Source organism: Burkholderia sp. BE12 (assembly GCF_002959955.1).
Classification (GTDB): Bacteria; Pseudomonadota; Gammaproteobacteria; order Burkholderiales; family Burkholderiaceae; genus Burkholderia.
In genome coordinates, this window is the sequence record NZ_PREY01000012.1 from 114,132 (window position 1) to 213,884 (window position 99,753).

The following is a 99,753-nucleotide window of genomic DNA, read 5'->3' on the forward strand; positions in this document are numbered from 1 at the left end:
AGCATCACGAGGCAGTGGAACCACAGGTCGGCCACCTCGCCGACGAGCGCGCCCGGCGCGCCGCCCTGGCGCACGTCCTTCGCGGCCAGCACGACTTCCGTCGCCTCTTCGCCGATCTTCTTCAGCACCGCGTCGTCGCCCTTGTGGAACAGGCGCGACACGTACGATTGATCGGGATCGCCGCCCTTGCGGCTATCGATCACGGCCGCGAGGCGCAGCAGCGTGTCTTCGGTCGATTGCGTCATTTGTAGATATGTTCGGGGTCTTTCAGCACCGGCTCGACCGCGACCCAGTCGCCGCTGTCCACGGTACCTTCGAATTTCTGGAAGAAGCACGAATGCCGGCCGGTGTGGCATGCGATGCCCGACACCTGCTCGACCTTCAGCAGCACGACATCCTCGTCGCAGTCGAGCCGCACCTCGTGCACGTGCTGCACGTGGCCCGACTCCTCGCCCTTGAACCACAGGCGCTTGCGCGAACGCGAATAATAGACCGCGCGCTGCGTCTCGATCGTCTTCGCGAGCGCCTCGCGGTTCATCCACGCGAACATCAGCACGTCGTTCGTCGACGCTTCCTGCGCGATCACCGGCACGAGGCCGTTGTCGTCCCAGCGGACCTTGTCGAGCCACGCGGGCAGGGATTTCGTTTCCGTATTCATCACAGCCTCACCGCGATGCCCTGGTCGGACATGAAGCGCTTCGCCTCGCCGACCGTGTGCTCGCCGTAGTGGAAGATGCTCGCGGCCAGCACCGCGTCGGCGCGGCCGTCCTTGATGCCGTCCGCGAGATCCTGCAGGCAGCCGACGCCGCCCGAGGCGATCACCGGCACCGGCACTGCGTCCGACACGCCGCGCGTGAGTGCGAGGTCGAAGCCCGACTTCGTGCCGTCGCGGTCCATGCTCGTGAGCAGGATCTCGCCCGCGCCGAGCTCGGCCATCTTGCGCGCCCATTCGATCGCATCGAGGCCTGTGTTCTTGCGGCCGCCGTGCGTGAACACTTCCCAGCGCGGCGTCTCGCCGTCGGCCGACACGCGCTTCGCGTCGATCGCGACGACGATGCACTGCGAGCCGTACTTGTCGGCCGCGTCGCGCACGAGCTGCGGATTCGCGACCGCCGACGAATTCATGCTGACCTTGTCCGCGCCCGCGTTCAGCAGGCGCCGTACGTCCTCGACGGCGCGCACGCCGCCGCCGACGGTCAGCGGAATGAACACCTGCGACGCAACGGCCTCGATGATCGGCAGGATCAGGTCGCGCTGGTCGGACGTCGCGGTGATGTCGAGGAAAGTCAGTTCGTCGGCGCCCTGGTCGTCGTAGCGGCGGGCGATTTCGACGGGGTCGCCGGCGTCGCGCAGCTCGACGAAATTGACGCCCTTGACGACACGCCCGGCGGTCACGTCCAGGCAAGGGATGATGCGTTTAGCTAGAGCCATGATGTTGCGCCAAATGCCGCGTTGGGACGGCCGGTTGCGGAAGCCTCGCGCGAGGCTTCCGGTCGGGGCCGCCCGTGAGCAGCCCCGGCGAACGGACAACCGCGGTTACGCGTTGTCGAGCTCGCCGTTCAGTTCGTCCGCGCGCTTTTGCGCGGCCGCGAAATCGAGATCGCCGGAGTAGATCGCACGGCCGCAGATCACGCCTTCGACGCCGTGCTCTTCCACTTCGCACAGGCTCTCGATATCCGTGAGGTTCGACAGGCCGCCGCTGGCGATCACCGGGATGCCGACCGCCTGCGCGAGCTTCACGGTCGCGTCGATGTTGATGCCCTGCAGCATCCCGTCGCGGCCGATGTCCGTATAGACGATCGATTCGACGCCGTAGTCCTCGAACTTCTTCGCGAGATCGATCACCTCGTGGCCGGTCAGCTTGCTCCAGCCGTCGGTCGCGACCTTGCCGTCCTTCGCGTCCAGCCCGACGATGATGCTGCCGGCGAACGCGGTGCACGCGTCCTGCAGAAAGCCCGGGTTCTTCACCGCGGCGGTGCCGATGATCACATAGGACAGGCCGGCGTCGAGATACTTCTCGATCGTCTCGAGGCTGCGGATGCCGCCGCCGAGCTGTACGGGAATTTCGTCGCCGACTTCTTCGAGGATCGCTTCGATCGCCTCGAGATTCTTCGGCTTGCCGGCGAATGCGCCGTTCAGGTCGACGAGATGGAGCCGCCGGGCGCCGAGATCGACCCACTTGCGGGCCATCGCCGCCGGGTCCTCGGAGAAAATCGTGGCCTGGTCCATATCGCCCTGTTTGAGGCGCACACACTGACCGTCTTTGAGGTCGATGGCCGGAATCAGCAACATAGCAATCGGGTGTCGTCGTGGAAAATGAAAAGAATCCGGCGCGTACCGGCCAAACCGGTGCCGCGCCGTCTCGCTAGTTTAGTACAACTCTTTCGGCGCTTAAGCGGGCAAGCCCCGCGCGACAGGCCGTTCGGCCAGTTCGACTGTGGCTCGCGCACCACGTTTTACGGTTTCCAGTGTACGAAGTTGCGATACAGACGCAACCCGACCTCCGCGCTTTTCTCGGGGTGGAATTGGGTCGCGAAGAGATTGTCCCGCGCGACCGCAGACGTAAACGGCGCGCCGTAGGCCGTTTCGCCAACCGTATGCGCCGGGTTGTCCGGCGTGACGTAATAGCTGTGTACGAAGTAGAAATACGCGTCGTCGGGCACGCCGTCCCACAGCGGGTGCGGCTGCGCCTGACGTACGCGGTTCCAGCCCATCTGCGGCACCTTGAAGCGCGAGCCGTCGTCCTGCAGGCGGCCGTCGAGCTCGAAGCGCACGACCTTGCCGGGCAACAGGCCGAGGCCCTTCGTGTCGCCTTCCGCACTCCAGTCGAACAGCATCTGCTCGCCGACGCACACGCCGAGCAGCGGCTTCGTGCGCGACGCCTCGATTACGGCCTCCTGCAGGCCCGATTCGCCGAGGCAGCGCATGCAGTCGGGCATCGCGCCCTGGCCGGGTAGCACGACGCGGTCGGCCGCGCGAATCGCGGCCGGCGTGTCGACGATCGCCACGTCGGCGGCCGGTTCGGCCTTCTTGAGCGCCTGCGCGACCGAGCGCAGGTTGCCCATCCCATAATCCACAATCGCAATCGAAGTTTTCATCTCAGTGCAGGCAGTAGCGCCCTCAGTCCATTGACGATGAATTCCACCGCCAGCGCCGACAGCATCAGACCCATCAGCCGCGTGGCGATGTTGATGCCGGTGCGGCCGATCCAGTTCGCGATCGGCTCGGCGAGCCGCATCGCGACGAAACACAGAAAAGCCAGGACCGCGCCGATCGCGACCAGCCCGGCCCGCTCATACCAGTGATGCGCGTTCGCCGCATAGATGATCACCGTGCTGATCGAGCCGGGGCCCGTGAGCAGCGGAATCGCCAGCGGCACGACCGCGATGTTGTCCTTCAGCTCGGCTTCGTGGCGCTCCTCCGGCGTCGATCGCGTGTTGCCGATCTGCGCGTTCAGCATGTTGATCGCCATCAGCAGCATGATGATCCCGCCGCCCACTTCGAGCGACCCGACCGAAATGCCGAAGAAGTTGATGATCTGCTGCCCGAGCAGCGCGGTCACCGTCATCACGCAGAACACCGACACCGATGCGATCCGGATCGTGCGCCGCCGCTCGCCGTCCGTCTGCTGCGCCGTCAGGCTCAGGAAGAACGGCACCGCGCCGACCGGGTTGATCAGCGCGAGCAGCGAAATGAACGATTTGAGCAGATCCATCGCAAGCCGGCGCCGCGCGCCGAAGCCGTGAGGTTGTCCTTAGCGTGCGTCCGTTCGGACGTTCAGAGGCTTCCTTTCGTCGACGGAATCTGCCCCGCCGCGCGCTCGTCGAGCTCCACCGCCGCGCGCAGCGCGCGGCCGAAGGCCTTGAACACCGTCTCGAGCTGATGGTGCGCGTTGATCCCGCGCAGGTTGTCGATGTGCAACGTGACGCCCGCGTGATTCACGAACCCGCGGAAGAACTCGATCGACAGGTCGACGTCGAACGTGCCGATCCGCGCGCGCGTGAACGGCACATGGAATTCGAGGCCGGGCCGGCCCGAGAAGTCGATCACGACGCGCGACAGCGCCTCGTCGAGCGGCACGTACGAATGGCCGTAGCGGCGGATGCCCTTGCGATCGCCGATCGCCTTCGCGACGGCCTGGCCAAGCGTGATGCCGACGTCCTCGACCGTGTGGTGATCGTCGATATGCGTGTCGCCATGCGCTTCGACCTCGAGATCGACCAGACCGTGTCGCGCGATCTGGTCGAGCATATGGTCGAGAAACGGCACGCCGGTGGCCAGCTTCTGCCGGCCGGTGCCGTCGAGATCGAGCTTCACACGGATCTGCGTTTCGCTGGTATTGCGAACGACTTCCGCCACACGCATGGCAATTCCTTGATTGAGTCTGATGTAAATGGGGATTGATCGTCGCGCGCCGCCGCGCACGGGGCTCAACCGGGCAGCGCGAGTTTCAGGGCGGCCAGCAAGCGGGCGTTTTCGTCGGGAGAACCGACGGTCAGCCGCACGCATTCGGCCAATAATGGATGCATTTTACTCACGTTTTTGACCAGCACCCGCTCGGTGAGCAGCGCATCGAACACGGCAGCCGCGTCCGGCACGCGCACCAGCAGGAAATTGGCGGCGCTCGGGAACACCGTCGCGCCCGGCAGCGCGGCCACCGCCTGCGCGAGGCGCGCGCGCTCCGCGCGCAATTCGGCCGCCTGCGCATCGAGCACGTCGAGGTGGTCGAGCAGGAAATCGGCGCTCGCCTGGGTCAGCACGTTGATGTTGTACGGCGGGCGCACCTTGTCGAATTCGTTCAGCCATGCGGGCGAGCCGACGAGATAGCCGAGGCGGATACCCGCGAGGCCGAGCTTCGACACCGTGCGCATCACGACGACGTTGTCGAACTCGGCGGCGCGCGGCAACCACGAACGCCCGGCGAACGGCTGGTACGCCTCGTCGATCACGATCAGGCTATGCCGCGCGGCCGCGACGATCCGCTCGACGTCGGCATCGTCGTACAGCGTGCCGGTGGGGTTGTTCGGATACGCGAGATAGACGATCGCCGGCCGGTGCTCCGCGATCGCCGCGAGCATCGCGTCGACGTCGAGCGTCAGGTCGGCCTTCAGCGGCACGCCGACGAATTCGAGCTGCGCGAGCTTCGCCGAGAGCTCGTACATCACGAAGCCCGGCACCGGCGCGAGCACCTTCGCGCCCGGCTGCGCGCAGGCGATCGCGATCATGCTGATGATTTCGTCGGAACCGTTGCCGAGCAGGATGTCGCAGCCGGCCGGCACGCGCATCGCGTGGCGCAGCTTGTCGAGCAGCGCGGCCGGGCGCGGCGCCGGGTAGCGGTTCAGCGCGACCTGCGCGAGCCGCTCGCCGAGCGCCGCGGCGAGCGGCGCCGGCAGCGGATACGGGTTCTCCATCGCGTCGAGCTTCACGAACCCGCTCGCGTCGGGAACCGGATAGCTCGTCATCGCGAGCACGTCGCGGCGGATGATGTCTTGTGGCGTCGTCATGGTTTCAAGCCGGCGTGCGTCGCGCCGGCATCAGATGGTCGGCAAGGCGGCGGCTGCCGCCCTGCACTCGTCTCCTGCCTCGATCCGGGCGCCGCCGGCGCCGGCGCCTCGGCGCCCGCCCGGCCGCGCACAATGCGCGGTCAGCCCTTCATCCGGAACTCGGCGCTCCTCGCGTGCGCCTGCAGCCCTTCGCCGTATGCGAGCTCGGACGCGATCTCGCCAAGCGTCTGCGCGCCTTCCGCGCTGACCTCGATCAGGCTCGAGCGCTTGATGAAGTCGTACACGCCGAGCGGCGACGAGAAGCGCGCGGTGCGCGACGTCGGCAGCACGTGGTTCGGGCCCGCGCAGTAGTCGCCGAGGCTCTCGCTCGTATAGCGGCCGAGGAAAATCGCGCCCGCATGACGGATCTGCTGGCCCCATTGCTGCGGCTCCAGCGCCGAGATTTCGAGGTGTTCCGGCGCGATGTCGTTCGCGATCCGGCACGCCTCGGCCATGTCGCGCACCTTGATCAGCGCGCCGCGGCCCTCGAGCGACGCACGGATCACGTCCTGGCGCGGCATCGTCGGCAGCAGCTCGTCGATCGCCTTCTCGACGCGATCGAGGAACGCACCGTCCGGGCACAGCAGGATCGACTGCGCGAGTTCGTCGTGCTCGGCCTGCGAGAACAGGTCCATCGCCACCCAATTCGGATCGGTCGTGCCGTCGCACAGCACGAGGATTTCCGACGGCCCGGCGATCATGTCGATGCCGACCGTGCCGAATACGCGGCGCTTCGCCGACGCGACGTACGCGTTGCCGGGGCCGCAGATCTTGTCGACGGCCGGCACCGTCGCCGTGCCGTACGCGAGCGCGCCGACCGCCTGCGCGCCGCCGATCGTGAACACGCGATCGACGCCGCCGAGCAGCGCCGCGGCGAGCACGAGGTCGTTCTTCACGCCGTCCGGCGTCGGCACGACCATGACGATCTCGCCCACCCCCGCGACGCGCGCGGGAATCGCGTTCATCAGCACCGACGACGGATACGCGGCCTTGCCGCCCGGCACGTACAGGCCGACGCGGTCGAGCGGCGTGACCTTCTGGCCGAGCACCGTGCCGTCGCTTTCCGTGTACTGCCAGCTATGCGTGCCGCACTCGATCTTCTGCTTCTCGTGGTACGCGCGCACCCGCGCCGCGGCCGCTTCCAGCGCCGCGCGCGCCTTCGGCGCGAGGCCGTCGAGCGCCGTCTGCAGCGCGTCCTGCGGCAGTTCGAGCGCGGCGACGCTGTCCGCGCTCAGCCGGTCGAAGCGGTTCGTGTACTCGAGCACCGCGGCGTCGCCGCGCGACTTCACGTCGGCGAGGATCTGCGCGACCGATTGCTCGATCGCTTCGTCTTCGCTCGCCTCGAACGCGAGCACGGCGCGCAGGGCGGCGCCGAAGCCTTCGTTCGTCGAATCGAGCTTGCGGATGGTGATGGACATGGGAGTTCCGTTACGGTGATGCGCTCAACCGCCATTCTGCGACGCGCGTTCGAACGCGTCGAGGATCGGCTTGAGCGCCGCGCGCTTCAGCTTGAGCGCGGCCTGGTTCACGACGAGGCGCGACGAGATCGCCATGATCTCCTCGACCTCGACCAGATTGTTCGCCTTCAGCGTGCCGCCCGAGCTGACGAGGTCGACGATCGCGTCGGCCAGCCCGACCAGCGGCGCCAGCTCCATCGAGCCGTACAGCTTGATCAGGTCGACGTGCACGCCCTTCGCGGCGAAGTGTTCGCGTGCCGTTTCGACGTATTTCGTCGCGACCCGCAGGCGCGCGCCCTGGCGCACCGCGTTCGCGTAGTCGAAACCGGCCGGCACGGCCACCGACATCCGGCAGCGCGCAATGTTCAGATCGATCGGCTGGTACAGGCCCGAACCGCCGTGCTCGACCAGCACGTCCTTGCCGGCCACGCCGAAATCGGCCGCGCCGTATTCGACGTAGGTCGGCACGTCGCTCGCGCGCACGATGATCACGCGCAGGTTCGGATCGGTCGTGGGCAGGATCAGCTTGCGCGACGTTTCCGGATCCTCGGCCACCTGCACGCCGGCGGCGGCCAGCAGCGGCAGGGTTTCCTCGAAAATCCGGCCCTTCGACAGGGCGAGGGTCAGCGGCGCGGTCATGCTTGGCTCCCGGAAAGGCGGCGTACGTTCGCGCCGACGGCGGTCAGTTTGGTTTCCATGCGGTCGTAGCCGCGGTCCAGGTGATAGATGCGGTCGACGAGCGTTTCGCCGTCGGCGCGCAGCCCGGCGATCACGAGGCTCGCCGACGCACGCAGGTCGGTCGCCATCACGTTCGCGCCCGACAGCTTCTCGACACCCGTCACGAGCGCCGTGTTGCCGTCGATCGTGATGTTCGCGCCGAGCCGGTTCAGCTCCTGCACATGCATGAAGCGGTTCTCGAAAATGGTCTCGACGACCTGCGCGGTGCCCGCCGCGACCGTATTGAGGGCCATGAACTGCGCCTGCATGTCGGTCGGAAACGCCGGGTATTCCGACGTGCGGATCGTCACCGCCGACGGGCGGCGGTCCATCGTCACGCGCAGCCAGCTGTCGCCTTCCTCGATCGACACGCCCGCTTCGCGCAGCTTGTCGATCACCGCGTCGAGGATGTGCGGGCGCACGCCCGTCAGCCTCACGTCGCCGCCGGCCGCCGCGACCGCGCACAGGAACGTGCCGGCCTCGATGCGGTCGGGGATCACCGAATGGCGCGCGCCGTGCAGCCGCTCGACGCCCTGGATCACGAGGCGGTCGGTGCCGATGCCGTCGATTTTCGCGCCCATCGCGACCAGCAAGTGTGCGAGATCGCTCACTTCCGGCTCGCGTGCGGCGTTTTCGATCACCGTCTCGCCGTCGGCGAGCGTCGCGGCCATCAGCAGGTTTTCGGTCCCCGTCACCGTGATCATGTCGGTCACGATGCGCGCGCCCTTCAGGCGCTTCGCGCGCGCTTCGATGAAGCCGTGCTCGATGCTGATCTCGGCGCCCATCGCCTGCAGGCCCTTGATGTGCTGGTCGACCGGCCGCGCGCCGATCGCGCAGCCGCCCGGCAGCGACACCTTCGCCTCGCCGAAGCGCGCGAGCAGCGGCCCGAGCACGAGGATCGATGCGCGCATCGTCTTCACGAGCTCGTACGGCGCGACGAGGTTGTCGACGCTCGACGCGTCGAGCTGCACGCGGCAGCCGTCGGTCTCGCTCTTCACGCCCATCTGGTTCAGCACCTTCAGCGTGGTGCGCACGTCCTTCAGGTTCGGCACGTTGTCGAGCTCGACCGGCTCGGCGCTGAGCAGCCCCGCGCAGAGGATCGGCAACGCGGCGTTCTTCGCGCCCGACACGACGATCTCGCCGGACAGGCGGCGGCCGCCTTCGATCACGAGCTTGTCCATCCCCTGTCCCTGCGATTCCCCGTTGGCGGCCGGGTGTGCCGTGGCGACGCTCTGGACGGCGTCGCGCTCGTTGGCGGTGACTTGCACTCAGTGATTTCCGTTTATGCGTTCTGCCATTCGGCGGGCGTCAGCGTCTTCATGCTGAGCGCGTGAATTTCCTGCTTCATGCGATCGCCGAGCGCCGCATAGACGAGCTGGTGCCGCTGGATCGGCCGCTTGCCTTCGAAGGCCGCCGACACGATCGTCGCGAAGAAATGCTGGCCGTCGCCTTCGACTTCCAGATGCGTGCAGGCGAGACCGCCGGCGATGTATTGCTTGACCTGTTCGGGAGTCGGCAACATGGTGTAAGGCTCCTGTCGGCGCGCACCGCCTTGAAGCGGCCGCGGCCTGTCGATATCAATGACGCAGTTTGTAGCCGGCCGCGAGCAGCCGCATCGCGATCAGCGCGAGCAGCACGAAGAAACCGGTGACGATCGCGAGGCTCGCGAACGGGTTGATGTCGGACGCGCCGAAGAACCCGAAACGGAAGCCGTCGATCATGTAGAAAAACGGGTTGAGACGCGACACTTCGCGCCACACGGGCGGCAGCGAGTGCGTCGAATAGAACACGCCGGACAGAAACGTCAGCGGCATGATCAGGAAGTTCTGGAACGCGGCAAGCTGGTCGAACTTCTCGGCCCAGATCCCGGCGATCAGGCCGAGCGTGCCGAGGATCGCCGAGCCGAGCAGCGCGAACGCAATGATGAACAGCGGCGCCGCGAAGTGCATCGGGATAAACCAGATCGTCACGACGAACACGCCGGCGCCGACCGCGAGCCCGCGCACGACGGACGCGAGCACGTACGCGCCGAAGATGTCGCGGTACGACAGCGGCGGCAGCAGCATGAACACGAGGTTGCCGGTGATCTTCGACTGGATCAGCGACGACGAGCTGTTCGCGAACGCGTTCTGCAGCACGCTCATCATCACGAGGCCCGGCACGAGAAAGCTCACGTATTCGACGCCGGGATAGACCTCGACGCGGCCCGACAGCGCATGGCCGAAGATCGTCAGATACAGCAGCGCCGTGACGATCGGCGCGAGCACCGTCTGGAACGACACCTTCCAGAAACGCAGCAGTTCCTTGTAGAACAGCGTTCGAAACCCGCTTCCCGGCACGGGCCGGGCCGTCCCCTCGGACGGCAGCGAACCCAGTTCGCGTGGGGAGTGTTGATTCATGCCAGACCCTCGACGACTTCTGCCCCGTTCATCACCTGGACGAACACGTCCTCGAGGTCGGCCTTGCGGACCTCGATCTCGTCGAACGTGCAGCCCGCCGTGCGGCATTGCGCGAGGATGCGTTCGACCTCGTCGTAGCTCGCGAGGCGCAGCAGGTGCTCGCCCGGCGCGCGCGCGGCCGGGTCGGTTTCCAGCCCACGCAGCTCGGCCGGCAGCGCGCCCGTCGCGAGCCGCAGGTACAGCTGCAGGCCCGCGAAGCGGCGCAGCAGCGCGTCGGTGCGCTCGAGCGCGACGACTTCGCCACGACGCAGCATCGCGATGCGGTCGCACAGCGACTCGGCTTCCTCGAGGTAATGGGTGGTCAGCACGATCGTGTGACCCTCGCGGTTCAGGCGCGAGATGAATTTCCACAGCGTCTGGCGCAACTCGACGTCGACGCCGGCGGTCGGCTCGTCGAGCACGATCACGGGCGGCCGGTGCACGAGCGCCTGCGCGACGAGCACGCGGCGCTTCATCCCGCCCGACAGCGCGCGCATGTTCGCGTCGGCTTTCTCGGTGAGATCGAGATTGGCCATCACTTCGTCGATCCAGTCGTCGTTGCGGCGCAGCCCGAAATAGCCGGACTGGATCCGCAGCGTCTCGCGGACGGTGAAGAACGGGTCGAAAACGAGTTCCTGCGGAACGACGCCGAGTGCGCGGCGCGCACTGCGGAAGTCCTGGACGACGTCGTGACCGCGCACCGAGATACTGCCTTCGTCGGCCCGGGCGAGCCCGGCGAGGATACTGATGAGCGTGGTCTTGCCTGCGCCGTTGGGGCCGAGCAGACCGAAAAACTCGCCTTCCTCGACCGACAGGCTGACGCCCTTGAGCGCCTGAAGCGACTTGTAGCGCTTCTTGACGTGACGGATTTCTATGGCTGACATGACTGTGCGCGACGCAGGGGCCGCGACGCCTATTCTGTGCTTGCTGCGAAAGAAAATGGGGGCCCGACGCCGATTGGCTGCCCCGCAAAACGCTTGATTATAGGGCAAACCGGCTGGGGGAACCGGCGCCGACGGCGCGCGGCCTGAAGCGTGCGCGCGCCGGCTGGCGCGGCAGGCTTCGGTCGGACAGGGTCAATGTCGCCCGGTGCCGTCGATGAGCGCGTCGACGCCGTAGGCGCGCGCGAGGCTGGCGAGCTTCGGAGGGAGATTGAGGATGTCGAGGGCTGCGCCGCGCGCTTGGGCGGCACGTTGCCATGCGAGCAGCACGGCGAGCGCGGACGAGTCGAACTGCGTCAGCGCCGCGCAATCGACGGCGGTCGCGCCGCCGCCGATGCGCGCAAGACCGTCCGCGAGCGCGGACTTCGCGCTCGCGACGGTCAGCGAGGAACCGGCTGCGAAGCCGCTCACGACGCTTGCTTGCCCGCGGCAAGTTCCTGGTTCCGCTGCGACAGGAACTTGATCAGGCCGTCCACGCCGCTTTGCTGGATCTTCTCGTTGAACTGTTGCTGGTACGTCTGGATCAGCCACGCGCCGAGCACGTTCAGGTCATACACCTTCCAGCCGTTCGCCGTCTTGTACAGGCGGTAGTCGATCTGGACCGGCTGGCCGTTGTTCATCGCCACCGTCTTGACCACGACGTCGGTATCGGCCGGATCGGCGCGGAACGGCGGGTACTGGATCTGCTGGTCCGGCTTCAGCTGGGCGAGCGCGCCCGAATACGTGCGGATCAGCAGCAGCTTGAACTGCTCCTGAACCTGCTGCTGCTGCTCGACCGTCGCCGTGCGCCAGTTGCGGCCCATCGCGAGCTGCGTGGTGCGGCGGAAATCGGTGTACGGCAGGATGTCCTTGTTGACGATCGTGATGATGCGGTTGGTGTCGCCCTGCTTGATCGTCTGCTGCTTGACTTCGTCGAGCACCTGCTGCGTCGCCGTCTTGATCAGCGCCTGCGGGTTCGACTGGTCGACTTGCGCGTGAGCTGCGCTGCCGAACGAGAACAGCGCCGCGAAAACGGGGATCAGGAACAGTTTTTTCATCATAGTAGCCTGCATGAATGAGTCGATGCGAAGGTTGGAGCAGGTAGCTTACGCGCAAGTTCGCATACGCTACCGACTGAATCGTTTCCGGCTGTAACGAATGTAAGCCCGTCAGTGCAGCCGGATGCTCGGGAAGCGGAACCCGCCCGGCGACGGCGGCGCCACCTGCATTGCCGGCACGTTCGTTTCGCTGGCCGGGTTGGGCGTGTCGGCCGTGCCCGACGCCGGCGCGGCAACCGCCGCGCCCGATGCGCCCGCCGCGCCCGATGCCCCCGCCGGCGCCGCGCCGCCCACCGCGGCCGCGCCCGCCGTACCGGCCGCGCCGGCGGCCGCCGGTGCCGCACCGTCTTCCGGCAGGTCGTACTTCGGCAGCGCGTCGTTGCTCGACGTCGTGGCGGCCTCGCCGCGCGCGTTGCTGATGAGCATCTGGCGACGCTGCAGGTACGCATTGCGTACGAACGAATACTTGTCGAGCGCCGCGGCATCGAGCACGTCGCCCGCGCCGAGCAGGTTCGACCGCGTGTTGACCAGGTTCACGCCGAACAGGCCCCAGCTCAGGCCGTCCGGCTTCACGTAGGTGAGCGGGTTGCCGACGTAGTCGACGCCCAGGCCGGCCGTGTCGCGCAGCGTGCTCGGGCCGAGCAGCGGCAGCACGAGGTACGGGCCCGACGGCATGCCGTAGCGGCCCATCGTGATGCCGAAGTCGGCCGTGTGCTTCGGCAGCTTCGCGATCGTCGCGACGTCGAACAGGCCGCCGACGCCGAACACCGTGTTGATCACGACGCGCATGATGTCGCCGACGCCGTCCGCGATCCGCAGCTGCACGATGTTGTTCGCCGCGATGTAGACGTCGCCGATGTTCGAGAAGAAGTTCGTCACGCTCTCGCGCACCGGCTGCGGCACCACGTACTGGTAGCCCTTAGCGACCGGCTTCAGCGCGTACGTATCGACCGTGTCGTTGAACTTGTACATCGTCCGGTTGAAGCCTTCGAGCGGATCGCCCTTGGTCGGCGTCTGCACGGTCGCGCAGCCGCTCAACGCGGCGACTGCCGCTATCGCCAGCGCGGCGTGCCTGATGCGGATCGTGTGCATGGTCATTACCCTCTTGTTTTCTCTCGTGTGGTTATTGGCCGGCTGAACCGGACACCGCCGACGACGGTATCGCCACGGGTGCCGGCGCGGCCGGAGCCGCCGGCGCGGCCGATGCACCGGCTGCCGGCTTCGCACCGCCCGCATCGGCGGCCTTGCTGTACAGGAACTGGCCGATCAGGTTCTCGAGCACGATCGCCGACTGCGTCATCGTGATCGTATCGCCCGATTTCAGCATTTCGGTGTCACCGCCCGGATCGAGGCCGATATATTGCTCGCCGAGCAGGCCCGACGTCAGGATCTTCGCCGACGAATCCTTCGGGAACGGGTATTGGCCGTCGACGTCGATCGTGACGAGCGCCTGGTAGGTGTTCGTGTCGAAGCCGATCGACTTCACGCGGCCGACCACGACGCCGGCGCTCTTCACGGCCGCGCGCGGCTTCAGCCCGCCGATATTGTCGAATTTCATCCTCACCGAGTAGGTCGGCTGAAACGACAGCGAGCTCATGTTGCCGACCTTCAGCGCCAGGAACAGCACCGCAAGGAAGCCCACCACCACGAACAGGCCGACCCAGAAGTCGAGAGCAGTCTTTTTCATCGTCATCCCAAAATTTGGCTTGGCTGAGGCCTAGCTGAACATCAGCGCGGTCAGCAGGAAATCGAGGCCGAGTACGGCGAGCGACGCGAACACGACCGTCTTGGTGGTCGCGCGCGACACGCCTTCGGGCGTGGGCTTCGCTTCATACCCCTGGTACAGCGCAATGAAGGTCACGGCGAAACCGAACACGATGCTCTTCAGCACGCCGTTGCCGACGTCGGCCCAGACCTGGACCCCGCCCTGCATCTGCGACCAGAACGCGCCCGGATCGACGCCGATCAGCACGACGCCGACAAAGTAGCCGCCGAGCACGCCGACCGCATTGAAGATCGCGGCCAGCAGCGGCATCGCGATGATGCCCGCCCACATGCGCGGCGCGATCACGTTCTTGATCGGGTCGACCGCCATCATCTCGAGCGCGGTGAGCTGCTCGCCGGCCTTCATCAGGCCGATCTCGGCCGTGAGCGACGTGCCCGCGCGGCCCGCGAACAGCAGCGCGGTGACGACGGGCCCGAGCTCGCGCACGAGCGACAGCGCGACCAGCAGGCCGAGCGCCTGCTCGGAACCATAGCGGTTCAGCGTGTAATAACCCTGCAGGCCGAGCACGAAGCCGACGAACAGCCCCGACACGGCAATGATCACGAACGAATAGTTGCCGAGGAAGTGGATCTGCTTCGTGACCAGCCGCGGCCGGCGCAGCAGCGGGAAGAATTCCAGCACGAGGCGCACGACCAGGCGCGTGCCGTAGCCCGCCCGCTCGAGGCCGCCGATGACGTAACGTCCGATCGCGCTGATCATGCGCGCCCTCCGCCGAGCCCGAAATCCGCCGCCAGCGGCGGGCTCGTGTAGTGAAATTTGAACGGGCCGTCCGGCGCGCCGTCGATGAATTGCCGCACGCTCGGATCGGTCGACGCGCGCAGCTCGTCGGGCGTGCCCTGCGCGAGCACGCCGCCGTTGGCCAGAAAATACACGTAGTCGGCGATCGCGAACGATTCCGGCACGTCGTGCGTGACGAGGATCGACGTCGCGCCGAGCGCCTGGTTCAGCGTGCGGATCAGGTTCGCGGTAATGCCGAGCGAGATCGGATCGAGACCCGCGAACGGCTCGTCGTACATGATGAGCTGCGGATCGAGCGCGATCGCGCGCGCCAGCGCGATACGGCGCGCCATCCCGCCCGACACCTCGGACGGCATCAGGTCGCGCGCGCCGCGCAGCCCGACCGCGTTCAGCTTCATCAGCACCAGGTCGCGGATCAGGTCTTCGGGCAGGTCGGTATGCTCGCGCAGCGCGAACGCGACGTTCTCGAACACCGACATGTCGGTGAACAGCGCGCCGAACTGGAACAGCATGCCCATCTTGCGGCGCAGCGCATACAGGCCGTCGCGCGTTTGCGCGCCGACATCGGCGCCGTCGAACAGCACCTGGCCGCGGCGTGCGCGCACCAGGCCGCCGATCAGGCGCAGCACGGTGGTCTTGCCGCAACCCGAGCCGCCCATGACCGCGACGACCTGCCCACGCCCGAAGCGCAGGTTCAGGTTGGACAGGACGAGGCGGTCGCCGTAGCCGAAGTCGACGTCGCGAAGTTCCAGCAGAGTCTCGGGAGGAGTGGGGCTCACGGAGCGGACAGTCCTTTTACGCAGAACGCCGAATTATAGGGCCTGCATTGGAATGATGTCGTGACGCCGTTCCGGGCCCTGCGGTCAATAATTGTCAGATTGTCCGGCAAAGCACTGCTGCAGTGCAATAAGCGCCGTCCGATAGTCGGCCGCGCCCGTGACCGCGCTGACCACGGCGACGCTGCCGACGCCCGTCGCCAGCACGGCCGGCAGCGCATCGAGCCCCACTCCGCCGATCGCGACGAGCGGCGCCCGCGGGCCCGCCAAGCGCGCGTAGCGGGCAATTCGCGCAAGGCCCTGCGGCGGCGCGGCGACCGCCTTGGTGGCGGTCGCGTACACGGGACCGAGCGCGAGGTAGCTCGGCCGCTCGTGCAATGCCCGCAATATCTCGTAATAACCGTGACTCGAAAGTCCGAGCCGCAAGCCCGCGCGCGCGATCGCGGCCAGATCGGCCGTTTCGAGGTCCTCCTGGCCGAGATGTACGCCGTACGCACCCTCTTCTACGGCGATCTGCCAGTGATCGTTGATGAACACGCGCCCATCGGGATAGCGGCGCCCCGCCGCGACCGCGCGCGCGATTTCCCGGCGCAGCGCGTCCGGCGTCGCGTCTTTCACGCGCAATTGCACGGTTCGCGCGCCGCCGTCGAGCACGCGCTCGACCCATTCGGCGCTCGGCACGACCGGATAGAGGCCGAGCTGCGCGGGGCACGGAGCGAACGCCGGCTCAGGCGCGGGCGGCAGCCCGGCGACGCGCGGGAATCGTGCGGCCTCGACCGGCCACGCGTCGGCGGCGCGCGTCTCGTCGCCGTCGCGCCACGCCAGCGCGAGCACCAGCGCGTCGACCGGCGCGAAGCCGCAATCGAGGAACGCGGCGAGCGCCGCGATCCAGTCGTCGGCGAGCGGATGCGCGGCGTCGAGCGCATAGCGCACGCCGGCCGCATGCAGCACGGCGCCCTGCTCGTCGAATTCGATCGCCACCGCACCCGGCGACGCAGGCCGCGACACGGCCGACGCGCGCGCCTGGGCGGCACGATCGCCGGCCGACACGATCAGCACGTCGCCGTCGGCCGGCACGTCGGGCGCCGCCACGCAGAGCCGCCACGGCGCCGCGCCGTCCGGCCAGTCGCCGAGCCGCGCGCGAATCCGCTCGGCCGCTTCGGCCAGTTCGTCGGCCGGCGGCCAGAACGCATCGGCGAAGCGCGCGCTCATGCGCCGCCCCCGTCCTGGTGCCAGAACGGCATGCCGACGACCGGCGTGCTCGCGTGCGCGGTTTCGCGCGCGTCCATCGGGCCGGCGAGATACGCGGCGCGGCCAGCCTCGACGCCCTGCGCAAACGCGCGCGCCATGATCTCCGGGTGCGTGGCCTGCGACACGGCCGTATTCAGCAGCACACCGTCGAAACCCCACTCCATCACCTGGCACGCGTGCGACGGCACGCCGAGCCCCGCGTCGACGATCAGCGGCACGTCCGGCAGCCGCTCGCGCAGCACGCGCAGGCCGTACGGATTCACGACGCCCTTGCCGGTGCCGATCGGCGCACCCCACGGCATCAGCGCCTCGCAGCCGACGTCGAGCAGGCGCCGGCCGATCACGAGATCCTCCGTGCAGTACGGCAGCACCTTGAAGCCGTCCTTGACCAATTGCGCGGCGGCTTCGATTAGCCCGACCGGGTCGGGTTGCAGCGTGTAGTCGTCGCCGATCAGTTCGAGCTTGATCCAGTCGGTGCCGAATACCTCCCGCGCCATGTGCGCGGTCGTCACGGCTTCGGCGACGGTCTGGCAGCCGGCCGTGTTCGGCAGCAGCGGCACCGCGTGGCGCTTGAGCAGGTCGAAGAAGCCGGCTTCGGCGGTACCGCCCGTCATCTGGCGGCGCAGCGCGACCGTCACCATTCCGGGGTGCGACGCGGCGATCGAATCGGACAGCGACTGCAGCGACGGATAGCGCGACGTGCCGAGCAGCACGCGGCTTGCGAAGGTTACGCCGTACAGCGTCAGCGCATCGGCGGAGGTGTGGGACGTCATGTCGTTTTCCTGGAAGAGCGGAGCGAAACGGCGGCGCTCAGCCGCCCGCGACGGGGTGCACGACGTCGAGCTTGTCGCCCGCCGCGAGCGCGCGCGCCGCATGCTGCGTGCGCGCGACGAAGTTGCCGTTCAGCGCCACCGCGTACGGCGGACGCGCGCCGTACGCGGCAAGCGCGTCGGCCACCGTCGCGCCGTCGGGCAGCGTCAGGGTCTGTTGATTGATCTGGATATCCATGAGGCTGAGTCGGATTCGGTCGGCGGCGCGCATCAGGCCGGCTGGCGCGCGTCGTTGCGATGGTGAAGGAGCGTCGGCCAGCGTGCGGCGGCGCGCCACCCGGCGAACGCGTCGGCATCGCGGAGCGACCCGCCGAGCGCGGCTTGCGCGAACGCGACGGCCGCCTGCGCGACTTCCGGCGCGATCATGAAGCCGTGCCGGTACAGGCCGTTGACGGCGAGCGTCGATGCGCCGTCCCAGATCACCGCCGGGCGATGATCGGGCAGCGTCGGCCGGCACTGCGCATTGAGTTCGAGGATGCGCGCCTCGCCGAACGCCGGATGCACGGAGAACGCCGCGCTCAGCAGTTCGAGCGCGGAGCGCACGCTGACGGGCGACATGTCCTCGCCCTCCACCTCGGTCGCGCCGATCACGTAGAGATCGTCCTGCTTCGGCGCGATGTACAGCGGATAGCGCGGATGCAGCAACCGCACGGGCCGCGTGAGCCCGATGCCGGGCGCATGCACGCGCGCGACTTCTCCGCGGATGCCGCGCAGCGCGGGCAACGCGGATTTCGCGCCGAGCCCGCGGCAATCGATCGTGAAATGCGCGGCAGGCAGGTTCGCGTCGTCGACCGACGCGTGCCAGTGCAGCGCGACGCCGCGTTCGGCGAGGCCCGCCGCGAGCGCGCGCAGCGCCTGGCGGTTGTCGAGCTGGCCCTCGCGCGGCAGCATCAGTCCGCGCGCGAAACGGCCCGCGAGCGCGGGTTCGGCCGCGTCGACCTGCGCGCCGGCGAGCGTCACGAAGCCGCCGTCGAACAGCCCGGCCGGCGCGTTCGCGCGTATGCGCCGCTCGAACAGCGGCGCCTCCGCGCGGTCCGCGTGATGCCAGACGACGAGCGTGCCGTGATGCTGGAAAAAGACGGGTTCGGGCAGTTCCGCGAGCCACTGCGGCCAGCGCGCGAGCGACGCGGCGCCGAGCTCGGTGATCAGCAATTCCGCGCTCGCCGCTTCCGCGAGCGGCGCGAGCATCGCGGCCGCGATCCACGCGGCCGACTGCTCGCCGTCCGGGCCGCCGCGCTCGTAGAGCGCGACGCGATGCCCGTCGCCGGCGAGCCGCCACGCGATCAGGCGGCCGACGAGGCCGCCGCCGAGCACCGCGAAATCGGGCCGTGCATCCCGGACATTCATCGCGCGCCCTCCGCGCGAAGCACGCGGGCCCGTACGACCGACGCGGACGCACACGCGCCGTCCCGTGCAGACGCACACGACGGCAGATCGGGAACAGCGCAAAAGACTGAAGATTGAGCGGTCATCATTCCTTCCGTAACGCGCAATGCGCGTACCCAAAAGGACGAAACCGGCAGCAAAGGCCGGCCGGGCGGGACTCGGGCGCTGACCATGTGGGATGGCGGCCAGCGCGGCCCGGCGGGATCAGAAACTTCCCTCGCCGGTATTACCCGGATCGGGTGCGAAGGGTCTTTCTCAGCCTCGCCGCGCTGCCCGGAACATCTGCCGGCCGCGCCACGAAGCACCCCTGTTTCGTCGTCGGCCATTAGACCATAAAAGCGGAAAGCGCCGCAAACTGTCCCCCTTGCGGCAAATTCGCCGGCCCGCCGCGCTGCTCTGGCACAATGCCCGCAGGCCGGCCGCGCGAGCGGCCGGTTGCCGCGTCACCGCCGGTTTTTAAGTGCCGTTTAAGATGCACGGGCGACCATCCGGACGCCCGCCGTCAGTCGGCGCCGCGCCCCGGCATGCCGTATCGCGGCGCGCGCCCGGTTTCGCCCGGCCCGCGCGCCGGCTCATCATCAGGAAGCACATGACCCAATCGATCGATCCCGTCCGCTCCGTCTCCGACGCGCCGCAGGACGAGCGCCCGGTATCCGCATGGAGCCTCATCAAGCCCTACTGGGTATCGTCCGAATGGAAAATCGCGTGGGGCCTGCTGGTCACGATCATCGCGATCAACCTCTGCGTGGTCTGGATCAACGTCCGGCTGAACAAGTGGAACGCGCAGTTCTACAACGCGCTGCAGTCGAAGGACGTCCACGACTTCCCGAACCTGCTGATGCAGTTCTCCGCGCTCGCCTTCGCGTTCATCATCCTCGCCGTGTACGGCCGCTATCTGCGGCAGATGCTCGGCTTCCGCTGGCGCCAGTGGCTCACCGACCGATTCCTCGGCCAGTGGCTCGGCGATCGCGCGTTCTACCGGATCGAGCGTGACCGCCTCGCGGACAACCCCGACCAGCGGATCACCGACGACCTCCAGTCGTTCGCGACCACGACGCTCGCGCTGTCGCTCGACCTGCTGTCGACGGTCGTCACGCTCGTGTCGTTCATCACGATCCTGTGGTCGCTCGCCGGCGCGCTGACGTTCACGCTCGGCGCGACGCCGATCTCGATTCCCGGCTACATGGTGTGGGCGGCCGCGCTGTACGCGGTGGTCGGCTCGCTGATCATCCAGAAGGTCGGCCATCCGCTCGTGTCGATCAACTACCAGCAGCAGCGCGTCGAGGCCGATTTCCGCTTCGGGCTGATCCGCGTGCGCGAGAACGCCGAGCAGATCGCGTTCTACGACGGCGAGAAGACCGAGACCGGCAACGCGCAGACCCTCTTCATGCGCATCCGCGACAACTGGTGGCGCGTGATGAAGTACACGAAGCGGCTCACGTTCGTGCTGAGCTTCTACGGGCAGATCGCGATCATCTTCCCGCTCGTCGTCGCCGCACCGCGCTACTTCGCGGGCGCGTTCTCGTTCGGCGTGCTGATGCAGATCTCGTCCGCGTTCGGCACCGTCAGCGACTCGTTCTCGTGGTTCATCAACAGCTACTCGACCCTCGTCGAATGGCGCGCCACCGTCAACCGTCTGCGCGAATTCAAGCGCGTGATCGGCACGTCGCACCTGAAGGAAAGCCTGTCGCCCGCGACCGAGCACGGCGGCATCAACCTGCACTACATCGACGCCGCGAAGCTGTCCACGTCGTCGCTCAAGCTCGCGCTGCCGAACGGCAACGCGCTCGCGAACATCGGTGACCTGACGATCGAGCCCGGCTCGCGCTGGCTCGTGATCGGCAAATCCGGTTCCGGCAAGAGCACGTTCATGCGCGCGCTCGCGGGCTTGTGGCCGTTCGGCGACGGCGCGATCGACGCGCCGGTCGGCGCGCGGATGATGTTCGTGCCGCAGACGAGCTATTTGCCGATCGGCACGCTGAAGGCCGCGCTCACCTACCCGGCGACGCCCGACACGTTCAGTGACGAGGCGTGCCGCGACGCGCTGCGCGCGTGCCGCCTCGAGGATTACGTCGAGCGCCTCGACGAAACCGCGCACTGGACCCGCGTGCTGTCGCCGGGCGAGCAACAGCGCCTGGCCGGCGCCCGCGTGCTGCTGCACAAGCCCGACTTCCTGTTCCTCGACGAAGCGACCAGCGCGCTCGACGCCGACAACGAAGCCCGCCTCTATCACCTGTTCGCCGAACGGCTGCCGAAGGCCGCGATCGTCAGCATCGCGCACCGCGAGTCGCTGGCCGCGTTCCACGTCGGCACGATCAACGTCGAGCGCGTGAACAGCGACGACAAGGTCGCCGCATGAACGCACGCGCCGCGCACGTCGCGCGGATCGCGCTGATCACCGGCGCAGGTTCGGGGATCGGCGCGGCGCTCGCGCGGCGGCTCGCGGCGCCCGGCGTCGCGCTGGCGCTGCATGCGCGCGGCGCCGACCCGGCAGCCCGCGCACGCCTCGCCGAAGTCGCCGACCGGTGTACGGCAGCGGGCGCGCAATGCTTGACGCTCACCGGCGATCTCGCCGAAGCGGGCGTCGCGGCCGCGCTCGTCGACGCCACCGCTACCCGCTTCGGCGGGCTCGACCAGCTCGTCGCCAACGCCGGCTTCGCCGCGCGGCAGTCCTTTTCCGACCTCTCCGCGGACACGCTCTCGGCTACCTTCGCGGCGATGCCCGGCGCGTTCTCTGCGCTCGCGGCCCGCGCGCGGCCGCTGCTCGAAGCGTCGATGGCGCCGCGCATCGTCGCGGTCAGCTCGTTCGTCGCGCATCGCTATCGGGCCGATGCGCCGTTCGCGGCGACCGCCGCCGCGAAAGCCGCGCTCGAATCGCTGGTGCGCTCGGCGGCAGCCGAATTCGCCGCGTGCGGCATCACCGTCAATGCGGTCGCGCCGGGCTTCACGCGCAAGGATCACGGGCCGAGCGCGGGCAACGCCGCCGCGTGGGCGCAGGCCGAACAGGCGACGCCGCTCGGCCGGATCGCCGAACCCGACGACGTCGCCGCGCTGATCGCGTTCCTGCTGTCGGACGCGGCGCGGCAGATCACCGGCCAGGTCATCCATGTGGACGGCGGCCTGACGCTCTGACGCGAGCGCGTGCCTGCCGTGCCGGCGCGCAGGTCGCCGCCGGCGACCGCATGGCGCTCACGCGCGATCGGCCGTCGCTCCTTGCCCGGACTCCCGCCCGCCGCGCCGCGCACGCACCCGCACGCACCTTTTTGGCGCCCTTCATCCCGCCCGTAAAATAGCCGCCATACGGCAGCGCGACACGAGCGACGACACAACGGAGGGGGCGGCAAGCATGCAGGCATTCCAGTGGTTCAACGAATTGTCGACGCGCGAGCGCCGGACGCTGTACGCCGGATTCGGCGGCTACGCGGTCGATGCGTTCGACTTCATGATCTATTCGTTCCTGATTCCGACGCTGATCGCCACGTGGGGCATGACGAAGAGCGAAGCCGGGATGATCGCGACGAGCTCGCTGATTTCGTCGGCGATCGGCGGCTGGGCCGCCGGCATCCTCGCCGACCGCTACGGCCGCGTACGCGTGCTGCAGTGGACGATCGCGACGTTCGCGCTGTTCACGTGCCTGTCCGGTTTCACGCATTCGTTCTGGCAGCTCCTTGCGACGCGCACGCTGCAGGGTTTCGGCTTCGGCGGCGAATGGTCGGTCGTGACGATCATGATGGCCGAGACGATCCGCTCGCCCGAGCATCGCGCGAAGGCCGTCGGCACCGTGCAGAGCAGCTGGTCGTTCGGCTGGGGCGCGGCCGCGATCCTTTACTGGGCGTTCTTCGCGCTGCTGCCCGAGCAGGTCGCGTGGCGCGCGTGCTTCTGGATCGGCATCGTGCCCGCGCTGTGGATCCTGTACGTCCGCCGCAACGTCAGCGATCCCGACATCTATACGGCCACGCGCCGCGCACGCGACGAAGGCCGCGTGTCGGGCCACTTCCTCGAGATCTTCTCGCCGCCGCACCTGCGCGCGACGCTGTTCGGCAGCGCGCTGTGCACCGGCATGCTCGGCGGCTACTACGCGATCACGACGTGGCTGCCCACTTACCTGAAAACCGTGCGCCACCTGTCGGTGTTCAACACGAGCGGCTATCTCGTCGTGCTGATCGTCGGTTCGTTCGTCGGCTACGTGGTCGGCGCGATCCTGTCCGACCGGCTCGGCCGCCGCGCGTCGTTCATCCTGTTCGCGATCGGCTCGTTCTCGCTCGGCATGGCGTACACGATGCTGCCGATCACCGATACCGCGATGCTGCTGCTCGGCTTCCCGCTCGGCATCGTCGTGCAGGGCATTTTCGCGGGCGTCGGCGCGTATCTGTCGGAGCTGTATCCGGGCGCGATCCGCGGCTCGGGCCAGGGCTTCTGCTACAACCTCGGCCGCGGGCTCGGCTCGTTCTTCCCGATCCTCGTCGGCTCGCTGTCGCAGTCGATGTCGCTCGTGAAGGCGATCGGCCTCGTCGCCGGCGGCGGCTATCTGCTCGTGATCGTCGCGGCGCTCGTGCTGCCGGAAACGCGCGGCAAGTCGCTCGTCGACGATCCGGCCGTCGCGTCGTGAGCCACCGTTTCGTCCCGGACACCGCATGCACGTGATCGTTCTCGGCGCCGGCGTGATCGGCGTCACCACTGCCTGGCACCTGCGCGAAGCAGGCTGCGACGTCACCGTGATCGAACGCGAGGCCGACGTCGCGCAGGCGACGAGCCTCGGCAACGCGGGCGTGATCGCGCCCGGCTACGTGACGCCGTGGGCCGCGCCCGGGATGCCCGGCAAGATCCTCAAGTACCTGTTCAAGCCTGCGTCGCCGCTGATCTTCCGGCCGACGCTCGATGCCGCGCAGTGGCGCTGGATCGCGCGCTGGCTGCGCGAATGCGAATTCGAGCGGTTTCGCGTGAACAAGCAGCGGATGCAGCGCATCGCGTATTACAGCCGTGCGTGCCTGCATGCGTTTCGCGACCGTCATCCGTTCGACTACGGCGCGAGCCGCGGCTATCTGCAATTGTTGCGCGGTGCGTTCGACGTCGAAATGGTGCAACCGGCGCTGAAGGTGCTGCGCGACGCCGGCATCGCGTTTCGCGAACTCGACGCGGCCGGCTGCACGGCGATCGAGCCGGGCCTGCGCTGGGCGCGACAGGCGCCCGTCGGCGGCATCTACCTGCCCGACGACGAAGCCGGCGACTGCGCGCGCTTCACGCGCGAATTGCGGTCGCTGTGCGAAGCGAACGGCGTGACGTTCCGCTTTCGTACCGAAATCCGCGCACTCGACGTCGCGGGCGGCAAGGTGCGCGGCGTGCGGGTAGGCGCGACCGGAACGGATGGCCGCTCGCCGCGTGATGAAGGCACGGGCACCCCGGACATCGACTTGCGGGGCGCCGGGCAGCCTGGCCGCCCGACGGCGGGCCGCGCTGCGTCGAGCGCGACCAAGCCGCGCGACGTGCTGCTCGAGGCCGACGCGGTCGTGGTCGCGCTCGGCGTCGACAGTGCCGGCCTGCTGCGGCCGCATGGCGTCGACGTGCCGCTGTATCCGGTGAAAGGCTACTCGGCGACGCTCACGGTCGTCGACGACGAAAAGGCGCCGCACGCCGCGCTGATGGACGAATCGCTGAAGACGGCGATCACGCGCTTCGGCCCGACACTACGGGTCGCGGGCACCGCGGAGCTCGGCAACCGGCACGCGGCGCTGCGGCAACAGGCGCTCGATACGCTGATGAAGGTGCTCGACGACTGGTTTCCGCACGCGGCCGAGCGCGCGTCCGCGCGCTTCTGGGTCGGCCGCCGGCCGATGACGCCCGACGGGCCGCCGCTGTTGGGAGCGAGCCGCATCGACGGACTCTGGCTGAACGTCGGTCACGGGTCGACCGGCTGGGCGATGTCGATGGGGTCGGGGAAGGTGCTGGCGGATCTCGTCACGGGGCGGGAACCGGAGATCGATCTGTCCGGGCTGACGCTCGCGCGGTACGAGCGCTAGGCCGCACGTCGCGCAACGTGGCCGGGGCGATGCAGCGGCACGCCGGCATGCGGATCGATCCGAACGCGGCCGGCCTTTTTATATCGGTTCGCCGGAGTTCGCCGGAACCGCTCAACCGGCCGCAGCGTCGTCCGCCCGCGCAATCGGCGCCGATACGATCGGCCGGTGCGACACGCCTTCGCGCGACAACCGGCTTTCGAACAGCGTGAGCGCGTCGAACCGCAACGCAACCGCACGCCCCACCGCGCCGCCATGCGCGGGCTGGCCGACCGCGTCGTGCGGCAGCCGCGCGAGCGTCACGTGCGGACGGAAGGGCCGTCGATCGGCCGGCACGCCGAGCTCGCGCAGTTGCGTCGACAGCGCGGCATTCAACGCCGCACACGCCGGCTCGACAGCCAGTTCCGCGACGATCAGCCTCGCGCGCGGCAGGCTCGGCCACCACGCGATTCGTTCGACGGGTATCGACGGCAGTGCATGCGCGGCCGCAAGCGCCGGCAGGCATGCGGCCAGCGCATCGCAGCGCGCCCGCTCGATCGCGCCGACGAACGCGAGCGTCACGTGCAATTGCGCGGGCAGCGGGCGCCGCGCACCCCGGGTGACCGGCAGCGCGTGCAGCGCGTCGCGCGATGCCGCATCGGGCATCAGCGCAACGAACGCGCGCAGCCGGTCGCCGTTCATGACTCGCGCGCCACCGCGCGCGGCACGCGCGCCGGGTCGGCCGCGGCCGGACGTTGCGGCAACGGGCCGTGCTCGCCCCACACGTCGGTCGGCAGCACGTTCGCGAGTGCCGGGATCGTATTGCGCGTAAATACCGGATCGGCGATGCCTGCCGCACGCTGGCGACGATAGTCGGCCCACGCGGCATGCGCATACTTGCCGAGCGCCAGAATCGCGATCAGGTTGATGATCGCCATCAGCCCCATGCTCGTATCGGCCATCGCCCACACGAGCGGCAGTTGCCCGACGCTGCCGAACATCACCATGCCGAGCACCGCGATGCGGAACAGCGGCAGCACGCCGCGCCGCTTCGTGATGAATTCGACGTTGCCTTCCGCGTACGCGTAGTTGCCGATCACCGACGAGTACGCAAAGAAGAAGATCGCGAACGCCATGTAGATGCCGCCCCAGTCGCCCACGTGGCTCGCGATCGAGCGCTGCGTGAGCGCCGCGCCTTCCATGCCGGCACCCAGCTCGTACTGGCCGGACAGCAGGATCACGAACGCCGTCGCGCTGCAGATCACGATCGTGTCGACGAACACGCCGAGCATCTGGATCAACCCCTGCACGACCGGATGGCGCGTGCTGGCGGTCGCCGCCGCATTCGGCGCGCTGCCCATGCCGGCCTCGTTCGAAAACAGCCCGCGCTTCACGCCCATCGCGACCGCCTGGCTGACGGCATAGCCCGTCAGCCCGCCCGCGGCCTGCTCGAGACCAAACGCGCTTTTCACGATCAGCGCGATCACCCCCGGCACCAGCGCGATGTGCGTCGCGACCGCATAGACCGCGAGCGCGAGATAGCCGATCGCCATCACCGGCACGATCACCTGCGCGACCGCCGCGATCCGGCGGATGCCGCCGAAGATGATCGGCGCGGTCAGTAGCACGAGCCCAAGACCGACGCTCGCGCGGCTCCAGCCGAACGACGTATCAAACGCGTCGGCGATCGCATTGGCCTGCACCGCATTGAACACGAAGCCGAACGCGAGGATCAGCGACAGCGAGAACAGCACGCCGAAGCCGCGCGAGCGCAGGCCGGTCTGGATGTAGTACGCGGGGCCGCCGCGATAGCTGCCGTCCGCGTGCGACACCTTGAAGATCTGCGCGAGCGTCGCCTCAACGAACGCGGACGACATCCCGACGAGCGCCGTCATCCACATCCAGAAGATCGCGCCCGGCCCGCCGACCGTCAGCGCGACCGCGACACCCGCGATGTTGCCGGTGCCCACGCGGCTCGCGAGCCCGGTGGCGAACGCCTGGAACGACGAGATGCTGCCCGGTTCACCCTTGCTGCCGACCAGCTTCATGCTGAGGAACAGCGCCTTCAACTGGATCATCCGGAACCGCAGCGTGAACCACATGCCCACGCCGAGCAGCAGCGCGATCAGCACGTAGTTCCACAACACGCCGTTGACGGCGTCGATCAGCCCTTGCACGAATGCTTGCATCCACAGTCCTTGTAAATAGGGTCGGTCATATGCGTCGACCGCGAATGCGGCCCGAGGGGCGACATGATATGACAGTTTTCAAGGATTATTACAAAACGAAAGGAATTGAGATGACGAACAATCGAGCCCGGATGTCACCAGGTTAGACGACGCTTCACGAAAAATGCGAGATGTCGATGCAAGACCCCTGCCGCTCTGGGCTATCGGCTGGGGCGCGCCTGGCGTGAAAATCCGGACGTCGAAATGTCTTTCGGACACGCAGGCCCGGCAACCGATTGGGGACATACGCGCGAGCAGGCCATCGGGCGACGCCAAGAATTCGACTGCCGCGGTTACCCCTTCGCGTTATCCATCCCGCATTGAGAGCCCCATGATTTCCAGAGTCATACGCGGATTGTTCCGGCTGGTTCTCTGGCTGGTTATCGCAACGATCTGCACCTACGCACTACTATTTTTCGTCGTCGCGACCTCCCGATATGAAAGAACGGAAGGCAGTTGCCTCGACATGGCTCTCGATACGCTACGAAAAACAGTCCAGGCCCGCCTTCTCGAAGAGCATGGAATACCGCCGGACAGCATCCGGTTCGACGGCGCGCCGCAGTATCACGCATGGAAACTGGGTGTGTGGGAATTCCCGCTGCGCGTTGACGAAGCCCGATACACCGCGATGATCGATTGCAACGAGCAGCTTGCAAGCTACGGGCGAACCATCGATCCGCTGGGCGTCCCAACCGGGCAACCCCGCAATCGCCCGCAGCCTCAGAAATAAAAAACCGGGCGCCCTTTCGGACGCCCGGCTTTCGTCGAAACTCGCTCGCGTGGCTTATCGCGGCAGTTCCGAATGCCCCATCAGATACGCATCGACCGACCGCGCGCATTGGCGGCCTTCGCGGATCGCCCACACCACGAGCGACTGCCCGCGGCGCATGTCGCCTGCCGCGAACACCTTGTCGACCGACGTGTAGTACGAACGATCGCCTTCGGTCGCCGCACGCGCGTTGCCGCGCGCATCCTTCGCGACGCCGAACGCGTCGAGCACGGGCGCGGCCGGTTGCGTGAAGCCCATCGCGAGCAGCACGAGATCGGCCTTCATTTCGAACTCGGAACCCGGCACTTCCTGCATCTTGCCGTCCTTCCACTCGACGCGCACCGCGATCAGCTTCTCGACCTTGCCGTTCTTGCCTTCGAGGCGCTTCGTCGCGACCGCCCAGTCGCGCTCGCAGCCTTCCTCGTGCGACGAAGACGTGCGCAGCTTGATCGGCCAGTACGGCCACACGAGCGGCTTGTTTTCCTCTTCCGGCGGCTGCGGCAGCAGCTCGAACTGCGTGACCTGCTTCGCGCCGTGACGGTTCGACGTGCCGACGCAGTCCGAACCCGTATCGCCGCCGCCGATCACGATCACGTGCTTGCCCTTCGCGAGCAGTTGGTCGACAAGCTTGTCGCCCGCGTTCACGCGGTTCTGCTGCGGCAGGAAGTCCATCGCGAAATGGACGCCCGCGAGCTCGCGGCCCGGCACCGGCAAATCGCGCGGCACTTCCGAACCGCCGGCGATCACGACCGCGTCGAATTCTTCCTTCAGCGTGTCCGGCGAAATGGTTTCCTTCGCGAGGCTGCCGATCGACTCGGGCAGCGGATCCTTGCCGATGAACACGCTCGTGCGGAACGTCACGCCTTCCGCTTCCATCTGGCGCATGCGGCGATCGATCAGCCACTTCTCGAGCTTGAAATCGGGGATCCCGTAACGCAGCAGGCCGCCGATGCGGTCGTTCTTCTCGAACACCGTCACGTCGTGGCCCGCGCGCGCGAGCTGCTGCGCGGCGGCGAGGCCCGCGGGACCCGAACCGACGACCGCGACCTTCTTGCCGGTCTTGTGTTCGGCTGGCAGCGGCTTCACCCAGCCTTCCGCCCAGGCCTTGTCGATGATCGCGTGCTCGATCGACTTGATGCCGACCGGGTCGTCGTTGATCCCGAGCGTGCAGGCCGCCTCGCACGGCGCCGGGCAGATGCGGCCCGTGAACTCGGGGAAGTTGTTGGTCGAGTGCAGGACTTCGATCGCCTGCTGCCAGTCCTGGCGGTAAACGAGATCGTTGAAGTCCGGAATGATGTTGTTGACCGGGCAGCCGTTGTTGCAGAACGGGATGCCGCAATCCATGCAGCGCGCGCCCTGGACCTTCGCGTCCGCGTCGGTCAGCGCCGCGACGAATTCCTTGTAGTGCTTCACGCGCGTGAGCGGTGCTTCGTACGCCTCGTGGCGGCGTTCGAACTCCAGAAAACCGGTTGCCTTGCCCATAAGGTGCTCTTCTGTTCGGTGTATCGGGTGGGGGAGCCGCGCGCGGCAGTCAGGCGCGCGCGGCATTCGCTATGTCGTTCGTCGCTCAGGCGGCCAGCACTTCCTTCGCCGCCTTCTTCGCACCGATCTCGCCCAGCGCGCGCTTGTATTCGTGCGGGAACACCTTCACGAACTGGCGGCGCGCCGCGTCCCAGTTTTCCAGCAGCGACTTCGCGCGCGGCGAACCCGTGAACTGGAAATGACGCTCGACGAGCCCCTTGAGCAGCGCTTCGTCCGTCGTGCCTTCGTGCCAGAGCGCGCGGTCGACCGTGCGCTCCTGCTCGGCCTGCTGCAGCACCGGATCGAGCGCGACCATCGACTTGTTGCACTTCGCCGCGAACGTGCCTTCCGGATCGTAGATGTACGCGAGACCGCCCGACATGCCGGCCGCGAAGTTGCGCCCGGTCTCGCCGAGCACGACGACCGTGCCGCCCGTCATGTATTCGCAACCGTGGTCGCCCGTGCCTTCGACGACCGCCGTCGCGCCCGAGTTGCGCACGCAGAAGCGCTCGCCCGCCACGCCGCGGAAGAAGGCTTCGCCTTCGATCGCGCCGTACATCACCGTGTTGCCGCAGATGATGTTTTCCTCGGACTTGCCGCGGAAGTCGTTGGTCGGACGGATGATGATCCGGCCGCCCGACAGGCCCTTGCCGACGTAGTCGTTGCCGTCGCCGACGAGGTCGAGCGTCACGCCCTTCGCGAGGAACGCACCGAAGCTCTGGCCGGCCGTGCCCTTCAGCTGGATGTGCACCGCGTCGTCGGCCAGGCCGTCGTGGCCGTGCTTCTTCGCGATGATGCCCGACAACATCGCGCCGACCGTCCGGTTCACGTTGCGCACCGGCTGGATGAACGACACATGCTCGCCGTTCTCGATCGCGGCCTTCGCCTTTTCGATCAGCACGTGGTCGAGCGCGCGCTCGAGGCCGTGATCCTGCACGTCGACGTGACGCGGCGCGACGTCCTCGCACTCCTCCGGCTGGTAGAACACCCGCGAGAAATCGAGGCCCTTCGCCTTCCAGTGCTCGATGCCCTTGCGCGTATCGAGCAGGTCGGCGCGGCCGATCAGGTCGTCGAACTTCGCGATGCCGAGCTGCGCCATGATCTCGCGCACTTCCTCGGCGACGAAGAAGAAGTAGTTCACGACGTGCTCGGGCTGGCCCTTGAACTTCGCGCGCAGCACCGGATCCTGCGTCGCGACGCCCACCGGGCACGTGTTCAGGTGGCACTTGCGCATCATGATGCAGCCTTCGACGACGAGCGGCGCCGTCGCGAAGCCGAATTCGTCCGCGCCGAGCAGCGCGCCGATCACGACGTCGCGGCCCGTCTTCATCTGGCCGTCGGCCTGCACGCGGATGCGGCCGCGCAGGCGGTTCAGCACCAGCGTCTGCTGCGTTTCGGCGAGGCCGAGTTCCCACGGCGTGCCGGCGTGCTTGACCGACGACAGCGGCGACGCGCCCGTGCCGCCGTCATGGCCGGCGATCACGACGTGGTCGGCCTTCGCCTTCGCGACACCGGCCGCGACCGTGCCCACGCCTACTTCCGATACGAGCTTCACGGAGATGCTCGCGCTCGGGTTCACGTTCTTCAGGTCGTGGATCAGCTGCGCCAGATCCTCGATCGAGTAGATGTCGTGGTGCGGCGGCGGCGAGATCAGGCCGACGCCCGGCACCGAGTAACGCAGCTTGCCGATGTACTCGGACACCTTGTGACCCGGCAGCTGGCCGCCTTCGCCCGGCTTCGCGCCCTGCGCCATCTTGATCTGGATCTGGTCGGCCGACGCGAGGTACTCGGCGGTGACGCCGAAGCGGCCCGATGCGACCTGCTTGATCTTCGAGCGCAGCGAGTCGCCGTCCTTCAGCGGAATATCGCTGACGATCTCGTCGCCGATCACCGACTTCATCGTCTCGCCCGACTTGATCGGAATGCCGCGCAGTTCGTTGCGGTAACGCTTCTGGTCCTCGCCGCCTTCGCCGGTGTTCGACTTGCCGCCGATCCGGTTCATCGCGACCGCGAGCGTCGCGTGCGCTTCGGTGCTGATCGAACCGAGCGACATCGCGCCCGTCGCGAAGCGCTTGACGATCTCCTTCGCCGACTCGACGTCGTCGATCGGGATCGCCTTGGTCGGCTCGACCTTGAACTCGAACAGGCCGCGGAACGTCATGTGACGCTTGGTCTGGTCGTTGATCAGGTGCGCGTATTCCTTGTACGTCTGGTACGAGTTGCTGCGCGTCGCGTGCTGCAGCTTCGCGATCGAATCCGGCGTCCACATGTGGTCTTCGCCGCGCACGCGGTACGCGTACTCGCCGCCCGCGTCGAGCATGTCGCGCAGGACCGGGCTGTCGCCGAACGCGTCGCGGTGCAGGCGGATCGCTTCTTCCGCGACTTCGAACAGGCCGATGCCGCCGACCTTCGACGCCGTGCCCTTGAAGTACTTCTCAACGAGGTCGCTCGACAGGCCGAGCGCTTCGAAGATCTGCGCGCCGGTGTACGACATGTACGTCGAGATGCCCATCTTCGACATCACCTTCTGCAGGCCCTTGCCGACCGCCTTCGTGAAGTTGTAGACGGCCTTCTCCGGCGACAGGTCGCCCGGCAGGCCTTCCGCCATCTTCGCGAGCGTTTCCATCGCGAGGTACGGGTGCACGGCTTCCGCGCCATAGCCCGCGAGCAACGCGAAGTGATGCGTTTCACGTGCGGAGCCCGTCTCGACGACGAGGCCCGTGCTCGTACGCAGCCCTTGCTGGACGAGGTGCGTGTGGATCGCCGACGTGGCGAGCAGCGCGGGAATGGCGACATGCTCGGCGTCGGTCTTGCGGTCCGACACGATCAGCATGTTGTAGCCCGACTTCACCGCGTCGACGGCCTCCGCGCACAGCGACGCGAGGCGTGCCTCGATGCCTTCCTTGCCCCACGCCACGGGATAGCAGATGTTCAGTTCGTACGCGCTGAACTTGCCGCCCGTGTACTGGTCGATCGCGCGGATCTTCGCGATGTCCTTGAAGTCGAGCACCGGCTGCGACACTTCGAGACGCATCGGCGGGTTGATGTTGTTCGTGTCGAGCAGGTTTGGCTTCGGGCCGACGAACGACACGAGCGACATCACCATGTTCTCGCGGATCGGGTCGATCGGCGGGTTCGTGACCTGCGCGAACAGCTGCTTGAAGTAGTGATAGAGCGTCTTGTTCTTGTTCGACATCACCGCAAGCGGCGAGTCGTTGCCCATCGAGCCGACGGCTTCCTCGCCCTGCTGCGCCATCGGCGCCATCAGGAACTTCAGGTCTTCCTGCGTATAGCCGAACGCCTGCTGGCGGTCGAGCAGCGCGGCGCCCTGCGTGCGGCCGGCCGCGACGTCCTCGGCCTTCGGCTCGATCTCGTCGAGCTTGATGCGCACGGCGTCGATCCAGCTCTTGTACGGCTTCGCGTTCGCGAGGTTGTCCTTCAGTTCCTTGTCGTCGATGATGCGGCCGTGCTCCATGTCGATCAGGAACATCTTGCCCGGCTGCAGGCGCCACTTCTTGACGATCTTCGATTCGGGGATCGGCAGCGTGCCGGCTTCCGACGCCATGATGACGAGGTCGTCGTCGGTCACGATGTAGCGCGCCGGGCGCAGGCCGTTACGATCGAGCGTCGCGCCGATCTGGCGGCCGTCGGTGAACGCGATCGCGGCCGGGCCGTCCCACGGCTCCATCATCGCGGCGTGGTATTCGTAGAACGCGCGGCGGTTCTCGTCCATCAGCGTGTGCTGTTCCCACGCTTCCGGGATCATCATCATCACCGCGTGCACGAGCGGGTACCCGGCCATCACCAGCAGTTCGAGACAGTTGTCGAACGATGCGGTATCCGACTGGCCCGGGTAGATCAGCGGCCACAGCTTGGGGAGATCGTCGGCGAGCACGTGCGACGCGATCGCGCCGGTACGCGCGTTCAGCCAGTTCACGTTGCCCTTCACGGTGTTGATCTCGCCGTTGTGCGCGATCATCCGGTACGGGTGAGCCAGCTCCCACGCCGGGAACGTGTTGGTCGAGAAGCGCTGGTGCACGAGCGCGAGCGCCGACACGACGCGCGGGTCCTGCAGGTCGCGATAGTACACGCCGACCTGGCCCGCCAGCAGCAGCCCCTTGTAGACGACCGTGCGCGCCGACATCGACGGCACGAAGTATTCCTTGCCGTGCTTGAGCTTCAGCGCCTGGATGCGGTGGCTCGCCGTCTTGCGGATCACGTACAGCTTCCGCTCGAGCGCGTCCGTCACCATGATGTCCTTGCCGCGACCGATGAAGATCTGGCGGATCAGCGGCTCGCTCGCCTTGACCGTCGGCGAGATCGGCATCGCGTGGTCGACCGGCACGTCGCGCCAGCCCAGCACGACCTGGCCTTCGGCCTTCACCGTACGCTCGAGCTCCTGCTCGCACGCCAGACGCGACGCGTTCTCCTTCGGCAGGAAGATCATCCCGACCCCGTATTCGCCGGCCGGCGGCAGGTTCACGTCCTGCTTCGCCATTTCCTCGCGATAGAACGCGTCCGGAATCTGGATCAGGATGCCCGCGCCGTCGCCCATCAGCGGATCGGCGCCGACCGCGCCCCGGTGATCGAGGTTCTCGAGGATCTTCAGACCCTGCTGAATGATCTCGTGGCTCTTCTTGCCCTTGATGTGAGCGACGAAGCCGACGCCGCAGGCGTCGTGTTCGTTTTGCGGGTCGTACAGACCTTGTGCGGCGGGCACCGCGGCGAGCGGCTGCTGGTGGTCGTTCATGGGGACACCGTCGTAAAGGGGGCCTGGAGGCCGTTGAACCGTTTTCTTGTTGCCATCGATCCCGCTCCCGACGGGAGACGGCGCGGCCGACAGTGGTGGGCAAAGCTTCGCCCGGGCCACCGGAATTCGGAATATACGCGACGAATCAAGGGAATAGCAACAAAAACCGCTTGATAGAACCCCAATTAAACGAATGCCTTGATGTGGTGCCTATTTATTGGGGTCGTATCGTTTTGGTGCAAAAAGAAGCGGCGCCCGCAGCGCCGCTTCTGGCCCGCCTTTCCGGCCTTACTGCTGGATCGGCGGCGTGTTCTCGCGCACCTTTCTGGGGCGTCCGCGCGGCAACGGCGAAACGCGCCGGTTCGCGGTGCGCGCCGCCCACTCGCGGTAATTCTCGCCGCCGAGCACCCAGCCCTTCAGCGTCGCCTGCTGCAGCTGGTCGGCCTGCCGCTCGTCGAGCGGCTGCTCGCACAGCTCCTTGTACGCGCGCTGACGGTCGAACGGCGTGTTGCCGAGCGCCCAGTAGAGCGGATGGTCGGTGATCAGGCTGTCGACGGTGAGCCCGACGTGATGCCGGTAGCTCGACCACCGATAGGCCTCGGGCGTCGCGACGAGCTGCGAGCGCACCGGGCTCATCTCGACCACGCGGCTCGCGAGCAGGAAATAGCGCTCGCCTTCGATCACCGTCGCGCGATAGCGGCCTTCCCACAGGGTGCCGCGCCGCGAATAGCGCCGGTTGAAATGCGCGACGTAGCGACGGCCCACGGCCTGCATCGCCTTCGGCAGGCTGGCCTCGTCGCTCGGCGTCACGAGCAGTTGCACCTGGCGCGGCAGCAGCACGTAGGCATGCACCGACAGGTGATGATCGCGTGCGGCGGCCTTCAGGCAATCGATGAAGAGTTCGTAGTCCTGGTCGTCGACGAACGCGGGTTGCTGATCCAGGCCGCGCAGTATCACGTGCTGCGGCTGGTCGGGAACGTAGAGTCGTGCTAACCGTGCCATGCTGAATGTCCGTTTGAACGCGTTAGGAAATACCCGGAGGTCCGAAATTGCGCACCTGCGTAGAATGCCTGTCCCTGCGGCGCGCGTAAGCGTACGGTCGTGCGAATCCTAGGGAGAAAACTCTAACTTACGAGCTTGTTTGGTTTTAAACGCAGTCGTCATAATGAGCACGCCTTTGATCGGAGGAGACACAATGAAACGAAAACTGGCCATTACGGGGGCCGCAGCGCTCGCATTCACGTTCGCGGGCGGTACGGCACATGCACAATCCGCAGGTGATTTCTACGTCAGCACCGGCTGGCTGCACCTTTCGCCGCAGGACAGCAGCGATCCGCTGTTCGTCTACCGCGTAGGCGGCACGCCCATCAACCAATCAATTCCCAACACCGGCGCCGGCATCAACGATGCCGATACGCTGGGGCTCGCAGCGGGTTACTTCGTCACCGACCATATCTCCACCGAACTCGTGATGGGGATCCCGCCGAAGTTCGACATTACCGGCAAGGGTCAGTTCGAAAAGTTCGGCGTACTCGGCCGTGCGTACCAGTGGAGCCCCGCCGTGTTGCTTCGCTACCACTTCAACGACGCCAACGCGAAGTTCCGTCCGTATGTCGGCGTCGGCGCAACGTATATCTGGTTCACCGGCGCGAAGATCACGAACGGCGCGTTCGAGAACGGCGTGCTCGGCGGCCCGACCAGCGCCACGACCAGCAATCAGTGGGCCCCGGTGCTCAATGCCGGCTTCACGTACAACTTCACGAAGCACTGGTTCGCGGGTCTGTCGCTGTCGTACATCCCCGTCAGCGTGACCGCGACCTTCACGACGGCCCGCCGCACGCCGGTCGGTACGCTGACGGAAACGTCGAAGGCCCACATCTCGCTGAACCCGATCGTCACGTACCTGAACGTCGGCTACCGCTTCTAAGCGTAGTCGAATATTTGGGGAATGGTTAATCCTGCTGCAATTTGTAGCGGATTTTTCCTGGCGTAACGTCTCCACGATGCAAAACGCCCCGGCGGGAATCCCGTCGGGGCGTCGTTTTTTCGCGTCAGGCACGCTCCGGGCGAGAGTTTTACCGGACGCCGCGGGAGCCGCGGCCGTCAGACGACGTCGATGTCGTCCAGCGCATCGGGCGCGATCAGGTCGATGCGGTCCGTGCAGACGGCATCGACGCCCCAGCGCGCGAGTTCGCGCGCCCGTTCGAGGTCGTTCACCGTGTAAACCAGGATGCGCAGCCCGGCGGCCTTGATCGCGCGCACGAGCGGTTCGTCGAGCCGGCTGTGGTCTGCATGCAACGATACGCAGCCGAGCGCGTCGACAACCTGCGCATGCCAGTCGGCCGGCACGACTTCGTAGAGCATCCCGCGCGGCAGCGCCGGCACGCTCGCGCGCGCCTGCTGCAGTGCGTCGAACGAGAACGACGACAGCAGCGGCGCCATGGCGGCATCGCGCCAGTACGCGGCTGCGTCGGCCGCCACGCGCTGCCCGGTTTCACGCTCGCGCCCCGGGCACGGCTTGATCTCGACGTTCGCGGCCAGCCCGTGCGCGATGCAGCGCGCCGCCGCAGCCTCGAGCGTGGGCATCCGTTCGCCCGCGAAGCGCGCATCGCGCCACGCGCCCGCGTCGAGCGCGGCCAGCGCCGCATAACGCATGCCCGCCGCGGCTCCGTGGCCGTTCGACGTCCGGTCGACCGTGTCGTCGTGCAGCAGGAACGTCACGTCGTCGGCCGACAGCTTCGCGTCGAACTCGACCATCCGGTGACCGCGCCGCGCGCCCTCGTCGAGCGCGGCAAGCGTGTTCTCCGGCGCGAGCGTGCCGCCGCCGCGATGGGCGACGACGCGCGGAAAGGGCCAGTCGGTGCGGATCGTCATCGTCGGTCTCCCGGCAGTCGGACGGTTTCAGCCGGCACGCTTGCCGGTTTCGGGATCGAAGAAATGCAGCCGGTGCGCGGGCAGCGCCGCCGCCAGCGCCGTGCCGCGCGCGGGGCGGTCCGCGTGCGGCAGGCGCACCGCAACGTCGTGATTGCCCCAGCGGCCGTGCGCGAGATTGTCCGCGCCGAGCAGCTCGCACGAATCCACCGGTAGCATCGCCTGCGCGACGCCCGGCTGCGGCGTCATGTGTTCGGGGCGTACGCCGAGCACCCAGTCGCGCCCGGCGGCGATTTCGCGGCCGATGCCCGGCGCGCCGGCGACCGGCAGCGCGGGGCCGCCGCCCGCGACCGTGAAGGTCGCGCCGTCTTCCGACAGCCGGCCGTGCATCAGGTTCATCGCCGGCGAGCCGATGAAGCCCGCGACGAACACCGTGGCGGGCTTCTCGTACACGTCGACCGGCGCGCCGATCTGCTCCGCGTAACCGCGGTTCATCACGATCACGCGCTGCGCGAGCGTCATCGCCTCGATCTGGTCGTGCGTCACGTACACGCTCGTCGTCGCGAGCCGCGCGTGCAGCCGCTGGATCTCGAGCCGCATCTGCACGCGCAGCTTCGCGTCGAGGTTCGACAACGGCTCGTCGAACAGGAACACCGCCGGCTCGCGCACGATCGCGCGCCCCATCGCGACGCGCTGCCGCTGGCCGCCCGACAATTCGCGCGGCCGCCGCGCGAGCAGCGGCTCGAGCTCGAGGATCTTCGCGGCCGCGGCCACCCGCGAATCGATCGTCGCGCGCTCGATGCCGCGAATCTTCAGCCCGTAGCCCATGTTCTGCGCGACCGTCATGTGCGGGTACAGCGCATAGTTCTGGAACACCATCGCGATGTCGCGATCCTTCGGCTCCAGCGTGTTGACGACCCGGTCGCCGATCGCGATCTCGCCGTCCGTCACGGACTCGAGCCCCGCGATCATCCGCAGCAACGTCGACTTGCCGCAGCCCGACGGGCCGACCAGCACGATGAATTCGCCGTCGGCGATCTCCACGTCGATGCCATGCAGCACGTGCTGCTTGCCGTCGTAGGATTTCCTGACGCCCTTCAAGCTTAGCGCAGCCATACCTGGTCCTTCTCCCGGTTACCGTCGGTCGTTCATTTCTCGGAATCGACGAGGCCGCGCACGAACCAGCGCTGCATCGCCAGCACGACGAAGAGCGGCGGGATCATCGCCAGCAGCGTCGCCGCCATCACGTATTGCCATTCGGTCGCGGCGTCGCCGCTCGCAATCATTGTCTTGATGCCGACGACCGCCGTCGACAGCGACGCTTCCGTCGTGATCAGGATCGGCCACAGATACTGGTTCCAGCCGTAGATGAACGTGATCACGAACAGCGCAGCGATGCTCGTCTTCGACAGCGGCAGCACGACGTCCCAGAAGAAGCGCAGCGGCCCCGCGCCGTCGATGCGCGCCGCATCCATCAGCTCGTCGGGCAGCGTCATGAAGAACTGACGGAACAGGAACGTCGCGGTCGCCGATGCGATCAGCGGCATCGTGAGCCCGGCATAGGTATTCGTCAGATGCAGCGTCGACACGACCTGCACGGTCGGGAAGATCCGCACTTCCACCGGCAGCATCAGCGTGACGAAGATCAGCCAGAACGCCGTGTTGCGAAAGGGGAAGCGGAAATAGACGATCGCGTACGCGGACAGGATCGACACCGCGATCTTGCCGACCGCGATCCCGAGCGCCATCGCGAAGCTGTTCACCAGCAGGCGGCCGAACGGCGCCGTCGTGCCGCCGCTGCCGTGCCCCCAGATGTACGCGACGTTCTCGAACAGGTGCGTGCTCGGCACGAGCGACAGCGGCACCGTGAACACTTCCTGCGCGTTCATCGTCGCCGCGCAGAACGCGACGTAGACGGGAAACACGATCAGCACGACGCCGGCGATCAGCACCGCGTGGCAGAACAGGTCGAAGCCCTTGCGATTTTCGATCATGCGTATTGCACCCTGCGTTCGACGAAGCGGAACTGGATCACCGTGAGCCCCACGACGATGATCATCAGCACGACCGACTGCGCGCCCGAACTGCCGATGTCGAGCCCCTGGAAGCCTTCCGCGAAGATCTTGTAGATCAGCGTCTTGGTGCTCTGCGCCGGGCCGCCGCCGGTGGCCGCGTCGATCACCGGGAAGGTGTCGAAGAACGCGTAGACGAGGTTCACGACCAGCAGGAAGAAACTCGTCGGCGACAGCAGCGGCAGCACGATGTTGAAGAAGCGCCGCACCGGCCCCGCGCCGTCGATCGCCGCCGCCTCGATCAGCGAGCGCGGGATCGCCTGCAGCCCCGCGTAGAAGAACAGGAAGTTGTAGCTCACCTGCTTCCATACCGACGCCAGCACGACGAGAAACATCGCCTGGCCGCCGTTCAGCGCGTGGTTCCACACGATGCCGCCCTTCGCGAGCGCATACGTGATCAGGCCGATGCTCGGGTTGAACAGGAATGCCCACAGCACGGCCGCGATCGTCGGTGCGACCGCGTACGGCCAGATCAGCAGCGTGCGGTACACGCGCGCGCCGCGGATCACGCGGTCGGCGCAGGCGGCGAGCAGCAGCGACACGACGAGCCCGCTCACCGTGACGAGCGAACTGAACACGAGCGTCGTGCGGAACGAATCGAGATACAGCGGATCGGCGAACAGGTGCATGAAGTTCGCGAAGCCGACGAATTCGCTCGACGTGCCGAACGCGTCCTGCATCTGCGTGGACTGCCACAGCGCGACGCCGGCCGGCCACAGGAAGAACACGGCGGTGATCGCGAGCTGCGGCGCGATCAGCAGGTACGGCACCGGGCTCGTACCGAAACGGGAACGGGATTGCATCGCGGGTGTCCGGTCAGGCGAAACGGAAGGGAAGCCGCGCCGCCGGACGGCACGCGCTGACGCGCGGCGCCGCCGGCGGCACGAACGCGATGCGTGCTCAGCCGCCCGACTTCTCGAAGCGGCGCAGCAGTTCGTCGCCGCGCGAGGCGGCCGAATCGAGCGCGTCCTTCGGCGACTTCTTCTGCGCCCAGACCTGTTCGAACTCCTCGTCGACGACCGTGCGGATCTGCGGCATGTTGCCCAGCCGCAGCCCCTTCGTGTACGGCAGCGGCGGCTTGTTCAGCATCTGCTTGATCGCGGTTTCGGCGCTCGGGTTCTTCGCGTAGAAGCCCTGCTGGCGCGTCAGGTCGTACGCGGCGGTCGTGACCGGCAGGTAGCCGGTGTCCTGATGCCACTTCGCGGCGACGGCAGGCGTTGCCAGGTACGCGAGGAATTTCGCGACGCCCTTGTAGGTCGCCGGATCCTTGCCGGCCAGCACCCACAGGCTCGCGCCACCGATGATCGCGTTCTGCGGCGCGCCCTTCACGTTCGCGTCGTACGGCATCATCCCCGTGCCGTAGCTGAACTTCGCGAATTTCTGCACGTTCGCGAGCGCCCCCGACGACGTCGTCAGGATCCCGCAGTCGCCGCTGTAGAACTTCGCCGACGCTTCATCCTTGCGGCCCGCGTACGTGAACGTGCCGTCCTTCGCCATCTCCTGCAGGAACGCGACATGCGCGATCTGCTGCGGCTTGTTGAACTCCAGCACGGCGTCCGTACCGTCGAAGCCGTTGTTGCGGCTCGCGAACGGCAGCCCATGCCATGCGCTGTAGTTTTCGAGCTGGATCCAGCCCTGCCAACCGGTCGTGAAGCCGCAGGCCATCCCCGACTTGCGCAGCTTCTCGGCATCGGCCTTCACGTCGGCCCACGTCTTCGGCGGCTGGTTCGGATCGAGGCCTGCCTTCTTGAACGCGTCCTTGTTGTAGTACAGCACCGGCGTCGAGCTGTTGAACGGCATCGAGACCAGGTGGCCCGTCTTCGCGTCGCTGTAGTAGCTCGCGATGGTCGGCACGAACGCCTTTTCGTCGAGCGTCACGCCGGCCTGCTTGAACACGTCGTGGACCGGCACGACCGCCTTCTTCGCCTGCATCATCGTCGCCGTGCCGACTTCATACACCTGCAGGATCGCCGGCGCGTTGCCGCTGCGATAGGCCGCGATGCCGGCCGCGAGCGCCTGGTCGTAGGTGCCCTTGAAGACGGGCACGATCTTGTAGTCGCTTTGCGACGCGTTGAACTGATCGGCGATCGCATTGACCCGCTCGCCGAGCGCGGCCTCCATCGCATGCCAGAACTGGATTTCCGTCGCGGCGAGCGCGACGTGCTGCACCCCGAACATCAGCGCGCCACCGAGCGCGATCGACCGGACCAGTGTCCCCGCAGGCTTCTTCTTCATCGACCTCTCCTATGAAAACGTTACCAACAGCGTGTGCAACATCCCCGTCGCCATTGAACCGGCGAAGTCTAGTGATCGTTTGTGACAGTCAGTTGTCGTTGATGACGAACAGGCGCTGGTATTCCTTCAGCGCGAAGCGGTCGGTCATGCCGGCGATGTAGTGCGCGACGAGACGCGGCTGCTGCGCCGTGTCGTCGGACTGGTACGGCGGCGGCAGCAGACGCGGATCCTCGATGAACGCGTCGAACAACCCCGTGACGACGCGTTGCGCCTTGCTCGCCATGCGCATCACCTTGTAGTGGCGATACAGGTTCTTGAAGAGGAAGCGCTTGAGGGCCGCTGCCTGCGCGGCAACCTCGGGGCTGTGCGACACGAGCGGCGGTGCGTCGCGCACGTCGTCGAGCGAGGCGGGCGCGGCGCGCACGAGATTGCGCGTCGTCTCGTCGATCAGGTCGACGATCAGCGTGTTGATGATCCGGCGCACCGTCTCGTGCACGAGACGGCGGCCTTCGAGGTGCGGGAATTCGGCGAGCGCCGCTTCGTAGTGACGCTGCCACAGCTCGACTTCCGCGAGCTGTTCGATCGTGATCAGGCCGGAGCGCAGGCCGTCGTCGACGTCGTGGTTGTTGTAGGCGATTTCGTCCGCGATGTTCGCGAGCTGCGCTTCGAGCGACGGCTGGCGGCCCTGCAGGAAGCGCTCGCCGAGCGCGCCGAGCTTGCGCGCATTCTCGCGCGAGCAGTGCTTCAGAATGCCTTCGCGCGTCTCGAAGCACAGGTTCAATCCGTTGAACGCGCCGTAGTGCTCCTCGAGCTCGTCGACCACGGCGAGGCTCTGCAGGTTGTGCTCGAAGCCGCCGTGCTCGCGCATGCACGCATTCAGCGCGTCCTGCCCGGCATGGCCGAACGGCGTATGGCCGAGATCGTGCGCGAGCGAGATCGCTTCGACGAGATCCTCGTTCAGGCGCAGGTTGCGCGCGACCGAGCGCGCGATCTGCGCGACTTCGAGGCTGTGCGTGAGGCGTGTGCGGAACAGGTCGCCTTCGTGATTGACGAAGACCTGCGTCTTGTATTCGAGCCGGCGAAACGCGGTCGAATGGACGATGCGGTCGCGATCGCGCTGGAATTCGGTGCGCGCCGCCGGCGGGGTTTCCGGATGGCGGCGGCCGCGAGACTGCGACGCGTGCGCGGCATACGGAGCGAGATGGGCTTCCAGCGCCGCCAGCGTCGGCGGCTCGGCCACCGGCGCGGTGGATGCGCGGCCGGCTTCGGGCAGTGTGCTGCTGGATGTCTCGCTCACGTCTCCTCCATGTCAGGGGCGCCGGGGCATCCGGGTCGCCGTTAGCGCGTCGTCTGCGCCAGTGTAGCGAATACCGCTTCGTCCGGCGCCTGCGTGATCAGCGTATCGCCGAATCGCTTCAGCAGGATGAACTTGATCGCGCCGGCCTCGGCCTTCTTGTCGACGCGCATCAGATCCATGTAGCGCGCGTCGCCGAGCGCGGGCCCGCGGGTCGGCAGATGCGCGGCCGCGATCACCGCATCGAGGCGCTGCCGCGACGCTTCGTCGAAGAGACCGAGCCGCACCGACAGGTCGCCGGCCATCACCATCCCGCAGCCGACCGCCTCGCCGTGCAGCCATTCGCCGTAGCCGAGCCCGGCCTCGATCGCATGGCCGAACGTGTGGCCGAAATTCAGGATCGCGCGCAGGCCGCCTTCGCGCTCGTCGGCCGCGACGACGCTCGCCTTGATCTCGCACGAACGCTTCACCGCATGCGCGAGCGCAGCCGGCTCGCGACGGTTCAGCGCATCGACGTTCGCCTCGATCCAGTCGAAGAATTCGGCATCGGCGATCGCGCCCGTCTTGATGACTTCGGCGACGCCCGCCGCCAGTTCGCGATCGGGCAGCGTCGTCAGCGCGCCGATGTCCGCGATCACGGCCTGCGGCTGGTAGAACGCGCCGATCATGTTCTTGCCGAGCGGGTGATTGATGCCCGTCTTGCCGCCGACCGACGAATCGACCTGCGACAGCAATGTGGTCGGTACCTGGATGAACGGCACGCCGCGCATGTAGCACGCGGCGGCAAAGCCCGTCATGTCGCCGACCACGCCGCCGCCGAGCGCGACGAGCGTCGTCTTGCGATCCGCGTGATCCGTGAGCAGACCGTCGAAGATCAGGTTCAGCGTTTCCCAGTTCTTGTACGCCTCGCCGTCCGGCAGCACCACCGTCGACACGCGCTTGCCGAGCGGCGCGAGCGCCGCGCGCAGCGCGTCGCCGTAGAGCGGATCGACCGTCGTGTTCGTGACGATCGTGACGGACGAACCCTTGATGTGGGGAGCGAACAGCTCGGTGCGGCCAATCAGGCCGGCGCCAATATGAATCGGATAGGCGCGGTCGCCCAGGTCGACGTTGACGGTAATCATGCTTGTAGCGGCTTGGCGATGACGCCGGCCAGTTCGAGTTGCATCAGCACCATGTTGACGAGACCGTTGACTGATGGACGGCCGGTCTCGATGACGAAATCCGCGCATTCGCGGTACAGCGGGTCGCGCACTTCGTACAGCGCTTCGAGACGCCCCTTCGGATCTTCCGTCTGCAACAGCGGGCGGTTCTTGTCCTTGCGCGTGCGCAGCCACAGATCGTGCGGATTGGCGCGCAGGTAGACGACGATGCCGTTGGTTTTCAGGCTGTCGCGATTTTCCGGGCGCAACACCGCGCCGCCGCCCGTCGCGAGCACGATGTTCTCGCGCTGCGCGAGATCGGCGATTACCTGCGTTTCGCGATCGCGAAACCCGGCCTCGCCCTCCAGCTCGAAGATCACCGGAATGCGCGCGCCCGTACGGGCCTCGATTTCGTGGTCGGAGTCGAAGAACGTCCTGTCGAGACGACGCGCGACCGCACGGCCCACGGTGGTCTTACCCGCTCCCATAAGGCCGACGAAAAATACGTTTGCATGTGGGTCCCGCGCTTGCAACGGCTTCCTCTGCTTCAATCTTGCTGGTGTGTGGCGCAGCTTACTGGCAAAGCGGCTGCCTTGTCGAGCCTGCGCCGGCGGCTTCCGGCCCCGTTTTCTCGGCGCCTACGTCGCTCGTGTCGGGTGCACTGCAACGCGCATCGACAACGGTCGGCGTGATGAAGACGACCAGTTCGTTGCGCTGGTCGCGCTGCGCGCGGTGCCGGAAAAGCGCGCCCAGAAACGGTATTTTGCCCAAGAGCGGCACGCCCGTCACATCGTTCCGGTTCAGTTGTTCATAGATGCCGCCGATCGCGACCGTCCCGCCATTCTCGACCTCGACGCGCGTCTGCACATGCTTCGTATGGATGGCGGGGCCGGCCGCGGTCGGCTCGCCGACGCTGTCCTTGGTTACGTCCAGATCGAGCACCACGCGCCCGTCCGGCGTGATCTGCGGCTCGACCTCCAGCTTGAGCGTCGCGCGACGGAACTGCACACCGCTCATGCCATTGCCGACCTTCGCCTGGTACGGCAGCTCGGAACCCTGTTCGACGATGGCCTTGACGCGGTCGGCCGTCACCACCCGTGGACGCGAAACGATCTGGCCCCGCCCCTGCGCCTCGAGCGCACTCAGCTCGATATCGAGTACGCGGCTGAGCGGCGCGGCGAACAGCGTGAAGCCGGCGGTCGCCGCGTCGAAACCGCCGAGCGGCCGCCCGGCGAGATCCAGTGCATTGCGCGCGTCCGCCGTGAATGACGCGCCCTCGGCCGACGACGGTCGCCCCTGCGCGCGCAGCGCGACGCGTGCGCCAAGGTTGCGCGAGAAACCCTGCTCGCCCTCGACGATGCGGGCCTCGATGCGGACCTGCCGCGATGGCCGGTCGATCGCGTCGATCAGACCCGCGATCTGGCTGATGCGCGGCGCGAGATCGGTCACGAACAGCAGATTCGTGCGCGGATCGGCCGCCGCGGCGCCGCGCTTCGACAGCAGGCGCTGGCCGGTCGCGCCGGCCAGCAGCCGTTGCACGTCCTGCGCGCGCGGATAGTGCAGCGCGAACGTACGGCTCGCGAGCGGCTCCAGATCGGCGGCCCGCGCATGCATTTCGAAGCGCTCGCGTTCGCGCGCAGCCAATTCGGCTGCCGGTGTAACCCAGATCACGTTGCCGCGGCGGGACATCGCGAGCCCGTGCGTGTCGAGCAGCGTGTCGAACGCTTCGCGCCAGCGGACATTGTTCAGACGTAACGTCACCGTGCCGCGTACCTGCTCGCCGACGACGATATTGAGCCCCGTGAACCGCGCGATCGCATCGAACGCCGCCGCGAGCCCGGCGCCGTGCAGATTCAACGAGATCCGCCGCGCGTCGTCCGCATCGCCGGGTTGCCGCGCCGCGGCATCGCTCATCCGGACCGGCGGCGCCAGCGGGATCGGCGGCCCCTCCAGCGTGAGGGCCGGCGCGGCGGTTTCCGTCTGCAGCGCCGCACGCGCCGGCTGATCGAACGGCGATGGGCCGGCGTCCTCCGCTACGGCGCTGTCCACGCCGTCAGCCACGCGCAGCGGCTGCGGCAAACCCGGCGCCGACACATCCGTCGACCCGGCCGGCCACACCGCCGGCAGCGGCGGCAACGACGCGCTTGCGTCAGCCGCCGTCACGCCGGCCCAGATGATAAACACCCAATAGCCGTGTTTCGTCATGGCCGGCCTCCGTCGTCCAGGACGAGCCGCTGCGAGCCGTCCACCGTCGCGAGCGTCACGGCGGCGCGATCGACGCGCACCACGCGCGCGGCCCCCAGCACCTCGCCAGGTGCAACGGCCGTGAACGCGCCGTCGCCGTCGTCGAACAACGCGAGACCGGTACGCGCATCGCGAATCGTGCCGGCAAGGCGGGCCGCGCGCCCCGCTGCTTCGGTCGGGCCAGCCTCGCCGAACGGATCGGCGTCGGACGCAGCGGCACGAACCGGCGTGTTGGCGGCCGCGGCCGCCGCGGTCGTTGTCACCGGCAGCGCCGGAAACACGTCGACGGACATATCCACCCGCGCCGCCGACATGCCACGCTCGATACGCAGCGCCGACGGTACGGCCAACACCGGGAAGCGCGCCAGCCCGCCGACCATCTGCTCCAGCGCGCGCAAACCGCCATCCGCGACGAGGTGCACGGTGCGCCGGTCGTCCGGTGCCGCGCCATCGGCGCGCTGCGGCTCGATCGACACGCCGTGCAGCCCGCTCGACGCAGCGAGATCGGCCAGTTCCAGCATCAGCGCTGCCCATTCCGGCGCATGCGGCAAGCGCTCGTCGCGCGCCGACGCACGATGTCCGTCGCGCCGTTGTCCGGCGGAGGCAAGCACGCGTTGCGCATCGGCCGCACGCGCCTGCGCCGCGGCGAGCAACGCGCGGCTGTGTGCCAGCCCGCTCCAGTCGGCCGCATTCGCCAGATGAATGCCGCCTGCCAGCACGGCAACGAATGCCAGCACGCAACCCGCGGCATGCATGGCCGCCGGCGACACGCGCGGCATGCGGTCCAGCCCCGCGCCTGCGCGCGGCGCCGGCCAATGCACGAGCGCCGTCATGCACCACCTCCCGACACCGTCCGCGACGACATCGCGTCGTGCCAGCGCAACTGCACCGAGAACCGGAACGGCATCCCGGCCGCGGAAGCCGGCGCATCCGAGACAGGCTTCAACGTCTCGATATCGATCCGCCAGTCGCGCTGCTCGCGCGCCATCGCGGCAAGCCACCGCGCAGCCGCCCGGTAACTCGCGGCGCGCGCATCGAGCGCGGCGCCGGTCGTCGTCATGCGCAACGCGTCGAGCCGGATATGATCGGCGCGCACTTGCTTCAGGGTCGCCAGCAACCCTGCCACGCGCCGGTAAGGCGCGGCCAGCGCCGCCGCCTGCGCGTCGCGCCGCTCGATCGTAGCGGCGGCATTGGCGGCGCGCGTCGCAGCAGCCACCTGTGGCTGCGACTGCCGCAGCCGTGCCTCCACGCCGGCGCGCTCTGCGTCCACCCGCCACCGCGACAACACGGCAGCGCCCGTCCACAGGCCGGCGCCGAGCACGCCGAGCAGAATCGCCACACCGCACTGCGCGACCCGGCGACGCCGCAATGCCTGCGCCAATCGCTCGCGATACGGCAGCAGGTTGAAGTCGCCGAATACCGCCCGTACCGCCTCCTCGGCCGCCTCCGCCGCGCCCCCGTTTGCCGCCACGTGACCGGCGATCATTCCCACACCCCGCGCAACGCCAGCCCGAATGCGACCGCAAACGCCGGGCCGCCCGGCATGCCGGCGCGCGCGCACGGCTGGCCGTCCCAGCCCGTGCAGTCGAACGGGACCACCGCCGTGCCGAGCACATCGCCAATCTCGGCGATGGACGTATCGAAGCGCGCGATACATCGCTCGTCCCCGGCGACGAGTACGCAACGCACGGCGCCGAGTACGCGCCGGCGCAACGCATCGGGCAGTGCCTCCGGCAACGTGCCGGACAGTGTGAGCACCGGGACGATCGACGGGCCGTCGATTCGCCAGCCGCGCATGCCCGCGTCGCAGAACCAGAGCACGGCGTAGGCGCCCTGCGCGTCGAGTTCGAACTGCGCGGCATAGCGCAGCGCGCGCAGCACGGCGGCCGACTCGCCGTCGATCACCGTCAGGTCGATACCGGCCTGGGCGGCCACGTCGATCCGCCGCTCGAGCAGCGCCAGCGGCGCCACCGCCACCGCGATCTCGCCGGACCGCGCGCCGCCGTAGTGCCGCCAGTCGAACGCGAGACTGTCCGGCGCCAGCCCCGAGATGCGTTCGGCCGCCTGCCGCGCGGCGTCCGGAATGTCGCCGCGCCCGGCCAGATCGAGCGTCGCGGTACGCATCTCGTCGTCGTGCAGCGCCATCACGCCGCGCGCGTCGCACCGAACATCCGACGCCGACAGCCGCGACACGGCTGCCGCCAGCGACCGCGCGACCGCCGCCCACCTCGCGTCTTCCGGCCCGCCCGCCAAGCCGACCGGTTCCCGCTCGAGCCCCTCGACGCGCACATCCGCGTCCCTGCCGCGCCGGCTCAGCACGGCCACCCTCACTTCGTGCGCACCGACGTCGATTCCCGTCGACCGGTGCCTGCCCTGTGCAAACCGCGCCACCCATCGTCCTGCCATCCCAGCCTCCCGAGATCGTCGCGGCCCACGCCGCGTTTCCGAGACCTGATTCTGTAAAGCGACGCACGCGGCCGACAGTCGGCCAAACGGCCAGCATCCGCTCGCGGCGGCCCTGCACGGACTATGCTGACGGCACGCCGACCCGCGGCTTTCCGACGGGCGGCTCCTGCGTCAGGACCGGTCTTACCGGGCAGCTATAATCGCGGGACTGTTTTCCGGTATGCCTATGCAATCCACGACTCCTACGTCCCCGCCTCCCGCCCCGGAGCCGAAGAAGCGGCCCTGGTGGCAAAAAGTCCTGCTCGGCTTCGCCGCGATGTGCGTGGCCGTCGTCGTGGCCGGCGGCCTCGTGCTCGGCTACGCGCTCGTCGTGGCGTGGCCGAACATGCCGTCGCTCGACGCGCTGACCGACTATCGGCCGAAGGTGCCGCTGCGCATCTATACGTCCGATCACGTGCTGATCGGCGAATTCGGCGAGGAGCGCCGCGACGTCGTCCATTTCAAGGACGTACCCGACTCGCTGAAGAAGGCGATCCTCGCGATCGAGGACGCGCGCTTCTACGATCACGGCGGCGTCGACCTCACCGGCATCATCCGCGCGGGCTTCGTCGCGCTGACGAACGGCCACGCGTCGCAGGGCGCGAGCACGATCACGATGCAGGTCGCGCGCAACTTCTTCCTGTCGAGCGAGAAGACCTATACGCGCAAGATCTACGAGATGCTGCTCGCGTACCGGATCGAGCGCGCGCTGACGAAGGATCAGATTCTCGAGGTCTACATGAATCAGATCTATCTCGGCCAGCGCGCGTACGGCTTCGCGAGCGCGGCGCGGGTCTATTTCGGCAAGGACCTGAAGGACATCACGCTCGCGGAAGCCGCGATGCTCGCGGGGCTGCCGAAGGCGCCGTCCGCGTACAACCCGGTCGTGAACCCGAAACGCGCGAAGGTGCGCCAGGAATACATCCTGCAGCGGATGCTCGAGCTGAACTTCATCACGCGCGAACAGTACGACGAAGCCGCCGCGCAGCCGCTCGTCGTCAAGGGTCCGGGCCGCGATTTCAGCGTGCACGCCGAGTACGTCGCCGAAATGGTCAGACAGATGATGTACGCGCAGTATCGCGAGGAAACCTACACGCGCGGCTTCAACGTCGTCACGACGATCGATTCCGCGGACCAGCAGGTCGCGTACACCGCGCTGCGCAAGGGCATCATGGATTACGAGCGCCGCCACGGCTATCGTGGGCCGGAAGGCTTCATCGAGCTGCCGGCCGGCGCCGACGATCGCGAACAGGCGATCGACGACGCACTGCTCGAGCATCCCGACAACGGCGAGCTGATCGCCGCGGTCGTGACGGCCGCGAGCCCGCGCCAGATCACGGTTGCGTTCATCGACGGCAGCAATGCGACGATCGAAGGCGACAACCTGCGCTTCGCGTCGGGTGCGCTGTCCGCCAACGCGCAGCCGAACCGCCGCATCCGCCCCGGCGCGATCGTGCGCGTCGTGAAGAACGACGCCGGCAAATGGTCGATCACGCAGTTGCCGCAGGTCGAAGGCGCGTTCCTGTCGATCGTCCCGCAGGATGGAGCGATCCGCTCGCTGGTCGGCGGCTTCGACTACAACAAGAACAAGTTCAACCACGTCACGCAGGCGTGGCGGCAGCCGGGTTCGTCGTTCAAGCCATTCATCTACTCGGCGTCGCTCGACAAGGGCCTCGGGCCGGCTACCGTGATCAACGACGGCCCGCTGTATTTCAGCGCCGCGGAAACCGGCGGCCAGCCGTGGGAGCCGAAGAACTACGGCGGCGGCTTCGAGGGCCCGATGTCGATGCGCACCGCGCTGCAGCGCTCGCGCAACCTCGTGTCGATCCGGATCCTGAACCACATCGGTACGAAATACGCGCAGCAATACATCACGCGCTTCGGCTTCGATGCCGACCGCCATCCGGCCTACCTGCCGATGGCACTCGGCGCCGGCCAGGTCACGCCGCTGCAGATGGCGGGCGCGTATTCGGTCTTCGCGAACGGCGGCTATCGCGTCAACCCGTACCTGATCGCCGAAGTCACCGATCCGAACGGCGCGATCGTCGCGCGCGCGCAGCCGCTCGTCGCCGAGCAGAACGCGCCGCGCGCGATCGACGCGCGCAACGCCTACGTGATGAACAGCCTGCTGCAGAGCGTTGCACAGCGCGGCACGGGCGCGCGAACCAACGTGCTGAAGCGCACCGATCTCGCGGGCAAGACCGGCACGACGAACGATTCGCACGACGCGTGGTTCGCCGGCTACCAGCACACCCTCGCCGCGATCGCGTGGATCGGCTACGACAATCCGCGCAGCCTCGGCGATCGCGAAACCGGCGGCGGCCTGTCGCTGCCGGTCTGGATCGACTACATGGGCGCCGCGCTGAAGGGCGTGCCGGAGTTCAAGCCGACGGCGCCTGACGGCGTCGAATCGCTCGGCGGCGAACTGTACTTCACCGAGTTCACGCCCGGCCACGGCTTCGTGTCGACGGTCGGCGTGCCGCAGGCGCCGGCCGCGCAGAACGTAGACGAGGCCGTGCCGCACGTCGACGAGCAGGAAAAGCAGGACATCATGAACCTGTTCCGCGGTCACTGACCCGCGGCCCGCCCATGAAAAAAGCGCCCCGCGGGGCGCTTTTTTCATGGGCACGGCGTTCGGGGCGCAGCCCCGGCCGTCACGCGCTGAACGTGATCGGCAGACCGGCCTGCTGGGTCGCATACTCGGTGAGCGCCGAGAAGAACTCGGTGCCCGTGCGCGTATCGCGCCATGCGCCGTCGATGAAACGGTAGTGGAATCCGCCGGCCTTCGCGGCGATCCACACTTCCTTCATCGGCGGCTGCAGGTTGACGATGATCTTCGAGCCGTTCTCGAACGTCAGCGTCAGCACGCTGCCGTTGCGCTCCAGATCGATGTCGTGATCGCCGTCGTTCGCAGCGTCCACGGTACGCTCGACGGCCGCCAGCACTGCCTCTGCACGGGCCAGGTATTCAGTATCGGACATGCTAAACTCTATCGGTTAAATTGTTCAGGAACGATCATGCGAGTCGTTTTCCGGATGAGCGCGATTGTAGCGGCTTTGGCGATTCTTGCCGGCTGCGGTCAAAGCGGCGCGCTCTATCTGCCCACCGTGCCTCCGATGCCCAAGCCGATCCAGCAGCAGGACACGCCGCCGTCGGACGTGAAACCGACCGACGAAAACGCGTCGTCCGACGAGTCGCCCGACACGTCCGGCTCGCCGCTCACGCTGTCGCCCGAGCTGTCGAGCAGTGCATCGACCATGCCCGCCCCGGCGTCGGGCCCGGCCGCCACGAAGTAACGACGCGATGCCGCCCGCGCGGCGCTCGAAACAAGGCGATGACTTCCCGGTCATCGCCTTTTGTTTTTCGGGGCCGCCCCGTCACGCGCGCACGCGCCGCCATCCCCACGCAACCAGCCGCCAACCGAGCAGCGCGGCGACGATCGCCGCGTAGAGCTTCGGCTGCGCGAGATCGTGCTTGCCGGCCCGCATCCACCAGAAGTGCAGCACGCCGAACAGCGCGATCGCGTAGATCGCGCTGTGCAGCGTCGCCCAGTGGCGACCGAGCCTGCGCACCATCGCGCGCGGCGACGTCGCGGCAAGCGGAATCAGCAGCACGAACGCCGCGAAGCCGACCGTGATGAACGGGCGCTTGCCGACGTCCTTCAGGATCGCGACGACGTCGAACCATTTGTCGAACCACAGGTAGGTCGTGAAATGCAGCGTCGCGTAAAAGAACGCGAATAACCCGATCATCCGGCGAAAGCGCAGCAGCGGCGCGAAACCCGTCATGCGCCTCACCGGCGTGACGGCAAGCGTGATGCACAGCAGGACGAGCGTCCACAGGCCCGTCGAGCGCGTGATGAATTCGATCGGGTTCGCGCCGAGCCGGTCGGTGAGCCCGAACAGCACGATGCGCGCGAACGGATAGAGGCCCGCCGCGAACACCAGCACCTTGGCCGGTGCGAGCCAGCGCGGCGCGGCGGAACGAATCGCACCGGCCCGCGCCGCGCGCGCGGCCGGCCCGGCGCCCGCGGCGCGCGCGGGCGTGAGCGTCGAAGGAGGCATGTCGTTTCTCACGGTCACGCTCAGAAATTCTTCTTCAGGTCCATGCCCTGATACATCGATGCGACCAGATCGCCGTAGCCGTTGAACATCAGCGTCTTGCGCTTCGGCGTGAAGAAACCGTCCTCGCCGATGCGCCGCTCGGTCGCCTGGCTCCAGCGCGGATGATCGACGTTCGGGTTCACGTTCGAATAAAAGCCGTATTCGTTCGCGGCGTAGGTGTTCCAGCTCGTCTTCGGCTGCTTGTCGACGAAGCGGATCTTCACGAGCGACTTCGCGCTCTTGAAGCCGTACTTCCACGGCACGACGATCCGCACCGGTGCGCCGTTCTGGTTCGGCAGCACCTGCCCGTAGACGCCCATCGTCAGCAGCGTCAGCGGATTCATCGCCTCGTCCATCCGCAGCCCTTCCGAATACGGCCAGTCGAGCACGGGCGTCGACAGGCCCGGCATCTGCGACGGGTCGGCCAGCGTGACGAACTGCACGTATTTCGCGTTGCCGGTCGGCTGCACGCGCTTGATCAACTCGGACAGCGGCACGCCGACCCACGGAATCACCATCGACCAGCCCTCGACGCAGCGCAGCCGGTACACGCGCTCCTCGAGCGGCGCGAGCTTCAGCAGTTCGTCGAGATCGAACACCTTCGGATGCTGCACCTCGCCTTCGACACTCACGCGCCACGGGCGCGGCCGCAGCGTGCCGGCGTTCTGCGCCGGGTCGCTCTTGTCGGTGCCGAATTCGTAGAAATTGTTGTAGGACGTGATGTCCTTGAACGGCGTCACCTTGTCGATGGCGACGAATCTCGGGTTGGTTTTTGCCGCCAGCTTCGCCGCCCGCGGGTCGGGCGACGCATACGCGGCGAGCGCCGCGCCGCTGGTGCCGAACAGGCCGCCCGCGGCCGCGAGGCCGGCTGCCTGCAACACGCGCCGCCGGTTCTCGAATACCGCGCGCGGCGTGATCTCGCTCGGCGCGATATCCGCGCCGGTCAGTACGTTACGCAAAGGGCGTTTGATCCACATCGTGCAGCTCCTCCCGCATGCGCGGCGCGCACGCTTCATGAGCGTTCGACCCGGCCCGTCACGCGCCGTTCGACGCCCGGTTCGCCCGCCCGTTACAAAAGAAAACCGCCGGGCACGCAGTGCACCGGCGGTCATATGGTCGGACGAACGGCGGAAATCTTACAGCTTGCCGTAGCTGTGCAGTCCGGACAGGAACATGTTGACGCCGAGGAACGCGAACGTCGTGACGAGCAGGCCGGTGAGTGCCCACCAGGCAGCCACCGCGCCGCGCAGGCCCTTCATCAGCCGCATGTGCAGCCACGCCGCGTAGTTCAGCCAGACGATCAACGCCCAGGTTTCCTTCGGGTCCCAGCTCCAGTAGCCGCCCCACGCTTCGGCCGCCCACAGCGCGCCGAGGATCGTCGCGATCGTGAAGAACGCGAAACCGACCGCGATCGACTTGTACATCACGTCGTCGAGCACTTCCAGCGTCGGCAGGCGATCGGCGAGGATTCCGCGCTCCTTCGTCAGGTACGCGACCGACACCATCGCCGACAGCGCGAAGCTGCCGTAGCCGATGAAGTTCGCCGGCACGTGGATCTTCATCCACCAGCTTTGCAGTGCCGGCACGAGCGGCTGGATCTGCTGCGCATCGCGCGCGACCGAGTACCACATCAGGAAGCCGACCGCCGCACTGATGACCAGCAGCACGAACGCGCCGAGCGAACGCGTGCCGTAGTGGCCTTCGTAATACAGATAAAGCAGCGCGGTGATCAGGCTGAACAGTACGAACACTTCATAGAGGTTCGACACGGGGATATGCCCGACGTCCGCACCGATCAGGTAGGACTCGTACCAGCGCACCATCAACCCCGTGAAGCCCATCAGCACGGCGACCCACGTGAGCTTCTGGCCGATCGCGGCGCCCGTTTCCGAGCGCGCGAGCAGGCCGATCCAGTAGAAGATCGTCGCGAGCACGAACAGCGCGCTCATCCACAGGATCGCCGACTGGCTCGACAGGAAATACTTGAGGAAGAACGCCGAATCGGCGCGGGCGAGATCGCCCTGGTAGATCTGGATCGACAGCAGCGACAGCACGGCGATCGACGCCATCATCAGCCGCGCGGGCTTCCAGCGCCAGCCGAGCGCGACGAGCGCCGGCACGGCGCCGACCATCACCGCCTTGTCGTAGTAATCCATGTGCGCGTTGTAGTGCACGAGCGCGTAGCCCGCGCCCGCCACCAACGCCAGTGCGAACAGCCAGTCGAACAGCGACAGGCGCGCGAGGAACGGACGCTCGTCGAACAGCGGCGACGATGCCGGCGCCGGGGCCGACGCCGTACGGGAGGAGGAAACTTGCGTGAGATCCATGATGTTACCGGGTGGAATTCTCGGAATCGGAACCGCCGCCGGCAGGCGGGCGGGCCGTCGAAGCCGCACCGGCGGGCGCGGCGTCGCGAGGTGCGACGCGCAAGGCGGCGCCGGCCGCGTCGCGCGTCTGCACGAATTCTTTCTCGAAATCGAAGGTCTTGCGGGCCGTGGACATTGCCATCACCACATCGACGCCCGAACCGGCGTCCTTCAGCCAGAACCAGAGTCGCCGCTCGCGCACGTAGAACATCGAGAAGATGCCGGCGACCAGCAACAGGCTGCCAAGATACACCAGATTCTTGCCGGGTGCGCGCGTCAACTGAAATACCGAAGCTTGCACCTGCTTGAATGAGTCAAGCTGCAAATAGACCGGCGATCCATACAAAAAGCTGTCGGATAGCGCATTGATCGCGTTCTGCACGAAGCGGATCGTGTCGGTGCCCTGCTGCGCGGCCGGCTCGCCGGCTCGCTCGCGAGCGATCTGCCAGACCTCCCACATCGAGCCCTCGAGCATCCGCAGCAGCAGGCTCGCGGCCTTCTCCTGCTCGCCCTTCGGCACCGAGCGGTCGATGAAGCTCGCCACCGCCTGGAAGCCGCCGACCGGCTGGCCGTCCGCCCCGCGGCCGATGCTGTCGTCGCTCGCCGAAAAAAGGGTCAGCACCTTCGACGCGCTGTCCTGCAGGCGGCCGCGCAGCGACGCGTCGCCCGGCAGCGAGCGCTGCGCGAAGCGCGCGGCGGCTTCGGTGCGCACGGCCGGATCCTCGAGCGCGGCGCGCAGGCGCATCCATTCGCCGATCGAATCCTGGCTGTCGGCCGGGATCCGCATGTAGCGGAACGGATCGTTCGGGCTCGCGCGCACGCCGGCGAGGAACACGCGCTCGCCGTTCATGTCGACGGGCAGCATGTAGTTGTTGAATTCGCGCGCCTGGCCGTCCTTGCCGCGGATCTTGTACTGCACCGACGGGCCGATGTTGTGGAGCTGCGTCGGCTTCGACGTCTTCGCGCCCGAGCCGAGCCGCTCGTCGAATACTTCCTTCAGCGAGTTCGTCGTCGCGACGCCGCGCACATCCGGCTTGCCGGTCGCGTCGGCCATGTTCTCGACGTTGATCGCGCGGAAATCGGAGAACTCGATCGTATCGCCGTCGGCGCCCGGGACCTGCAGCGGCGCCGAGCTGCCGATCGTGCCCTTCACGGGTACGGTCGCCGCGTGGCTGCCCGTCATCGGATAGGCCGTCATCTGCATCTGCGAGCCGCCGTCCTGGAAGCTCGACTGGTAGATCGACACGCCCTTGTACGTGAACGGCTTGTTGACCTCGACCCGCGCCGGGATCTTCCGGCCGGTCTCGCGATCGATCACGACGATGTCGCTCGCGAACAGCTTCGGCATGCCCGTCGTGTAGTAATCGACGATGAACTTGTCGAGCTGGATCGAGAACGGCAGATCCTGAATCAGCGAGCCGCTCGGCTGGTTCAGGATCGCGGTCGACACGAACTGGCCCTCCGGCACCCACGCATAGCCGCGGAACGTCGGGTTCGACGCGGACAGGCGATGGTCGGGCGAGATCTCGCTGATCGTCGCGCTCGTGTTGACCGGGCTCTTGCCGAACATCCACATCTGGAATTTGATCGGCAGGTTGCTGTCGAGCAGGCCGCCGATACAGATCACGACGATGGCCAGGTGCGCGGAAATGTAGCCCCACCGGGTCATCGCGCCGCGCTTCGCGGAGATCAGCGTCGCGCCGCCGGTTTCACGCACGACGTGCTTGTAGCCGGCCTTCGTGACGAACGTGGCGAGCGTCGCCGCGACGGTCGCGCGCGTGCCGGACGCCGTGTACTCGGCCTTGTGGTGGAACGCGCGCAGGCTGCCTTCGCGGACCTTGTCCTTCCAGCTCTTCGCATCGGCGAGCATCTTCGGCGCGTTGCGGATCACGCACAGCGAGATCGACGTGACGAGGAAGATCAGGATCAGCATGAACCACCACGCGCTGTACACGTTGTACAGGCCGAGCGAGCGGAAGATGTCCGCCCAGAACGGCCCGAACTGGTTCACGTAGTTCGGATACGGATCGTCCTGGGTCAGGACCGTGCCGATGATGCTCGCAATCGACAGCACCACCAGCAGCGCGATCGCGAAGCGCATCGAGCTCAGCAGCTCGACCGCGCGTTTCGACGCACCCTGACTCGACTTCGACTGCAACCCCGACGTGGTAACGCTCATTCAAACTCCGACTAAGGGGAAACAGCCCCCACGCTCACTATGTTCGCTTCGGGGGCGCAGCCCCCATCGCCCGCAAGCCTCTCCATCCCGGCTCGGCCCGGCGAGTGCCGACAAAAAAGAAGGGCGAGGCAACCGCGACGACGCGGCGCCCCACCCTTTTCTTGTTCTGACGCCGGCCGCCCTTCGGGCGCCCGGTCATTCCATTCGCGGCTGACCGCTCAACGCAGGCCCGCGATGTAATCCGCGACGGCCTTGATCTCGGTATCCGACAGCCGCGACGCGATCTGATGCATCGCCTCGTTGTTGTTGCGCGCGCCGGCACCTTGCTGGAACGCGGTCAACTGCGCGACCGTGTAATCGGCCCATTGCCCCGACAGACGCGGGTACTGGACCGGGATCCCCTGCCCCGTCGGCCCGTGGCAGCTCGCGCAGGCGGGGACGCCCTTCTCCGCGATGCCGCCGCGATAGATCTTCTGGCCGACCGGCACGGTCGCCGCGGCGCGTGCGGTACCGAGCTTCGTCGTCTGCGACCCGTAGTACGCGGCGACGTTGCGCATGTCGTCCGCGCTCAACGCGCTCGCGAATCCGACCATCACCGCGTTGTTACGCACCGGCCCCTTCGCGCCCGGCTGCGTCTTGAAGTCGTTCAACTGCTTGACCAGATATTCGGGATGCTGGCCGGCAAGCTTCGGGAAACTGCCCGACGCGCTATTGCCGTCGGCGCCGTGACACGACGCGCAGACTTGCCCGGCAATCGCCTTGCCGCGGTCGAGATCCGGCTTGGCCGCATCTGCCGCGTTTGCCTCCGCTACGAAACCTACGAACCCTGCTGCAACCTGAAGCACCATCAGAGACTTGCACAGTCGATTCATTCGCACACCCTGTTTCGTCTTGTGGGAATTTGAGGTTCTGCAAAAAACGACGGCGTTCAGTCTACCGCAGAAGCCACATAAAAGCGCGAGGCAGGCGCCCGGTGGCCTTCGGTAAAACCGCCGTATTGTACAATATCGTGTTGAAAGCTCCCGCGCCTATCGGGGCTACCCCGCCTCCACCAAGCGGCTCGCGCCGCCCGTCCTTCCGGTTCCCATGGCCTTTCTGCTCCATCAAGCCCGCTTCTACACGACCGTCAACCATCTGCGCGACCTGCCGCCGACGGTCCAGCCGGAAATCGCGTTCGCGGGCCGCTCGAATGCCGGCAAGTCGACGGCGATCAACGTGCTGTGCAACCAGAAGCGGCTGGCCTTCGCGTCGAAGACGCCCGGCCGCACGCAGCATATCAACTACTTCTCCGTCGGCCCGGCCGCCGAGCCCGTCGCGAACCTCGTCGACCTGCCCGGCTACGGCTATGCGGAAGTGCCCGGCGCCGCGAAGGCACACTGGGAAATGCTGCTGTCGTCCTATCTCGCGACGCGCTCGCAGCTCTGCGGCCTGATCCTGATGATGGATTCGCGCCGTCCGCTGACCGATCTCGATCGGCGCATGATCGAGTGGTTCGCGCCGACCGGCAAGCCGATCCACACGCTGCTGACCAAGTGCGACAAATTGACGCGCCAGGAAAGCATCAACGCGTTACGCAATACGCAGAAAGGGCTCGACGCGTATCGCGATCAGGGCGTGAAGGGCAAGCTGACGGTCCAGCTGTTCTCGGCGCTGAAGCGCACGGGGCTCGACGAGGCCCACGAACTGATCGAGAGCTGGCTGCGGCCGTCCGTCGCCGACGAAAAAAGCGAGCCTGTAGCACAATGAGCGGGCAACGCGCGGCTGGGATCGGCTGTGCGCACCTGACGGCACCTGCGGATTCGGCCGGCTCATAAAAAAACCCGCCGTCGAACGGCGGGTCAAACAGCCTAATCGAAAAACGACAGGCACCCGCTCAGGGAGGAGAAGCGGGGAGTTGCACGCAACGCGTGCCGCTCGATCGCTATCATATACCAACGATCTCGAAAATGACCTAAGGGTTCCGTAAGGTCCTTCTTGCCCTGATTTCTGCCAAATCGCCATGAGCTTCCATCCGCTTCATCGTCCGCGCCGGATGCGCCGCGACGACTTCTCCCGCCGCCTGATGCGCGAAAACCGCCTGACTACCGACGATCTGATCTACCCGGTGTTCGTCGTCGACGGCGCCAACGAACGCCAGCCGGTCCCGTCGATGCCCGGCGTCGAGCGCGTGTCGGTCGATCTGCTGATGCACGTCGCCGAGCAGTGCGTCGAACTCGGCGTGCCCGTGCTGTCGCTGTTCCCGGCCATCGAGCCGTCGCTGAAAACGCCCGACGGCCGCGAAGCGGCCAATCCGGAAGGCCTGATCCCGCGCGCGGTGCGCGAGCTGAAGAAGCGCTTCCCCGAACTGGGCGTGCTGACCGACGTCGCGCTCGATCCGTACACGAGCCACGGCCAGGACGGCGTGCTCGACGAAAACGCCTACGTGATCAACGACGACACGATCGAGATCCTGGTCGACCAGGCGCGTGCGCAGGCGGAAGCCGGCGTCGACATCGTCGCGCCGTCGGACATGATGGACGGCCGCATCGGCGCGATCCGCGAGATGCTGGAAAGCGACGGCCATATCCATACGCGGATCATGGCCTATTCGGCGAAGTTCGCATCGGCGTTCTACGGCCCGTTCCGCGATGCGGTCGGTTCGGCATCCAATCTGGGCAAGGGCAACAAGATGACCTACCAGATGGATCCGGCGAACAGCGACGAAGCGCTGCGCGAAGTGCGCCTCGACATCGACGAAGGCGCCGACATGGTGATGGTCAAGCCCGGCATGCCGTATCTCGACATCGTGCGCCGCGTGAAGGACGAGTTCCGCTTCCCGACCTACGTGTACCAGGTGAGCGGCGAGTACGCGATGCTGAAGGCGGCCGCAATGAACGGCTGGCTCGACCACGACAAGGTCGTGCTCGAATCGCTGCTCGCGTTCAAGCGTGCGGGGGCTGACGGCGTGCTCACCTACTTCGCGCTCGATGCCGCGCGTCTGCTGAAAGCGCAACGCTGATCGCGCGCCGGCAGGCGCCAGCAAAAACGGCGGGACACCCCGGTGTTCCGCCGTTTTTTGTTTACCGTCGATCGGGACTGTCAACCGGCCCCGGAGCTTCCATTCACCGGCTCGCCCCGGCCGGCCACCGTCATACCGTCGGAACGGCCGCCCGATCGAGGCTGCGCAGGAACGTGTCGGCCGCCTGATAGCCGACCACGCGGCCGATCTCGTTGCCGTGGCGATCGAAGAAAATGATGCCCGGCGGCCCGAACAGATTGAAGCGCTTGAGCAGTGCCTGATCGTCCGGATTGTTCGCGGTGACGTCCGCGCGCACGAGGTGAAGCTGCGCGAGCCGCGCCTGCACGCGCGCGTCGGTGAACGTCAGATGCTCCATCTCCTTGCAGCTCACGCACCAGTCGGCGTAGAAGTCGAGCATCACGGGCCGGCCCGACGTCTTCAGCAACGTGTCGAGTTCGCCGCTGGAGCGCACCGGGGCGAACGCGGGGCCGTCCTGCGTGGCAGCCGCACCGGCCGTCGCCGCACCGCCGGACGCCGCCGTACGCGCCGCCAGCACGGCCAGCGGCTTGACGGGGTCGGTCGAGCCCGCGGCCAGGCCGACGAGCAGCGTCGCGGCCCAGATCGCGAGCGCGGCGCCCACGCCGCGGCCCAGGCGGCGCCAGATCGACGCAGCACCGGCATTCGGCGTGAACAGGCCGAGCGCCGCGGCCGCGATCAGCAGCCACAACGCCGCGAGCACCATCTTCAGCCCGCCCGCCAGCACCGGCCACACGATCCACAGCGCGGCCGCGAGCAGCACGATGCCGAAGAACACCTTGACGCCGTCCATCCATGCGCCTGCGCGCGGCAGCACCGTCCCGGCCCCGACGCCGACGATCAGCAACGGCACGCCGAGCCCCAGCCCCATCGCGAACAGCGCCGCCCCGCCGAGCAACGCGTTGCCGGTATGCGCGATGAAAGCGAGCACCGCGAACAGCGGCGCCGTCATGCACGCACCGACGACCAGCGCCGACAACGCGCCCATCGCCGCGACCGCGACGAAGTGGCCGCCCTGGCGCGCACTCGATGCCTCGGCCGCGCCGTTCTGCCAGCGCGCCGGCAGCGCGATGTCCTTGCCGGAGATCAGCGACACCGCGAACACGGTCAGCAGCACGCCGAACGTGCCGAGTACCCACGGGTTCTGCAACCATGCGCCGAGGCTCTGGCCGACCAGCGCGGCGGCGATGCCAAGTACCGTGTAGACCAGCGCCATGCCGACCACGTAGGTCAGCGACAGCGCGAAGCCGCGTGCATGCGTCGCGCGCGTGCCCTGGCCGATGATGATGGCGGACACGATCGGAATCATCGGGTACGAACACGGCAGGAGGCTCAGCACGACACCCGCGACGAAATAGAGCGCGATGATCGTGAAGAAGCCGTGGCCTTCGAGCAGCGACTGCGCGAAATCCGCGCTCGTGACCTTGTCGAACCAGCTGCCCGCGGCAGCCGTCTCGCCGGACGACGATGCGGCGCCGAGCGCGGCGCCGTCGACCTTCATGACGTGCTCGGCCGGCGGATAACAGATCCCTTCGTCCGCACACCCTTGCGACGTCACCGCGAGCTCGAACGGGCCGGCCGCCTGCTTCACCGGCACGTGAACGACGACTTCATCGCGATAGGTCTCGACGTTCTTCTGGAACGTCTGGTCGAACTTCACGTGGCCGGCCGGGTATTGCGGCTCGCCGAGCGTCGCCTGGCCGCTCTTCACCGCGAACGCGAACCGCTCGCGGTACATGTAATAGCCGTTGGCGATCTTGAAACGGACGTCCACTTGTCCCGGCGATTCGCTCGCGCTGAACTTGAACGCAACCGACGGATCGAGGAAATCGTCGGCCGCGCGCGCGGCGGACAAGCCACCCAGCACGAGCATGAACGACAACAGGACCGTTAGAAACCGCAGCGCGCGCACGCGCACCGAAAGCGCCATACCGTTAAACATGAAATAGACGTTGAGTTTCGCTGGTCACCCATTGGCCGTACGCGGCCGATGCCGTCGTCTGCCACGAGACGATTTCGGGTGTCTCGTAAGGATGATGCGCGAGAATAAATCGCTCCAGTTCGAGCGCCCTTACGGGGCTCGTCTTGAACAGCAACTGGATCTCGTCGGCCGTTTCGACCTTGCCCTGCCAGTGATAGCGCGACTTGATCGTACCGAGCTCCGACACGCACGCGGCAAGCCGCGCGTCGAGCGCGCCGTCGGCGACTGCCGCGGCCGTCGCCGCATCGGGCACCGTCGTCAGCATCAGCACCACTATCATCCGTGCCCCCTCACTGGTCTGCAGGCTCCTGCCGGCGCCCGGTTACCCGCTCGGGGACCGCACCGGTTGCCCCGTATCGTAGCGCAGCCCGCGCAACGCTGCCGGCACCGGCCTGCGACAATCGATCGCATCCGGCATCTCAAAAATAAAAAGGGCCAAGCAATTGCTCGGCCCCTTTCAGATGCTGCTGCGTACCGGAAGCTTACTCAGCTTCTTGCACGTTTTCCGTTTCGTCGACTTCCGGACGGTCGAGCAGTTCGACCAGTGCCATCGGTGCGTTGTCGCCCACGCGGAAGCCGAACTTCAGCACGCGCAGGTAGCCGCCCGGACGGTTCGCGAAACGCGGACCGAGCACGTCGAACAGCTTCGCCACCGAGTCACGATCGCGCAGGCGGTTGAACGCCAGGCGACGGTTTGCCAGCGACGGCTTCTTGCCGAGCGTGATCAGCGGCTCGACGACTTTACGGAGTTCCTTCGCCTTCGGCAGCGTCGTCTTGATGACTTCGTGCTCGATCAGCGAGTTGGACATGTTACGGAGCATAGCCAGACGGTGGCTGCTCGTGCGGTTCAGTTTCCGCAGACCATGACGATGGCGCATTTCAGTTTCCTTGATTCAAAGTTTTGGTCCAGCTCTTCTATCGCACCTCGGTGGGTGCACGGGCCGGTAACGAAAAAAAGCAAGATGCGGATTTTAAAGGAAAATCCGCATCTTTGCCAACTACAGCTATAGCCGGGCTACGACCGGGCTTACTTGTCGAGACCAGCCGGCGGCCAGTTCTCGAGCTTCATGCCCAGCGTGAGACCGCGCGAAGCGAGCACTTCCTTGATCTCGTTGAGCGACTTGCGACCGAGGTTCGGCGTCTTCAGCAGCTCGTTTTCCGTGCGCTGGATCAGATCGCCGATGTAGTAGATGTTCTCGGCCTTCAGGCAGTTCGCCGAACGAACCGTCAGCTCGAGATCGTCCACCGGACGCAGCAGGATCGGATCGATCTGCGGTGCACGCGACGGCGCTTCGGCTGCCGTTTCCGTGCCTTCCAGCGCCGCGAACACGGACAACTGGTCGACCAGGATGCGGGCCGACTGGCGGATCGCTTCTTCCGGCGTGATCACGCCGCTCGTCTCGATGTTCATCACGAGCTTGTCGAGGTCGGTACGCTGCTCGACACGTGCGCTTTCAACAGCGTAGCTCACGCGGCGAACCGGCGAGAACGATGCGTCGAGGACGATGCGGCCGATGATCTTGGCCGTGTCTTCGCCGTAGCGACGGACGTTGCCGGGCACGTAGCCGCGACCCTTTTCGATCTTGATCTGAACGTCGAGCTTGCCGCCCTTCGACAGGTGCGCAATCACGTGATTCGGGTTGATGACTTCGCAATCGTGAGCCAGCTCGATATCGCCGGCCGTCACGACACCTTCACCTTCCTTGCGCAGCGTCACCGTCACTTCGTCACGGTTGTGCAGCTTGAACACCACGCCCTTCAGGTTCAGCAGCAGGTTGACGACGTCTTCCTGCACGCCATCCAGCGTCGAGTACTCGTGCACCACGCCTGCGATCGTGACTTCGGTCGGCGCGTAGCCCACCATCGACGACAGCAGCACGCGGCGAAGCGCATTGCCCAAGGTGTGGCCGTAACCGCGTTCGAACGGTTCCATGACCACCCTCGCGTGGTTCTCGCCAAGCGATTCCACGGCGATGATCTTGGGTTTCAGCAAACTGGTTTGCATGGGCTTTCCTTTTCAATACCCTCGGCTCGTTACACCGATAAGGCTGACCGGTAACAACCAGAAAATAAACAGCCGAGGCCCCTCCTTGCGCGACGCAATCGGGGTACCTCGGCCGTCAATCGGATTAACGCGAATACAATTCGACGATCAGGCTTTCGTTGATGTCGCCTGCGATTTCAGCGCGTTCCGGCATCTGCTTGAACGTGCCTTCGAACTTCTTCGCATCGACTGCAACCCAGCTCGGCATGCCGCCTTGCTCGGCCAGCGACAGCGCTTCGACGATACGCGCCTGCTTCTTCGCCTTTTCGCGAATCGCGACGACGTCACCCGCCTTCACTTGCTGCGACGGGACGTTTGCGACGACGCCGTTCACGGTGATCGACTTGTGGCTCACCAGCTGACGCGCTTCAGCGCGGGTCGAGCCGAAGCCCATGCGATACACGACGTTGTCGAGGCGCGACTCGAGCAGTTGCAGCAGGTTTTCACCCGTATTGCCCTTGCGGCGATCGGCTTCAGCGAAGTAGCGACGGAACTGACGCTCCAGCACGCCGTAGATACGCTTGACCTTCTGCTTTTCGCGCAGCTGCGTACCGTAGTCGGACGTACGTGCGCCCGAGGTACGGCCGTGCTGACCCGGCTTGCTGTCGAGCTTGCACTTGTCGGCGAGCGAGCGGCGTGCGCTCTTCAGGAACAGGTCGGTGCCTTCACGGCGGGACAGCTTGGCTTTGGGGCCGATATAACGTGCCACTTTGCATTCCTTTATCAATCAGTCACGCGGATCGAAATCCGCGCTAGTCCGCTCCCTTTGGGGCGAACGGTGGGCTTAGTCAATCAAAAAAGCAACGCCCGTCGACGCTGAGCGGCGACAGGCAATGCGCTAGCACGAACGTGCCAGCACATCCTTAGATACGACGACGCTTCGGCGGGCGGCAGCCGTTGTGCGGAATCGGGGTGACGTCCGAAATCGCGGTGATCTTGATGCCGAGGCCGTGCAGTGCGCGCACTGCCGACTCACGACCCGGGCCCGGGCCCTTGATCCGCACTTCCAGATTCTTCACGCCGTATTCCATCGCGACGCGGCCAGCCGACTCGGCTGCGACCTGAGCAGCGAACGGCGTCGATTTGCGCGAGCCCTTGAAGCCCTGACCGCCCGACGTCGCCCATGCCAGTGCGTTGCCTTGGCGATCGGTGATCGTGATGATCGTGTTGTTGAACGACGCGTGAACGTGAACCACGCCTTCAGCGACGTTCTTCTTAACCTTCTTGCGAACGCGTTGCGCCGCGGTGTTCGAAGCCTTAGCCATTACGTTTTCCTGTAACTGTCAGTTCCGCTTACTTCTTCAGCGCTTGCGCTGCACGACGCGGACCCTTGCGGGTACGTGCGTTCGTACGCGTACGCTGACCGCGCATCGGCAGGCCCTTGCGATGACGGACGCCACGGTAGCAACCGAGGTCCATCAGGCGCTTGATGTTCATCGTCACTTCACGGCGCAGATCGCCTTCGACGACAAACTTGCCTACTTCTTCACGCAGCTTTTCCAGGTCTGCGTCGGTCAGATCCTTGACCTTCTTCGAAAAATCGACGCCAGCTGCCACGCAGATGCTGCGCGAACGGGTGCGGCCGACACCAAAGATAGCCGTCAGGCCGATCTCGGTGTGCTGGTGATTCGGGATGTTAACCCCTGCGATACGAGCCATTGTTTTTCCTCAAACAAAAAGCGCAAACAAACGCGCGGTCAGCCTTGGCGCTGCTTGTGGCGCGGATCCGAGCTGCAGATCACGCGAACGACGCCTTTGCGCTTGATGATCTTGCAATTGCGGCAAATGCGCTTAACCGATGCCATCACTTTCATGATAATACCCTTTTTTCAAATCACTTCGCCCGGAACACGATCCGTGCACGAGACAGATCGTAAGGCGTCAATTCAACCGTCACCTTGTCGCCAGGCAGAATGCGGATGTAGTGCATCCGCATCTTCCCGGAAATATGCCCCAATACGACATGGCCGTTTTCCAGCTTCACACGGAAGGTCGCATTCGGGAGGTTTTCAATCACCTCACCCTGCATCTGGATTACATCGTCTTTGGCCATAGTCCTTTCAACGCATCGGGATGTTGCCGCCCTTGAAGTTGGCCTTCTTGAGCAGCGACTCATACTGTTGCGACATAACGTACGACTGCACCTGCGCCATAAAGTCCATCGTGACGACGACAATGATCAGCAGCGACGTTCCACCAAAATAAAACGGCACGTTCCAGCGCAGCACCAGGAATTCCGGCAGCAGACACACGAAGACGATGTAGATCGCACCGGCCAGCGTCAGACGCGTGAGGATGCGGTCGATATATCGCGCGGTCTGATCGCCCGGACGGATGCCCGGAACAAACGCGCCGCTCTTCTTCAGGTTGTCCGCGGTCTCCCTGCTGTTGAACACCAGTGCGGTGTAGAAGAAGCAGAAAAACACGATTGCCAGCGTGTACAGCAGCACGTAAACCGGCTGGCCCGGCTTCAGCGCTTCCGCAACGTTATGCAACGTATTGGAAATCCAGCTTCCCGTCGGCTGACCGGTACTGAACCAGCCGAGAATCGTTGCCGGGAACAGAATGATCGACGATGCAAAGATCGGCGGAATCACGCCCGACATGTTCAGCTTCAGCGGCAGATGCGACGACTGCCCACCGTAGATCTTGTTGCCGACCTGACGCTTCGCGTAGTTCACGAGGATCTTGCGCTGACCGCGTTCGATGAACACGACCAGGTAAGTCACCGCGGCGATCAGAACGACGATGATGATCGCCGAAATGATGCTCATCGAACCCGTACGCACCAGCTCGAACAACCCACCCACGGCATTCGGGAACCCTGCTGCGATCCCGCCGAAGATGATGATCGAGATACCGTTGCCCAGACCACGCTCGGTAATCTGCTCGCCGAGCCACATCAGGAACATCGTGCCCGTAACCAGCGTCACGACCGTCGTCAGACGGAACAGCATGCCGGGATCGATGACGAGGCCCGGCTGGTTTTCCAGCGCGGCCGCGATACCGAATGCCTGGAAGGTCGCGAGCACCACGGTGAAATACCGCGTGTACTGCGTGATCTTCCGTTGCCCTGCCTGCCCTTCCTTCTTCAGCGCCTCGAGCTGCGGCGAAACGATCGCCAGCAACTGCATGATGATCGACGCCGAGATGTACGGCATGATCCCCAGCGCAAAGATCGTGAAGCGGGATAGCGCGCCACCCGAGAACATGTTGAACATGCCCAGGATGCCGCCCGCCTGGCTCTGGAACAGCTTAGCCAGTTGATCCGGATCGATGCCCGGCACGGGAATGTGCGCGCCGATGCGATAGACGATCAGCGCCAGGAGCAGGAACATCGCTCGCCGGCGCAGATCGCCGAATTTCGCCGTGCTTCGACCGGGTTTTGCAAGACTCGGGCTGTTAGCCAAGTACCTTCTCCGATGAATGCAAGTGACGACGCGCTACGCGTGTCACTCGGCGAACGAACCGCCAGCCGCTTCGATCGCAGCGCGCGCACCCTTGGTGGCACCGAGACCCTTCACGACGATCTTGCGCTTCAGTTCGCCCGTCGCGATGATCTTTGCGCTCTTCGTCAGCTCGCCGACCAGGCCGGCTTGCTTCAGTGCGAGCAGATCGATCTCGTCGACCGGCAGCTTCTCGAGGTCGCTCAGGCGCACTTCACCGACGAATTCCTTCGTCAGCGACGTGAAGCCGCGCTTCGGCAGACGACGTTGCAGCGGCATCTGACCGCCTTCGAAACCGACTTTGTGGAAGCCGCCCGAACGCGATTTCTGACCCTTGTGACCACGGCCAGCCGTCTTGCCGAGGCCCGAACCGATGCCACGACCGACGCGACGCTTGGCGTGCTTGGCGCCAGCGGCCGGCTTCAGGTTATTCAATTCCATATCAACTCCTTGATCCGTAGGGCCGCTTACGCGATGACCTTAACGAGGTACGAGACCTTGTTGATCATGCCGCGGACCGCCGGCGTGTCCTGCAGCTCGCTAACCGAGTTGAGTCGGCGCAGGCCCAGGCCACGCACGGTCGCGCGGTGCGATTCGCGGGTCCCGATCAGGCTCTTGACGAGCTGAACCTTGACAGTTTTTTCAGACATGGTGACCACCCGGGCTTAGCCCAAAATATCTTCGACGGACTTGCCGCGCTTCGCCGCGATGTCTGCCGGGGTCGACTGCTTGCGCAGACCGTCCAGCGTGGCGCGAACGAGGTTGTACGGGTTCGTCGAACCGTGGCTCTTCGCCACGACGTTCTGAACGCCCATCACGTCGAACACTGCGCGCATCGGGCCGCCGGCGATCACACCCGTACCTGCCTTCGCCGGAGCGAGGAGGACAGCGGATGCGCCATGCTTGCCGTGCACTTCGTGTTGCAGCGTGCCGTTCTTGAGCGGCACCTTGAACATGTTGCGGCGAGCTTGTTCCATTGCCTTCTGGACAGCGACCGGCACTTCCTTCGCCTTGCCCTTGCCCATACCGATGCGGCCATCACCATCGCCAACCACGGTCAGTGCGGCGAAGCCGAGAATACGGCCACCCTTCACGACCTTGGTCACGCGATTGACCGAAATCATCTTTTCGCGAAGGCCGTCGTCGCGCTCGTCAGCCTGAACTTTCGCTTGCATCTTTGCCATGACGAATTCCTTCCTTAGAACTTGAGCCCAGCTTCGCGAGCTGCCTCAGCCAGCGCCTTGACGCGGCCGTGGTAGCGGAAGCCCGAGCGGTCGAAGGCGACGGATTCGATGCCGGCAGCCTTTGCCTTCTCGGCAATACGCTTGCCGATCAGCGTCGCGGCATTCACGTTGCCGCCCTTGCCCGACTTGTCGGCCAGTTCGGCACGCACTTCAGCTTCGAGCGTCGACGCGCTGGCGAGCACCTTGGTGCCGCAGGGCGAGAACACTTGAGCGTAGATGTGCGTGTTCGTGCGATGCACGGCGAGACGCGCGACCTGCAGCTCAGCGATCTTGATACGCGTCTGGCGAGCGCGGCGCAGGCGAGATTGAGTCTTATCCATGATTGCGCACCCTTACTTCTTCTTCGTTTCTTTGAGGATCACAACCTCGTCGGCATAACGCACGCCCTTGCCCTTGTAGGGCTCCGGCGGACGGTAACCGCGAACTTCCGCAGCTACTTGACCGACTTGTTGCTTGTTGATCCCCTTGATCACGATTTCGGTTTGCGTCGGGGTTTCAGCCTTGACGCCTTCCGGCATCTGGTGCACCACCGGGTGCGAGAAACCCAGCGACAGGTTCAGCTTGTCGCCTTGCGCTTGCGCACGGTAACCGACGCCAACCAGCGTCAGCTTGCGCTCGAAACCCTTGGTCACGCCGTGCACGGCATTCGCGATGATCGCGCGCATCGTGCCCGACAGTGCATTTGCTTCGCGGCTTTCGTCGACCGGCGCCAGATTCAGCGTGCCGTCGTTGTTCGCCACGTTCACGAGCGGATTGATCGCTTGCGTGATGGTGCCCAGCGGGCCCTTGACGGTGATAGCACCGTCGGCCAGCTTGACTTCCGCGCCTTGCAGCGCGATCGGGCTTTTACCTACTCGAGACATGTTTCTCTCTCCTCGGCTTTAAGCGACGTAGCAGATGACTTCGCCGCCGACGCCGGTAGCGCGCGCCTTGCGGTCGGTCATCACGCCCTTCGGCGTCGACACGATTGCCACACCGAGGCCATTCATGACCTGCGGAATGTCGTTACGGCCGCGGTACACGCGCAGACCAGGCTTCGACACGCGCTCGAGGCGTTCGATGACCGGGCGACCTGCGTAGTACTTCAGCGCGATATTCAGTTCGGACTTCGCACCTTCCGCCTTCACGGCGAAATCGTCGATATAGCCTTCGTCCTTCAGGACTTGCGCGATTGCAACCTTGACCTTCGACGAGGGCATCGCGACCGATACCTTCTCGACCATCTGCGCGTTGCGGATGCGAGTCAGCATATCGGCGATAGGATCACTCATGCTCATTTACGTTTCTCCTATTACCAGCTCGCCTTGGTCAGGCCAGGAATCTCGCCACGGAATGCGATTTCACGAATCTTGTTACGCGCGAGGCCGAATTTACGGAACGTGCCACGCGGACGGCCCGTGATCGCGCAGCGGTTACGCTGGCGGGTCGGGTTTGCGTTGCGGGGCAGTTGCTGCAGCTCCAGGCGTGCTTCGTAGCGCTCTTCTTCCGACTTGCTTTGGTCTTCGACGATCGCCTTCAGCGCTTCGCGCTTTGCTGCGAACTTCGCGACCAGGCGGGCGCGCTTCTTTTCACGTTCGATCAGTGCCAGTTTAGCCACGGTAACCTCAGTTTCTGAACGGGAACTTGAAGCTGGCGAGCAGAGCCTTTGCTTCGTCGTCGGTCTTCGCAGTCGTCGTGATGCTGATGTTCAGCCCACGCAGTGCGTCGATCTTGTCGTAGTCGATTTCGGGGAAAATGATCTGCTCTTTCACACCGATGTTGTAGTTGCCACGGCCATCGAAAGCACGACCCGACACACCGCGGAAGTCACGCACGCGGGGCAGGGCGACCGTCACGAAACGGTCGAGGAATTCGTACATCGCGCGGCCACGCAGCGTCACCATCGCGCCGATGGGGTAACCCTGGCGGATCTTGAAGCCTGCGATTGCCTTGCGGGCCTTCGTGACGACCGGCTTCTGGCCGGCGATCTTCGTGAGGTCGCCAACGGCGTTCTCGATGATCTTCTTGTCAGCGATCGCTTCGCCAAGACCCATATTCAGCGTGATCTTGGTGATGCGCGGCACTTCCATGACCGACTTGTAACCGAACTTCTCGATCAGGCCGGGCACAACCTTTTCTTTGTAAAACTCTTGAAAACGAGCCATTTTTTACTCCGCTGCGTCAGGCGCTCAGTACGGCACCGGTCGTCTTCAGGAAGCGAACCTTCTTGCCTTCCTCGACCTTGATGCCAACACGCGACGCCTTGCCATTCGCGTCGACCAGTGCGACGTTCGAAATATGCAGGGGCATCGTCTTCGCTTCCACGCCGCCCGTCGTACCCTTCATCGGGTTCGGCTTCACATGCTTCTTGACGAGGTTGATACCCTCGACCGTCACATGTTCAGCACCGACAGCCAGCACGACGCCGCGCTTGCCCTTGTCCTTACCAGTGACGACGATGACTTCGTCACCTTTGCGAATCTTGTTCATCGCGACTCCTTACAGCACTTCCGGCGCCAGCGAAACGATCTTCATGAATCGTTCGCTACGCAGCTCACGCGTCACCGGCCCGAAGATACGGGTGCCGATCGGCTCGAGCTTGTTATTCAAAAGCACAGCGGCGTTGCCGTCGAACTTGATCAGCGAGCCGTCTTGACGGCGCACGCCCTTGGCGGTGCGGACCACCACGGCGTTGTAAATTTCGCCTTTCTTCACGCGCCCGCGCGGCGTTGCCTCTTTGACGCTCACCTTGATGATGTCGCCAATGCCGGCATAACGACGCTTCGAGCCGCCGAGCACCTTGATGCACAGGACTTCACGTGCACCCGTGTTGTCGGCTACTTCGAGCCGAGATTCGGTCTGGATCATGGTTTGTCTTTCCCAACTTAATCCGGATGCACCACCATGATGCATTCGGTCAGTCTTGGTCCCGTCAGCCAATCGGCTGCTTGGGTTGGAACAGCAGCGACGGCAAACGAAACCCGCCATCGCAATTCGGTGAATCTTTCGGACAGGCTGGCGCCAGTCCGCTTCCCCCACCAACTTCGCCCGCGACGGGGCTCCCATAAAGAGGGAAGACCAGGATTATAACAAATAATCCTGGTCCCGCAAGCAAAAACTTTGCGATTTCAAGCACTTCGTGAAGAAGTGCCTGTTACTGCCTACTACGCTGCCCGCTTAGATGACGCGAGCGGCTTCGACGAGGCGCGACACCGTCCAGGCCTTCGTCTTCGAAACAGGACGCGTTTCCTGGATTTCGACGAGATCGCCTTCGTTGTAGGTGTTCGCTTCATCGTGCGCGTGGTACTTCTTCGAACGCACGACATACTTGCCGTAGATCGGATGCTTGACGCGGTGCTCGATCAGCACGGTGACGGTCTTGTCCATCTTGTTGCTGACGACCCGACCGACCAGCGTCCGCTTCAGCGAGGTTTTCACGCTATCGTTCATTTCTGGTTCGCCTTCTGAGTCATGACGGTCCGCACACGTGCGATGTCGCGACGAACCTTCTTCAGCTGGCTCGTGTTCGTGAGCTGCTGGGTCGCGAGTTGCATGCGCAGGCCGAATTGCGCCTTCAGCAGGTCCGCCAGCTCCTTGTTGAGCGCGGCCTGGTCTTTCTGGAGAAGTTCGGAAGCCTTCATGTTTTCTCCTTAGGCGCCGAGCTGGCGCACGATGAATGCCGTCTTGAGCGGCAGCTTGGCTGCAGCCAGACGGAACGCTTCGCGTGCCAGTTCTTCGGTTACGCCGTCCATTTCATAGAGCATCTTGCCCGGCTGAATCTCGGCGACGTAGTACTCCGGGTTACCCTTACCGTTACCCATACGCACTTCGGCCGGCTTCTGCGAAATCGGCTTGTCCGGGAAGATCCGGATCCAGATGCGGCCGCCACGCTTGATGTGACGCGTCATTGCACGACGCGCCGCTTCAATCTGACGTGCGGTCAAACGACCGCGACCGATCGCCTTCAGGCCGAATTCACCGAACGACACTGCGTTGCCGCGCGTCGCCTTGCCGGTGTTACGACCCTTCTGCTCTTTACGATACTTTCTGCGTTTCGGTTGCAGCATCGTTATTCTCCAGTCTTGCCGTCTTCGGGCTTGCCGGCGCCACGGCGCGGTGCGCCACGACGAGCACCCGGAGCGCCGCCTTCGCCGTCACGGCGCGGACGACGGTCGCCCGGACGCGCATTGCGACGCGGACGCTTGTCTTCGGCTACTTCTTCCACCACCGGTGCGTCGTTGCGGCCGAGCGTATCGCCCTTGTAGACCCACACCTTGACGCCGATGATCCCGTAAGTCGTCTTCGCTTCCGAAGTCGCGTAGTCGATATCAGCACGCAGCGTGTGAAGCGGCACGCGACCTTCGCGATACCACTCCGTACGAGCGATTTCGATACCGTTCAGACGGCCTGCGCTCATGATCTTGATGCCTTGGGCACCCAGACGCATCGCGTTCTGCATCGCACGCTTCATCGCGCGACGGAACATGATCCGGCGCTCGAGCTGTTGCGTGATCGAGTCAGCGATCAGCTGAGCATCGGTTTCCGGCTTGCGGATTTCCTCGATGTTGACGTGAACCGGCACGCCCATGCGGCGTTGCAGTTCCGTCTTCAGCTGTTCGATATCCTCGCCCTTCTTGCCGATGACCACGCCCGGACGCGAGCTGTAAATCGTGATGCGCGCGTTCTTGGCCGGACGCTCGATGACGACCCGACCGACCGAAGCGTTCTTCAGCTTCTTCTTCAGGTATTCACGAACACCGATGTCTTCCTGCAGCATCGCCGCGAAATTGTTGTTGTTCGCGTACCAACGCGAAGCCCAATTGCGGCTGACAGCCAGGCGGAAGCCAGTCGGATGAATTTTCTGTCCCATCGTATGGCTCCTTAATTCCCGACCGTCACAGTGATGTGACAGGATTGCTTCTCGATGCGGTTACCGCGGCCCTTGGCGCGCGCGGTGAAACGCTTGAGCGATGCAGCCTTGTCGACGTAGATGCTCGTGATCTTGAGCTCGTCGATATCAGCGCCTTCGTTGTGCTCCGCATTCGCGATTGCCGACAGCACAACCTTCTTCACGATGCCAGCCGCCTTCTTCGGCGAGAACGTCAGAACGTTCAGCGCCTTGTCGACCGGCAAACCGCGGATCTGGTCAGCCACAAGGCGCGTTTTCTGCGCCGAGATGCGGGCACCGCGATGAATTGCTTTCACTTCCATCTTGATTGCCCCTTATTTCTTGGCCTTCTTGTCGGCTGCGTGACCCTTGAACGTACGGGTCAGTGCGAACTCGCCAAGCTTGTGGCCGACCATGTTTTCCGAGATGTACACCGGAACGTGTTGACGGCCGTTGTGAACAGCGATCGTCAGGCCGATGAAATCCGGCAGAATCGTCGAGCGACGCGACCAGGTCTTGATCGGCTTTTTGTCGCGCGAAGCTGCAGCCGCCTCAACTTTCTTCAGCAAATGGGCGTCGCAGAACGGACCTTTTTTAACAGAACGTGCCATTGCCTACTCCTTAACGCTTGTGACGGCGCTGGACGATCATCGTCGTCGTGCGCTTGTTGCTGCGGGTGCGGTAACCCTTAGCCGGCGTACCCCACGGGCTCACCGGGTCGCGACCTGCAGCCGTCTTGCCCTCACCACCACCGTGCGGGTGATCGACCGGGTTCATCGCAACGCCACGCACCGTCGGGCGGATACCGCGCCAGCGGTTCGCGCCAGCCTTGCCGATCTGGCGCAGGCTATGCTCTTCGTTGCCGACTTCACCGATCGTTGCACGGCACTCGATGTGCACGCGGCGGATTTCGCCCGAACGCAGACGAACCTGCGCGTAGACGCCTTCACGCGCCAGCAGCATGGCCGACGTGCCAGCCGAACGCGCCATTTGCGCGCCCTTGCCCGGCAGCATCTCGATGCAGTGGATCGTCGTACCGACCGGAATGTTGCGGATCGGCAGCGTGTTGCCTGCACGGATCGGCGCTTCCGAACCCGACATCAGCTGTTGGCCGACGGTCAGGCCCTTCGGGGCGATGATGTAGCGACGTTCGCCGTCTGCGTAGAGCACCAGCGCGATGTTCGCGCTGCGGTTCGGGTCGTACTCGAGACGCTCGACCTTTGCCGGGATGCCATCCTTCGTGCGACGGAAATCGACGATACGATAGTGCTGCTTGTGACCACCACCCTTGTGACGCGTGGTGATACGACCGTTGTTGTTACGGCCGGCGGTCGAGCTCTGCGAGTCGAGCAGTGCCGCGAACGGCTTGCCCTGGTGCAGGTTCTTGTTGACCACCTTGACCATCGCGCGGCGACCCGGCGATGTCGGCTTAACTTTAACGATTGCCATGATTACTTGGCCTCCGCTTCAAAGTTGATTTCCTGGCCGGGCTTCAGGCAAACGTACGCCTTCTTCACGTCCTTGCGGCGGCCCATCGAACGGCCGAAGCGCTTTTGCTTGCCCTTCTGAACCAGCACGTTGACCGAATCAACTTCAACCTTGAACAGCAGCTCGACAGCCGCCTTCACTTCCTGCTTCGTGGCATCCGGTGCGACTTCGAACACGACTTGCTCGTTCTTGTCGGCAACCAGCGTCGCCTTTTCCGAGATCACCGGTGCGAGCAGGACCTGCATCAAACGATGATCGTTCTTGCGAATCTCGCTCATGACAGCAACTCCTCGATCTGGGCGACCGCAGCCTTCGTGACCAGCACTTTCTTGAAGTAGATCAGCGACAGCGGGTCAGCGTAGCGCGGCTCGACAATTGCCACGTGCGGCAGGTTGCGCGATGCCAGGTACAGGTTTTCGTCAACCGTGTCGGTGATGATCAGCACGGAGTCGAGACCCATGGTCTTGAATTTGTCGGCCAGCAGCTTGGTCTTCGGCGCTTCGAGGATGATGTCCTCGACGACCGACAGACGGCCTTCACGGGCCAGCTGCGAGAAGATCGAGCAGAGACCTGCGCGATGCATCTTCTTGTTGACCTTGTGCGAGAAGTTTTCTTCCGGCGAATTCGGGAAGATACGACCACCGCCACGCCACAACGGGCTCGACGACATACCGGCACGAGCGCGGCCCGTACCCTTCTGGCGCCACGGCTTCTTGGTCGTGTGCTTGACTTGCTCACGGTCCTTCTGTGCGCGGTTACCCTGGCGAGCATTCGCCTGGTAAGCGACGACGACCTGGTGGATCAGCGCTTCGTTGTAGTCACGACCGAACACGACGTCCGATGCGTTGACCACTGCACCTTCCTGACCATTTTCGTTCAGGAGCTTGAGTTCCATTATTTCGCCCCCTTGGTCTTGACGGCCGGCGTCACGAAGACCTTGCCGCCCTTCGCGCCCGGAATCGCACCCTTCACGAGCAGCAGCTTGCGCTCTGCGTCGATACGAGCGATTTCGAGGTTCTGCACCGTCACCGTCACGTCACCCATGTGACCCGTCATGCGTTTACCCGGGAAAACACGACCCGGATCCTGCGCCATACCGATCGAGCCCGGCACGTTGTGCGAGCGCGAGTTACCGTGCGTGGCACGGCCGGAGGAGAAGTTGTAACGCTTGATCGTACCGGCGTAGCCCTTACCGATCGACACGCCTTGCACGTCGACCTTCTGGCCCACTTCGAAAAGATCTGCACCGACCACGGCGCCATTCGACAGCTCGGCTGCCTTGGCCGCGTCAATGCGGAATTCCTTGAGGATTTCACCGGCTTCGACACCGGCTTTGGCGAGATGACCTGCCAGCGGCTTCGTCACGCGCGATGCGCGGCGGGAGCCGAATGCAACCTGCACGGCCGTGTAGCCGTCGGTTTCAACAGTCTTGATCTGCGTCACGCGGTTGTCCGACACGTCCAGCACGGTGACGGGAATCGAATCCCCTTCAGCCGTGAAGATACGGGTCATGCCAACCTTGCGACCTACGAGTCCAAGGCTCATCATTTTCTCCATTCCCGACTGCGATTGGTCGGGGCTGATTTACAAAATGCCGGGCACGCAAGGCCCAACTTTTTTACGCGAATACGCGAAAAGCCAAGCAGTATAGCCCGACTTCTCGATTTCCGCAAGCAATACAAAGACTTAGCACCACCGGACAAGCCGGACGGCGCCGGAAGCCTTACTGCAGCTTGATTTCCACGTCGACGCCAGCCGGCAGATCGAGCTTCATCAGCGCGTCAACGGTCTTGTCCGTCGGGTCGACGATGTCCATCAGGCGCTGGTGGGTGCGGATTTCGAGCTGATCGCGCGACGTCTTGTTGACGTGCGGCGAACGCAGGATGTCAAAACGCTGAATGCGCGTCGGCAGCGGCACCGGGCCACGGACGATTGCGCCAGTCCGCTTCGCGGTATCGACGATTTCGGCAGCCGATTGATCGATCAGACGATAGTCGAATGCCTTCAGGCGAATGCGGATTTTCTGTTGCTGCATGACAATTCCTTGAAAGAGCGAGGCGATGTTGCATCGCCGGACACTAAAAGAACGTGAAACATGACGCCAGCGGGGAGCGAAGCATCAGGTTCCGGACGGTACTTCCACTGCTAAGCCCGCGATTCTACACGAAATTTCGAAGCCGTGTTGCGTGTTTGTCGGTGCGCGCAACGCGCCGCCGGAAAAACAAAACCGGGCGCCAGCGCAAGCTGGACACCCGGTTTCGACGGTACAACCGCGTACCGCGGGAATCGCGGACCCCGTCGGGATCCGCGGATCGTCGATATTACTCGATGATCTTGGCGACGACGCCGGCGCCGACGGTACGGCCGCCTTCGCGAATCGCGAAGCGCAGACCTTCTTCCATCGCGATCGGAGCGATCAGCTTCACCGTGATCGACACGTTGTCGCCCGGCATCACCATTTCCTTGTCCTTCGGCAGCTCGATCGAGCCCGTCACGTCCGTCGTACGGAAGTAGAACTGCGGACGGTAGTTGTTGAAGAACGGCGTGTGACGGCCGCCTTCGTCCTTGCTCAGCACGTACACTTCAGCCGTGAAGTGCGTGTGCGGCGTGATCGAACCCGGCTTCGCCAGAACCTGGCCGCGCTCCACGTCTTCACGCTTCGTGCCGCGCAGCAGGATACCGACGTTGTCGCCTGCCTGACCCTGGTCCAGCAGCTTGCGGAACATTTCAACGCCCGTGCAGGTCGTCTTCACCGTCGGCTTGATACCGACGATTTCGATTTCCTCGCCGACCTTCACGATGCCGCGCTCCACACGACCCGTCACCACCGTACCACGACCCGAGATCGAGAACACGTCTTCCACCGGCATCAGGAACGCGCCGTCAACTGCACGCTCCGGCGTCGGGATGTACGTGTCCAGCGCGTCGGCCAGGCTCATGATCGCCACTTCGCCCAGCTCGCCCGTGTCGCCTTCCAGCGCCAGCTTCGCCGAACCCTTCACGATCGGCGTGTCGTCGCCCGGGAAGTCGTACTTCGACAGGAGCTCGCGAACTTCCATCTCGACCAGCTCGAGCAGTTCCGCGTCGTCCACCATGTCGCACTTGTTCAGGAACACGATGATGTACGGAACGCCAACCTGACGGGCCAGCAGGATGTGCTCGCGCGTTTGCGGCATCGGGCCGTCTGCTGCCGAGCAAACCAGGATCGCGCCGTCCATCTGCGCTGCGCCCGTGATCATGTTCTTCACATAGTCAGCGTGGCCCGGGCAGTCGACGTGAGCGTAGTGGCGGTTAGCCGTTTCGTACTCGACGTGTGCCGTATTGATCGTGATGCCGCGCGCCTTTTCTTCCGGTGCCGCGTCGATCTGGTCGTATGCCTTCGCTTCGCCGCCGAACTTCTTCGTCAGAACCGTCGTGATCGCTGCCGTCAGCGTCGTCTTGCCGTGGTCAACGTGACCAATCGTACCAACGTTCACGTGCGGCTTGGTCCGCTCAAATTTACCTTTTGCCATGATTCTCTTCTTTCAAAAAATAATCGATTGGTAGCTACGAATTTACTTCGACTTCGCGCTGATGATCGCTTCGGCAACGTTGCGCGGAGCTTCAGCGTAGTGCTTGAACTCCATCGTGTACGTTGCACGACCTTGCGTCAGCGAGCGCAGCGACGTCGAGTAACCGAACATTTCCGACAGCGGCACTTCGGCGCGCACGATCTTGCCGCCGCCAACCATGTCTTCCATGCCCTGGACGATACCGCGACGGCCCGACAGGTCGCCCATCACGTTGCCCATGTAGTCTTCCGGCGTCTCGACTTCGACAGCCATCATCGGCTCGAGGACGACCGGGTTCGCCTTGCGCATCGCTTCCTTGAACGCCATCGAACCGGCCATGCGGAACGCGTTTTCGTTCGAGTCAACGTCGTGGTACGAACCGAACGTCAGGTGAACCTTCACGTCGACGACCGGGAAGCCAGCCAGCACGCCCGACTTCAGCGTGTCCTGGATACCCTTGTCGACCGCCGGGATGTATTCACGCGGAATCACACCACCCTTGATCTCGTCGAAGAACTCGTAGCCCTTGCCTTGTTCGTTCGGCTCGAGCGTGATGACCGCGTGACCGTACTGGCCGCGACCACCCGACTGCTTGACGAACTTGCCATCGACATCCTTCGCCGTCGAACGAATCGTTTCGCGGTAAGCAACCTGCGGCTTGCCGACGGTGGCTTCCACGCCGAATTCACGCTTCATCCGGTCGACCAGAATTTCGAGGTGAAGCTCGCCCATGCCCGAAATGATGGTCTGGCCCGACTCTTCGTCGGTCTGCACGCGGAACGACGGGTCTTCCTGAGCCAGACGGTTCAGTGCGAGGCCCATCTTTTCCTGGTCAGCCTTGGTCTTCGGCTCGACCGCCTGCGAAATCACCGGCTCCGGGAACACCATGCGTTCGAGAACGATCGGGTTCGCCGGGTCGCACAGCGTGTCGCCCGTGGTTGCTTCCTTCAGGCCGACCGCGGCAGCGATGTCGCCTGCGCGGACTTCCTTGATTTCTTCACGCTGGTTCGCGTGCATCTGCAGAATACGGCCGAGGCGTTCCTTCTTGCCCTTGGTCGAGTTCAGCAGCGTGTCGCCCGAGTTGACGACGCCCGAGTACACACGGAAGAAGATCAGCTGGCCGACGAACGGGTCGGTCATGATCTTGAACGCGAGCGACGAGAACTTCTCTTCGTCCGATGCCTTGCGCTCTGCTGCTTCGCCGTTTTCGAGTTCGCCCTTGACCGGCGGAATGTCGACCGGCGACGGCAGGAAATCGATCACGGCGTCGAGCATACGTTGCACGCCCTTGTTCTTGAACGCGGTACCGCACAGCATCGGCTGGATTTCGCACGCGATCGTACGATCACGCAGCGCCTTGACGATGTCGGCTTCCGGCAGATCGCCTTCTTCCAGGTACTTGTTCATCAGGTCTTCGCTGGCTTCGGCAGCCACTTCGACCATCTTTTCGCGCCATTCCTTGCAGGTCTCCGCGAGCTCGGCCGGGATGTCGACGTAGTCGAACTTCGTGCCTTGCGACGCTTCGTCCCACACGATCGCCTTCATCTTGATCAGGTCGACGACGCCCTTGAAGTTTTCTTCCGCGCCGATCGGCACCACGACCGGAACCGGGTTTGCCTTCAGGCGCAGACGGAGCTGGTCGTAGACCTTGAAGAAGTTCGCGCCGGTACGGTCCATCTTGTTGACGAACGCGAGACGCGGCACCTTGTACTTGTTCGCCTGACGCCACACCGTTTCCGACTGCGGCTGCACGCCGCCCACTGCGCAGTACACCATGCACGCGCCGTCGAGCACGCGCATCGAACGCTCCACTTCGATCGTGAAGTCGACGTGCCCCGGGGTGTCGATGATGTTGATGCGGTGTTCCGGATAGTTGCCGCCCATGCCCTTCCAGAAGGCCGTGGTAGCAGCGGACGTGATCGTGATGCCACGTTCCTGTTCCTGCTCCATCCAGTCCATCGTGGCTGCGCCGTCGTGGACTTCACCGATCTTGTGGTTCACACCGGTGTAAAACAGAATGCGCTCGGTCGTCGTCGTTTTGCCGGCGTCGATGTGAGCGCTAATACCGATATTGCGGTAGCGCTCGATAGGAGTCTTGCGAGCCACTTTGATCCTCTACTGGGATGACGTGATGCAGCCCTGCCGCATCACGCCTCAACACAAACGGGCGAGGCGCCTGAAAAGCGCACCCGCCCGGAATTTATTTCCGCAAACAGCCCAGCCAGGCGCTTAGAAACGGAAATGCGAGAACGCGCGGTTGGCTTCTGCCATGCGGTGAACTTCGTCGCGCTTCTTCATCGCGCCGCCACGGCCTTCGGCCGCTTCGGAGAGTTCACCTGCCAGGCGCAGGGCCATCGACTTCTCGCTACGCTTCTTCGCAGCCTCACGCAGCCAGCGCATCGCCAATGCCATACGACGCGACGGGCGCACTTCGACCGGAACTTGATAGTTGGCACCACCAACGCGACGGCTCTTCACTTCGACCACCGGCTTCACGTTGTTGAGCGCAACCGTGAACACTTCCAGCGGGTCCTTGCCACCCTTGGTCTGGATCTGTTCGAATGCGCCATAAACGATGCGCTCTGCGACCGACTTCTTGCCGGACAGCATCAGCATGTTCATGAACTTGGCAACATCAACGTTACCGAACTTCGGATCCGGCAACACTTCCCGCTTGGGGACTTCGCGACGACGCGGCATGATTCTTCCTTTACTTGTTCAGTTGGAGCTGTAACCAGCTCCGCGGCCACCAACTAACCCGATCACATCTTCACGACTAACCAGCTCGGCCGGGTGACCACTTACTCGACAGCACCGGCAATCCGGCACTCCCGCCTTGACCGCCCTGCGGCGATCCCTGATCAAAAACTGCTTACTTGGCAGCCTTTGCACGCTTCGCGCCGTACTTCGAGCGCGCTTGCTTACGGTCCTTGACGCCCTGGGTATCCAGCGAGCCGCGAACCATGTGATAACGCACACCCGGCAAGTCCTTCACACGGCCGCCGCGGATCAGCACAACCGAGTGCTCCTGCAGGTTGTGGCCTTCACCACCGATGTACGAAATCACTTCGAAGCCGTTCGTCAGACGAACCTTGGCCACCTTACGGAGTGCCGAGTTAGGCTTCTTCGGCGTCGTCGTGTACACACGGGTGCACACGCCGCGACGCTGGGGGCAGTCCTGCAGGGCCGGGCTCTTGCTCTTCGTCGTTTCCGACTGACGGCCTTTGCGAACCAGTTGGTTGATGGTTGGCATTGTTTATTCCTGAAATTGAACAAAATCTGCACATCGATTTCGGGCAAAGCGAGAATCGACGCACAGTTGACTTCCGAACCGACGAGACGGACGCGAACCTTCGAACGCGATTCGGCCCACCGAATACCGGAACCCAACATAATATTCCGGAAATACCAACTAAGTCAACGGCTTGCGTGATTTGCCGGCCCACCGCGCGGTTTACAGAAGGGGGCGGAACACCTGTGTCAGGCCGATTCGACGACGTCGATGATCTCGTCGCCGAAGCGCTCGAGCTTGCGCACGCCCATGCCGGGGATGTGGCGGAGGTCGTCGATCGTCTCGGGCGCGTTGCGCGCGATTTCGGCGAGCGTCGCGTCGTGGAAAATCACGTAGGCCGGCACGCCGTCGGTCTTCGCGGTTTCCGCGCGCCATGCGCGCAGCGCATCCCACCGGGCACGCTCGCGGGCGCCCATGCCGGCTGTCGGATCGACGCGCGTGCCGCTGCGGCTCGACGACTGGCGGGTGCGTTGCGGCTTCACGTAGCGGCGCAGCGTGACCCTTTCCTCGTTCTTCAGCACGGGCTTCGCGGCCTCGGTCAGCATCAGCGCCCCGAAGCCGCCATGGTCGACGGCCAGGTAGCCGTACGCGACCAGCTGCCGGAAAATCGCGCGCCATTCGGGCTCGGACAGCGCCGCGCCGATTCCGAACGTGCTGAGCTGGTCGTGGCCGCGCTGCAACACCTTCTCGGTGCGCCCGCCGCGCAGGATCTCGATCAGGTGGCTGGAACCGAAATTGAAGCCGCTCGCGCGCTGCGCGCGGAACACGCACGACAGCGCCATCTGCGCCTCGCGCGTCGCGTCCCACGAATCGGGCGGCTCGAGGCACGTGTCGCAGTTGCCGCACGGCTGGCTCGCCTCGCCGAAGTAGTTCAGCAGCCGCACGCGGCGGCACGAGATCGTCTCGCACAAGCCGAGCAGCGCATCGAGCTTCGACGTCTGCACGCGCTTGTGCGCGTCGTCCGCATCGGACTCGTCGATCATCTTGCGCTGCTGGACGACGTCGCCGAGGCCATACGCCATCCACGCGTTCGCGGGCATCCCGTCGCGGCCCGCGCGACCGGTTTCCTGGTAGTAGCCTTCGACGCTCTTCGGCAAATCGAGGTGCGCGACAAAACGCACGTCGGGCTTGTCGATGCCCATGCCGAACGCGATCGTCGCGCACATCACGATGCCTTCCTCGCGCTGGAACATTTCCTGGTGCTTCTGCCGCACCTCGAACTCCATTCCCGCGTGATACGGCAGCGCGCGCACGCCCTGCGCCTTCAGCCATTCGGCCGTTTCCTCGACCTTGCGGCGCGACAGGCAATAGACGACACCCGCGTCCGTCGTGCCGTCGGCATTCGTGTGCTCGGCGCGAATGAAATCGAGCAGCTGCGAGCGCGCATTGTCCTTTTCGACGATCCGGTAGCGGATGTTCGGCCGGTCGAAGCTCGACACGAACACGCGTGCGTCGTCGAGCGCGAGACGATGGATGATCTCGTCGCGCGTGATCGCATCGGCCGTGGCGGTCAGCGCGATGCGCGGCACCGACGGGAAGCGCTCGTGCAGCACCGACAACTGGATGTATTCCGGGCGGAAATCGTGCCCCCATTGCGACACGCAGTGCGCTTCGTCGATCGCGAACAGGCCGATCTTCGCGCGCTCGATCAGCTCGAGGAAGCGTCCCGTCATCAACCGCTCCGGCGCGACGTACAGCAGGTCGATTTCGCCCTCGCGCAGCGCGCGCTCGGTGGCCGCGGCCTCGGCGCCCGACAGCGTCGAATTCAGGTAGGCCGCGCGCACGCCGACTTCGCTCAACGCGGCGACCTGGTCCTGCATCAGCGCGATCAGCGGCGACACGACGATGCCGGCGCCCTGCCCGGCCTCGCGGCGCAGCAGCGCGGGGATCTGGTAGCACAGCGACTTGCCGCCGCCGGTCGGCATCAGCACGAGACAATCGCCGCCGCCGGCGACGTGCTCGACGATCTCGCCCTGCTGGCCGCGAAAGGCGGAATAACCAAAGACTTCGTCGAGTATTTCGAGGGCGCGGGACATGAATGAGAACAGGGACGGCTAAGCGATGACCGCGATTTTAACAACCCGCTCGCGCGACGCGTGGCGAATCGCGCGATGTTGGCCGTTCGGTCAGGGTTCGTTCGCGTGCATCACGGGCCTGCAGCGCCCGTACCGGACGCGATCGCGAGGCATGCGCCGGCGGTGCGCAGGCACGTCATGCACGTGAACGAAGGATGAAAAAAAACCGCCCGGCAGAACCGGGCGGTTTCGGTGACAGCGATGATAGCAAGGTAAGGCGGCTTGCGCCGCCCCTCGCTTACTCGGCTGCCGGGTGTTGCGGCTCTTCCGCCGGCGCGCTCGGCGTGCCGAAGTCGAATGCCTCTTCCGCTGCGATCTGGTCGAAACGCTCGCGATCCGACGATTCCTTCGCCTTGCGTGCCTTGTGGAACGCGAGACCCGTACCGGCCGGAATCAGACGGCCGACGATCACGTTTTCCTTCAGGCCGCGCAGATCGTCGCGCTTGCCCATGATCGCCGCTTCGGTCAGCACGCGGGTCGTTTCCTGGAACGATGCCGCGGAGATGAACGAGTCGGTCGACAGCGAAGCCTTCGTGATACCGAGCAGCACGTTGTCGTACGAAGCCGGACGCTTGCCCTCGGCGATCATGCGATCGTTCTCGTCCAGCATGTCGGAACGCTCGACCTGTTCGCCCGGGATGAAGCGCGTATCGCCGTTGTCGGTGATCTGCACACGACGCAGCATCTGGCGAACGATCACCTCGATGTGCTTGTCGTTGATCTTCACGCCCTGCAGACGGTACACGTCCTGCACTTCGTCGACGATGTAGCGCGACAGCGCCTCGATACCCTGCAGACGCAGGATGTCGTGCGGATCGGCCGGACCGTCCACGATCATTTCGCCCTTGTTGACGACCTGGGCATCGTGAACCAGAACCTGCTTTTCCTTCGCGATCAGGAACTCGTGCTGGTTGCCCTCGAGATCCGTGATGACGAGACGCTGCTTGCCCTTCGTATCCTTACCGAACGACGTCGTACCGGTGACTTCCGCGAGAATGCCGGCATCCTTCGGCGAACGCGCTTCGAACAGTTCCGCCACCCGCGGCAGACCGCCGGTAATGTCACGCGTCTTCTGCGCTTCGGTCGGGATACGTGCGAGCACTTCACCGACCTGCACCTGCTGGCCATCCTTCACGGTGATCAGTGCGCCGACCTGGAAGCCGATCTGCACCGCGTGCTCCGTGCCCGGGATCTTCACTTCCTCGCCGTTCGCGTCGAGCAGCTTCACCTGCGGACGCACGCTCTTCGAAGCCTGCGAACCGCGGCGCTTCACGTCGATCACGACCAGCGTCGACAGGCCGGTCACGTCGTCGATCTGCTTCGCGACGGTCACGCCTTCCTCGACGTTCTCGAACTTCACCGTACCACCGTACTCGGTGATGATCGGACGCGTCAGCGGATCCCACGTGGCGAGCTGCGTGCCGGCCTTGATGGTGGCGCCGTCGAGCTGCAGCAGCGTCGCGCCGTACGGCACTTTGTGACGCTCGCGCTCGCGACCGAAGTCGTCGGTGATCATCGCTTCGCCCGAACGGGAAATGACGATCTGCTCGCCCTTCGCGTTCGTGACGTAGCGCATCGTCGCCGTGAAGCGGACGATACCGTTGCTCTTCGCTTCGACCGACGAAGCCACTGCCGCACGCGATGCCGCACCACCGATGTGGAACGTACGCATCGTCAGCTGCGTGCCCGGTTCGCCGATCGACTGCGCCGCGATCACGCCGACTGCTTCGCCGACGTTCACCAGCGAGCCGCGGCCGAGGTCGCGGCCATAGCAGGCCGCGCACAGGCCGTAACGCGTTTCGCAGGTCAGCGGCGTGCGCACGCGCACTTCGTCGATGCCGAGGCGTTCGATTTCCTCGACCGCCGTTTCGTCGAGCAGCGTGCCCGATTCGTACAGCGTTTCCTGCGTTTCCGGGTTCACGACGTCCGCCACCGCGACGCGGCCGAGGATACGGTCGCGCAGCGCTTCGACGACTTCACCGCCTTCGACGAGTGCCTTCATCGCCACGCCGTTCGACGTGCCGCAATCGTCTTCCACCACGACCAGATCCTGCGTGACGTCGACGAGACGACGCGTCAGGTAACCCGAGTTCGCGGTCTTCAGTGCCGTATCAGCCAGACCCTTACGTGCACCGTGGGTCGAGATGAAGTACTGCAACACGTTCAGACCTTCGCGGAAGTTCGCGGTAATCGGCGTCTCGATAATCGAGCCGTCCGGCTTCGCCATCAGGCCACGCATACCGGCCAGCTGACGAATCTGAACCGCCGAACCCCGGGCGCCCGAGTCGGCCATCATGTAGATCGAGTTGAACGACTCCTGGCGCGTCTCGTTGCCGTCGCGGTCCGTCACCGGCTCCGTCGACAGCTGCTCCATCATCGCCTTGCCGACCGCTTCCGACGTTGCCGACCAGATGTCGACCACGTTGTTGTAGCGTTCCTGCGCGGTGACGAGACCCGACATGTACTGGCGGTCGTACTCCTTCACCTTCTTCGCGGCGTCGCCGACGATCGTTTCCTTCTGCGGCGGCACGAGCATGTCGTCCACGCAGATCGAGATGCCGGCGCGCGTCGCGAGACGGAAACCCGACTGCATCAGCTGATCGGCGAACACCACCGTCGCGCGCAGACCGCACTTGCGGAACGCCGTGTTGATCAGGCGCGAGATTTCCTTCTTCTTCAGCGGCTTGTTCAGCACCGAGAACGGCAGGCCGTGCGGCAGGATCTCCGACAGGATCGCGCGACCGACGGTCGTCGCGTACAGCGAGATCTTCGGCACGAACTGCGGCGCGCCTTCCGACGTGTCTTCGTTGCGGACCATTTCGGTGATCCGGACGTTGACGCGCGAGGCCAGCTCGACTTCCTTGTTCTCGTACGCGCGGATGACTTCCGACACGCCCGTGAACGACAGGCCTTCGCCCTTGCCGTTGATCGCTTCGCGGGTCGCGTAGTACAGACCCAGCACGATATCCTGCGACGGCACGATCGACGGATCGCCGTTGGCCGGGAACAGCACGTTGTTCGACGCAAGCATCAGCGTGCGCGCTTCCATCTGCGCTTCGAGCGACAGCGGCACGTGAACGGCCATCTGGTCACCGTCGAAGTCGGCGTTGAACGCCGCGCAGACGAGCGGGTGCAGCTGGATTGCCTTGCCTTCGATCAGCACCGGCTCGAACGCCTGGATACCGAGACGGTGCAGCGTCGGCGCACGGTTCAGCATCACCGGGTGCTCGCGGATCACCTCTTCGAGGATGTCCCACACCACCGGCGTCTGGTTCTCGACTTCCTTCTTCGCAGCCTTGATGGTCGTGGCGACGCCCATCACTTCCAGCTTGTTGAAGATGAACGGCTTGAACAGCTCGAGCGCCATCAGCTTCGGCAGACCGCACTGGTGCAGCTTCAGCGTCGGGCCGACCACGATGACCGAACGGCCCGAGTAGTCGACGCGCTTGCCCAGCAGGTTCTGACGGAAACGGCCGCCCTTGCCCTTGATCATGTCGGCGAGCGACTTCAGCGGACGCTTGTTCGCGCCCGTCATCGCCTTGCCGCGACGACCGTTGTCGAGCAGCGAGTCGACGGCTTCCTGCAGCATCCGCTTTTCGTTGCGGACGATGATCTCAGGCGCCTTCAGCTCGAGCAGACGCTTCAACCGGTTGTTACGGTTGATCACGCGGCGATACAGGTCGTTCAGGTCCGACGTCGCGAAACGGCCGCCGTCCAGCGGCACGAGCGGACGCAGTTCCGGCGGCAGCACCGGCAGCACTTCGAGGATCATCCACTCGGGCTTGATGCCCGAGCGCTGGAATGCCTCGAGGACCTTCAGGCGCTTCGCGTACTTCTTGATCTTCGCTTCCGAGCCGGTGTTCTTCAGCTCGGTGCGCAGCGTCTCGACCTGCTCGTCGATGTTGATCGCGCGCAGCAGTTCACGCACGCCTTCCGCGCCCATTTCGGCACGGAATTCGTCGCCGTATTCCTCGACCTTGTTGTAGTAATCCTCTTCGGTCATGATCTGCCGCGCCTTCAGCGGCGTCATGCCCGGTTCGATCACCACATAGGCTTCGAAGTACAGCACGCGTTCGATGTCGCGCAGCGTCATGTCGAGCACCATGCCCAGACGCGACGGCAGCGACTTCAGGAACCAGATGTGCGCGACCGGCGAGGCCAGTTCGATGTGGCCCATGCGTTCGCGACGCACCTTCGCCAGCGTCACTTCGACGCCGCACTTCTCGCAGATCACGCCGCGGTGCTTCAGACGCTTGTACTTGCCGCACAGGCACTCGTAGTCCTTGATCGGCCCGAAGATCTTCGCGCAGAAGAGACCATCGCGTTCCGGCTTGAACGTACGGTAGTTGATGGTCTCCGGCTTCTTCACTTCGCCGAACGACCACGAACGGATCTTGTCGGGCGAGGCCAGACCGATCTTGATCGCGTCGAAAACTTCTTCCTGTTGGACTTGCTTGAATAGATCGAGCAGAGCTTTCATTGCTTTCTCTCCGTAGTCCGATTAATTGCGGTCGAGATCGATATCGATACCGAGCGAGCGGATTTCCTTCACGAGCACGTTGAAGGATTCCGGCATGCCTGCATCGATGACGTGGTCGCCCTTGACGAGGTTTTCGTACACCTTCGTCCGGCCGGTCACGTCGTCCGACTTCACCGTCAGCATTTCCTGCAGCACGTAGGACGCGCCGTACGCTTCGAGTGCCCACACTTCCATTTCACCGAAACGCTGGCCACCGAACTGCGCCTTACCACCCAGCGGCTGCTGCGTGACGAGCGAGTACGGGCCGGTCGAACGCGCGTGCATCTTGTCGTCGACCAAGTGGTGCAGCTTCAGGTAGTGCATGTAGCCGAGCGTCACGCGACGTTCGAACATTTCACCCGTGCGGCCGTCGTACAGGCGGACCTGGTTCTTCGACGGGTTCATGCCGAGCTGTTCGGCGATGTCGTCCGGGAACGCGAGGTTGAGCATCTTGCCCATTTCTTCCTCGGTCGCACCGTCGAACACCGGCGTTGCGAACGGCACGCCTTCGCGCAGGTTCTTCGCGAGTTCGAGGATCTCGTCGTCGGTGAAGCTTTCCAGATCTTCCTGGCGGCCCGACTCGTTGTAGATCTTCGTCAGGAACACGCGCAGTTCCTCGATCTTCGCCTGGCGTTGCAGCATTTCGCCGATACGCCAGCCGAGGCCCTTCGCGGCCCAGCCGAGGTGCACTTCCAGAACCTGACCCACGTTCATCCGCGACGGCACGCCGAGCGGGTTCAGCACGACGTCAGCCGGACGGCCGTCGGCCATGTACGGCATGTCTTCGATCGGGACGATCTTCGACACGACACCCTTGTTACCGTGACGGCCCGCCATCTTGTCGCCAGGCTGCAGACGGCGCTTCACCGCGAGGTACACCTTGACCATCTTCAGCACGCCCGGCGGCAGTTCGTCGCCTTGCGTGAGCTTCTTGCGCTTCTCTTCGAACGCGAGATCGAACTGGTGACGCTTTTCCTCGATCGAGTTCTTGATCGCTTCGAGCTGCGCCGCTGCTTCGTCGTCCGCGAGGCGGATGTCGAACCAGTGGTAGTGATCGAGGTCTTCCAGGTAAGCCTGGTCGATCTTCGTGCCCTTCGCTAGCTTCTTCGGACCGCCGTTCGCGACCTTGCCCACGAGCATGCGCGCCAGACGCTGGAACGCGTCGCCTTCCACGATGCGCAGCTGGTCGTTCAGGTCGAGACGGTAACGCTTCAGTTCGTCGTCGATGATCTGTTGCGCACGCTTGTCGCGCTGGATGCCTTCACGCGTGAACACCTGGACGTCGATCACGGTACCGCTCATGCCCGACGGCACGCGCAGCGACGTGTCCTTCACGTCCGAAGCCTTCTCGCCGAAGATCGCGCGCAGCAGCTTCTCTTCCGGCGTCAGCTGGGTCTCGCCCTTCGGCGTGACCTTGCCGACCAGCACGTCGCCTGCTTCGACTTCGGCACCGATGTACACGATGCCCGATTCGTCGAGACGGCCGAGCTGGACTTCCGCCAGGTTCGAGATGTCGCGCGTGATTTCTTCCGGCCCGAGCTTCGTGTCGCGTGCAACGACGTTCAGCTCTTCGATGTGGATCGACGTGTAGCGATCGTCCGCGACCACCTTCTCCGAGATCAGGATCGAATCCTCGAAGTTGTAGCCGTTCCACGGCATGAACGCGATCAGCATGTTCTGGCCGAGCGCGAGCTCGCCCAGGTCCGTCGAGGCGCCGTCGGCCAGCACGTCGCCGCGCGAGACCTTGTCGCCCATCTTCACGATCGGACGCTGGTTGATGTTCGTGTTCTGGTTCGAACGCGTGTACTTGATCAGGTTGTAGATGTCGACACCGACTTCACCCGCGACCGCTTCGTCGTCGTTCACGCGAATCACGATACGGCCTGCGTCGACATAGTCGACGACGCCGCCGCGGAACGCCTGGACCGTCGTACCCGAGTCGACCGCGCAGGTGCGCTCGATGCCCGTCCCGACGACCGGCTTTTCCGGACGCAGACACGGCACGGCCTGACGCTGCATGTTCGAACCCATCAGTGCACGGTTCGCGTCATCGTGCTCGAGGAACGGAATCAGCGATGCCGCCACCGACACGATCTGCGACGGCGCGACGTCCATGTACTGGATACGATCCGGCGTGACCATCATCGTTTCGCCGGCTTCGCGCGACGACACGAGTTCGTCGATCAGCTGGCCGTTCTCGTCGATCGCGGCGTTCGCCTGAGCGATCATGTAGCGGCCTTCCTCGATCGCCGACAGGTAGTCGATCTGGTCGGTCACCTTGCTGTCCACGACCTTGCGGTACGGCGTCTCGAGGAAGCCGTACTCGTTCAGGTGCGCGTACAGTGCGAGCGAGTTGATCAGGCCGATGTTCGGACCTTCCGGCGTTTCGATCGGGCACACGCGGCCGTAGTGGGTCGGGTGCACGTCGCGGACTTCGAAGCCTGCGCGCTCGCGCGTCAGACCGCCCGGGCCCAGTGCGGAAACACGTCGCTTGTGCGTGATTTCCGACAGCGGGTTGGTCTGGTCCATAAACTGCGACAGCTGCGACGAACCGAAGAACTCGCGAATCGCCGACGAAATCGGCTTCGAGTTGATCAGGTCGTGCGGCATCAGGTTTTCGCTTTCGGCCTGGCCGAGGCGTTCCTTGACCGCGCGCTCGACACGCACGAGACCCGCGCGGAACTGGTTTTCCGCCAGTTCGCCGACGCAACGCACGCGACGGTTGCCGAGGTGGTCGATGTCGTCCACTTCGCCCTTGCCGTTGCGCAGCTCGACGAGGATCTTGATCGTCGCGAGGATGTCGTCGTCCTGCAGCGTCATCGGGCCGACGATCTCGTCACGGCCGACGCGGCGGTTGAACTTCATGCGGCCGACCTTCGACAGGTCGTACGCTTCTTCGCTGTAGAACAGGCGGTTGAACAGGGCCTCGACCGCTTCCTCGGTCGGCGGCTCGCCCGGGCGCATCATGCGGTAGATCGCAATGCGCGCGGCCGTCCTGTCGGTCGTTTCGTCGACACGCAGCGTCGACGAGATGTACGGACCTTGATCCAGATCGTTCGTGTAGAGCGTCTGGATGTCCTTGATACCGGCTTCGCGCAGCTTCTCGAGCACGCTTTCCGTGACTTCGTCGTTCGCGCTCGCGATCACTTCGCCGGTGTCGCCGTCGACGACGTTCTTCGCCAGCACGCGGCCGAGCAGATAGTCTTCCGGCACCGAGATGAACTTGGTCTTCGCGGCTTCGAGGTCGCGAATGTGCTTCGCGTTGATCCGCTTGTCCTTCTGGACGATGACCTTGCCGTCGCGATCCGTGATGTCGAAACGCGCGACTTCACCGCGCAGGCGCTCGGGCACGAACTCGAGTTGCGCGCCTTCGTCCATCAGCGTGAAGTTGTCGAACACGAAGAAGTTCGCGAGGATCTGTTCCGGCGTCAGACCGATGGCCTTCAGCAGGATCGTGACCGGCATCTTGCGGCGACGGTCGACGCGGAAGTACAGGATGTCCTTCGGATCGAATTCGAAGTCGAGCCACGAGCCACGGTACGGAATGATCCGTGCCGAGAACAGCAGCTTGCCCGAGCTGTGCGTCTTGCCCTTGTCGTGTTCGAAGAACACGCCCGGCGAACGGTGCAGCTGCGAGACGATGACACGCTCGGTGCCGTTGATGACGAACGAGCCCGTCGGCGTCATGAGCGGAATTTCGCCCATGTACACTTCCTGCTCCTTCACTTCCTTGACGACCGGCTTGTTCGGCGATTCCTTGTCGAGGATGACGAGGCGGACCTTCGCGCGCAGCGCGGAGCAGTACGTCAGGCCACGCTGCTGGCATTCCTTGATGTTGAATGCCGGCGAGGACAGCGCATAGCTCACGAACTCGAGGCGCGCGAAACCGTTGTGCGAAACAATGGGAAATACCGATGTGAACGCGGCCTGCAAACCTTCAGGCTTGCGTTGTGTCGCCGGCACATCGGCTTGCAGAAACGTGCTGAATGATTCAAGCTGAGTAGCCAGCAAGAACGGAACTTGGTGAACGATGGGGCGCTTCGCGAAACTCTTGCGAATGCGCTTCTTCTCGGTGAAGGAATATTGCATACGATCTCCGAATCACGGCGGGTGCTATCGAGGCGGAATACCTGGACGTTTCAAACCCGAGTGTTCACCGACTGAGACCCGATGGCCGTTCGACGGCTTGAACGAGCCGAGAAGCTTGGTGGTTGGCCGCTACCAACCGCTGGCTGACGGCAGCGGATGCCTATGTTGCCCGCTACCCGACCAAACTTGCCTTCTGCAGTCGCTTCAGAAGACAAAGAGAACCGCCAATCGTAAGTGATTCATCACAACGATCAGGCGGTTTTCTTTGGCTTCTGGGGCCGATTATTCGGGCTCCCGAATGAGTGCCAGAATAACGTCCCCACAAAGCACAAAAAGGCCGGCGGTGAAAATACCGCCAGCCTTCGCACAGCGCGCCGAAACTTACTTGACTTCGACCTTCGCGCCAGCTTCTTCCAGCTTCTTCTTGGCTTCTTCAGCAGCAGCCTTGTCGACGCCTTCCTTGACAGCCTTCGGTGCACCGTCAACCAGGTCCTTCGCTTCCTTCAGGCCCAGGCCCGTCAGTTCGCGAACGGCCTTGATGACCGAAACCTTGTTGGCGCCGGCTTCAGCCAGGACGACCGTGAATTCGGTCTTCTCTTCTGCTGCAGCAGCTGCGCCGCCGCCTGCCGGGCCAGCGACTGCCACTGCAGCTGCCGACACGCCAAACTTCTCTTCGAACGCCTTGACCAGTTCGTTCAGTTCCAGAACGGTCATCCCTTCGACTGCTGCCAGGATGTCTTCTTTTGCGATTGCCATTTGAAATACTCCTAAATTGAATTCGGATACAGCCAGCGATCAGTAGCGCTGATGCACGTTCGCTTACGCAGCTTCCGCTTGCTTCTTCTCGGCCAGCGCGGCGAGAGCACGCGCGAAGCCCGAAACAGGCGATTGCATAACGAACAGCAGCTTCGAGAGCAGTTCTTCGCGGCTCGGGATGCTTGCCAGCGCTTGCACGCCAGCCTTGTCCATCACCTTGCCATCGAACGAACCAGCCTTGATGACCAACTTTTCATTGCTCTTGCTGAAGTCGTTGACGACCTTAGCAGCAGCAATTGCATCTTCCGAGATGCCGTAGATCAGCGGACCAGTCATCTGCTCTGCCAGCGGAGCAAAAGGCGTACCTTCGACAGCGCGACGCGCCAGCGTGTTCTTCAACACGCGCAGGTAAACCTGTTGCTCACGCGCTTTCGCGCGCAGCTTGGTCAGATCGCCAACCGCAATTCCACGATACTCAGCCAGCACAACGGTCTGGGCCTTCGCGACTTGCGCGGAAACCTCAGCGACGACGGCTTGCTTGTCTTCTCTATTAAGCGGCACGGTTAGCCTCCAGAAACGATACGTTGGGCACGAAACCTCACGTACCTCGTTCAACAACGGCGTCCGACCTCGTTAGGAGTATTTCCACCTCACGCCGCGAATCGCTTCGCGGCCTGCGGCTTCACCACTGCAAAACTTTTTCGGGTTCGCCATCTGCGTTGGCTTGAATTAAGGGATCACCTGACTGCTGCGCCCCACCAACGGTCTTTGATAACCGGTTGTCCGCCCTGTTGCACGAACAACCGCCCAAAGCCCATGTAGGCCGCTTCGCGAACGAAGCGGCCCGAATACTTGCTTACTGTGCTGCCAGCGTAGCCTGGTCGACACGCACGCCGACGCCCATCGTGCTCGACAGTGCGATCTTGCGCAGGTACACGCCCTTGCTCGTTGCCGGCTTTGCCTTCTGCAGCGCTTCGATCAGCGCCGACAGGTTCGAACGCAGCGCGGTCGGCTCGAACGATGCACGGCCGATGGTCGCGTGGATGATACCGGCCTTGTCGACACGGAATTGCACCTGACCAGCCTTCGCGTTCTTGACGGCGGTTGCGACGTCCGGCGTGACCGTACCGACCTTCGGGTTCGGCATCAGGCCGCGCGGGCCGAGGATCTGGCCGAGCGTACCGACGATACGCATCGTGTCCGGCGAAGCGATCACGATGTCGAAGTCCATCTGGCCAGCCTTGATCTGCTCGGCCAGGTCTTCCATACCGACGATTTCCGCGCCTGCTGCACGAGCCTGCTCGGCCTTTTCGCCTTGCGCGAACACGGCAACGCGAACCGACTTGCCCGTACCTGCCGGCAGAACGACCGAACCACGAACGACCTGGTCCGACTTCTTCGCATCGATGCCGAGCTGGACTGCGACGTCGATCGACTCGTCGAACTTCGCGCTCGCGCATTCCTTCACGAGGCTCAGTGCGTCTTCGATCGCGTACAGCTTCTGACGGTCGACCTTGGCGGCAAATGCCTGACGGCGCTTGGAGATCTTAGCCATTTACACGCCCTCCACAGTGATACCCATCGAGCGTGCGCTACCAGCGATGGTGCGAACGGCTGCGTCCAGATCAGCTGCCGTAAGGTCCGGCATCTTGGTCTTCGCGATTTCTTCGGCTTGAGCGCGCGTGATCGAACCGACCTTGTCGGTGTGCGGCTTGCTCGAGCCCTTGTCCACCTTCGCCGCCTTCTTGATCAGGACGGTCGCCGGCGGCGTCTTCATCACGAACGTGAAGCTCTTGTCAGCGAATGCCGTGATGACCACCGGCACCGGCAGACCCGGCTCCATGCCTTGAGTCTGCGCGTTGAACGCCTTGCAGAACTCCATGATGTTCAGGCCGCGCTGGCCCAGTGCCGGACCAACCGGCGGCGACGGGTTGGCTTTACCTGCAGGGATCTGCAGCTTGATAAAGCCGATAATCTTCTTTGCCATTTCAAACCTCATTGGAACGCCGGAGAAGGCGTTCGGTGAGTGATAACGCGCTTTCGCCGCTGGCTACTGACGCTCCTCAACGGCCATGACGCGGGCCGTAAGCGCGAAGGTGGGCAGCCGAGGCTGCCCACCGAATCGGGATCAAACTTTTTCGACCTGACCGAACTCGAGCTCGACCGGGGTGGAGCGGCCAAAGATGGTGACCGACACACGCACGCGCGATTTCTCGTAGTTGACTTCTTCGACGGTGCCGTTGAAGTCCGTGAACGGGCCTTCCTTGACACGCACCATCTCGCCGACTTCGAACAGGGTCTTCGGGCGCGGTTTTTCGACGCCTTCCTGCATCTGCGACATGATCTTCTCGACTTCCTTCGGGGAAATCGGGGTCGGGCGGTTACGTGCACCGCCGACGAAGCCGGTGACCTTCGCGGTGTTCTTCACGAGGTGCCACGTTTCGTCCGTCATTTCCATTTCCACCAGCACGTAGCCGGGGAAGAAACGACGCTCGGTCACAGCCTTGTGGCCGCCTTTGACTTCGACCACTTCTTCGGTCGGGACCAGGATCTGACCGAATTTATCCTGCATGCCAGCACGTTCGATGCGCTCCTGAAGCGCACGTTGCACGCTCTTCTCCATACCGGAGTAGGCGTGCACGACGTACCAACGTTTTCCGCTCGGGGATGCCGGAGTATCGCTCATATCATTTCCAACCCAGAATCGCCGAGAAAATCACCCATTCGATCGATTTGTCACTCAACCAGAGGAAAATCGCCATCACGAGCACGAAACCGAACACGACGAGTGTGGTTTGCGTTGCCTCCTTGCGGGTGGGCCATACGACCTTCCGGACTTCCTTGTACGAATCCTTGGCAAACGCGATGAGACTCTTGCCAGGGGCGGACATCAGCCCGACGGCCACGCCGGCGATGATACCTACCGCCAACGCGGCACCGCGGACATACCACTGCTGATTGGCCAGCCAGAAGAAGCCCACGAATCCGGCCAAGACCAACAATACGCCCAGGGCCAGCATCAGCTTATCGCCGGAGGTATTTACAGTTTCGACGGATGGATTCGCCATAACACCTTAAAACAAATGCCACGTAGGATACGTGGCGTTTTTTTGGCAGGGGCAGAGGGAATCGAACCCCCAACCTTCGGTTTTGGAGACCGACGCTCTGCCAGTTGAGCTATACCCCTAAACCATGTTGGGGCCGGCCGCTGCCAGCCCCAAAACTGTCGATCAACGAATAACTGGCTTACTCGATGATCTTGGCGACGACGCCGGCGCCGACGGTACGGCCGCCTTCGCGAATCGCGAAGCGCAGACCTTCTTCCATCGCGATCGGAGCGATCAGCTTCACCGTGATCGACACGTTGTCGCCCGGCATCACCATTTCCTTGTCCTTCGGCAGCTCGATCGAGCCCGTCACGTCCGTCGTACGGAAGTAGAACTGCGGACGGTAGTTGTTGAAGAACGGCGTGTGACGGCCGCCTTCGTCCTTGCTCAGCACGTACACTTCAGCCGTGAAGTGCGTGTGCGGCGTGATCGAACCCGGCTTCGCCAGAACCTGGCCGCGCTCCACGTCTTCACGCTTCGTGCCGCGCAGCAGGATACCGACGTTGTCGCCTGCCTGACCCTGGTCCAGCAGCTTGCGGAACATTTCAACGCCCGTGCAGGTCGTCTTCACCGTCGGCTTGATACCGACGATTTCGATTTCCTCGCCGACCTTCACGATGCCGCGCTCCACACGACCCGTCACCACCGTACCACGACCCGAGATCGAGAACACGTCTTCCACCGGCATCAGGAACGCGCCGTCAACTGCACGCTCCGGCGTCGGGATGTACGTGTCCAGCGCGTCGGCCAGGCTCATGATCGCCACTTCGCCCAGCTCGCCCGTGTCGCCTTCCAGCGCCAGCTTCGCCGAACCCTTCACGATCGGCGTGTCGTCGCCCGGGAAGTCGTACTTCGACAGGAGCTCGCGAACTTCCATCTCGACCAGCTCGAGCAGTTCCGCGTCGTCCACCATGTCGCACTTGTTCAGGAACACGATGATGTACGGAACGCCAACCTGACGGGCCAGCAGGATGTGCTCGCGCGTTTGCGGCATCGGGCCGTCTGCTGCCGAGCAAACCAGGATCGCGCCGTCCATCTGCGCTGCGCCCGTGATCATGTTCTTCACATAGTCAGCGTGGCCCGGGCAGTCGACGTGAGCGTAGTGGCGGTTAGCCGTTTCGTACTCGACGTGTGCCGTATTGATCGTGATGCCGCGCGCCTTTTCTTCCGGTGCCGCGTCGATCTGGTCGTATGCCTTCGCTTCGCCGCCGAACTTCTTCGTCAGAACCGTCGTGATCGCTGCCGTCAGCGTCGTCTTGCCGTGGTCAACGTGACCAATCGTACCAACGTTCACGTGCGGCTTGGTCCGCTCAAATTTACCCTTGGCCATTTTCGACTCCCAAAAGGAATTTCACAGGTTGCGCCGCGCGCAAACAAGACACTGACTTTTAACTGCTGGTGCCCATGGGCAGGATCGAACTGCCGACCTCTCCCTTACCAAGGGAGTGCTCTACCACTGAGCCACATGGGCGCTACGCTTCAACTTAGCGGTCTGGAGCGGGTGAAGGGAATCGAACCCTCGTCGTAAGCTTGGAAGGCTTCTGCTCTACCATTGAGCTACACCCGCACGGGCCACTAACGATTCCTTGCCGCTCACTGCGCTGATATCTTGGTGGAGGAGGTTGGATTCGAACCAACGTAGGCGTAAGCCAACAGATTTACAGTCTGCCCCCTTTAGCCACTCGGGCACCCCTCCGTAGAGAACTGACGATTATGGGGGTGCATCGCACTCCTGTCAAGCACATCCGGAAGATTATTTTCATTCTCTTCCCGACTTCCGCTTCCCGCCGATCCCCGCCCTCGCCCGGCTAAGGCAAGCGCGAGATGTTGCCGATCGGCGCCACATCTTCGTCAGACTCCGCCTTCAACGCCGATCTGCATCTGCGCTGAAAACGAAAGACCGCCATCATACGACCTCTTTCGCACAATGCCAAGCGGGTAGGCACAAATTTTCCGCAACTTTCGTGCCGGGCCGGTTTGGCGAGCTGGCTGGCGGTTGCTCGCAGGAGGTTCGGTGGTGCTTCGGCCCTACAAGAGGCGCTGCAGGCGGTACCGCAGCTCGATCCGGGCGCCGCGTGCGGGCAAGGCTTTCGCCCTCCCTGGCAATTGCGGTGGGCGGAGCTCCATCAACGAATTTGATCACTGCTGCGTTCAACGGCTTCCCCGGTAGGCACGATAAGCAGTTGGGATCCGGGGGTACGCCAAGGATTCGCTGCGATAAGCCGACCAGATACCGACATTGGGCAGCTTGCACGACGGAACGAAGCGGCGCCGAGCCGCAGAAGACTCGAAGCGGCGGCAGCAAGGTTATGGAGAGCCTGGCCTGGCTGCACGTCGCCGCCAAGTAACGACTCCAAGCACATCGAGGCATGCGGAAGCACCGGATTCATCCTGCGGGACGTCGGCAGGCCATCGCGACGATTCTTCGGTTGGACCGCTTGCCAGCCTACGTGCACCCGCCCCACGCATCCAGGCAACGAGCGTTGGCTTCAACAGTTGATAGGCCACAAGCGCTGAGCATGCCTCTTACGCTCCGCGGTGACGCGTCAGCCAAGGCTTGCTGTCGGATCTTCCAATCGACGTCGAACGGCGCGCTACCGGAGCCGTGGCATGTGCAGCCTCAACCCCGAAGAACGTCGTTACGGAGCAAGCGGGCGCATGGAGGTTTGTAGCGGAGCAAGGAGGGCAACTCGAGACGGCGCTCCCTTCGTCCAGCTGATACGAATGTCCGCCGGATTCGCCCTTCGCTCGGGTCGCTTCTTGCCGCGACTCAAGCGTGGGCGTGTTGCTAGACTCTTTCAAGGCAAGTACGGCGAGTTGGATCGAAAACGGCGCGTGATAGCAATATCGCGCCTCTCTAGCGCAGTTCGGTCGCGCGAATTCATGTCACGAGGAACCGGGAGCGGTGACATCCTTTCCGCCCTTGCCAACAACGCGGGGAAGACACATCGAGCGCAAGGCACATTCCGCTGCCACACGATATATATCGATCTTCGCAGAAGATAGGATCAATACACCGGTTGACCTGCCCCCGGTTTTAGTCCGAACTGCAGTTAGAGTCCGAGGTTAAAAACTGCTGTTTTGCATCGTGCGCCCGAGCGAACTGCGCAGGCGTCAGATAGCCGAGCGAACTATGAGGCCGCTCGGT

The 99,753-nt window shown here is 64.9% G+C and carries 102 protein-coding genes, 4 tRNA genes and 1 riboswitch (1 of these 107 cut by a window edge); of the genes, 10 read left to right on the forward strand and 96 right to left on the reverse strand.

The features are described 5' to 3' along the window. From C4B30_RS15765 to C4B30_RS15880, 24 genes are all read right to left on the reverse strand, one after another. Nucleotides 1-245 carry the 5' portion of a phosphoribosyl-ATP diphosphatase gene (locus C4B30_RS15765; protein WP_027783358.1) on the reverse strand. The gene continues 121 nt to the left of window position 1, outside the view, so 245 of the gene's 366 nt are visible here — the first part of the coding sequence; the start codon lies at nt 243-245; its stop codon lies off the left edge, out of view. Beyond that, entirely contained in the window at nt 242-658 is a 417-nt protein-coding gene (gene hisI, locus C4B30_RS15770) for a phosphoribosyl-AMP cyclohydrolase (RefSeq protein ID WP_027783357.1), read from the reverse strand. Before hisI ends, C4B30_RS15765 begins: the two co-directional genes overlap by 4 nt. Then, complete coding sequence (gene hisF, locus C4B30_RS15775; protein ID WP_027783356.1) at nt 658-1,431, reverse strand: imidazole glycerol phosphate synthase subunit HisF; 774 nt, start codon at nt 1,429-1,431, stop codon at nt 658-660. Before hisF ends, hisI begins: the two co-directional genes overlap by 1 nt. Nucleotides 1,432-1,536: 105 nt before the next feature. Further along, nucleotides 1,537-2,292, reverse strand: a complete 756-nt coding sequence (hisA, locus tag C4B30_RS15780) for a 1-(5-phosphoribosyl)-5-[(5-phosphoribosylamino)methylideneamino]imidazole-4-carboxamide isomerase (RefSeq protein ID WP_027783355.1) — start codon at nt 2,290-2,292, stop codon at nt 1,537-1,539. A 164-nt stretch (nt 2,293-2,456) separates the two neighbouring features. Continuing rightward, nucleotides 2,457-3,098 (reverse strand): imidazole glycerol phosphate synthase subunit HisH, encoded by a 642-nt coding sequence (gene hisH / locus C4B30_RS15785; RefSeq protein ID WP_027783354.1) that lies wholly within the window; start codon nt 3,096-3,098, stop codon nt 2,457-2,459. Continuing rightward, nucleotides 3,095-3,715 (reverse strand): YchE family NAAT transporter, encoded by a 621-nt coding sequence (locus C4B30_RS15790; RefSeq protein ID WP_027783353.1) that lies wholly within the window; start codon nt 3,713-3,715, stop codon nt 3,095-3,097. The genes hisH and C4B30_RS15790 overlap by 4 nt, the downstream gene beginning before the upstream one ends. 62 nt (nt 3,716-3,777) lie before the next feature. After that, entirely contained in the window at nt 3,778-4,365 is a 588-nt protein-coding gene (gene hisB, locus C4B30_RS15795; protein ID WP_011546606.1) for an imidazoleglycerol-phosphate dehydratase HisB, read from the reverse strand. A gap of 65 nt (nt 4,366-4,430) precedes the next feature. Next, nucleotides 4,431-5,504 carry a histidinol-phosphate transaminase gene (gene hisC, locus C4B30_RS15800; RefSeq protein WP_027783352.1) on the reverse strand — a complete coding sequence of 358 codons (1,074 nt, stop codon included), beginning with the start codon at nt 5,502-5,504 and terminating at the stop codon, nt 4,431-4,433. Nucleotides 5,505-5,644: 140 nt separating this feature from the next. After that, a complete protein-coding gene (gene hisD / locus C4B30_RS15805) occupies nt 5,645-6,961 on the reverse strand; it encodes a histidinol dehydrogenase (RefSeq protein WP_027783351.1) in 1,317 nt (438 codons plus the stop codon). Between the two features lie 24 nt (nt 6,962-6,985). After that, on the reverse strand, nt 6,986-7,639 hold the full coding sequence (gene hisG / locus C4B30_RS15810) for an ATP phosphoribosyltransferase (protein WP_006477129.1): 654 nt from the start codon (nt 7,637-7,639) through the stop codon (nt 6,986-6,988). Beyond that, nucleotides 7,636-8,985, reverse strand: a complete 1,350-nt coding sequence (gene murA, locus C4B30_RS15815) for a UDP-N-acetylglucosamine 1-carboxyvinyltransferase (RefSeq protein WP_027783350.1) — start codon at nt 8,983-8,985, stop codon at nt 7,636-7,638. The genes hisG and murA overlap by 4 nt, the downstream gene beginning before the upstream one ends. Before the next feature lie 14 nt (nt 8,986-8,999). Then, the gene (locus C4B30_RS15820) at nt 9,000-9,239 is read right to left on the reverse strand and encodes a BolA family protein (protein WP_006477131.1); all 240 of its coding nucleotides are present in this window, start codon (nt 9,237-9,239) and stop codon (nt 9,000-9,002) included. Nucleotides 9,240-9,294: 55 nt separating this feature from the next. Then, nucleotides 9,295-10,116, reverse strand: a complete 822-nt coding sequence (locus tag C4B30_RS15825) for an ABC transporter permease (protein ID WP_230469117.1) — start codon at nt 10,114-10,116, stop codon at nt 9,295-9,297. Continuing rightward, a complete protein-coding gene (locus C4B30_RS15830) occupies nt 10,113-11,039 on the reverse strand; it encodes an ABC transporter ATP-binding protein (protein ID WP_027783348.1) in 927 nt (308 codons plus the stop codon). The genes C4B30_RS15825 and C4B30_RS15830 overlap by 4 nt, the downstream gene beginning before the upstream one ends. Before the next feature lie 192 nt (nt 11,040-11,231). After that, on the reverse strand, nt 11,232-11,507 hold the full coding sequence (locus tag C4B30_RS15835) for an STAS domain-containing protein (RefSeq protein ID WP_027783347.1): 276 nt from the start codon (nt 11,505-11,507) through the stop codon (nt 11,232-11,234). Then, a complete protein-coding gene (locus tag C4B30_RS15840) occupies nt 11,504-12,133 on the reverse strand; it encodes an MlaC/ttg2D family ABC transporter substrate-binding protein (protein WP_027783346.1) in 630 nt (209 codons plus the stop codon). Before C4B30_RS15840 ends, C4B30_RS15835 begins: the two co-directional genes overlap by 4 nt. Nucleotides 12,134-12,244: 111 nt before the next feature. Next, a complete protein-coding gene (locus C4B30_RS15845; RefSeq protein WP_027783345.1) occupies nt 12,245-13,225 on the reverse strand; it encodes an MlaA family lipoprotein in 981 nt (326 codons plus the stop codon). A gap of 31 nt (nt 13,226-13,256) precedes the next feature. Beyond that, on the reverse strand, nt 13,257-13,826 hold the full coding sequence (gene mlaD, locus C4B30_RS15850) for an outer membrane lipid asymmetry maintenance protein MlaD (RefSeq protein ID WP_027783344.1): 570 nt from the start codon (nt 13,824-13,826) through the stop codon (nt 13,257-13,259). Nucleotides 13,827-13,850: 24 nt separating this feature from the next. Beyond that, a complete protein-coding gene (mlaE, locus tag C4B30_RS15855) occupies nt 13,851-14,618 on the reverse strand; it encodes a lipid asymmetry maintenance ABC transporter permease subunit MlaE (RefSeq protein ID WP_105132676.1) in 768 nt (255 codons plus the stop codon). Further along, nucleotides 14,615-15,436, reverse strand: coding sequence for an ABC transporter ATP-binding protein (locus C4B30_RS15860; RefSeq protein ID WP_027783343.1), 822 nt, complete (start codon nt 15,434-15,436; stop codon nt 14,615-14,617). The genes mlaE and C4B30_RS15860 overlap by 4 nt, the downstream gene beginning before the upstream one ends. Before the next feature lie 84 nt (nt 15,437-15,520). Continuing rightward, a complete protein-coding gene (gene thiE / locus C4B30_RS15865) occupies nt 15,521-16,645 on the reverse strand; it encodes a thiamine phosphate synthase (RefSeq protein ID WP_027783342.1) in 1,125 nt (374 codons plus the stop codon). Next, nucleotides 16,642-17,457 carry a thiazole synthase gene (locus C4B30_RS15870; protein ID WP_027783341.1) on the reverse strand — a complete coding sequence of 272 codons (816 nt, stop codon included), beginning with the start codon at nt 17,455-17,457 and terminating at the stop codon, nt 16,642-16,644. The genes thiE and C4B30_RS15870 overlap by 4 nt, the downstream gene beginning before the upstream one ends. A gap of 37 nt (nt 17,458-17,494) precedes the next feature. Beyond that, complete coding sequence (gene thiS, locus C4B30_RS15875; protein ID WP_027783340.1) at nt 17,495-17,692, reverse strand: sulfur carrier protein ThiS; 198 nt, start codon at nt 17,690-17,692, stop codon at nt 17,495-17,497. A 32-nt stretch (nt 17,693-17,724) separates the two neighbouring features. Continuing rightward, nucleotides 17,725-18,861 carry an FAD-dependent oxidoreductase gene (locus C4B30_RS15880; protein WP_027783339.1) on the reverse strand — a complete coding sequence of 379 codons (1,137 nt, stop codon included), beginning with the start codon at nt 18,859-18,861 and terminating at the stop codon, nt 17,725-17,727. 234 nt (nt 18,862-19,095) lie between these two features. Beyond that, nucleotides 19,096-19,219: riboswitch (TPP riboswitch) on the reverse strand. A gap of 270 nt (nt 19,220-19,489) precedes the next feature. On the opposite strand from C4B30_RS15880, the gene C4B30_RS15885 reads away from it, so the two are divergent. From C4B30_RS15885 to C4B30_RS15900, 4 genes are all read left to right on the forward strand, one after another. Continuing rightward, the gene (locus tag C4B30_RS15885; RefSeq protein ID WP_027783338.1) at nt 19,490-21,259 is read left to right on the forward strand and encodes an ABC transporter ATP-binding protein/permease; all 1,770 of its coding nucleotides are present in this window, start codon (nt 19,490-19,492) and stop codon (nt 21,257-21,259) included. Beyond that, nucleotides 21,256-22,032, forward strand: coding sequence for an SDR family NAD(P)-dependent oxidoreductase (locus tag C4B30_RS15890; protein WP_027783337.1), 777 nt, complete (start codon nt 21,256-21,258; stop codon nt 22,030-22,032). Before C4B30_RS15885 ends, C4B30_RS15890 begins: the two co-directional genes overlap by 4 nt. 214 nt (nt 22,033-22,246) lie before the next feature. Then, nucleotides 22,247-23,509, forward strand: a complete 1,263-nt coding sequence (locus C4B30_RS15895; protein WP_027783336.1) for an MFS transporter — start codon at nt 22,247-22,249, stop codon at nt 23,507-23,509. A gap of 25 nt (nt 23,510-23,534) precedes the next feature. After that, on the forward strand, nt 23,535-24,917 hold the full coding sequence (locus C4B30_RS15900) for a D-amino acid dehydrogenase (RefSeq protein WP_027783335.1): 1,383 nt from the start codon (nt 23,535-23,537) through the stop codon (nt 24,915-24,917). 111 nt (nt 24,918-25,028) lie between these two features. Here the strand turns inward: C4B30_RS15900 and thpR are convergent, their stop codons facing one another. Beyond that, entirely contained in the window at nt 25,029-25,595 is a 567-nt protein-coding gene (thpR, locus tag C4B30_RS15905; RefSeq protein ID WP_027783334.1) for an RNA 2',3'-cyclic phosphodiesterase, read from the reverse strand. Continuing rightward, on the reverse strand, nt 25,592-27,082 hold the full coding sequence (locus C4B30_RS15910) for an alanine/glycine:cation symporter family protein (RefSeq protein WP_027783333.1): 1,491 nt from the start codon (nt 27,080-27,082) through the stop codon (nt 25,592-25,594). The genes thpR and C4B30_RS15910 overlap by 4 nt, the downstream gene beginning before the upstream one ends. Nucleotides 27,083-27,452: 370 nt before the next feature. Here C4B30_RS15910 and C4B30_RS15915 point away from each other — a divergent pair, with 370 nt between their 5' ends. Further along, a complete protein-coding gene (locus C4B30_RS15915; protein ID WP_027783332.1) occupies nt 27,453-27,851 on the forward strand; it encodes a hypothetical protein in 399 nt (132 codons plus the stop codon). 54 nt (nt 27,852-27,905) lie between these two features. Here C4B30_RS15915 and C4B30_RS15920 read toward each other — a convergent pair whose 3' ends face one another. The 3 genes from C4B30_RS15920 to C4B30_RS15935 form a co-directional block, all read right to left on the reverse strand. Further along, a complete protein-coding gene (locus C4B30_RS15920; protein WP_089499483.1) occupies nt 27,906-29,372 on the reverse strand; it encodes a glutamate synthase subunit beta in 1,467 nt (488 codons plus the stop codon). A gap of 85 nt (nt 29,373-29,457) precedes the next feature. After that, a complete protein-coding gene (locus C4B30_RS15925; protein WP_105132677.1) occupies nt 29,458-34,161 on the reverse strand; it encodes a glutamate synthase-related protein in 4,704 nt (1,567 codons plus the stop codon). A gap of 288 nt (nt 34,162-34,449) precedes the next feature. Continuing rightward, nucleotides 34,450-35,163: a transposase gene (locus C4B30_RS15935; RefSeq protein ID WP_027783329.1), complete on the reverse strand. Its 714-nt coding sequence runs from the start codon at nt 35,161-35,163 to the stop codon at nt 34,450-34,452. Nucleotides 35,164-35,356: 193 nt separating this feature from the next. On the opposite strand from C4B30_RS15935, the gene C4B30_RS15940 reads away from it, so the two are divergent. Beyond that, the gene (locus C4B30_RS15940; RefSeq protein ID WP_027783328.1) at nt 35,357-36,088 is read left to right on the forward strand and encodes an OmpW/AlkL family protein; all 732 of its coding nucleotides are present in this window, start codon (nt 35,357-35,359) and stop codon (nt 36,086-36,088) included. Nucleotides 36,089-36,264: 176 nt separating this feature from the next. Here the strand turns inward: C4B30_RS15940 and ugpQ are convergent, their stop codons facing one another. The 12 genes from ugpQ to C4B30_RS16000 form a co-directional block, all read right to left on the reverse strand. Further along, nucleotides 36,265-37,035, reverse strand: coding sequence for a glycerophosphodiester phosphodiesterase (ugpQ, locus tag C4B30_RS15945; RefSeq protein WP_105132678.1), 771 nt, complete (start codon nt 37,033-37,035; stop codon nt 36,265-36,267). Between the two features lie 27 nt (nt 37,036-37,062). Further along, nucleotides 37,063-38,148, reverse strand: coding sequence for a sn-glycerol-3-phosphate import ATP-binding protein UgpC (locus C4B30_RS15950; RefSeq protein WP_027783326.1), 1,086 nt, complete (start codon nt 38,146-38,148; stop codon nt 37,063-37,065). 32 nt (nt 38,149-38,180) lie between these two features. Then, nucleotides 38,181-39,026 carry a sn-glycerol-3-phosphate ABC transporter permease UgpE gene (gene ugpE, locus C4B30_RS15955; protein ID WP_105132679.1) on the reverse strand — a complete coding sequence of 282 codons (846 nt, stop codon included), beginning with the start codon at nt 39,024-39,026 and terminating at the stop codon, nt 38,181-38,183. Next, nucleotides 39,023-39,907: a sn-glycerol-3-phosphate ABC transporter permease UgpA gene (ugpA, locus tag C4B30_RS15960; RefSeq protein ID WP_105132680.1), complete on the reverse strand. Its 885-nt coding sequence runs from the start codon at nt 39,905-39,907 to the stop codon at nt 39,023-39,025. Before ugpA ends, ugpE begins: the two co-directional genes overlap by 4 nt. 97 nt (nt 39,908-40,004) lie before the next feature. Further along, nucleotides 40,005-41,339, reverse strand: coding sequence for a sn-glycerol-3-phosphate ABC transporter substrate-binding protein UgpB (ugpB, locus tag C4B30_RS15965; protein ID WP_027783323.1), 1,335 nt, complete (start codon nt 41,337-41,339; stop codon nt 40,005-40,007). A gap of 88 nt (nt 41,340-41,427) precedes the next feature. Beyond that, entirely contained in the window at nt 41,428-42,636 is a 1,209-nt protein-coding gene (locus tag C4B30_RS15970; protein ID WP_089499479.1) for a deoxyguanosinetriphosphate triphosphohydrolase, read from the reverse strand. 41 nt (nt 42,637-42,677) lie between these two features. After that, nucleotides 42,678-43,757: a 3-dehydroquinate synthase gene (gene aroB / locus C4B30_RS15975; protein WP_027783321.1), complete on the reverse strand. Its 1,080-nt coding sequence runs from the start codon at nt 43,755-43,757 to the stop codon at nt 42,678-42,680. Continuing rightward, a complete protein-coding gene (locus C4B30_RS15980; RefSeq protein WP_027783320.1) occupies nt 43,754-44,308 on the reverse strand; it encodes a shikimate kinase in 555 nt (184 codons plus the stop codon). The genes aroB and C4B30_RS15980 overlap by 4 nt, the downstream gene beginning before the upstream one ends. A gap of 40 nt (nt 44,309-44,348) precedes the next feature. Next, the gene (gene pilQ / locus C4B30_RS15985) at nt 44,349-45,980 is read right to left on the reverse strand and encodes a type IV pilus secretin PilQ (protein ID WP_105132681.1); all 1,632 of its coding nucleotides are present in this window, start codon (nt 45,978-45,980) and stop codon (nt 44,349-44,351) included. Next, on the reverse strand, nt 45,977-46,852 hold the full coding sequence (locus tag C4B30_RS15990) for a pilus assembly protein (protein WP_105132682.1): 876 nt from the start codon (nt 46,850-46,852) through the stop codon (nt 45,977-45,979). The genes pilQ and C4B30_RS15990 overlap by 4 nt, the downstream gene beginning before the upstream one ends. Then, nucleotides 46,849-47,505, reverse strand: a complete 657-nt coding sequence (locus tag C4B30_RS15995; RefSeq protein WP_105132683.1) for a fimbrial protein — start codon at nt 47,503-47,505, stop codon at nt 46,849-46,851. Before C4B30_RS15995 ends, C4B30_RS15990 begins: the two co-directional genes overlap by 4 nt. Then, the gene (locus C4B30_RS16000; RefSeq protein WP_105132684.1) at nt 47,502-48,425 is read right to left on the reverse strand and encodes a competence protein ComA; all 924 of its coding nucleotides are present in this window, start codon (nt 48,423-48,425) and stop codon (nt 47,502-47,504) included. Before C4B30_RS16000 ends, C4B30_RS15995 begins: the two co-directional genes overlap by 4 nt. A gap of 226 nt (nt 48,426-48,651) precedes the next feature. On the opposite strand from C4B30_RS16000, the gene C4B30_RS16005 reads away from it, so the two are divergent. Further along, nucleotides 48,652-51,039, forward strand: coding sequence for a penicillin-binding protein 1A (locus C4B30_RS16005; protein ID WP_105132685.1), 2,388 nt, complete (start codon nt 48,652-48,654; stop codon nt 51,037-51,039). A 79-nt stretch (nt 51,040-51,118) separates the two neighbouring features. Here C4B30_RS16005 and cyaY read toward each other — a convergent pair whose 3' ends face one another. Further along, nucleotides 51,119-51,445: an iron donor protein CyaY gene (cyaY, locus tag C4B30_RS16010; RefSeq protein WP_027783314.1), complete on the reverse strand. Its 327-nt coding sequence runs from the start codon at nt 51,443-51,445 to the stop codon at nt 51,119-51,121. Nucleotides 51,446-51,481: 36 nt separating this feature from the next. On the opposite strand from cyaY, the gene lptM reads away from it, so the two are divergent. After that, nucleotides 51,482-51,760 (forward strand): LPS translocon maturation chaperone LptM, encoded by a 279-nt coding sequence (gene lptM / locus C4B30_RS16015; RefSeq protein ID WP_027783313.1) that lies wholly within the window; start codon nt 51,482-51,484, stop codon nt 51,758-51,760. Between the two features lie 81 nt (nt 51,761-51,841). Here the strand turns inward: lptM and msrQ are convergent, their stop codons facing one another. The 5 genes from msrQ to C4B30_RS16040 form a co-directional block, all read right to left on the reverse strand. Beyond that, the gene (gene msrQ, locus C4B30_RS16020) at nt 51,842-52,528 is read right to left on the reverse strand and encodes a protein-methionine-sulfoxide reductase heme-binding subunit MsrQ (protein ID WP_105132686.1); all 687 of its coding nucleotides are present in this window, start codon (nt 52,526-52,528) and stop codon (nt 51,842-51,844) included. Nucleotides 52,529-52,548: 20 nt separating this feature from the next. After that, the gene (gene msrP, locus C4B30_RS16025) at nt 52,549-53,544 is read right to left on the reverse strand and encodes a protein-methionine-sulfoxide reductase catalytic subunit MsrP (RefSeq protein WP_089499560.1); all 996 of its coding nucleotides are present in this window, start codon (nt 53,542-53,544) and stop codon (nt 52,549-52,551) included. A 159-nt stretch (nt 53,545-53,703) separates the two neighbouring features. After that, nucleotides 53,704-54,894, reverse strand: a complete 1,191-nt coding sequence (ccsB, locus tag C4B30_RS16030; protein WP_027783310.1) for a c-type cytochrome biogenesis protein CcsB — start codon at nt 54,892-54,894, stop codon at nt 53,704-53,706. Nucleotides 54,895-54,898: 4 nt separating this feature from the next. Beyond that, on the reverse strand, nt 54,899-57,112 hold the full coding sequence (locus C4B30_RS16035; protein ID WP_105132687.1) for a cytochrome c biogenesis protein ResB: 2,214 nt from the start codon (nt 57,110-57,112) through the stop codon (nt 54,899-54,901). Between the two features lie 218 nt (nt 57,113-57,330). Beyond that, entirely contained in the window at nt 57,331-57,984 is a 654-nt protein-coding gene (locus tag C4B30_RS16040) for a c-type cytochrome (protein WP_089499469.1), read from the reverse strand. Nucleotides 57,985-58,198: 214 nt separating this feature from the next. Between C4B30_RS16040 and yihA the strand changes: the two genes are divergently transcribed. Next, entirely contained in the window at nt 58,199-58,858 is a 660-nt protein-coding gene (gene yihA, locus C4B30_RS16045) for a ribosome biogenesis GTP-binding protein YihA/YsxC (RefSeq protein ID WP_006477171.1), read from the forward strand. Between the two features lie 253 nt (nt 58,859-59,111). Further along, nucleotides 59,112-60,110: a porphobilinogen synthase gene (gene hemB / locus C4B30_RS16050; RefSeq protein WP_089499468.1), complete on the forward strand. Its 999-nt coding sequence runs from the start codon at nt 59,112-59,114 to the stop codon at nt 60,108-60,110. Nucleotides 60,111-60,240: 130 nt separating this feature from the next. Here the strand turns inward: hemB and dsbD are convergent, their stop codons facing one another. The 49 genes from dsbD to C4B30_RS16300 form a co-directional block, all read right to left on the reverse strand. Beyond that, nucleotides 60,241-62,088 carry a protein-disulfide reductase DsbD gene (dsbD, locus tag C4B30_RS16055; protein ID WP_105132688.1) on the reverse strand — a complete coding sequence of 616 codons (1,848 nt, stop codon included), beginning with the start codon at nt 62,086-62,088 and terminating at the stop codon, nt 60,241-60,243. Then, on the reverse strand, nt 62,081-62,407 hold the full coding sequence (gene cutA, locus C4B30_RS16060; protein WP_027783305.1) for a divalent-cation tolerance protein CutA: 327 nt from the start codon (nt 62,405-62,407) through the stop codon (nt 62,081-62,083). Before cutA ends, dsbD begins: the two co-directional genes overlap by 8 nt. Nucleotides 62,408-62,609: 202 nt before the next feature. Then, entirely contained in the window at nt 62,610-63,005 is a 396-nt protein-coding gene (gene rplQ / locus C4B30_RS16065) for a 50S ribosomal protein L17 (protein WP_006477175.1), read from the reverse strand. Between the two features lie 149 nt (nt 63,006-63,154). Continuing rightward, the gene (locus tag C4B30_RS16070) at nt 63,155-64,132 is read right to left on the reverse strand and encodes a DNA-directed RNA polymerase subunit alpha (protein WP_006477176.1); all 978 of its coding nucleotides are present in this window, start codon (nt 64,130-64,132) and stop codon (nt 63,155-63,157) included. Nucleotides 64,133-64,256: 124 nt separating this feature from the next. Next, nucleotides 64,257-64,880, reverse strand: a complete 624-nt coding sequence (gene rpsD / locus C4B30_RS16075; protein ID WP_006477177.1) for a 30S ribosomal protein S4 — start codon at nt 64,878-64,880, stop codon at nt 64,257-64,259. 154 nt (nt 64,881-65,034) lie between these two features. Beyond that, nucleotides 65,035-65,436 carry a 30S ribosomal protein S11 gene (rpsK, locus tag C4B30_RS16080; RefSeq protein WP_004197937.1) on the reverse strand — a complete coding sequence of 134 codons (402 nt, stop codon included), beginning with the start codon at nt 65,434-65,436 and terminating at the stop codon, nt 65,035-65,037. A 28-nt stretch (nt 65,437-65,464) separates the two neighbouring features. Beyond that, a complete protein-coding gene (gene rpsM / locus C4B30_RS16085; RefSeq protein ID WP_006477178.1) occupies nt 65,465-65,830 on the reverse strand; it encodes a 30S ribosomal protein S13 in 366 nt (121 codons plus the stop codon). 38 nt (nt 65,831-65,868) lie between these two features. Next, the gene (rpmJ, locus tag C4B30_RS16090) at nt 65,869-65,985 is read right to left on the reverse strand and encodes a 50S ribosomal protein L36 (protein WP_004199844.1); all 117 of its coding nucleotides are present in this window, start codon (nt 65,983-65,985) and stop codon (nt 65,869-65,871) included. A gap of 20 nt (nt 65,986-66,005) precedes the next feature. Beyond that, entirely contained in the window at nt 66,006-66,224 is a 219-nt protein-coding gene (infA, locus tag C4B30_RS16095; protein ID WP_004521905.1) for a translation initiation factor IF-1, read from the reverse strand. 7 nt (nt 66,225-66,231) lie between these two features. Further along, nucleotides 66,232-67,581 carry a preprotein translocase subunit SecY gene (secY, locus tag C4B30_RS16100; RefSeq protein WP_011655761.1) on the reverse strand — a complete coding sequence of 450 codons (1,350 nt, stop codon included), beginning with the start codon at nt 67,579-67,581 and terminating at the stop codon, nt 66,232-66,234. A gap of 42 nt (nt 67,582-67,623) precedes the next feature. Next, complete coding sequence (gene rplO / locus C4B30_RS16105; protein WP_006477180.1) at nt 67,624-68,058, reverse strand: 50S ribosomal protein L15; 435 nt, start codon at nt 68,056-68,058, stop codon at nt 67,624-67,626. Between the two features lie 26 nt (nt 68,059-68,084). Then, entirely contained in the window at nt 68,085-68,267 is a 183-nt protein-coding gene (gene rpmD, locus C4B30_RS16110; protein WP_006400644.1) for a 50S ribosomal protein L30, read from the reverse strand. 15 nt (nt 68,268-68,282) lie between these two features. Beyond that, nucleotides 68,283-68,801, reverse strand: a complete 519-nt coding sequence (rpsE, locus tag C4B30_RS16115) for a 30S ribosomal protein S5 (protein WP_006752931.1) — start codon at nt 68,799-68,801, stop codon at nt 68,283-68,285. Between the two features lie 14 nt (nt 68,802-68,815). Further along, nucleotides 68,816-69,181, reverse strand: a complete 366-nt coding sequence (rplR, locus tag C4B30_RS16120) for a 50S ribosomal protein L18 (protein ID WP_006477183.1) — start codon at nt 69,179-69,181, stop codon at nt 68,816-68,818. A 12-nt stretch (nt 69,182-69,193) separates the two neighbouring features. Beyond that, the gene (gene rplF / locus C4B30_RS16125) at nt 69,194-69,724 is read right to left on the reverse strand and encodes a 50S ribosomal protein L6 (protein WP_027783304.1); all 531 of its coding nucleotides are present in this window, start codon (nt 69,722-69,724) and stop codon (nt 69,194-69,196) included. A gap of 18 nt (nt 69,725-69,742) precedes the next feature. After that, nucleotides 69,743-70,138, reverse strand: coding sequence for a 30S ribosomal protein S8 (rpsH, locus tag C4B30_RS16130; RefSeq protein WP_006477185.1), 396 nt, complete (start codon nt 70,136-70,138; stop codon nt 69,743-69,745). 14 nt (nt 70,139-70,152) lie between these two features. Continuing rightward, nucleotides 70,153-70,458: a 30S ribosomal protein S14 gene (gene rpsN, locus C4B30_RS16135; protein ID WP_006482884.1), complete on the reverse strand. Its 306-nt coding sequence runs from the start codon at nt 70,456-70,458 to the stop codon at nt 70,153-70,155. A 7-nt stretch (nt 70,459-70,465) separates the two neighbouring features. Further along, nucleotides 70,466-71,005 (reverse strand): 50S ribosomal protein L5, encoded by a 540-nt coding sequence (gene rplE, locus C4B30_RS16140; RefSeq protein WP_006482882.1) that lies wholly within the window; start codon nt 71,003-71,005, stop codon nt 70,466-70,468. Nucleotides 71,006-71,021: 16 nt separating this feature from the next. Further along, entirely contained in the window at nt 71,022-71,330 is a 309-nt protein-coding gene (rplX, locus tag C4B30_RS16145) for a 50S ribosomal protein L24 (protein WP_006477187.1), read from the reverse strand. Nucleotides 71,331-71,339: 9 nt separating this feature from the next. Further along, the gene (gene rplN, locus C4B30_RS16150) at nt 71,340-71,708 is read right to left on the reverse strand and encodes a 50S ribosomal protein L14 (RefSeq protein ID WP_006482918.1); all 369 of its coding nucleotides are present in this window, start codon (nt 71,706-71,708) and stop codon (nt 71,340-71,342) included. A 309-nt stretch (nt 71,709-72,017) separates the two neighbouring features. Further along, on the reverse strand, nt 72,018-72,290 hold the full coding sequence (rpsQ, locus tag C4B30_RS16155; protein ID WP_006477189.1) for a 30S ribosomal protein S17: 273 nt from the start codon (nt 72,288-72,290) through the stop codon (nt 72,018-72,020). Beyond that, nucleotides 72,287-72,481 carry a 50S ribosomal protein L29 gene (gene rpmC / locus C4B30_RS16160; protein WP_006400652.1) on the reverse strand — a complete coding sequence of 65 codons (195 nt, stop codon included), beginning with the start codon at nt 72,479-72,481 and terminating at the stop codon, nt 72,287-72,289. Before rpmC ends, rpsQ begins: the two co-directional genes overlap by 4 nt. Nucleotides 72,482-72,490: 9 nt before the next feature. Beyond that, on the reverse strand, nt 72,491-72,907 hold the full coding sequence (gene rplP / locus C4B30_RS16165) for a 50S ribosomal protein L16 (protein ID WP_006482873.1): 417 nt from the start codon (nt 72,905-72,907) through the stop codon (nt 72,491-72,493). Nucleotides 72,908-72,909: 2 nt separating this feature from the next. Continuing rightward, nucleotides 72,910-73,710 carry a 30S ribosomal protein S3 gene (gene rpsC / locus C4B30_RS16170; protein ID WP_006482899.1) on the reverse strand — a complete coding sequence of 267 codons (801 nt, stop codon included), beginning with the start codon at nt 73,708-73,710 and terminating at the stop codon, nt 72,910-72,912. A gap of 11 nt (nt 73,711-73,721) precedes the next feature. Further along, the gene (rplV, locus tag C4B30_RS16175) at nt 73,722-74,051 is read right to left on the reverse strand and encodes a 50S ribosomal protein L22 (protein WP_007730533.1); all 330 of its coding nucleotides are present in this window, start codon (nt 74,049-74,051) and stop codon (nt 73,722-73,724) included. Between the two features lie 12 nt (nt 74,052-74,063). After that, nucleotides 74,064-74,339 carry a 30S ribosomal protein S19 gene (gene rpsS, locus C4B30_RS16180; protein WP_004199273.1) on the reverse strand — a complete coding sequence of 92 codons (276 nt, stop codon included), beginning with the start codon at nt 74,337-74,339 and terminating at the stop codon, nt 74,064-74,066. Between the two features lie 10 nt (nt 74,340-74,349). Beyond that, on the reverse strand, nt 74,350-75,177 hold the full coding sequence (rplB, locus tag C4B30_RS16185; RefSeq protein ID WP_006482900.1) for a 50S ribosomal protein L2: 828 nt from the start codon (nt 75,175-75,177) through the stop codon (nt 74,350-74,352). A 2-nt stretch (nt 75,178-75,179) separates the two neighbouring features. After that, entirely contained in the window at nt 75,180-75,494 is a 315-nt protein-coding gene (gene rplW / locus C4B30_RS16190; protein WP_004199275.1) for a 50S ribosomal protein L23, read from the reverse strand. Next, nucleotides 75,491-76,111, reverse strand: a complete 621-nt coding sequence (gene rplD / locus C4B30_RS16195) for a 50S ribosomal protein L4 (protein WP_006477192.1) — start codon at nt 76,109-76,111, stop codon at nt 75,491-75,493. The genes rplW and rplD overlap by 4 nt, the downstream gene beginning before the upstream one ends. Continuing rightward, nucleotides 76,111-76,761 carry a 50S ribosomal protein L3 gene (rplC, locus tag C4B30_RS16200; RefSeq protein ID WP_006482922.1) on the reverse strand — a complete coding sequence of 217 codons (651 nt, stop codon included), beginning with the start codon at nt 76,759-76,761 and terminating at the stop codon, nt 76,111-76,113. Before rplC ends, rplD begins: the two co-directional genes overlap by 1 nt. A 178-nt stretch (nt 76,762-76,939) precedes the next feature. Next, nucleotides 76,940-77,251: a 30S ribosomal protein S10 gene (gene rpsJ, locus C4B30_RS16205; protein WP_004199280.1), complete on the reverse strand. Its 312-nt coding sequence runs from the start codon at nt 77,249-77,251 to the stop codon at nt 76,940-76,942. A 286-nt stretch (nt 77,252-77,537) separates the two neighbouring features. Continuing rightward, nucleotides 77,538-78,728 (reverse strand): elongation factor Tu, encoded by a 1,191-nt coding sequence (tuf, locus tag C4B30_RS16210; RefSeq protein WP_011350666.1) that lies wholly within the window; start codon nt 78,726-78,728, stop codon nt 77,538-77,540. A 42-nt stretch (nt 78,729-78,770) separates the two neighbouring features. Beyond that, nucleotides 78,771-80,873, reverse strand: a complete 2,103-nt coding sequence (gene fusA, locus C4B30_RS16215) for an elongation factor G (RefSeq protein ID WP_027783303.1) — start codon at nt 80,871-80,873, stop codon at nt 78,771-78,773. A 123-nt stretch (nt 80,874-80,996) separates the two neighbouring features. After that, the gene (gene rpsG, locus C4B30_RS16220; protein ID WP_006477195.1) at nt 80,997-81,467 is read right to left on the reverse strand and encodes a 30S ribosomal protein S7; all 471 of its coding nucleotides are present in this window, start codon (nt 81,465-81,467) and stop codon (nt 80,997-80,999) included. A gap of 172 nt (nt 81,468-81,639) precedes the next feature. Beyond that, nucleotides 81,640-82,020, reverse strand: coding sequence for a 30S ribosomal protein S12 (gene rpsL, locus C4B30_RS16225; protein WP_006400662.1), 381 nt, complete (start codon nt 82,018-82,020; stop codon nt 81,640-81,642). A 227-nt stretch (nt 82,021-82,247) separates the two neighbouring features. Further along, nucleotides 82,248-84,095 (reverse strand): DNA helicase RecQ, encoded by a 1,848-nt coding sequence (gene recQ, locus C4B30_RS16235; protein ID WP_105132690.1) that lies wholly within the window; start codon nt 84,093-84,095, stop codon nt 82,248-82,250. Between the two features lie 277 nt (nt 84,096-84,372). Continuing rightward, complete coding sequence (gene rpoC / locus C4B30_RS16240) at nt 84,373-88,614, reverse strand: DNA-directed RNA polymerase subunit beta' (RefSeq protein WP_027783301.1); 4,242 nt, start codon at nt 88,612-88,614, stop codon at nt 84,373-84,375. Between the two features lie 21 nt (nt 88,615-88,635). Beyond that, on the reverse strand, nt 88,636-92,742 hold the full coding sequence (gene rpoB / locus C4B30_RS16245) for a DNA-directed RNA polymerase subunit beta (protein ID WP_027783300.1): 4,107 nt from the start codon (nt 92,740-92,742) through the stop codon (nt 88,636-88,638). 381 nt (nt 92,743-93,123) lie between these two features. Continuing rightward, nucleotides 93,124-93,498, reverse strand: coding sequence for a 50S ribosomal protein L7/L12 (rplL, locus tag C4B30_RS16250; RefSeq protein ID WP_027783299.1), 375 nt, complete (start codon nt 93,496-93,498; stop codon nt 93,124-93,126). Between the two features lie 63 nt (nt 93,499-93,561). Beyond that, entirely contained in the window at nt 93,562-94,059 is a 498-nt protein-coding gene (rplJ, locus tag C4B30_RS16255; protein ID WP_011546647.1) for a 50S ribosomal protein L10, read from the reverse strand. Between the two features lie 295 nt (nt 94,060-94,354). Next, the gene (gene rplA / locus C4B30_RS16260) at nt 94,355-95,053 is read right to left on the reverse strand and encodes a 50S ribosomal protein L1 (protein ID WP_006482906.1); all 699 of its coding nucleotides are present in this window, start codon (nt 95,051-95,053) and stop codon (nt 94,355-94,357) included. Beyond that, entirely contained in the window at nt 95,054-95,485 is a 432-nt protein-coding gene (gene rplK, locus C4B30_RS16265) for a 50S ribosomal protein L11 (RefSeq protein ID WP_006477201.1), read from the reverse strand. A 141-nt stretch (nt 95,486-95,626) separates the two neighbouring features. After that, nucleotides 95,627-96,184: a transcription termination/antitermination protein NusG gene (nusG, locus tag C4B30_RS16270; protein WP_006400672.1), complete on the reverse strand. Its 558-nt coding sequence runs from the start codon at nt 96,182-96,184 to the stop codon at nt 95,627-95,629. 1 nt (nt 96,185) lies between these two features. Further along, on the reverse strand, nt 96,186-96,566 hold the full coding sequence (gene secE / locus C4B30_RS16275; protein ID WP_006482892.1) for a preprotein translocase subunit SecE: 381 nt from the start codon (nt 96,564-96,566) through the stop codon (nt 96,186-96,188). Between the two features lie 43 nt (nt 96,567-96,609). Then, nucleotides 96,610-96,685 (reverse strand) — tRNA-Trp (locus tag C4B30_RS16280). Nucleotides 96,686-96,744: 59 nt separating this feature from the next. Continuing rightward, complete coding sequence (tuf, locus tag C4B30_RS16285) at nt 96,745-97,935, reverse strand: elongation factor Tu (RefSeq protein WP_011350666.1); 1,191 nt, start codon at nt 97,933-97,935, stop codon at nt 96,745-96,747. Between the two features lie 66 nt (nt 97,936-98,001). Next, a tRNA-Thr gene (locus C4B30_RS16290) sits at nt 98,002-98,076 on the reverse strand. Nucleotides 98,077-98,098: 22 nt separating this feature from the next. Continuing rightward, a tRNA-Gly gene (locus tag C4B30_RS16295) sits at nt 98,099-98,172 on the reverse strand. A 43-nt stretch (nt 98,173-98,215) separates the two neighbouring features. After that, nucleotides 98,216-98,301 (reverse strand) — tRNA-Tyr (locus tag C4B30_RS16300). Nucleotides 98,302-99,753: the final 1,452 nt, after the last annotated feature.

What these genes read in the sequence shown, in the direction of transcription:
- rpsE (WP_006752931.1), bottom strand. Translation starts at nt 68,801, where the DNA reads ATGGCAAAGATGCAAGCGAAAGTTCAGGCTGACGAGCGCGACGACGGC.
- C4B30_RS15825 (WP_230469117.1), bottom strand. Translation starts at nt 10,116, where the DNA reads ATGAATCAACACTCCCCACGCGAACTGGGTTCGCTGCCGTCCGAGGGG.
- rplD (WP_006477192.1), bottom strand. Translation starts at nt 76,111, where the DNA reads ATGGAACTCAAGCTCCTGAACGAAAATGGTCAGGAAGGTGCAGTGGTC.
- cyaY (WP_027783314.1), bottom strand. Translation starts at nt 51,445, where the DNA reads ATGTCCGATACTGAATACCTGGCCCGTGCAGAGGCAGTGCTGGCGGCC.
- hisH (WP_027783354.1), bottom strand. Translation starts at nt 3,098, where the DNA reads ATGAAAACTTCGATTGCGATTGTGGATTATGGGATGGGCAACCTGCGC.
- thiS (WP_027783340.1), bottom strand. Translation starts at nt 17,692, where the DNA reads ATGGATATCCAGATCAATCAACAGACCCTGACGCTGCCCGACGGCGCG.
- rplP (WP_006482873.1), bottom strand. Translation starts at nt 72,907, where the DNA reads ATGCTGCAACCGAAACGCAGAAAGTATCGTAAAGAGCAGAAGGGTCGT.
- rpsQ (WP_006477189.1), bottom strand. Translation starts at nt 72,290, where the DNA reads ATGAACGATAGCGTGAAAACCTCGCTGAAGCGGACGCTGGTCGGTCGG.
- rpsJ (WP_004199280.1), bottom strand. Translation starts at nt 77,251, where the DNA reads ATGCAGCAACAGAAAATCCGCATTCGCCTGAAGGCATTCGACTATCGT.
- thiE (WP_027783342.1), bottom strand. Translation starts at nt 16,645, where the DNA reads ATGAGCGCGCGCTTCGCCGATGCGTTCTGGCCGCCGGCCGACGAACTG.
- rplO (WP_006477180.1), bottom strand. Translation starts at nt 68,058, where the DNA reads ATGGAATTGAATAACCTGAAGCCGGCCGCTGGCGCCAAGCACGCCAAG.
- C4B30_RS15920 (WP_089499483.1), bottom strand. Translation starts at nt 29,372, where the DNA reads ATGGGCAAGGCAACCGGTTTTCTGGAGTTCGAACGCCGCCACGAGGCG.
- C4B30_RS16035 (WP_105132687.1), bottom strand. Translation starts at nt 57,112, where the DNA reads ATGAGCGTTACCACGTCGGGGTTGCAGTCGAAGTCGAGTCAGGGTGCG.
- aroB (WP_027783321.1), bottom strand. Translation starts at nt 43,757, where the DNA reads ATGATTACCGTCAACGTCGACCTGGGCGACCGCGCCTATCCGATTCAT.
- C4B30_RS15830 (WP_027783348.1), bottom strand. Translation starts at nt 11,039, where the DNA reads ATGTCAGCCATAGAAATCCGTCACGTCAAGAAGCGCTACAAGTCGCTT.
- C4B30_RS15820 (WP_006477131.1), bottom strand. Translation starts at nt 9,239, where the DNA reads ATGTTGCCGACTCCCGAACAGGTCAAGCAATACATCGCCGGCGGTCTC.
- rplA (WP_006482906.1), bottom strand. Translation starts at nt 95,053, where the DNA reads ATGGCTAAGATCTCCAAGCGCCGTCAGGCATTTGCCGCCAAGGTCGAC.
- C4B30_RS15910 (WP_027783333.1), bottom strand. Translation starts at nt 27,082, where the DNA reads ATGCAAGCATTCGTGCAAGGGCTGATCGACGCCGTCAACGGCGTGTTG.
- rpoB (WP_027783300.1), bottom strand. Translation starts at nt 92,742, where the DNA reads ATGCAATATTCCTTCACCGAGAAGAAGCGCATTCGCAAGAGTTTCGCG.
- cutA (WP_027783305.1), bottom strand. Translation starts at nt 62,407, where the DNA reads ATGATAGTGGTGCTGATGCTGACGACGGTGCCCGATGCGGCGACGGCC.
- ugpE (WP_105132679.1), bottom strand. Translation starts at nt 39,026, where the DNA reads ATGATCGAAAATCGCAAGGGCTTCGACCTGTTCTGCCACGCGGTGCTG.
- recQ (WP_105132690.1), bottom strand. Translation starts at nt 84,095, where the DNA reads ATGTCCCGCGCCCTCGAAATACTCGACGAAGTCTTTGGTTATTCCGCC.
- rplV (WP_007730533.1), bottom strand. Translation starts at nt 74,051, where the DNA reads ATGGAAGTGAAAGCAATTCATCGCGGTGCCCGCATCTCGGCGCAGAAA.
- ugpB (WP_027783323.1), bottom strand. Translation starts at nt 41,339, where the DNA reads ATGAAGAAGAAGCCTGCGGGGACACTGGTCCGGTCGATCGCGCTCGGT.
- hisA (WP_027783355.1), bottom strand. Translation starts at nt 2,292, where the DNA reads ATGTTGCTGATTCCGGCCATCGACCTCAAAGACGGTCAGTGTGTGCGC.
- infA (WP_004521905.1), bottom strand. Translation starts at nt 66,224, where the DNA reads ATGGCCAAAGACGATGTAATCCAGATGCAGGGTGAGGTGATTGAAAAC.
- rplN (WP_006482918.1), bottom strand. Translation starts at nt 71,708, where the DNA reads ATGATCCAGACCGAATCTCGGCTCGAAGTAGCCGACAACACGGGTGCA.
- hisG (WP_006477129.1), bottom strand. Translation starts at nt 7,639, where the DNA reads ATGACCGCGCCGCTGACCCTCGCCCTGTCGAAGGGCCGGATTTTCGAG.
- C4B30_RS15845 (WP_027783345.1), bottom strand. Translation starts at nt 13,225, where the DNA reads ATGCACACGATCCGCATCAGGCACGCCGCGCTGGCGATAGCGGCAGTC.
- rplL (WP_027783299.1), bottom strand. Translation starts at nt 93,498, where the DNA reads ATGGCAATCGCAAAAGAAGACATCCTGGCAGCAGTCGAAGGGATGACC.
- hisC (WP_027783352.1), bottom strand. Translation starts at nt 5,504, where the DNA reads ATGACGACGCCACAAGACATCATCCGCCGCGACGTGCTCGCGATGACG.
- C4B30_RS16070 (WP_006477176.1), bottom strand. Translation starts at nt 64,132, where the DNA reads ATGCAAACCAGTTTGCTGAAACCCAAGATCATCGCCGTGGAATCGCTT.
- pilQ (WP_105132681.1), bottom strand. Translation starts at nt 45,980, where the DNA reads ATGACGAAACACGGCTATTGGGTGTTTATCATCTGGGCCGGCGTGACG.
- rpsM (WP_006477178.1), bottom strand. Translation starts at nt 65,830, where the DNA reads ATGGCTCGTATCGCAGGGGTTAACATCCCGAATCACCAGCACACCGAG.
- dsbD (WP_105132688.1), bottom strand. Translation starts at nt 62,088, where the DNA reads ATGTTTAACGGTATGGCGCTTTCGGTGCGCGTGCGCGCGCTGCGGTTT.
- C4B30_RS15790 (WP_027783353.1), bottom strand. Translation starts at nt 3,715, where the DNA reads ATGGATCTGCTCAAATCGTTCATTTCGCTGCTCGCGCTGATCAACCCG.
- mlaD (WP_027783344.1), bottom strand. Translation starts at nt 13,826, where the DNA reads ATGACGATGAAAAAGACTGCTCTCGACTTCTGGGTCGGCCTGTTCGTG.
- C4B30_RS15895 (WP_027783336.1), top strand. Translation starts at nt 22,247, where the DNA reads ATGCAGGCATTCCAGTGGTTCAACGAATTGTCGACGCGCGAGCGCCGG.
- C4B30_RS16040 (WP_089499469.1), bottom strand. Translation starts at nt 57,984, where the DNA reads ATGAATCGACTGTGCAAGTCTCTGATGGTGCTTCAGGTTGCAGCAGGG.
- C4B30_RS15880 (WP_027783339.1), bottom strand. Translation starts at nt 18,861, where the DNA reads ATGAATGTCCGGGATGCACGGCCCGATTTCGCGGTGCTCGGCGGCGGC.
- rpsG (WP_006477195.1), bottom strand. Translation starts at nt 81,467, where the DNA reads ATGCCGCGTCGTCGCGAAGTCCCCAAGCGGGAAGTGTTGCCGGATCCG.
- rpsS (WP_004199273.1), bottom strand. Translation starts at nt 74,339, where the DNA reads ATGGCACGTTCTGTTAAAAAAGGTCCGTTCTGCGACGCCCATTTGCTG.
- msrP (WP_089499560.1), bottom strand. Translation starts at nt 53,544, where the DNA reads ATGTGGATCAAACGCCCTTTGCGTAACGTACTGACCGGCGCGGATATC.
- rplQ (WP_006477175.1), bottom strand. Translation starts at nt 63,005, where the DNA reads ATGCGCCATCGTCATGGTCTGCGGAAACTGAACCGCACGAGCAGCCAC.
- mlaE (WP_105132676.1), bottom strand. Translation starts at nt 14,618, where the DNA reads ATGATCAGCGCGATCGGACGTTACGTCATCGGCGGCCTCGAGCGGGCG.
- ugpQ (WP_105132678.1), bottom strand. Translation starts at nt 37,035, where the DNA reads ATGACGATCCGCACCGACTGGCCCTTTCCGCGCGTCGTCGCCCATCGC.
- C4B30_RS15995 (WP_105132683.1), bottom strand. Translation starts at nt 47,505, where the DNA reads ATGATCGCCGGTCACGTGGCGGCAAACGGGGGCGCGGCGGAGGCGGCC.
- C4B30_RS15900 (WP_027783335.1), top strand. Translation starts at nt 23,535, where the DNA reads ATGCACGTGATCGTTCTCGGCGCCGGCGTGATCGGCGTCACCACTGCC.
- hisI (WP_027783357.1), bottom strand. Translation starts at nt 658, where the DNA reads ATGAATACGGAAACGAAATCCCTGCCCGCGTGGCTCGACAAGGTCCGC.
- C4B30_RS15915 (WP_027783332.1), top strand. Translation starts at nt 27,453, where the DNA reads ATGATTTCCAGAGTCATACGCGGATTGTTCCGGCTGGTTCTCTGGCTG.
- C4B30_RS15840 (WP_027783346.1), bottom strand. Translation starts at nt 12,133, where the DNA reads ATGAAAAAACTGTTCCTGATCCCCGTTTTCGCGGCGCTGTTCTCGTTC.
- tuf (WP_011350666.1), bottom strand. Translation starts at nt 78,728, where the DNA reads ATGGCAAAAGGTAAATTTGAGCGGACCAAGCCGCACGTGAACGTTGGT.
- yihA (WP_006477171.1), top strand. Translation starts at nt 58,199, where the DNA reads ATGGCCTTTCTGCTCCATCAAGCCCGCTTCTACACGACCGTCAACCAT.
- rplK (WP_006477201.1), bottom strand. Translation starts at nt 95,485, where the DNA reads ATGGCAAAGAAGATTATCGGCTTTATCAAGCTGCAGATCCCTGCAGGT.
- rplE (WP_006482882.1), bottom strand. Translation starts at nt 71,005, where the DNA reads ATGGCTCGTTTTCAAGAGTTTTACAAAGAAAAGGTTGTGCCCGGCCTG.
- hisD (WP_027783351.1), bottom strand. Translation starts at nt 6,961, where the DNA reads ATGTCCATCACCATCCGCAAGCTCGATTCGACGAACGAAGGCTTCGGC.
- C4B30_RS15990 (WP_105132682.1), bottom strand. Translation starts at nt 46,852, where the DNA reads ATGACGGCGCTCGTGCATTGGCCGGCGCCGCGCGCAGGCGCGGGGCTG.
- C4B30_RS15940 (WP_027783328.1), top strand. Translation starts at nt 35,357, where the DNA reads ATGAAACGAAAACTGGCCATTACGGGGGCCGCAGCGCTCGCATTCACG.
- hisF (WP_027783356.1), bottom strand. Translation starts at nt 1,431, where the DNA reads ATGGCTCTAGCTAAACGCATCATCCCTTGCCTGGACGTGACCGCCGGG.
- rpmC (WP_006400652.1), bottom strand. Translation starts at nt 72,481, where the DNA reads ATGAAGGCTTCCGAACTTCTCCAGAAAGACCAGGCCGCGCTCAACAAG.
- C4B30_RS15890 (WP_027783337.1), top strand. Translation starts at nt 21,256, where the DNA reads ATGAACGCACGCGCCGCGCACGTCGCGCGGATCGCGCTGATCACCGGC.
- rpoC (WP_027783301.1), bottom strand. Translation starts at nt 88,614, where the DNA reads ATGAAAGCTCTGCTCGATCTATTCAAGCAAGTCCAACAGGAAGAAGTT.
- ugpA (WP_105132680.1), bottom strand. Translation starts at nt 39,907, where the DNA reads ATGCAATCCCGTTCCCGTTTCGGTACGAGCCCGGTGCCGTACCTGCTG.
- rplW (WP_004199275.1), bottom strand. Translation starts at nt 75,494, where the DNA reads ATGAGCGAGATTCGCAAGAACGATCATCGTTTGATGCAGGTCCTGCTC.
- rplB (WP_006482900.1), bottom strand. Translation starts at nt 75,177, where the DNA reads ATGGCAATCGTTAAAGTTAAGCCGACATCGCCGGGTCGCCGCGCGATG.
- thpR (WP_027783334.1), bottom strand. Translation starts at nt 25,595, where the DNA reads ATGAACGGCGACCGGCTGCGCGCGTTCGTTGCGCTGATGCCCGATGCG.
- rpmD (WP_006400644.1), bottom strand. Translation starts at nt 68,267, where the DNA reads ATGTCTGAAAAAACTGTCAAGGTTCAGCTCGTCAAGAGCCTGATCGGG.
- C4B30_RS15870 (WP_027783341.1), bottom strand. Translation starts at nt 17,457, where the DNA reads ATGACGTCCCACACCTCCGCCGATGCGCTGACGCTGTACGGCGTAACC.
- C4B30_RS15885 (WP_027783338.1), top strand. Translation starts at nt 19,490, where the DNA reads ATGACCCAATCGATCGATCCCGTCCGCTCCGTCTCCGACGCGCCGCAG.
- C4B30_RS16005 (WP_105132685.1), top strand. Translation starts at nt 48,652, where the DNA reads ATGCAATCCACGACTCCTACGTCCCCGCCTCCCGCCCCGGAGCCGAAG.
- ccsB (WP_027783310.1), bottom strand. Translation starts at nt 54,894, where the DNA reads ATGGATCTCACGCAAGTTTCCTCCTCCCGTACGGCGTCGGCCCCGGCG.
- C4B30_RS16000 (WP_105132684.1), bottom strand. Translation starts at nt 48,425, where the DNA reads ATGGCAGGACGATGGGTGGCGCGGTTTGCACAGGGCAGGCACCGGTCG.
- rpsL (WP_006400662.1), bottom strand. Translation starts at nt 82,020, where the DNA reads ATGCCAACCATCAACCAACTGGTTCGCAAAGGCCGTCAGTCGGAAACG.
- rplX (WP_006477187.1), bottom strand. Translation starts at nt 71,330, where the DNA reads ATGAACAAGATTCGCAAAGGTGACGAAGTCATCGTCGTCACTGGTAAG.
- nusG (WP_006400672.1), bottom strand. Translation starts at nt 96,184, where the DNA reads ATGAGCGATACTCCGGCATCCCCGAGCGGAAAACGTTGGTACGTCGTG.
- hemB (WP_089499468.1), top strand. Translation starts at nt 59,112, where the DNA reads ATGAGCTTCCATCCGCTTCATCGTCCGCGCCGGATGCGCCGCGACGAC.
- hisB (WP_011546606.1), bottom strand. Translation starts at nt 4,365, where the DNA reads ATGCGTGTGGCGGAAGTCGTTCGCAATACCAGCGAAACGCAGATCCGT.
- rpsC (WP_006482899.1), bottom strand. Translation starts at nt 73,710, where the DNA reads ATGGGACAGAAAATTCATCCGACTGGCTTCCGCCTGGCTGTCAGCCGC.
- lptM (WP_027783313.1), top strand. Translation starts at nt 51,482, where the DNA reads ATGCGAGTCGTTTTCCGGATGAGCGCGATTGTAGCGGCTTTGGCGATT.
- tuf (WP_011350666.1), bottom strand. Translation starts at nt 97,935, where the DNA reads ATGGCCAAGGGTAAATTTGAGCGGACCAAGCCGCACGTGAACGTTGGT.
- rpsH (WP_006477185.1), bottom strand. Translation starts at nt 70,138, where the DNA reads ATGAGCATGAGTGATCCTATCGCCGATATGCTGACTCGCATCCGCAAC.
- C4B30_RS15925 (WP_105132677.1), bottom strand. Translation starts at nt 34,161, where the DNA reads ATGAACGACCACCAGCAGCCGCTCGCCGCGGTGCCCGCCGCACAAGGT.
- C4B30_RS15950 (WP_027783326.1), bottom strand. Translation starts at nt 38,148, where the DNA reads ATGGCTGCGCTAAGCTTGAAGGGCGTCAGGAAATCCTACGACGGCAAG.
- rpmJ (WP_004199844.1), bottom strand. Translation starts at nt 65,985, where the DNA reads ATGAAAGTGATGGCATCGGTTAAGCGCATTTGCCGCAATTGCAAGATC.
- msrQ (WP_105132686.1), bottom strand. Translation starts at nt 52,528, where the DNA reads ATGCCTCCTTCGACGCTCACGCCCGCGCGCGCCGCGGGCGCCGGGCCG.
- rplR (WP_006477183.1), bottom strand. Translation starts at nt 69,181, where the DNA reads ATGGATAAGACTCAATCTCGCCTGCGCCGCGCTCGCCAGACGCGTATC.
- rplF (WP_027783304.1), bottom strand. Translation starts at nt 69,724, where the DNA reads ATGTCTCGAGTAGGTAAAAGCCCGATCGCGCTGCAAGGCGCGGAAGTC.
- rpsK (WP_004197937.1), bottom strand. Translation starts at nt 65,436, where the DNA reads ATGGCTAAGGCTTCGAACACCGCGGCGCAACGCGTTCGCAAGAAGGTT.
- secE (WP_006482892.1), bottom strand. Translation starts at nt 96,566, where the DNA reads ATGGCGAATCCATCCGTCGAAACTGTAAATACCTCCGGCGATAAGCTG.
- C4B30_RS15935 (WP_027783329.1), bottom strand. Translation starts at nt 35,163, where the DNA reads ATGGCACGGTTAGCACGACTCTACGTTCCCGACCAGCCGCAGCACGTG.
- rplC (WP_006482922.1), bottom strand. Translation starts at nt 76,761, where the DNA reads ATGAGCCTTGGACTCGTAGGTCGCAAGGTTGGCATGACCCGTATCTTC.